This is a genomic window from Streptomyces sp. NPDC006476 (genome assembly GCF_040612015.1).
Taxonomy (GTDB): Bacteria; Actinomycetota; Actinomycetes; order Streptomycetales; family Streptomycetaceae; genus Streptomyces; species Streptomyces griseorubiginosus_B.
The window spans coordinates 1-97,834 of record NZ_JBEXPK010000034.1 but is presented as its reverse complement, the minus strand read 5'-3'; the positions used below and the strand labels follow the sequence as shown (position 1 = coordinate 97,834).

80 protein-coding genes and 3 pseudogenes are annotated in these 97,834 nt (G+C 71.3%); 46 read left to right on the top strand and 37 right to left on the bottom strand.

The features are described 5' to 3' along the window. From ABZZ74_RS32545 to ABZZ74_RS32520, 6 genes are all read left to right on the top strand, one after another. Positions 1–1,512: ATP-binding protein (locus ABZZ74_RS32545; RefSeq protein WP_356771066.1), on the top strand; the 1,512-nt coding region annotated here is incomplete at its 5' end. Positions 1,513–1,877: 365 nt separating this feature from the next. Further along, complete coding sequence (locus tag ABZZ74_RS32540) at positions 1,878–2,855, top strand: NADPH:quinone oxidoreductase family protein (protein WP_356771065.1); 978 nt, start codon at positions 1,878–1,880, stop codon at positions 2,853–2,855. Next, the gene (locus tag ABZZ74_RS32535) at positions 2,852–4,033 is read left to right on the top strand and encodes an acyl-CoA dehydrogenase family protein (RefSeq protein WP_356771063.1); all 1,182 of its coding nucleotides are present in this window, start codon (positions 2,852–2,854) and stop codon (positions 4,031–4,033) included. Before ABZZ74_RS32540 ends, ABZZ74_RS32535 begins: the two co-directional genes overlap by 4 nt. Next, positions 4,030–5,103, top strand: a complete 1,074-nt coding sequence (locus ABZZ74_RS32530; protein WP_356771061.1) for an acyl-CoA dehydrogenase family protein — start codon at positions 4,030–4,032, stop codon at positions 5,101–5,103. The genes ABZZ74_RS32535 and ABZZ74_RS32530 overlap by 4 nt, the downstream gene beginning before the upstream one ends. A gap of 171 nt (positions 5,104–5,274) precedes the next feature. Then, positions 5,275–6,138 carry a phosphatidylinositol-specific phospholipase C/glycerophosphodiester phosphodiesterase family protein gene (locus ABZZ74_RS32525; protein WP_356771059.1) on the top strand — a complete coding sequence of 288 codons (864 nt, stop codon included), beginning with the start codon at positions 5,275–5,277 and terminating at the stop codon, positions 6,136–6,138. Positions 6,139–6,248: 110 nt separating this feature from the next. Next, a complete protein-coding gene (locus tag ABZZ74_RS32520) occupies positions 6,249–6,443 on the top strand; it encodes a hypothetical protein (RefSeq protein WP_133046948.1) in 195 nt (64 codons plus the stop codon). A gap of 12 nt (positions 6,444–6,455) precedes the next feature. On the opposite strand, the gene ABZZ74_RS32515 is transcribed toward ABZZ74_RS32520, so the two are convergent. The 3 genes from ABZZ74_RS32515 to ABZZ74_RS32505 form a co-directional block, all read right to left on the bottom strand. Then, complete coding sequence (locus tag ABZZ74_RS32515) at positions 6,456–7,607, bottom strand: phosphodiester glycosidase family protein (RefSeq protein ID WP_356771057.1); 1,152 nt, start codon at positions 7,605–7,607, stop codon at positions 6,456–6,458. 171 nt (positions 7,608–7,778) lie between these two features. Then, entirely contained in the window at positions 7,779–8,138 is a 360-nt protein-coding gene (locus ABZZ74_RS32510; RefSeq protein WP_356771055.1) for a DUF779 domain-containing protein, read from the bottom strand. Positions 8,139–8,287: 149 nt separating this feature from the next. Further along, positions 8,288–9,550, bottom strand: a complete 1,263-nt coding sequence (locus ABZZ74_RS32505) for a DUF3533 domain-containing protein (RefSeq protein ID WP_356771053.1) — start codon at positions 9,548–9,550, stop codon at positions 8,288–8,290. A 261-nt stretch (positions 9,551–9,811) separates the two neighbouring features. Here ABZZ74_RS32505 and ABZZ74_RS32500 point away from each other — a divergent pair, with 261 nt between their 5' ends. The 5 genes and pseudogenes from ABZZ74_RS32500 to ABZZ74_RS32480 form a co-directional block, all read left to right on the top strand. Continuing rightward, on the top strand, positions 9,812–11,872 hold the full coding sequence (locus ABZZ74_RS32500; RefSeq protein WP_356771074.1) for a molybdopterin cofactor-binding domain-containing protein: 2,061 nt from the start codon (positions 9,812–9,814) through the stop codon (positions 11,870–11,872). A gap of 10 nt (positions 11,873–11,882) precedes the next feature. Further along, positions 11,883–12,365 (top strand): (2Fe-2S)-binding protein, encoded by a 483-nt coding sequence (locus ABZZ74_RS32495; RefSeq protein ID WP_356771051.1) that lies wholly within the window; start codon positions 11,883–11,885, stop codon positions 12,363–12,365. A 78-nt stretch (positions 12,366–12,443) separates the two neighbouring features. Further along, the gene (locus ABZZ74_RS32490; protein ID WP_356771072.1) at positions 12,444–15,818 is read left to right on the top strand and encodes a pyruvate carboxylase; all 3,375 of its coding nucleotides are present in this window, start codon (positions 12,444–12,446) and stop codon (positions 15,816–15,818) included. A 76-nt stretch (positions 15,819–15,894) separates the two neighbouring features. Then, positions 15,895–16,386 (top strand): DUF1360 domain-containing protein, encoded by a 492-nt coding sequence (locus tag ABZZ74_RS32485; protein WP_356771049.1) that lies wholly within the window; start codon positions 15,895–15,897, stop codon positions 16,384–16,386. 107 nt (positions 16,387–16,493) lie between these two features. Further along, a pseudogene (locus tag ABZZ74_RS32480) lies at positions 16,494–16,640 on the top strand (hemerythrin domain-containing protein); the annotation flags it as partial. A gap of 10 nt (positions 16,641–16,650) precedes the next feature. Here ABZZ74_RS32480 and ABZZ74_RS32475 read toward each other — a convergent pair. Further along, positions 16,651–17,520, bottom strand: coding sequence for a metallophosphoesterase (locus ABZZ74_RS32475; RefSeq protein WP_356771047.1), 870 nt, complete (start codon positions 17,518–17,520; stop codon positions 16,651–16,653). Positions 17,521–17,694: 174 nt separating this feature from the next. Here ABZZ74_RS32475 and ABZZ74_RS32470 point away from each other — a divergent pair, with 174 nt between their 5' ends. From ABZZ74_RS32470 to ABZZ74_RS32445, 6 genes are all read left to right on the top strand, one after another. Beyond that, complete coding sequence (locus ABZZ74_RS32470; RefSeq protein WP_356771045.1) at positions 17,695–18,777, top strand: substrate-binding domain-containing protein; 1,083 nt, start codon at positions 17,695–17,697, stop codon at positions 18,775–18,777. Positions 18,778–18,933: 156 nt separating this feature from the next. Further along, the gene (locus tag ABZZ74_RS32465; RefSeq protein WP_356771043.1) at positions 18,934–20,268 is read left to right on the top strand and encodes a sugar ABC transporter substrate-binding protein; all 1,335 of its coding nucleotides are present in this window, start codon (positions 18,934–18,936) and stop codon (positions 20,266–20,268) included. A 118-nt stretch (positions 20,269–20,386) separates the two neighbouring features. After that, positions 20,387–21,364, top strand: a complete 978-nt coding sequence (locus tag ABZZ74_RS32460; RefSeq protein ID WP_356771041.1) for a sugar ABC transporter permease — start codon at positions 20,387–20,389, stop codon at positions 21,362–21,364. Then, positions 21,361–22,224, top strand: coding sequence for a carbohydrate ABC transporter permease (locus ABZZ74_RS32455; RefSeq protein WP_356771039.1), 864 nt, complete (start codon positions 21,361–21,363; stop codon positions 22,222–22,224). The genes ABZZ74_RS32460 and ABZZ74_RS32455 overlap by 4 nt, the downstream gene beginning before the upstream one ends. Positions 22,225–22,254: 30 nt before the next feature. After that, on the top strand, positions 22,255–23,274 hold the full coding sequence (locus ABZZ74_RS32450; protein WP_356771037.1) for a hydroxyacid dehydrogenase: 1,020 nt from the start codon (positions 22,255–22,257) through the stop codon (positions 23,272–23,274). Continuing rightward, on the top strand, positions 23,271–25,151 hold the full coding sequence (locus ABZZ74_RS32445) for a DUF2264 domain-containing protein (RefSeq protein ID WP_356771035.1): 1,881 nt from the start codon (positions 23,271–23,273) through the stop codon (positions 25,149–25,151). The genes ABZZ74_RS32450 and ABZZ74_RS32445 overlap by 4 nt, the downstream gene beginning before the upstream one ends. Before the next feature lie 218 nt (positions 25,152–25,369). On the opposite strand, the gene ABZZ74_RS32440 is transcribed toward ABZZ74_RS32445, so the two are convergent. Next, positions 25,370–27,265, bottom strand: a complete 1,896-nt coding sequence (locus ABZZ74_RS32440; RefSeq protein ID WP_356771033.1) for an SMI1/KNR4 family protein — start codon at positions 27,263–27,265, stop codon at positions 25,370–25,372. Between the two features lie 99 nt (positions 27,266–27,364). Continuing rightward, positions 27,365–28,585, bottom strand: coding sequence for a metallophosphoesterase (locus ABZZ74_RS32435; RefSeq protein ID WP_356771031.1), 1,221 nt, complete (start codon positions 28,583–28,585; stop codon positions 27,365–27,367). Between the two features lie 207 nt (positions 28,586–28,792). On the opposite strand from ABZZ74_RS32435, the gene ABZZ74_RS32430 reads away from it, so the two are divergent. Further along, positions 28,793–29,689 (top strand): RNA polymerase sigma-70 factor, encoded by an 897-nt coding sequence (locus ABZZ74_RS32430; RefSeq protein ID WP_356771029.1) that lies wholly within the window; start codon positions 28,793–28,795, stop codon positions 29,687–29,689. A 102-nt stretch (positions 29,690–29,791) separates the two neighbouring features. After that, complete coding sequence (locus tag ABZZ74_RS32425) at positions 29,792–30,538, top strand: SDR family oxidoreductase (protein ID WP_356771027.1); 747 nt, start codon at positions 29,792–29,794, stop codon at positions 30,536–30,538. 106 nt (positions 30,539–30,644) lie between these two features. Here ABZZ74_RS32425 and ABZZ74_RS32420 read toward each other — a convergent pair whose 3' ends face one another. Next, positions 30,645–31,103, bottom strand: a complete 459-nt coding sequence (locus ABZZ74_RS32420; protein WP_356771025.1) for a MarR family transcriptional regulator — start codon at positions 31,101–31,103, stop codon at positions 30,645–30,647. A 110-nt stretch (positions 31,104–31,213) separates the two neighbouring features. Between ABZZ74_RS32420 and ABZZ74_RS32415 the strand changes: the two genes are divergently transcribed. Both ABZZ74_RS32415 and ABZZ74_RS32410 read left to right on the top strand, forming a co-directional pair. Beyond that, positions 31,214–32,305: a substrate-binding domain-containing protein gene (locus ABZZ74_RS32415; RefSeq protein ID WP_356771023.1), complete on the top strand. Its 1,092-nt coding sequence runs from the start codon at positions 31,214–31,216 to the stop codon at positions 32,303–32,305. Positions 32,306–32,717: 412 nt separating this feature from the next. Further along, positions 32,718–34,406 (top strand): hypothetical protein, encoded by a 1,689-nt coding sequence (locus ABZZ74_RS32410; RefSeq protein ID WP_356771070.1) that lies wholly within the window; start codon positions 32,718–32,720, stop codon positions 34,404–34,406. 217 nt (positions 34,407–34,623) lie between these two features. On the opposite strand, the gene ABZZ74_RS32405 is transcribed toward ABZZ74_RS32410, so the two are convergent. Continuing rightward, positions 34,624–34,839: a hypothetical protein gene (locus ABZZ74_RS32405; RefSeq protein ID WP_356771021.1), complete on the bottom strand. Its 216-nt coding sequence runs from the start codon at positions 34,837–34,839 to the stop codon at positions 34,624–34,626. Positions 34,840–35,374: 535 nt separating this feature from the next. Between ABZZ74_RS32405 and ABZZ74_RS32400 the strand changes: the two genes are divergently transcribed. Together ABZZ74_RS32400 and ABZZ74_RS32395 are read left to right on the top strand one after the other, a co-directional pair. Beyond that, on the top strand, positions 35,375–36,799 hold the full coding sequence (locus ABZZ74_RS32400) for a DEAD/DEAH box helicase (protein ID WP_356771019.1): 1,425 nt from the start codon (positions 35,375–35,377) through the stop codon (positions 36,797–36,799). Between the two features lie 343 nt (positions 36,800–37,142). Then, positions 37,143–37,631, top strand: a complete 489-nt coding sequence (locus ABZZ74_RS32395; protein WP_356771017.1) for a GNAT family N-acetyltransferase — start codon at positions 37,143–37,145, stop codon at positions 37,629–37,631. Positions 37,632–37,775: 144 nt separating this feature from the next. On the opposite strand, the gene ABZZ74_RS32390 is transcribed toward ABZZ74_RS32395, so the two are convergent. The 8 genes from ABZZ74_RS32390 to xylB all read right to left on the bottom strand — a co-directional run bounded on the left by ABZZ74_RS32390 (position 37,776) and on the right by xylB (position 48,786). Then, positions 37,776–39,461, bottom strand: a complete 1,686-nt coding sequence (locus tag ABZZ74_RS32390) for a ribonuclease J (RefSeq protein ID WP_356771015.1) — start codon at positions 39,459–39,461, stop codon at positions 37,776–37,778. Positions 39,462–39,611: 150 nt separating this feature from the next. Next, entirely contained in the window at positions 39,612–41,135 is a 1,524-nt protein-coding gene (locus ABZZ74_RS32385; RefSeq protein WP_356771013.1) for an aldehyde dehydrogenase family protein, read from the bottom strand. Between the two features lie 111 nt (positions 41,136–41,246). Continuing rightward, positions 41,247–42,578 carry a GAF domain-containing protein gene (locus tag ABZZ74_RS32380; RefSeq protein WP_356771011.1) on the bottom strand — a complete coding sequence of 444 codons (1,332 nt, stop codon included), beginning with the start codon at positions 42,576–42,578 and terminating at the stop codon, positions 41,247–41,249. 72 nt (positions 42,579–42,650) lie between these two features. Next, complete coding sequence (locus ABZZ74_RS32375) at positions 42,651–43,250, bottom strand: N-acetylmuramoyl-L-alanine amidase (protein ID WP_356771009.1); 600 nt, start codon at positions 43,248–43,250, stop codon at positions 42,651–42,653. Between the two features lie 154 nt (positions 43,251–43,404). Beyond that, on the bottom strand, positions 43,405–44,418 hold the full coding sequence (locus tag ABZZ74_RS32370; protein WP_356771007.1) for an acetamidase/formamidase family protein: 1,014 nt from the start codon (positions 44,416–44,418) through the stop codon (positions 43,405–43,407). After that, positions 44,415–45,914 (bottom strand): APC family permease, encoded by a 1,500-nt coding sequence (locus tag ABZZ74_RS32365; protein WP_356771005.1) that lies wholly within the window; start codon positions 45,912–45,914, stop codon positions 44,415–44,417. Before ABZZ74_RS32365 ends, ABZZ74_RS32370 begins: the two co-directional genes overlap by 4 nt. 207 nt (positions 45,915–46,121) lie before the next feature. Further along, a complete protein-coding gene (locus tag ABZZ74_RS32360) occupies positions 46,122–47,330 on the bottom strand; it encodes an ROK family transcriptional regulator (protein WP_356771003.1) in 1,209 nt (402 codons plus the stop codon). A gap of 10 nt (positions 47,331–47,340) precedes the next feature. Continuing rightward, entirely contained in the window at positions 47,341–48,786 is a 1,446-nt protein-coding gene (xylB, locus tag ABZZ74_RS32355) for a xylulokinase (protein ID WP_356771001.1), read from the bottom strand. A 150-nt stretch (positions 48,787–48,936) separates the two neighbouring features. Between xylB and xylA the strand changes: the two genes are divergently transcribed. Together xylA and ABZZ74_RS32345 are read left to right on the top strand one after the other, a co-directional pair. Then, positions 48,937–50,103 carry a xylose isomerase gene (xylA, locus tag ABZZ74_RS32350; protein WP_356770999.1) on the top strand — a complete coding sequence of 389 codons (1,167 nt, stop codon included), beginning with the start codon at positions 48,937–48,939 and terminating at the stop codon, positions 50,101–50,103. 391 nt (positions 50,104–50,494) lie between these two features. Continuing rightward, positions 50,495–50,737 (top strand): hypothetical protein, encoded by a 243-nt coding sequence (locus tag ABZZ74_RS32345; RefSeq protein ID WP_356770997.1) that lies wholly within the window; start codon positions 50,495–50,497, stop codon positions 50,735–50,737. A 3-nt stretch (positions 50,738–50,740) separates the two neighbouring features. Here ABZZ74_RS32345 and ABZZ74_RS32340 read toward each other — a convergent pair whose 3' ends face one another. The 3 genes from ABZZ74_RS32340 to ABZZ74_RS32330 form a co-directional block, all read right to left on the bottom strand. Continuing rightward, positions 50,741–52,084, bottom strand: coding sequence for an esterase-like activity of phytase family protein (locus ABZZ74_RS32340; RefSeq protein WP_356770995.1), 1,344 nt, complete (start codon positions 52,082–52,084; stop codon positions 50,741–50,743). A gap of 115 nt (positions 52,085–52,199) precedes the next feature. After that, complete coding sequence (locus ABZZ74_RS32335; protein ID WP_356770993.1) at positions 52,200–53,450, bottom strand: SWF or SNF family helicase; 1,251 nt, start codon at positions 53,448–53,450, stop codon at positions 52,200–52,202. Further along, the gene (locus ABZZ74_RS32330) at positions 53,447–56,302 is read right to left on the bottom strand and encodes an SNF2-related protein (protein WP_356770991.1); all 2,856 of its coding nucleotides are present in this window, start codon (positions 56,300–56,302) and stop codon (positions 53,447–53,449) included. The genes ABZZ74_RS32335 and ABZZ74_RS32330 overlap by 4 nt, the downstream gene beginning before the upstream one ends. Before the next feature lie 249 nt (positions 56,303–56,551). Here ABZZ74_RS32330 and ABZZ74_RS32325 point away from each other — a divergent pair, with 249 nt between their 5' ends. Together ABZZ74_RS32325 and ABZZ74_RS32320 are read left to right on the top strand one after the other, a co-directional pair. Continuing rightward, a complete protein-coding gene (locus tag ABZZ74_RS32325; RefSeq protein WP_356770989.1) occupies positions 56,552–57,601 on the top strand; it encodes an acyl-CoA desaturase in 1,050 nt (349 codons plus the stop codon). Between the two features lie 135 nt (positions 57,602–57,736). Continuing rightward, positions 57,737–57,919 carry a hypothetical protein gene (locus ABZZ74_RS32320; protein WP_133046917.1) on the top strand — a complete coding sequence of 61 codons (183 nt, stop codon included), beginning with the start codon at positions 57,737–57,739 and terminating at the stop codon, positions 57,917–57,919. A gap of 4 nt (positions 57,920–57,923) precedes the next feature. On the opposite strand, the gene ABZZ74_RS32315 is transcribed toward ABZZ74_RS32320, so the two are convergent. The 3 genes from ABZZ74_RS32315 to ABZZ74_RS32305 all read right to left on the bottom strand — a co-directional run bounded on the left by ABZZ74_RS32315 (position 57,924) and on the right by ABZZ74_RS32305 (position 60,823). Next, positions 57,924–59,315: a tannase/feruloyl esterase family alpha/beta hydrolase gene (locus ABZZ74_RS32315; RefSeq protein WP_356770987.1), complete on the bottom strand. Its 1,392-nt coding sequence runs from the start codon at positions 59,313–59,315 to the stop codon at positions 57,924–57,926. Between the two features lie 172 nt (positions 59,316–59,487). After that, positions 59,488–60,390, bottom strand: coding sequence for a hypothetical protein (locus ABZZ74_RS32310; protein ID WP_356770985.1), 903 nt, complete (start codon positions 60,388–60,390; stop codon positions 59,488–59,490). A gap of 136 nt (positions 60,391–60,526) precedes the next feature. After that, positions 60,527–60,823, bottom strand: a complete 297-nt coding sequence (locus ABZZ74_RS32305; RefSeq protein WP_356770983.1) for a hypothetical protein — start codon at positions 60,821–60,823, stop codon at positions 60,527–60,529. A gap of 99 nt (positions 60,824–60,922) precedes the next feature. Here ABZZ74_RS32305 and ABZZ74_RS32300 point away from each other — a divergent pair, with 99 nt between their 5' ends. Next, positions 60,923–61,819, top strand: a complete 897-nt coding sequence (locus ABZZ74_RS32300; RefSeq protein ID WP_356770981.1) for an oxygenase MpaB family protein — start codon at positions 60,923–60,925, stop codon at positions 61,817–61,819. Here ABZZ74_RS32300 and ABZZ74_RS32295 read toward each other — a convergent pair. Then, a pseudogene (locus ABZZ74_RS32295) lies at positions 61,808–62,118 on the bottom strand (PadR family transcriptional regulator); the annotation flags it as partial. The gene ABZZ74_RS32300 and the pseudogene ABZZ74_RS32295 overlap by 12 nt on opposite strands. Here ABZZ74_RS32295 and ABZZ74_RS32290 point away from each other — a divergent pair. Next, positions 62,005–62,569: pseudogene (locus ABZZ74_RS32290) on the top strand (alpha/beta fold hydrolase). The pseudogenes ABZZ74_RS32295 and ABZZ74_RS32290 overlap by 114 nt on opposite strands. Positions 62,570–62,572: 3 nt before the next feature. On the opposite strand, the gene ABZZ74_RS32285 reads toward ABZZ74_RS32290, so the two are convergent. Continuing rightward, positions 62,573–63,172 (bottom strand): class I SAM-dependent methyltransferase, encoded by a 600-nt coding sequence (locus ABZZ74_RS32285; protein ID WP_356770979.1) that lies wholly within the window; start codon positions 63,170–63,172, stop codon positions 62,573–62,575. 152 nt (positions 63,173–63,324) lie between these two features. On the opposite strand from ABZZ74_RS32285, the gene ABZZ74_RS32280 reads away from it, so the two are divergent. From ABZZ74_RS32280 to ABZZ74_RS32260, 5 genes are all read left to right on the top strand, one after another. Beyond that, positions 63,325–64,098: an MHYT domain-containing protein gene (locus tag ABZZ74_RS32280; protein WP_356770977.1), complete on the top strand. Its 774-nt coding sequence runs from the start codon at positions 63,325–63,327 to the stop codon at positions 64,096–64,098. A gap of 54 nt (positions 64,099–64,152) precedes the next feature. After that, the gene (locus ABZZ74_RS32275) at positions 64,153–66,675 is read left to right on the top strand and encodes a nitrate- and nitrite sensing domain-containing protein (protein ID WP_356770975.1); all 2,523 of its coding nucleotides are present in this window, start codon (positions 64,153–64,155) and stop codon (positions 66,673–66,675) included. Between the two features lie 26 nt (positions 66,676–66,701). Beyond that, positions 66,702–67,145 carry a roadblock/LC7 domain-containing protein gene (locus tag ABZZ74_RS32270; RefSeq protein ID WP_356771068.1) on the top strand — a complete coding sequence of 148 codons (444 nt, stop codon included), beginning with the start codon at positions 66,702–66,704 and terminating at the stop codon, positions 67,143–67,145. A gap of 22 nt (positions 67,146–67,167) precedes the next feature. Beyond that, complete coding sequence (locus ABZZ74_RS32265; RefSeq protein ID WP_356770973.1) at positions 67,168–67,584, top strand: DUF742 domain-containing protein; 417 nt, start codon at positions 67,168–67,170, stop codon at positions 67,582–67,584. Positions 67,585–67,769: 185 nt separating this feature from the next. Further along, positions 67,770–68,375 carry an ATP/GTP-binding protein gene (locus ABZZ74_RS32260; protein ID WP_133046908.1) on the top strand — a complete coding sequence of 202 codons (606 nt, stop codon included), beginning with the start codon at positions 67,770–67,772 and terminating at the stop codon, positions 68,373–68,375. Between the two features lie 7 nt (positions 68,376–68,382). Here the strand turns inward: ABZZ74_RS32260 and ABZZ74_RS32255 are convergent, their stop codons facing one another. Continuing rightward, positions 68,383–68,811 carry a PPOX class F420-dependent oxidoreductase gene (locus ABZZ74_RS32255; RefSeq protein WP_356770971.1) on the bottom strand — a complete coding sequence of 143 codons (429 nt, stop codon included), beginning with the start codon at positions 68,809–68,811 and terminating at the stop codon, positions 68,383–68,385. A 94-nt stretch (positions 68,812–68,905) separates the two neighbouring features. Between ABZZ74_RS32255 and ABZZ74_RS32250 the strand changes: the two genes are divergently transcribed. Together ABZZ74_RS32250 and ABZZ74_RS32245 are read left to right on the top strand one after the other, a co-directional pair. Next, on the top strand, positions 68,906–69,319 hold the full coding sequence (locus ABZZ74_RS32250) for a roadblock/LC7 domain-containing protein (RefSeq protein WP_356770969.1): 414 nt from the start codon (positions 68,906–68,908) through the stop codon (positions 69,317–69,319). Between the two features lie 123 nt (positions 69,320–69,442). Beyond that, a complete protein-coding gene (locus ABZZ74_RS32245) occupies positions 69,443–70,357 on the top strand; it encodes a DUF6397 family protein (protein ID WP_356770967.1) in 915 nt (304 codons plus the stop codon). A gap of 1 nt (position 70,358) precedes the next feature. On the opposite strand, the gene ABZZ74_RS32240 is transcribed toward ABZZ74_RS32245, so the two are convergent. Further along, a complete protein-coding gene (locus ABZZ74_RS32240) occupies positions 70,359–71,225 on the bottom strand; it encodes an acyl-CoA thioesterase II (RefSeq protein ID WP_356770965.1) in 867 nt (288 codons plus the stop codon). Between the two features lie 19 nt (positions 71,226–71,244). Further along, positions 71,245–73,758 (bottom strand): DUF3516 domain-containing protein, encoded by a 2,514-nt coding sequence (locus tag ABZZ74_RS32235; RefSeq protein WP_356770963.1) that lies wholly within the window; start codon positions 73,756–73,758, stop codon positions 71,245–71,247. A gap of 145 nt (positions 73,759–73,903) precedes the next feature. Between ABZZ74_RS32235 and ABZZ74_RS32230 the strand changes: the two genes are divergently transcribed. Next, entirely contained in the window at positions 73,904–74,698 is a 795-nt protein-coding gene (locus ABZZ74_RS32230; protein ID WP_356770961.1) for a metal-dependent hydrolase, read from the top strand. A 185-nt stretch (positions 74,699–74,883) separates the two neighbouring features. On the opposite strand, the gene ABZZ74_RS32225 is transcribed toward ABZZ74_RS32230, so the two are convergent. The 4 genes from ABZZ74_RS32225 to ABZZ74_RS32210 all read right to left on the bottom strand — a co-directional run bounded on the left by ABZZ74_RS32225 (position 74,884) and on the right by ABZZ74_RS32210 (position 79,768). Continuing rightward, a complete protein-coding gene (locus tag ABZZ74_RS32225; protein WP_133046901.1) occupies positions 74,884–75,144 on the bottom strand; it encodes a type B 50S ribosomal protein L31 in 261 nt (86 codons plus the stop codon). Positions 75,145–75,176: 32 nt separating this feature from the next. Next, a complete protein-coding gene (locus ABZZ74_RS32220; RefSeq protein WP_356770959.1) occupies positions 75,177–75,647 on the bottom strand; it encodes a DUF5709 domain-containing protein in 471 nt (156 codons plus the stop codon). A 555-nt stretch (positions 75,648–76,202) separates the two neighbouring features. Next, positions 76,203–77,984: an ABC transporter ATP-binding protein gene (locus ABZZ74_RS32215; protein WP_356770957.1), complete on the bottom strand. Its 1,782-nt coding sequence runs from the start codon at positions 77,982–77,984 to the stop codon at positions 76,203–76,205. Then, the gene (locus ABZZ74_RS32210) at positions 77,981–79,768 is read right to left on the bottom strand and encodes an ABC transporter ATP-binding protein (protein ID WP_356770955.1); all 1,788 of its coding nucleotides are present in this window, start codon (positions 79,766–79,768) and stop codon (positions 77,981–77,983) included. Before ABZZ74_RS32210 ends, ABZZ74_RS32215 begins: the two co-directional genes overlap by 4 nt. Before the next feature lie 185 nt (positions 79,769–79,953). Here ABZZ74_RS32210 and ABZZ74_RS32205 point away from each other — a divergent pair, with 185 nt between their 5' ends. Together ABZZ74_RS32205 and ABZZ74_RS32200 are read left to right on the top strand one after the other, a co-directional pair. Further along, the gene (locus ABZZ74_RS32205; RefSeq protein ID WP_356770953.1) at positions 79,954–81,552 is read left to right on the top strand and encodes a peptide-N4-asparagine amidase; all 1,599 of its coding nucleotides are present in this window, start codon (positions 79,954–79,956) and stop codon (positions 81,550–81,552) included. A gap of 169 nt (positions 81,553–81,721) precedes the next feature. After that, positions 81,722–83,050 carry a cation:dicarboxylase symporter family transporter gene (locus ABZZ74_RS32200; protein WP_356770951.1) on the top strand — a complete coding sequence of 443 codons (1,329 nt, stop codon included), beginning with the start codon at positions 81,722–81,724 and terminating at the stop codon, positions 83,048–83,050. A gap of 161 nt (positions 83,051–83,211) precedes the next feature. On the opposite strand, the gene ABZZ74_RS32195 is transcribed toward ABZZ74_RS32200, so the two are convergent. Then, positions 83,212–83,670, bottom strand: a complete 459-nt coding sequence (locus ABZZ74_RS32195; protein WP_356770949.1) for a MarR family transcriptional regulator — start codon at positions 83,668–83,670, stop codon at positions 83,212–83,214. A 94-nt stretch (positions 83,671–83,764) separates the two neighbouring features. On the opposite strand from ABZZ74_RS32195, the gene ABZZ74_RS32190 reads away from it, so the two are divergent. Next, the gene (locus ABZZ74_RS32190) at positions 83,765–85,567 is read left to right on the top strand and encodes an ABC transporter ATP-binding protein (RefSeq protein WP_356770947.1); all 1,803 of its coding nucleotides are present in this window, start codon (positions 83,765–83,767) and stop codon (positions 85,565–85,567) included. 43 nt (positions 85,568–85,610) lie between these two features. Continuing rightward, positions 85,611–86,468 (top strand): endolytic transglycosylase MltG, encoded by an 858-nt coding sequence (gene mltG / locus ABZZ74_RS32185; protein ID WP_356770945.1) that lies wholly within the window; start codon positions 85,611–85,613, stop codon positions 86,466–86,468. Between the two features lie 12 nt (positions 86,469–86,480). Here the strand turns inward: mltG and ABZZ74_RS32180 are convergent, their stop codons facing one another. Then, positions 86,481–87,566 (bottom strand): NAD(P)-binding domain-containing protein, encoded by a 1,086-nt coding sequence (locus ABZZ74_RS32180; RefSeq protein WP_356770943.1) that lies wholly within the window; start codon positions 87,564–87,566, stop codon positions 86,481–86,483. A gap of 101 nt (positions 87,567–87,667) precedes the next feature. Here ABZZ74_RS32180 and ABZZ74_RS32175 point away from each other — a divergent pair, with 101 nt between their 5' ends. Beyond that, a complete protein-coding gene (locus ABZZ74_RS32175) occupies positions 87,668–88,090 on the top strand; it encodes a YjbQ family protein (protein WP_356770941.1) in 423 nt (140 codons plus the stop codon). Between the two features lie 78 nt (positions 88,091–88,168). On the opposite strand, the gene ABZZ74_RS32170 is transcribed toward ABZZ74_RS32175, so the two are convergent. The 4 genes from ABZZ74_RS32170 to ABZZ74_RS32155 all read right to left on the bottom strand — a co-directional run bounded on the left by ABZZ74_RS32170 (position 88,169) and on the right by ABZZ74_RS32155 (position 93,532). Further along, complete coding sequence (locus ABZZ74_RS32170; protein WP_356770939.1) at positions 88,169–89,254, bottom strand: hybrid-cluster NAD(P)-dependent oxidoreductase; 1,086 nt, start codon at positions 89,252–89,254, stop codon at positions 88,169–88,171. Further along, positions 89,251–90,504 (bottom strand): aromatic ring-hydroxylating dioxygenase subunit alpha, encoded by a 1,254-nt coding sequence (locus ABZZ74_RS32165; RefSeq protein WP_356770937.1) that lies wholly within the window; start codon positions 90,502–90,504, stop codon positions 89,251–89,253. The genes ABZZ74_RS32170 and ABZZ74_RS32165 overlap by 4 nt, the downstream gene beginning before the upstream one ends. Before the next feature lie 19 nt (positions 90,505–90,523). Beyond that, positions 90,524–92,584, bottom strand: coding sequence for an NADH:flavin oxidoreductase (locus tag ABZZ74_RS32160; protein ID WP_356770935.1), 2,061 nt, complete (start codon positions 92,582–92,584; stop codon positions 90,524–90,526). A gap of 165 nt (positions 92,585–92,749) precedes the next feature. Then, positions 92,750–93,532, bottom strand: coding sequence for an IclR family transcriptional regulator (locus tag ABZZ74_RS32155; RefSeq protein WP_356770933.1), 783 nt, complete (start codon positions 93,530–93,532; stop codon positions 92,750–92,752). 187 nt (positions 93,533–93,719) lie between these two features. Here ABZZ74_RS32155 and ABZZ74_RS32150 point away from each other — a divergent pair, with 187 nt between their 5' ends. The 4 genes from ABZZ74_RS32150 to ABZZ74_RS32135 all read left to right on the top strand — a co-directional run. Next, positions 93,720–95,294 (top strand): ABC transporter substrate-binding protein, encoded by a 1,575-nt coding sequence (locus tag ABZZ74_RS32150; protein ID WP_356770931.1) that lies wholly within the window; start codon positions 93,720–93,722, stop codon positions 95,292–95,294. Between the two features lie 2 nt (positions 95,295–95,296). Further along, on the top strand, positions 95,297–96,250 hold the full coding sequence (locus tag ABZZ74_RS32145) for an ABC transporter permease (RefSeq protein ID WP_356770929.1): 954 nt from the start codon (positions 95,297–95,299) through the stop codon (positions 96,248–96,250). Further along, the gene (locus tag ABZZ74_RS32140; protein WP_356770927.1) at positions 96,250–97,137 is read left to right on the top strand and encodes an ABC transporter permease; all 888 of its coding nucleotides are present in this window, start codon (positions 96,250–96,252) and stop codon (positions 97,135–97,137) included. Before ABZZ74_RS32145 ends, ABZZ74_RS32140 begins: the two co-directional genes overlap by 1 nt. Next, positions 97,137–97,834 (top strand): ABC transporter ATP-binding protein (locus tag ABZZ74_RS32135; RefSeq protein ID WP_356770925.1); only part of this gene is annotated, 698 nt, incomplete at its 3' end. The genes ABZZ74_RS32140 and ABZZ74_RS32135, both read left to right, overlap by 1 nt.

The window sequence follows — 97,834 nt, the reverse complement described above, 5'->3', positions numbered from 1 at the left end:
GTCGCCTTCGCCGGAGGCAGCCCGCTCGCCCTCTCGCTCGCGGCCTCCGTGCCCCCGGCTGCACCCGGCGCACCCTGGGAGCCGACCGGCGACGTCCTGACGACCTTGGTCGAACGGCTCGTGGGCGACCTGCCCAGCGCCGTCCACCGACGCGCCCTCGAGGTCGTCGCACAGGCCTACGTCACCCGCGAACCCCTGCTGCGCGCGGTGCTGGGAGACGAGGACACCGACGCGGTGTTCTCCTGGCTGCGCCAACTGCCCTACATCGAGGCCACTCCCGAGGGGCTGCACCCGCATGACGCGGTGCGGGCGACCCTCGAGGCCGACCTGCGCTGGCGGGACCCCGAGCGCCACGACGACGTACGCGTCCGTATCTCCCTCGCCGGTCTGCGGGCCGTGCGCGCCGCCGCCCCCGACGACGCGCTGCTGCGGGTCGCGGAGTGGATGTTCCTCTTCCGCCACCGGGGCGGACCGGACGACCTGTACAACTACCGGACGCATCCGCACATCGAGGACACTCCGCTCCGGCCCGAGGACGTGCCCGGCGTGCTGCGCATGGCCGAGGAGGCGGAGGGCCCGGCATCGGCGGCGGCGGTCGAGCACTGGGTGCGCCGCCAGCCGGAGGCCTTCCGCGTCCACCGCCATGTGGGCTCGTCCGCACCCGTTTCCTTCATGGCCATTCTGCGGCTGGACGCACCGCTGCCCGAGGACTGTGCCGAGGACCCGGTGATCGCGGCGGTCTGGGAGCTGGTGGAGACGGCCGCTCCGCTGCGGCCCGGCGAACACCTGGGCATCCGCCGCTTCGCGGTGCAGTCCGGCGGGCACCAGCGGCCGTCGCCCCTGATGGAACTCATCAGCCGGCGCGCCATCGGTGAGGAGATGAGGACCCACGGGCGCGCGGTGACCTTCACCGTCTTCGAGGACGCCGACCGGTGGGGGCGCTACCTCGCCGAGGCCGGGATGCCGGAGGTCGCGGCGGTGGACGTCGGAGGGCGGCGACAGCATGTCTTCGGCCGGGACTGGCGACGGCAGACGATGGAGCACTGGGCGCAGCACCGGGCCCGCGCGGTGGTCACCCCTGTCTCGACCTGGCCCTCGACCCTCGCCAGGAGCGGGCCGGGCGACCAGTCGGCGCGTGCCGCATTCGCGGAAGCCGTACTGGAGGCGCTGCGCACCTGGCACACGCCCCGGGCGTTCGCGACCAGTGTTCTGCTGAACTCCCATCTCGTGCCGCCGGGTTCGGCCGACCCGGCCGCCGACCTGCGCCGCGCCATCGTCACCGCCCTCGACGCGCTGCAGACCGACCCCGCGGGCGTCAAGGCCCACGAGGCCCTCACCGCCACCTACGTCACCGCCTGCCGCACCCACAAGGCCGCCGCCCGACGGCTCGGGGTGCCCTACGGCACCTACCGGCGCCACCTCGCCCTGGCCAAGGAACGCCTCATCGAACAACTCCTGCGGCAACCGTCCACGCCACCGGACCACACCGCGGACTCCCGTGGACAGTTCTGAGCACGGTGAGACTGCGCTCGGCCTCGGTGGCGGGAAGGCCGAAGTGCCGCAGCAGGCCGAGCGCCACCCGGTCCGCGGAGGAGCCGTCGTCGCGGTCGGGCCGCGCGTGCAGCAGCACGCCGTCCCCAGGGTGTACTCGGTCCTGGTCGGCTGTCCGGTCGACGCTGACATCGGCTCGATGCGCTGCGCCGTGGTCGGCACCTCCGCTGCGCGTCCGTCGATCCTCTGCGGGCGGTCGGACGTGTTCGTGGCGCGGGCCACTGAGCGGTTTGGCCGGAGGCGGTTCCCAGGTTGGCAAGCGACCGCTTAGTATGCGAGTGACCCGGTCGGACGACGCAGTCGACGCAGTCCCGTGGAGGCACCGCATGCAGGCATGGCAAGTGCACGAGAACGGCGAGCCGAGTGAGGTGATGCGCCTCGCAGAGGTGGCGCCGCCCACGCCCGGCGAGGGCCAGGTGCTGCTGAAGGTGCGTGCCGCCAACATCAACTTCCCGGACGTGCTGATGGCCCGCGGCCAGTACCAGGTCCGCCCGCCTCTGCCCTTCACGCCGGGCGTGGAGATCTGCGGCGAGACCGAGGACGGGCGCCGCGTGATCGCGAACCCCGCGCTGCCGTACGGCGGCTTCGCCGAGTACGCCGTCGCGGACGCCGCCGCCGTACTGACCGCCCCGGACTCGCTGGACGACGCCGAGGCCGCCGCGTTGCACATCGGCTATCAGACGGGCTGGTTCGGCCTGCACCGCCGGGCGCACCTGGAGGCCGGGGAGACGCTGCTGGTCCACGCTGCCGCAGGAGGGGTCGGCAGCGCGGCCGTACAGCTCGGCAAGGCCGCCGGGGCACGGGTCATCGGTGTCGTGGGCGGCGCCGAAAAGGCCGTGGTGGCCCGGGAGCTGGGCTGTGACGTCGTCATCGACCGGCGCGGTGAGGACGTCGTGAGCGCGGTCAAGGAGGCCACCGGGGGCCGGGGCGCCGACGTGATCTACGACCCGGTCGGCGGCGAGGCCTACACGCAGTCGACCAAGGTCATCGCCTTCGAGGGCCGGATCGTCGTCGTCGGCTTCGCCAGCGGCAACATCCCCGCGCCCGGGCTCAACCACGCGCTGGTGAAGAACTACTCGATCCTCGGTCTGCACTGGGGCCTGTACAACACCAAGAATCCCAAGCTGGTCCAGCACTGCCACGAACAGCTCACCGAACTCGCCGCCCGGGGCGCCATCAAGCCACTGGTCAGTGAGCGGGTGCCGCTGCAGGAGGGCGCGGCGGCCGTGCAGCGCGTCGCCGACGGTGTGACCACCGGCCGGGTGGTCGTCGTCCCGTCGCTGGAGAAGGGAACCGCTGCATGACCGACGCAGCCGAACTGCGGCGCCGCACACGGGAGTTGCTGGCCGCGTATCCGCCGGCCGGCACCGACCGCCTGGACTTCCTCCGGGCCCGCTTCGACGCGGGGCTGGCCTGGGTTCACTACCCCGAGGGCCTCGGTGGCCTCGGCGCGCCCCGGTCCCTGCAATCCGTCGTGGACGCCGAGTTGGAGGCCGCCGGGGCCCCCGACAACGATCCCAGGCGCATCGGCATCGGGCTGGGCATGGCCGCGCCGACCATCCTGAAGTACGGGACCGAGGAGCAGAAGCGGCGCTATCTGCGGCCCCTGTGGGTGGGGGAGGAGGTCTGGTGCCAGCTCTTCAGCGAGCCGGGCGCCGGCTCCGACCTGGCCGCGCTCGGCACCAGGGCCGCCCGAGAGGGCGACCAATGGGTGGTCAACGGGCAGAAGGTGTGGACGTCCAGCGCCCATCTCGCCCGCTGGGCCATCCTCATCGCCCGCACCGACCCGGACGTGCCCAAGCACGCGGGCATCACGTACTTCATCTGTGACATGACCGACCCCGGCGTCGAGGTCCGCCCGCTGCGGCAGATCACCGGCGAGGCGGAGTTCAACGAGGTCTTCCTGACCGACGTCCGCATCCCGGACTCCCGGCGCCTCGGCGAGGTCGGCGACGGCTGGCGGGTCGCGCAGACCACGCTGAACAACGAGCGCGTCGCCATCGGCGGTATGCGGCTGCCCCGCGAGGGCGGCATGATCGGCCCCGTCTCGAAGACCTGGCGCGAGCGGCCCGAGCTGCGCACCCACGACCTGCACCAGCGGCTGCTGAAGCTCTGGGTCGAATCCGAGGTCTCGCGCCTCACCGCCGAGCGCCTGCGCCAGCAGCTGGTCGCCGGCCAGCCCGGCCCCGAGGGCGCCGGCATGAAGCTCGCCTTCGCCCGCCTCAACCAGGAGATCAGCGGCCTGGAGGTTGAACTCCTCGGCGAGGAGGGCCTGTTGTACGACGACTGGACCATGCGGCGCCCGGAACTGGTGGACTTCACGGGCCGCGAGGCCGGCTACCGCTATCTGCGCTCCAAGGGCAACAGCATCGAGGGCGGGACCAGCGAGGTCCTGCTGAACATCGTCGCCGAGCGGGTCCTGGGCCTGCCCGCCGAGCCGCGCACCGACAAGGACGTCGCCTGGAAGGACCTCGCCCGATGACCGACCTGCTGTACTCGGAGGAGGAAGAGGCGCTGCGGGCGGCCGTACGGGACCTGCTCGCCGACCACTGCGACGCCCCGGACGTCATCGCCCGCACCGAGTCCGACGCCCCGCACGACCTCGCCGCCTGGAAGGCCCTCGCCGACGGCATGGGCCTCGCGGGCCTGCTGGTGCCCGAGGCGCAGGGCGGACAGGGTGCCACGCACCGCGAAGTCGCCGTCGTCCTGGAGGAGTTGGGCCGCGCGGTCGCCCCCGTGCCGTACCTCGCCAGCGCCGTCGTCGCCACCGAGGCCCTGCTGGAGTGCGGGGACGAGGAACTGCTCGGCCGGCTGGCCTCAGGGCGGGCCATCGGGGTGCTCGCGGTCGGACTGCACCGCGCTCCGGGCACCGCGTTTCCCGCCGTACGGCTGGAAGGCGGCGCCCTGCACGGGGAGTTGACCGGCATCGCGGACGCCGTCGTGGCGGACGTACTGCTGGTGTCGGCCGAGGACGGCGGGCTGTACGCGGTGGAGGCCGCCGACGCCACCGTCACCCCGCAGGTGTCCCTGGATCTCACCCGGCCGCTGGCCACCGTCACGCTCGACGGTGCCCGGGGCCGACGCCTCGGCGACGCCGGACCCGCCGTCCGGCGGGCGCTGCGGGCCGGTGCCGGACTGCTCGCCTCCGAGCAACTCGGGCTCGCGGAATGGACGTTGACGGAGACCGTGCGCTACCTGAAGGAGCGCAAGCAGTTCAACCGGCCGGTCGGCGGCTTCCAGGCGCTCAAGCACCGGCTCGCCCAGCTGTGGCTGGAGGTCGCGAGCCTCCGTGCCGCGGCCCGCAACGCGGCCGACGCGCTCGCCACCGGGGAGGAGATCGACCTCGCGGTGGCCGTCGCCCAGGCCTATGCGTCGCCCGTCGCCGTCCACGCCGCCGAGGAGGCGCTGCAGTTGCACGCCGGCATCGGCATGACCTGGGAACACCCCGTCCACCTCTACCTCAAGCGGGCCAAGGCCGACTCGATCGCCTACGGCACGGCCGGCGCCCACCGCGGCGCGGTGGCCGAACTCGTCGACCTGCAGGCCCCCTGACGGTCACTTGGTGAAGCCCGCCCCACCTGGGGCGGGCTTCTTCGTGTGCCCGTGCCGAAGGAGTGAACGGGTGACGGCAGTCCGGCCAACTCCTGGCATGTACAGGTTCATAGGGTGCCAACGCGCCTCATACTCCCTGTGGTTCCGACCCGCCCCACAGGGAGGCAGAACATGGCCCTCGTCACCCGCCGCAGAGCCCTCACCACCTTCGGCGCCACACTCGCCGCCGTGCTCGCCCCGCCGGCCGGCAGCGCGTTCGCGGACGGACGCAAGCACACCAAGCGCCCGTTGTGGCGCGCCCACGCCCACAACGACTACGAGCACCCGCGCCCCCTCTTCGACGCGCTCGACCACCGGTTCGGCAGCGTCGAGGCCGACATCTTCCTCGTCGGCGACCAGCTGCTGATCGGGCACACGGTCGACGACCTCGACCCGACCCGCACCCTGGAGTCCCTCTACCTCGACCCGCTGGCCCGCATCGTCAAGGCCAACCACGGCTCCGTGTACCGGGGTTGGCACCGGCCACTGCAGCTGCTCATCGACATCAAGACCGAGGGCTCCTCGACCTACCTCGAACTCGACCGCCATCTCCAGCGCTACAAGCACCTGTTCACGACGTACGCCCACGGCCGTGTCCACCCCGGCGCCGTCACCAACGTCATCTCCGGCGACCGGGCCGCCCGCATCCCCATGGAGGCGCAGAGCGTGCGCCGCGCCTTCTACGACGGCCGCCTCACCGACCTCGGCACCTCGGCACCCGCCTCCTTCGTCCCGCTGATCAGCGACAACTGGCAGCTCAACTTCACCTGGCTGGGCGTGGGCGCCTTCCCCGAGGCCGAGCGGCAGAAGCTGCGCGGCATCATCGGCCAGGCGCACAAGGCCGGGCAGAAGGTGCGGTTCTGGAACACCCCCGACGTGGCCGGGCCCGCCCGGGACGCGCTGTGGACCGAACTGCTCGCCGCCGGCATCGACTTCTTCAACACCGACGACCTCGCCGGACTGGAGTCCTTCCTGGACACCCACAAGGCGGGCTGAGAACCACACGTTCGGAGGACAGGTCAGCCGCCCGGACGAACCCCCCGCTACGCCACACTTGCGGCCGAAAGCCGTGAACCGCACGTGCGGCGTGGCGGAGGAGGTTGACGATGGCGATTTCCATCTCTGTGGTGCTGCTGTTCCTGATCCTGGCGGTGATCTTCCTGCGCAGCGGCGGGCTGAAGTTCTCGCACGCCCTGGTCTGCATGCTGCTGGGCTTCTTCCTGGCCGGCACCAGCATGGCGCCCACCATCCACAGCGGCCTCACGGCGACCGCCGACATCGTCAGCAGTCTGCATCCGTGAGGCCGTGCGCGGTCACCGCTTGACGAAGACCCCGATGCCGTTGGGGACCGGGCGCTCCGCGTCCCCGGACGGATGATTGCGTACGGTCACGCCGCTCGCGCCCGGTGCCCGGGCGACCAGGGTGGTCGAGCCGCCGCCGTCCAGGCTGAAGGCGTCCACCGAGCCCAACGCCCGCATCTCGGCCGCCACTTCGGCGATCGTCAGGCCCTTGCGGTACTGGGGCGCGCCGTCGAGTGCGAACAGCAGGACCCGTCTGCCGCCGTCCGCGATGCCGACGGCCGTCCGCACCGCCGCCGTGCCGTTGTCCAGCCCGGCCGGCGGCCGTCCGCCCCTGAGCACCGGGTAGCCGCCGAGGGCGAAGCGGTACGGGATCTTGGAGGTGGCCGCGACCAGACGGTGCGTCACCTTCACCCGCTCGCCCTTCACGAGCCTGCGCAGCCGGTCAGCGCCCGCCTCCCGGCCGAGGAGGACCGTGGTGCCCGTCGCGATCGCGCCGGCACCCGGTGTGGCCGACGTCGACACCACCCGGCCGTGCCGGACCGTCACCTCGTAGGTGTCCTTGCTGCACGCGGCCGCCCGGTCGGTGTCCGTGCCGCAGGTGGCACGCAGCCGGGAGACGCCGCCCCAGTCCGAGGTGAACGCGCCCACCGAGTTCACCGGCAGCGCGAACTGGTTGAACCCGCCGAGCGGCAGGCGCCCCGCCGGTGTGCGGACCGTCCCCTGGAGGGCCAGGTGGTCCAGCCGGGCCCTGCGGTCGATGCCCACCCCGAGCACGTCCTCGGTGCTGGTGCCGGGCGGAAGCGCCGGGCCGAAACGCTGGCCGTCCGGCACGGACGCCTTCAGCGGGTGACCGTTCGCGATCGCCGGTCCGTCCGTGGAGCCGGTGGCGTCGACGCCCGGGTGCTGGGTCTCGGTGATGTTGAAGAAGTCGCCGTTGACGCCCGCGACCGCGCCCCCGGCGTCGGCGAGCAGGGAGACGGGCGCCCGTGCGGCCACCGCGCCCGGGTACAGCAGGTCGAGCCGGACGTGCGGGTCGCGCAGGTCGACGGTCACCAGATGGGCATGGGTGAGCCCCTTCGACCCCTGGACGTCGAACTGCCGGTAGGTGACGCCCTTCGCTATCGCGGAGACGGCGGGTACGCCGCTGGCCGGTGCCGCCCCCACCAGGGCGGCACCGGCCAGCGCGCCGAATGCGGTGAGAAGAGCGAGTACGGATCTGTTGGATCTGCCTGCCGGTAAACGCCTTTGACGATGCGTCACACTGCCCCCTGAGGTCTCGTCAACTGTCCCGGGTACCAAGGGAAGTGCAGCAGAAGACCGAGACCCGCGGGGTGGCTAGGCGTCGACTACACGAGAACGGGTGAGAAAACGCACCCCCTCGGGTGCCTCCAGCGAGAAACCGCTGCCACGGCCCGCCACGACGTCCACGATCAGCCGGGTGTGGCTCCAGGCCTCGTACTGGCTTCGCGCCATCCAGAACGTCACCGGCTCCGGCACGCCCTCGACCTCCAGCTCCGCCAGCAGCACGTCCGAGCCGCCGGGGCGGAACTCGCCGTCGGGGTAGCACATGGGCGCGCTGCCGTCGCAGCAGCCGCCGGACTGGTGGAACATCAGCGGTCCGTGCGTGGCCCGCAGCCGGCGCAGCAACTCGGCGGCCGCGGGGGTGAGCTCGACACGCGGGGTCTCCTCGTCCATGGGGCCAGGGCAGCACACCCGAGGTTGCGAGAGGGTTGCACACCCTCTCTACGGACCGGCAGGGTTGCGCATGATCCGGGCGGACCGCCGCCCGCATCCCGTCGTCGACCGGCTCCTCGGGCTCCCGGGGGCGGAGGGGCGGTGAGGGCTCAGGCCGGCTGGGGCGTCAGGCGGGCGTGGCCCCTGCGGTCGTAGTAGCGGGTCATGGCGAAGCCGAAGAGCAGGGCGAGGGCCGCGCCGATGGCGATCATGATCCAGGAGCGGGTCAGGCCGGCGTCACCGCGGGCGTCGAAGTAGAGGATGGCGCGCACTCCGTCGCTGAGCTGGCGCATGGGCTCGAAGTTGGAGAGGAAGCGGTAGAAGCCGGGGACGGCCTGCAGGGGGACGGTGGCTCCGGAGGACGGCAGGCCCAGCACGATGAAGACGAACATGGAGACCAGCTGGCCGATCCCGCCGAACGCGGCGTTGATGGCCTGCACACCGAGGCCGACGGCGAGCGAGGCGCAGTAGGAGTAGATCCACAGCAGGGGGAGGTGGCTCGCGTCCATGTCCAGGATGGTGATCGTCGCGAGCATGATCAGGGAGACGGTGAGGACCGTGATGCCCGCGGTCATGGCCATCTTCAGCAGCAGGGTCTGCGTGCGGTTGATCGGGACCGTGGGCAGCCGGGTGTGCCAGGGGCCGATCTCGTTGTCGGCGTAGCCGAGCGAGGTGTCGACGGCGTTGCTGATGACGTTGCCGCCGATGAAGCCGGCCAGCACCAGCAACAGGGTGTAGTAGAAGGCGCTCAGGCCCAGGCCGCTGTGGCTGCCGAGGGGATGGCCGACCTGGGTGACGACGTTGACCGGGTCGGCCAGCAGCAGCTTGGTCGTGGCGTTGGCCCGCGCGTCCGCCCGGGTGAGCTGCTTGCCGATGGTCTGTGACGCCTGGTGCGCGGCCTGCGTGGTGATCTGACTGGCGAGGGAGGAACCCAGGCTGCCCTTGCCGGGGTTGGTCAGTACCGTCATCGTGGGCCGCTCGGTGGCGTCGCTGGTGGCGAGCGCGGTGACGGAGTCCGTGAAGTTCGCCGGGATGACCAGGGCGCCGTACACCTTCCCGGAGTCGAGCTGTTCCTGCGCCTGGGCGAGGGTCAGGGTGCGCCACGCCGCCTTGTCGCTGGAGGTGTCGGAGGTGATGGCGGCGGCGATCTGCGTGCCTGCGTTCTGCCGCTGACCGGCCGGCGGTCTGCCCGTGTCGCCGTTGACCAGGGCGATGGGCAGATGGCGCAGATCGCCCTGCGGGTTCACGACGCCGCCCATGTAGAGGAGGGACAGCAACAGGGCGAGCAGCCCGGTCAGCAGGGTGGGCATCAGCCACAGCTTGGGGCGGCCCAGCAGGGTGACGGCACGGGCCGGGGGACTGGCGTCGGCCATGGTTCTCCCTAAGTCGTGGGGGCGGGGCGTCTACCGCACAGCTGCGCACCCCAGAGCCTACGGACGACAATGGGCGGACGACCGCAACCTGTCCGAACGCCATGAACCCGTCCCCGCTCCCGTCCGTACCTCTCAGGCAACCCACAGGACGGCCGCGCCCTCCTACCGGTTGACGTAGTGGGCGACACACCCGAGGAGTGTCCGTTGGACCGCACCGAGTCCTCCCCTCCCGAACCGCGCGCGGTCTCCCGCCGCAGGTTCATGGTCTACTCGCTGTCCGCCGCCACCCTCACCGTCGCCGCCCCGCTCGCCTGCGACACCTCCAGGGCCCAGGGCTCCGAGCCCGCCGGCGCGGTGGCCACCGGTGACGACGACGAGATGCTGGTCCTGGAGGTCACCAAGGCGAACCGGGTGGTCGTACGGCTGCCCCGGGTCGAGGTCGGCCAGGGTGTCACCACCGCCGTCGCCATGATGATCGCCGAGGAGCTGGACGCCCGCCTCGCCGACGTCGACATCCCCCTCGCGGACGCCCGCACCAAGGGCAACCAGTCCACCGGCGGCTCCAGTTCCGTCCGATCGCTGTACGACCCCGCACGCCGGCTCGCCGCCACGGCCCGCGCCAGACTGGTGACCGCGGCCGCGCACCGCTGGCACCTGCCCGCCCGGACCCTGCACACCCGGGACACCATGGTCGTCGCCCCCGACGGCCGTAAGGCGAGCTTCGGCTCGCTCAGCGCGGACGCGGCCCGGATCCGCCGTGCCGAGGTCTCCGCCCGGCCCCGCCCGGCCGCCCGGCACAAGGTGATCGGCCGGCCGACGAACCGGATCGACGCCCGGGACATCGTCACCGGAAAGGCCGAGTTCACCGGAGACCTGTCCGTGGCCGGGGCGAAGCCGACCGTGGTGGCCAGGCCGCCGACGCTCGGCGGCCGGGTCGTCTCGGTCGACGACCGGGCGGCGCGCGCCCTGCCGGGCGTCCACGCCGTCGTGCGGGTGCCCGGCGGGATCGCGGTGGTCGCCGAGTCCTTCCACCACGCCTTCACCGCCCGGGACGCCCTGAAGATCAGGTGGGCGCCGGGCCCGATGGCCTCGCTGTCCGATGCCGGCATCCGCTCCCGGCTGCGGGCCGCGCTCCCCGCGCTGGGCTCACCGCCGCGCGGATCGACCCAGGTGCAGGGGGAGTTCGAGTTCGCGTTCGTCAGCCACGCGCCGATGGAGGTGCTGACCGCGATCGCGGACGTGCGCGCCCACCGGGCGGAGCTGTGGTTCTCCACGCAGACCCCGATGGAGGCGCGCGACACCATCGCGTCCGCCGTCGGACTGCCCGCCTCCGCCGTCACGGTGCATGTGATCCGCGGCGGCGGCTCGTTCGGGCGACGGCTGACCTTCGACGCGGCGATCGAGGCGGCCCTGATCTCGAAGGCCGCCAAGCGGCCCGTCAAGCTGATGTGGAGCCGCAACGACGACACCCGGCACGGCCGGATGCGCCCCGCCAGCCACCACCGCATCCGCGCCAGCCACCAGGGCGGCCGCGTGATCGCCTTCGCCCACGCGATGGCCTCGGTCAACGAGTCGTCCGGGAAGAGCGGGGTCGACCAGGCCTCCTTCGTACGGCGCGCGTCCGGACCCGCGCCCAGTGACTCCGGGCTCTACAACTTCGGCCACCTGTCCGGGGATTCGGCCGGGGTCGACCTCCCGATACCGCTCGGCGCCTGGCGGTCGGTCGACTCCGGAACCGCGCGCACCGCGGAGGAGATCCTCGTCGACGAGATCGCCGCGAGCCTCGGCGAGGACGCGGTCGCCTTCCGCCGTACGACCCTGCGCAGCGGGTCCGTCCGGGCCGTGCTGGACAAGGTCGCCCGGGCCGGGGGCTGGGGGCGGGCCCTGCCCGCCGGGCACGGACAGGGCGTGGCCGTGCACGAGGAGTACGGCTCCTGCGTGGCCTGCCTCGCGGAGATCGACGCGACCGATCCCCGGCAGCCCCGGGTGACCCGCGTGGTGATGGCCGCCGACGTCGGCACGGTGATCAATCCCCGGGGCATCGAGGCCCAGCTCATGGGCACGGCGATCGACGGGATCTCCACGGTGCTGTCGGCCGGCCTGCACATCGACCGGGGTGCCGTGCGCGAGGGCAGCTTCGCCGACTTCCACTGGGCCCGGCAGCGCCACGCCCCGCTGCGCTTCGAGGCGCACCTCATGCCGTCCACGGCGGACCCGGGAGGCGCCGGGGAGCTGGGGGTGCCGGCAGCCTCCGGAGCCGTCGCCAACGCCTACGCCCGCGCGACCGGCACCAAGCCGCGCCGTTTCCCGCTGAGCTTCTGAGAAGGACCCGATGCCCTCCTACTCCTTCACCCTCAACGGCGAGAAGGTCACCGTCGAGGCCCCCGCCGACATGCCCCTGCTGTGGGTCCTGCGCGACCTGCTGCACGTCACCGGCCCCAAGTACGGCTGCGGAGTCGGCGTCTGCCGCGCCTGCACCAGCCACCTCGACGGCGACGAGATCCAGCCCTGCGTCGTCAAGGTCGAGGACTGCGCGGGCCGGAAGGTCACCACCATCGAGGGCCTGGCCGACGGCGACACCCTGCATCCCGTGCAGCAGGCCTGGCTGGAGCGCGACGTCGCCCAGTGCGGCTTCTGCCAGCCGGGCCAGATCATGGCCGCGGTCGCCCTGCTGAAGCGGACACCCCACCCCACGGACGCCGACATCGACGGCATCGAGAACGTCTGCCGGTGCGGCACCTACAGCCGGATCCGGGAGGCCATCGAGAAGGCCGCGGCGGAGATCAACACGGCGACGCCGAAAATCACCCCTTGAGTGGCCCGGCTCACATGGCCAGGGAGGCATGTCACCGACACCATGGGGGACGTCATCGGCAGGCTGAAGGGAGCGGCGATGTTCCGCAAGGTGCTGGTCGCCAACCGTGGTGAGATCGCGATCAGGGCATTCCGTGCCGCCTACGAGCTGGGTGCCAGGACGGTCGCCGTCTTCCCGCACGAGGACCGCAACTCGCTCCACCGGCTGAAAGCCGACGAGGCGTACGAGATCGGCCAGCCCGGCCATCCCGTACGGGCCTATCTGTCGGTGGAGGAGATCGTCCGCGCGGCCCGCAAGGCCGGCGCCGACGCCGTCTACCCCGGCTACGGCTTCCTGTCGGAGAACCCCGAGCTGGCCAAGGCCTGCGAGGAAGCGGGCATCACCTTCGTCGGGCCCAGCGCGCAGACGCTGGAGCTGACCGGCAACAAGGCCCGTGCCGTGGCCGCCGCCCGCGCGGCCGGCGTCCCGGTGCTCGGCTCCTCCCAGCCCTCCAACGACGTCGACGAACTGGTGCGCGCGGCCGAGGAGATCGGCTTCCCGGTGTTCGTGAAGGCCGTCGCCGGCGGTGGCGGCCGTGGCATGCGCCGGGTCGAGGACCCGGCCGCGCTGCGCGAGTCCATCGAGGCCGCCTCCCGTGAGGCCGCGTCCGCGTTCGGCGACCCGACCGTCTTCCTGGAGAAGGCGGTCGTCGACCCCCGCCACATCGAGGTGCAGATCCTCGCCGACGGCGAGGGCAACGTCATCCACCTCTTCGAGCGCGACTGTTCCCTCCAGCGCCGTCACCAGAAGGTCATCGAGCTGGCCCCGGCGCCCAACCTGGACCCGGCCCTGCGCGACCGCATCTGTGCCGACGCCGTCCGCTTCGCCCGCGAGATCGGCTACCGCAACGCCGGCACCGTCGAGTTCCTGCTCGACCGGGACGGCAACCACGTCTTCATCGAGATGAACCCGCGCATCCAGGTCGAGCACACGGTCACCGAGGAGGTCACCGACGTCGACCTGGTCCAGGCCCAGCTGCGCATCGCCTCCGGCCAGACCCTCGCCGACCTCGGTCTGTCCCAGGAGACGGTGAAGCTGCACGGCGCGGCCCTGCAGTGCCGTATCACCACCGAGGACCCCGCCAACGGCTTCCGCCCGGACACCGGCCGCATCAGCGCCTACCGCTCGCCCGGCGGCTCCGGCATCCGTCTGGACGGCGGAACCACCCACGCCGGTACGGAGATCAGCGCGCACTTCGACTCCATGCTGGTGAAACTCACCTGCCGGGGCCGGGACTTCAAGGCCGCCATCGGACGGGCCCGGCGGGCCGTCGCCGAGTTCCGCATCCGGGGTGTGGCCACCAACATCCCCTTCCTGCAAGCGGTGTTGGACGACCCGGACTTCCAGGCGGGACGGGTGACGACCTCGTTCATCGAGGAGCGCCCGCATCTGCTGACGGCGCGTTCCTCGGCGGACCGCGGCACCAAGCTGCTGACCTACCTCGCCGACGTCACGGTCAACAAGCCGCACGGCGAGCGCCCCGAGCTGATCGAGCCGGTCACCAAGCTGCCCCCGCTGCCCGAGGGCGAGCCGCGCGCGGGCTCCCGGCAGAAGCTGGTCGAACTCGGCCCGGAGGGCTTCGCCCGCCGGCTGCGCGAGTCGCCGACCATCGGCATCACCGACACCACCTTCCGCGACGCCCACCAGTCCCTGCTCGCCACCCGGGTGCGCACCAAGGACCTGCTCGCCGTCGCGCCCGTCGTCGCCCGCACCCTGCCCGAGCTGCTCTCCCTGGAGTGCTGGGGCGGTGCCACCTACGACGTCGCCCTGCGCTTCCTCGCCGAGGACCCCTGGGAGCGGCTGGCCGCCCTGCGCGAGGCCGTGCCCAACATCTGTCTGCAGATGCTGCTGCGCGGCCGCAACACCGTCGGCTACACCCCGTACCCCACCGAGGTGACCGACGCCTTCGTGCAGGAGGCCGCCGCCACCGGCATCGACATCTTCCGCATCTTCGACGCCCTCAACGACGTCGGCCAGATGCGCCCCGCCATCGACGCCGTGCGCGAGACCGGCACCGCGATCGCCGAGGTCGCCCTCTGCTACACCTCGGACCTGTCCGACCCGAACGAGCGTCTGTACACGCTCGACTACTACCTGCGCCTCGCCGAGCAGATCGTCGAGGCCGGCGCCCATGTCCTGGCGGTCAAGGACATGGCCGGCCTGCTGCGCGCCCCGGCCGCCGCCAAGCTCGTCTCGGCGCTGCGCCGCGAGTTCGACCTGCCGGTGCACCTGCACACCCATGACACGGCGGGCGGCCAGCTCGGCACCTACCTCGCCGCGATCCAGGCGGGCGCGGACGCCGTGGACGGCGCGGTCGCCTCCATGGCCGGTACGACCTCCCAGCCCTCCCTGTCGGCGATCGTCGCCGCGACCGACCACTCCGACCGGCCCACCGGGCTGGACCTGCAGGCGGTCGGCGACCTGGAGCCGTACTGGGAGAGCGTCCGCAAGGTCTACGCCCCCTTCGAGGCGGGCCTCGCCTCCCCGACCGGGCGCGTCTACCACCACGAGATCCCGGGCGGACAGCTCTCCAACCTGCGCACTCAGGCCGTCGCGCTGGGCCTCGGCGACCGCTTCGAGGACATCGAGGACCTGTACGCGGCCGCCGACCGCATCCTGGGCCGACTGGTCAAGGTCACCCCGTCCTCCAAGGTGGTCGGCGACCTAGCGCTGCACCTCGTCGGCGCGGGCGTCAGCCCCGAGGACTTCGAGGCGGCGCCCAACCGCTACGACATCCCCGACTCGGTCATCGGCTTCCTCCGCGGTGAGCTGGGCACCCCGCCCGGCGGCTGGCCCGAGCCGTTCCGCAGCAAGGCGCTCGAGGGGCGCGGCCCGGCCAAGCCCGTGCAGCAGCTGACGCCGGAGGACCGCGAGGGCCTGGCCAAGGAGCCCCGCGCCACCCTCAACCGCCTCCTGTTCCCCGGCCCGACCCGCGAGTACGAGGCCCACCGCGCCGCCTACGGCGACACCAGCGTCCTGGACAGCAAGGACTTCTTCTACGGCCTGCGCCCGGGCAAGGAGTACTCCGTCGACCTGGAGCCCGGCGTGCGGCTCCTGATCGAGCTGGAGGCGGTCGGCGAGGCCGACGAGCGCGGTATGCGCACGGTGATGTCGACCCTGAACGGCCAGCTCCGCCCGATCCAGGTGCGGGACACGGCCGCCGCCTCCGACATCCCGGTCACCGAGAAGGCCGACCGGGGCAACGCCGGCCATGTCGCCGCGCCGTTCGCCGGTGTGGTCACCCTCGCGGTCGCCGAGGGCGACGAGGTGGACGCCGGCGCGACCGTGGCCACCATCGAGGCGATGAAGATGGAGGCCGCGATCACCGCCACCAGGGCGGGCCGCGTGACCCGCCTCGCCATCAACCGGATCCAGCAGGTGGAGGGCGGCGACCTGCTGGTCGAGATCGGCTGAACCCCTTCTCGCGGCGATTCCGACGGCCGTATCGGGAAACCCGGTACGGCCCATCGGAACCGCCGGAGAGGGCGCCATGACTGCTGCCGACACCGCACGCTACGACGACCAGGACGACACCCCCCTGACGGGGTACGCCGTGCTCGCCGGCACCTTCGCGACGGGCGTCGCGGCCTTCACCGCCGCGGTCCGGGCGCGCGGCGTACGGCCGCCCCGGGACGTGCCGCCGTGGGACGTCGCCCTGATGGGAGCGGCCGCGTACAAGGCCTCCCGGCTGCTGGCCAACGACAAGATCACCAGCTTTGTGCGGGCGCCGTTCACCGAGCGCAAGGGGGACGGTGAGGCCGCGGAGGTCATGGACGAGCCGCGCGGCAAGGGGGTGCGCCGGGCCGTGGGCGACCTGGTGTCCTGCCCCTTCTGCGTCTCGGTCTGGGCGGCCGGCGCCCTGGTCTGCGGGTACACCACCGTCCCCCGGGCCACCCGGCTGGTCTGCGCGGGCCTGGGCGCGGTGACCCTGGCCGACTGGCTGCAGTACGCCTGGACCTGGACCCAGCAGAGCGTCGAGTGATTCCCCTAGAGCCCTACCTCGAGCGGGCCTACGAGTTCGGCGTCCTGGAGGACTTCCTACGAGTCGCTGGTCGACCCGGGCGAGACGTGGTGGGAGCAGCTCAGGCGGCGCGCAGCGCCGTCGAGGCCATGGCTCCAACCCACCCGCACCCCGGCAGTGAGTCCGCGGCGAAGAACCTCACCCTGGGCCCCTTCGCAGCGGTGATCGACCGCACCCGTGACGCCGTCCGCAAGGCGATGGGCGAGGACGGCTGACCTCAGGTGTTCAACGTGCGGCGACCAAGGCGTCCAGGCCGAGGTCGTCGCCGCTGACGTCGGCGAGCCACGGGTCGTGGACGTACTCGAAGCCGCGGGTGTCGGTGTCGAGCAGACCGATGCTCCCGGGTGTGACCTGCTGCCGCGGGTTGATCGGCGCACCGCTTCTTCCGTCGGCCTTCGGACGCACCAGCTGGGCGAGGGCGTACGAGGTCGTCGGGCCGTACCGACGCGGCCCGTTGGGGTGGTGGTAGTGGCCGCTGACGTGCAGGGGCGGCCGCAGATGCTCGATGAGCCGGGTCAGCTTGGGGGAACCCTGGACGGTGCCGCGCCACTCGGACATGCCGTAGGGGCCGTCGTGGGTGATCAGGAGGTCCACGCTGCCCGGTTCGACGTCCATCAGCCGGGCGTACGCGTCGGGGTCGAAGTCCATCGCCTCCGACTCGATCAGCCCGATGAAGGCGGTGCGCAGACCGGCGATCTCGACGACATTGCCGCAGGCGACATGGCGGTAGGCGCCGAGCGGGTCCACCGGAGTCACGGCCGACAGGCAGTTCTGGTGCAGGGTGGCCAGCCACGCGTGGTCCTCGTGGTTGCCGCTGACGAAGTGGAACGCGGGAACCTGCTCCAGCGCCCTGCGTACCGCGTCGGCCAGTTGGGGTGATGGGTCGAGCAGCCGGAAGAAGTCGCTCTGCGCCGGCTGGTCCGCGCCGAACCGCCGACTGGCCTCGTCCCACCGTTCCGGCGCGGGAAACGCGCCCAGGTCGCCGACCTGGATCAGCGCGTCGAGCCGGATCCCGCGCCGCTTCTGCACCAGCACCGCGGCGCCCAGCGCGTGCAGTACGCATCCGTGGACGTCCCCGAAGAACGCGACCTTCACATGCCGCTCCCCTGTCGTGGTTGTGTCTCTGGTCTTTGTTGTCGCATCCGTCGAGCCTCGCGGGCGGGGGGCGGACGGGCAAGCGGATATCCACTCCAGGGATGGTGGCCGACGCTGCCGATCGTATGATGGTGGCCAGATCGCTCAAACGAACATTCCCGGGGCGGAGGCCGTATGCGTGAGCCGGTCGATCTCAGACGGCGGCGGATCCTCGCCGCGGTGCAGGCACGCGGAACGGCACGGGTCGCCGACCTCGCCGCCGAACTGCAGGTGTCGGTGGTGACCGTCCGCCGGGACGTCGAGGAGCTGACCCGCGAGGGCAGGCTCAGGCGCGGCCACGGTGTGGTCCGCTCCACCCTGCCTGCCCAGGAGCTGCCCGAGCGCGCCACCGGTGAGGGCGACACCGTGGCCGTGGTGGTGCCCGAGCGGCACTCCTACCTCTACGAGGCCCTGCACGGCGCGCGGACCGTCCTGGACGCCGCCGGTCTGCGGGTCGCCCTGCACATCGCCCCGCAGGTGCCCGGGGCCGAACGCCCCCAGGTGGAGCGGGCGCTCGCCGACGGGGCCCGCGCGGTGCTGCTCGCGCCCCGCTGGCGCAGCCCGGCGGCGGAGGAGGACGACTACCGCTGGCTCGCCGCGCTGGACGTGCCGACGGTGCTGATGGAGCGCCGCCCCCCGAAGGGCAGCGCCCTGCACGCCATGGACTCGGTCTGCTCCGACCACTGGTACGGCGCCCACCTCGCCGTCGAGCACCTGGTCGGCCTCGGCCACCGGCGCCTCGTTTTCGCGACCCGCGACGACAGCCCCACCGCCCGCACCCTGCGCGCCGCGCTCACCGAGATCGCCGGCGATCACCCCCTGGTCGAGGAGTGGGCCTGGGCGCTGAGCTCCTCCCGGGGCGCCCTCGACCAGCAACCCACCGATGTGACGGACCTGGCCGCGCTGTTGCGCAAGGCGGGCGCGACGGCCGCCGTCCTGCACGGCGACGTGGACGCGCTGATGCTGGTGCAGCAGCTCGCCGAGAACGGTGTGCGCGTCCCCGAGGACTGCTCGGTCGTCGCCTACGACGACGTGGTGGCCGGTCTCGGCAGCCCGCCGCTGACGGCGGTGTCACCGCCCAAGGGCGAGGTCGGCCGGGTGGCGGCGGAGCTGCTGCTGCGGCGCTTGGACGGCACCCACGGCGAGGGGACGCGCTCGGTGCAGCGCGTCGAACTGCTGCCGACCCTCACGGTGCGCGGCTCGACGCGCGCCCTGTGACACGGGGGCCCCAGGAGCCGTATTCCACCCGATGAGCGTTTGACCGCTTTATTTTCTTCTGATCGATCTATTGACCGTTTCTCGTGGGCCACGGAGGATTCCGGTGACTCGAACAGGTCGTGCCCACCCGGGCACGCAGGAGCCTCGGGAGGCCCGATGCCTGGTCGACGCAGCCGTCGATCCGTGCTCGCCGCGATGGCCGCCCTGCCGCTGACCGGTGCCGTGAGCGCCTGCAGCGGACAGGGCGCCACCTCGGCGGGCAGCACCAGCGGGACCACGCGCATCACCTTCTGGTCCGCCCTGCGGGGCAGCCAGCAGGTGGTGGACGCGTTCAACCGCACCCACGACCGTCTCCAGGTCGACTTCCAGCAGATCCCGTCCGGCACCCAGGGCGGCTACGCCAAGCTCTCCAACGCCGCCCGGGCCGGCAACGCGCCGGACGTGGCCACCATCGAGTACCCGCAGATACCCGGCTTCGCCATCGACGGCGTCGCCCGCGACATCAGCGGCATGATCAGCGACACCCTCAAGGCCAAGCTCCTGCCGCAGGCCCTCGGCCTCACCACCTTCCAGGGCCGCATCTTCAGCGTCCCGCTGGACGTCGAGCCGATGGTCATGCACTACCGCACAGACCTGTTCGAGCAGTACGGCCTCCATGTCCCGCGCACCTGGGACGAGTTCGCCGAACTCGCGCACACGGTCAAACGCAAGGCGCCGGAACGCCGGCTGGCGCTGTTCCCCACCGACAGCCTCGCCACCCCGTTCGCGGCGTACTGCTGGCAGGCCGGCGCCCAGTGGTTCGACACCTCCCACGGTGCCTGGAACGTCTCCCTCGCCGACGCGCCCACCCGGCGCGTGGCGTCGTACTGGCAGAAACTCATGGACGAGGACGTCGTGTTCGTCAACGCCATGGACAGCCGCCAGTACGACGCGCAGGTCGCCGGCGGCCTGGTGCTGGCCCGGCTCACCGGCGCCTGGGACGCGGGTGCGCAGATGAAGAAGCAGCCCCAGCAGAAGGGGAAGTGGCGGATCGCGCCGCTGCCGCAGTGGGACGAGAGCCACCCGGCCATCGGCACCCACGGCGGCTCCACCTTCGCCGTCACCAAGGACAGCCGGCACCCCGAGGCCGCCATGGAGTTCATCGAGTGGCAGGTCTCCCACCCGGACGCCCTGCGCGCCCGGCTCTCCAGCGGCGCGAGCAGCCAGTACCCGGCCGTGCCCGGTCTTGTCCCCGTCGACCGCAACGCCTTCGACCGCTCGTACTACGGCGGGCAGGACATCTACACCCTCTTCGACCAGGAGGCCCGCAAGATCCGCGACGGCTGGGTGTGGGGTCCGCGGATGACCGCCACCGGCAAGGTGATGCAGGACGGCTTCGCCCGCGTCGGCGGCGGCCAGGGCAGCCTCATCGACGCGGTGCGCGCGGCCCAGGACGGCACGATGCCCGACCTGAAGGCCCTGGGCCTGTCCACCACCCAGCACAGCACCTGAGCCACCGGCAAGGCATCCGCACCGCATTCGAGCCACCGGCAAGGCACCCCGCCCGCATCCGAGCCACCGGCAAGGCATCCCGCACCCACCTGAGCCGCCCGAAAGGCAGGTGAACCCCGTGGCCGCGACCACCCAGCACGCCCCGCCCGCCGCACTCCCCGGCACCGCGCCGGCCCCCGCCCACCGCACCCGCAAGGCGGCCCGGCGCCGTCAACTCGGCGCCTGTGGCGTCCTGATGGCGCCCTTCTTCGCCCTGCTGGTGACCGTCTTCCTGATCCCCGTGGGCACCGCCGTCTACCTCAGCTTCTACGGCGACGACCATCCGGGCCTCGGCTTCGGCACCGCCCGCACCATCTTCGTCGGCTTCCGCAGCTATGCGGCCGTCCTGACCGACCCGACGTTCCTGTCCGGGCTCGGCACGGTCGCCCTGTACTGCCTGGTCTACATCCCGCTCATGGTCATCGGCTCCCTGGTCCTGGCGCTGCTGCTGGACTCCGGCGTCGTACGGCTGCGGGCCTCGGCCCAGCTGGGCCTGTTCCTGCCGCACGCCGTGCCCGGCATCATCGCCGCCCTGATCTGGCTCTACCTGTACACGCCCGGCATCAGCCCGGTCGTCGAACTGTTCGCCAAGGCCGACATCACGGTCGACTTCCTGGGGCTGCACACCGTGCTCCCGTCGATCGTGAACATCGCCCTGTGGAGCAACCTCGGCTACAACATGGTGGTCTTCTACGCCGCCCTGCAGGCCGTGCCCCGCGAGGTGATCGAGGCGTCCGTCGTCGACGGCGCGGGACCCGTGCGCACGGCACTGCAGGTCAAGACCCCGCTGGTGCGCGCCTCGATCGTCATGGTCGCCATGTTCACCCTGATCTGGGGCCTGCAGCTGTTCACCGAGCCGATGCTGCTCAGCCAGTCCTCCCCGATGATCAGCTCCCGCTTCTCGCCGAGCATGTACATCTACGACGCCGCCTTCACCCGCAACAACTACAGCCTGGCCGCCGCCGCCTCGGTCGTCCTGCTGCTGTGCACCATCGCCCTGTCCTACGCCGTCACCCGCTGGACCAGCCGGCTCGACCGCACGGAGGAGGCCCGATGAGCGCCGCCGACACCACCCTGCTGCGTCCGAGGATGCTGGGCCGGGCCACCGTCAATGTCGTGGTCGCCCTCTCCGTCCTCTACACCCTGCTGCCCGTGCTCTGGCTGGTGCTCGCCGCCGGCAAGAGCCGCGACGCGTTGTTCGGCAGCAACATCCTGTCCCTGAAGGACTTCTCCTTCGGCCAGAACCTGCACGACCTGTTCGCCATGGACGGCGGCCAGTACGGCCGCTGGTACCTCAACAGCCTGCTGTACGCCGTCCTCGGCGCCGCGCTGGGCGCCCTGGTGAGCGTGGCCTGCGGCTACGCCTTCGACAAGTACCGCTTCCGGCACAAGGAGAAGCTGTTCGGGCTGGTCCTGGCGGCCGTCATGGTCCCGCAGACCGTCCTCGCCCTGCCGCTGTACCTGATGGCCTCCGGCACCGGGCTCGTCAACACCTTCTGGGCGGTGTTCATCCCGGTCCTGTTCAATCCCTTCGGCGTCTACCTCGGCCGCATCTTCAGCCAGGGCTACGTCCCCGACGAGGTCCTGGAGGCCGCACGCATCGACGGCGCGGGGGAGCTGACCACATACGCCCGGGTGGCGCTGCGCATGCTCGGTCCCGGCCTGGTGACCGTCTTCCTCTTCCAGCTCACCGCCATCTGGAACAACTTCTTCCTCCCGATGGTGATGCTCTCCAACCAGGACCTGTATCCCGTCAGCCTCGGCCTGTACACGTGGAACAGTCAGGCCACCGTCGAACCCGACTACTACCCGGTGGTGATCATGGGCTCCCTGCTGGCCGTCCTCCCGCTCATCCTCGCCTTCGTCCTGCTGCAGCGCTTCTGGCGCAGCGGACTGACGGCGGGCTCCGTCAAGTAACCCGGCTCGCTGAGGAGTTCACGCACCCCCATGACCGACTCGACGTTCCGTCCACGCGCCGCCCTCGCCATGTCCCGGGACGCGGCCGCGGCCGTCCTCGACCCCGAGTCCCTCGAAGCCCTCGCCGCGATCTGCGACCTCGCCCCACCCCCGTCCCTCGACGACCTCACCACCCCGCGCGCCCGCGAAATCCTCGCCGACGTCGACCTGTTGGTCACCGGCTGGGGCTGTCCGCCGCTGGACGCGGTCGCACTGGCGGCGGCCCCCCGGCTGCGTGCGGTGGTCCACACCGCGGGCAGCGTTCGCGCACACATCACCGCCGCCTGCTGGGAGCGCGGCATCGAGGTCTCCTCGGCTGCCGCCGCCAACGCCCTGCCGGTCGCCGAGTACACCCTCGCCATGATCCTGCTGACCGGCAAACACGTCCTGGAGCGCGCCCGCGAGTACCACGCAACCCGGGTCCGCGCCCCCTGGCTGCGCACCCCGCGCACCGTCGGCAACCACCGCCGAACAGTCGGCATCCTCTCCGCCTCCCTCACCGGCCGCCGCGTGATGGAGCTGCTGCGCTCCCACGACCTCGACGTCCTCCTGCACGACCCCTACGTCACCGACGCCGATGCTGCCGAACTCGGCGCCATGCGCGTCGAGTTGGAGGAGCTGTTCGTGCGCAGCGACACGGTCAGCGTGCACACTCCGCTGCTGCCCGCCACCCGCGGCCTGGTCAGCCGGACTCTGATCGACGCGATGCGCCCCGGCTCCGTCCTGATCAACACCGCACGCGGCGCGGTCATCGACCAGGACGCGCTCACCGATGCCGCGCGGGCCGGCCGCATCCGGGCCGTCCTCGACGTCACCGACCCCGAAGTCCTTCCGCCCGAACACCCGTTGTGGGACTGCGACAACGTACTCATCACCCCGCACCTGGCCGGCTCCCAGGGCAACGAATGGGGCCGCCTGGCCGAACTCGCCGTCGCCGAGACGGCCCGTTGGGCCGCGGGCGCCGGTTTCCTGCATCCCGTACGACGCGAAAGGCTGGCGTACACGGCATGACCCTTCCCTTCCCACTTCCCCCGGAGGACCGGGAGTCGGGCCCGTACACCGGATACACCCGCGCCCACTGGGAGGCGGTCGCCGACGGTCTGCTGGCCGCCGCCTGGCGCTGGAGCACCCCGGGCAGCGCCCTGCTCGACCTGCCCGGACGGCCCTCCCGCTCGGGCGTGCGCTCCGACGGCCTGGAAGGCTACGCCCGTACCTTCCTCGCCGCCGCTTTCCGCGTCGCGGGCGCCGGCGGCGCCGACCCGCACGGCTGGCTGGAGCGCTACGCGAGCGGGCTCACCGCCGGCACTCGCACGCCCGGCCGTGATGACACCGAGTCCTGGCCGCTGATCCTCGACCACCACGTCCAGGGCCAGCCCATGGTCGAGTCGGCGTCCATCGCGCTCGGCCTGCGGATGACCGCGCCCTGGTTGTGGAAGAACCTCGACGCCGACGTCCAGGACCGCGCCGAGGAATGGCTGCGCGGCGCCCTGCGGCACACGCCCGCGCCGAACAACTGGTACCTCTTCCCCTACACCGTCGCCGGGTTCCTGGAGTCGGTGGGCCGAGGCGACGCCGAGACGGCGGCCGTACGGCAGCGTGCACGCGACCTTCTGGAAGGCTGGTACGTCGGCGACGGCTGGTACACCGACGGTGACGCCCGCGCCTTCGACCACTACAACGGCTGGGCCCTGCACCTGTATCCGGTCTTGGACGCGCATCTCGCCGGCGCGGACGACGGCGTGTACGGCGCCCGCCTGCGCGAACATCTCGACGCCTTCTCCCTGTTCTTCGCCGCGAACGGCGCGCCGCTGCACTACGGGCGCTCACTGACCTACCGCTTCGCCGCCTCGGCCGCGGTCGGCCTCGGCGCCGTCACCGGCCACACCCCGCTCACCCCGGGCACCTCCCGCCGCCTGATCAGCGGCAGCCTGCGTCACTTCCTTCACCGGGGCGCCCTCACCGACGACGGACTGCTCAGCCTGGGCTGGTACGGCCCGCACGAGGCGACCCTGCAGACCTACTCCGGCCCCTCCTCGCCGTACTGGGCCTCAAAGGCCTTCGTCGCCCTGCTCGCCCCACCGAACCATCCGCTGTGGACCGCCCGCGAGGAGCCCGCGCCGGTCGAGACGGCCGACCGTGTCCTTGCCCTGCCGGCACCCGGGTTGCTGCTCCAGTCGACCCGCGCCGACGGGATCGTACGACTGCACAACCACGGCACCGACCACGTACGGCCGCACGAGGGCGACTCGGCGGGCGCGGACGATCCGCACTACGGGCGGCTGGCGTACTCGACGCACACGGGACCGACGGCGAAGGGCAATGCCGCCGACAACCACCTGTCCGTCGAGGTGGGCGGCCGGGGGAGCGTCCGGTGCCGCCTCCATCCGCTGGGAGCGGGCGGTGGTGCCGGCTGGGGCTGGGCCGCCTCCTGGCACCGACCGGTCTACACCGCCGGCCCGCCGATGGTGCCCGGGCTGCGGGTGGAGAGCGTGACGGTGGCCCGGGGGCCGTACGAACTCCGGATCCACCGTGTCCTCGGCGCGCCCGCCGACTCCCGTGTCACTCAGACCGGTTGGGCCACCGGCCCGGACGAACCCCTCGTCTCGGCCCTGCACGCCCTGCACGGCTGGGACGAGGAGCCCACCCCGATCCGCGCCCCCCAGGGAACGGCCTACACCCCATGGGCCCAGGTCCCTCGCCTGGCCGGCCGCTCGGGCGGCACGACCGTCCATGTGACCCTGGCCGCCCTCACCACGGAGCCGGTCGCCCTGTCGGAAGCCGTTTCCGGTGTGCAGGCCGGCGACTCCCGGGTGGAGGTCACCTGGGCGCGGGACGGGGCACGGACACGGGTGGAGTGGGAGCCGCTCAGGGTGTCGCTCGTGGAGTAGGGGTTCGGGACGCCGTTCGGCCTTGAGTGAGTGGCCCAACCATTTCCGCTCCGCGTCGGTCTCAGGGCCCTCGACACCAAGGGAGTCGTCGGCGTCGCCGAGACGGGAGACCGGTTCGGCGACGCCGGCGCTCGGCGACTACGACGGCGACGGAACGACCGACCCGCCGTGGGCGCTCACTCGGCGGCTGACCCCGGAAACCGGCCGCGCCGACCGCCCTACCCTCCCACCCGGATCACCATGTACGTCTCGCCGTCCCTCGGCGGACGTGTCCAGGAACGGGAGGCGAACGTGTGCAGCCGCCCGTTCACGATGGCATGCCGTGGCAGAGACGCACCGAACTCCCCGGCCACCGCTTCCAGAAGCGACCGTTCCGCCTCGGCCGCACCCTGCGAAGCACCGAAGAACCGGCTCGGATCCAGCGGCCCCGGTATCTCGCCGCTCTTCCGGATCTCACCGTCCGCGTAGGTGAACGCGTACTGCTCGGCACCGTCTCGTGCCACCGAAAGATGGAAGTACGGCTCCCGGTGCCCTGTCCGCAGGCCGCTCCACACCACCACCGCGCGGGTGCCGGCGCTGGCCGTCGCGGCGGGTGAGACGAACCGTTGCCCGGCGAACGGAGCGGGGTCGCCGTCGAAGGCGAAACTCCACCCGGTGCCGGCCCGGCCGATCGCCATGAGGGCCCGGTCGTCGTACGACGAGAACTCGCGCCGGCCCTGCAGAGAGCCGCTGCGCGCCTCCCAGATGGTCATGGGTGCGTTCAGCGTGGCGCCGTCCACGTCCGCGAGACGTCCGGGCAGTTCCTCCGGCTCCACGCCCTCCACCAGGACGAACCGGTACGACGTGCGGTTGTTGCCCCGATCCGGTTCCGCGAGCCATGCCATGCCGCCCGGGTCGAGCCCGGGGCTCGCATCCGGCGCCTCACCGGCCTGCCCACCCCGTGGCGTGGACAGCAGCTCGCGGCCTCGCTCAGGCGTCAACAGCGGTCCCAGCAGCGGGTCTGCCACCCAGGCCAGCGGCGCCAGATGGTCCGGACCCAGCGGCTCCCACAGCGGCAGTGCCCTCAACAGCGTCCGCCACGCCCCGTCGGTGTCCCCCCAGCGCGCCAACTCCCGCGCCGCGTCGACCGCTTCCCCGAACGGTCCCGCCGCGGTGTACCGGTAGGTGCCGTTCCTCACCTGCTCCAACGTCGCGTAGGCGAGTGCCATGAGGTCGTCGTCCGCTCCGCGCAGATGGAAGGTCAGCGTGGAGACGTCCCGGTACGAGTGCGCCGCGTGCTCGGCGACCAGCGGCGGCAGCAGCTCGGGAGCGTAACGCGGGTCCGTCACCAGTCCGTCGAAGTAGACCATGTAGGTCTGTCCGAGCAGACGGCGCAACTGGTCGCCTAGTCCGGCGGCACGCGGTCTGCCGTACGCCTTGGCCTCGTCCAACCCCTTCGCGGCGCGTTCCCAGTCACCGCGCAGCGCCTCCAGCCGGGCCTCGTCCATCAGGGCGTCCAGCTTTCGCGTGGTGGCGTTGGCGAACACAGGCTCCCCGTCGCTCCGGTCAGCCCGCAGGCTGTGGAACTCCCGGTGCATGTCCCGCATGAACTCAAGGAAGTTCGCGTGCCGTTCGGGTGGCTCGGCCCGCCAGCTCGCCCATGTGTACACCGCCCACTCGCCGTCCTCGCCCACGTCCTCGGGGTCCATCAGGACGTAGGTGGCGTCGGACTCGAGGTCGAGCTGGAGTCCGCGCCGCCAGAGGTCCGCCTCCCGCCGTTGCTCGGGCCCCGCGTCCTCGTCCAGGTACTCCTCGAACATCTCCCCGAGTCCTGACGCGTCGTTGTGCCAGCGTGCGCCCTCGGTCCCCGCCAGCAGCCACACGAACCCACCCGCATGCCGCCACCCGTCGCTGACCTCGAGGAACTCCCGGTACGACGGGGGCATCCGTCGGCCGAGACGCTCCTCCAGCGCCGTGATCCGCTCCTGGGACGCGGCCGGGAACCCCAGCCACCGCGCCTGCCGGGCGGCCTCGTCGTCCTGGCTCCGCGTCTCGCCGTCCGGCAGGGAATCGGCCCACTCCTCGCTCCACCTGAGCAAAAAGGATCGCCAGTCGAATGCCGTGGTGTCCGTCATACGCCCGATGCTGCCACCCACCACTGACAGCGCCCCGTCACGGGCCGCGAGCTCACGAGCCACGCGTCGCCGATCTGCGTGAAGCGTCGCGGTGCGGTGCTATGACGCGGTGGCCTGGTGTGGGGAGCGCAGTACCAGCAGGGTGATCTCGCTGGGGGCGAAGACGCGGAACGGAGGGCCCCAGAAGCCGGTGCCGCGGCTGGTGTAGAGCAGGGTGCGGGGGCCGTGGTGCGTGAGGCCGGCGAGCGCGGGCTGGTCAAGGCGGACCAGGTGGTGGAAGGGCCAGATCTGGCCGCCGTGGGTGTGGCCGGAGAGCTGGAGGTCGATGCCCGCGGCTGCCGCCCGGTCGACGAACTTGGGCTGGTGTGCCAAGAGCAGGACGGGCAGGCCGGGGTCGGCGCCGTCCAGCGCTCCGGCTAGGTGCGCGCGGTGGCCGGCCAGGCCGGAGGACTCGGCGGTGACGTCGTCCACGCCGGCGACCACGAGGGTGTCGCCTCCGCGTTCGAGCAGTAGATGGCGGTTGCGCAGCGGCTCCCAGCCCAGTTCGTCCATCAGATCGACCCAGCCCTGGGCCTCGCTGTAGTACTCGTGGTTTCCGGTGACGTACACACGGGCCCGGGTGGCCTCCACGGTGCCGAGGGGGACGGCCTGGGCGCGGCGGCGTTCGGCCGTGCCGTCCGCGATGTCGCCGGTGTGGCAGACCACGTCGGCCTCCAGGGCGTTCACCGCCTCGCACACCCGAGCCGACCAGCGGGCACGATCGAGTGGGCCGTAGTGCGTGTCGGTGATCAGGACGACCCGGAGCCCGTCCAACCCGGCCCCCAGCCGCGGGAGTCGCACGTCGAGTCGGCGCACGCGCGGCACGCGGCGGGCCTCGACGTACCCCCACGCGAGCAGTACGGCGGCCACGGCGAGGACGGCCCAGGTGACGATCCGGGCCCGGTCCTGGCTCTCGCCGACGCCCGCCACGGTCAGGGCGAGCCGCAGCAGGATGCCGAGCAGCACCGACCAGGTGAACAGGACCCAGCTGCTGCCCAGCAGGCTGTCCCCGACGATCGCCATCCGGTCCTGCTGGCGCCGGCCGTGGCCGCGCACCATCGCGAGCGGCATACCGACCAGGCCGAGGGCGAACAAGACGGTGCCGACCAGTGTGACGGGCAGCGGCCAGTGCTGGCCGCCGTACAGGAGCACCCAGCACGGCACGGTCCACAGCAGGACGGGGGCGATCAGGGGTATGTAGCGCATCAGGCGGTACAGTCGGCTCCGCCGCGGCGCCTCCGCCTCGCCCTCGACGGGCCGGGTCTCGCTGGTGTCGGTCACGCTTCCCCTCCTGACCGGGCTGCCCTTTCACGCACTGTATCCGGTCGACCTCGGCATGAGCCGCGATCGGGGTGCCGCGGCCTCGGCCACGCGCGACCGCCGTCCCATGAGCAGCATGACGACCCTGACATGCTGCGGCCCGCCGTGGCCGCCGCCGTACGATGGGCGAGCGCTTGCGTGAACGGGTCGGAAGTGAAGGCGGCACGCATGACCAGGGGCGACGACACGGACGCCCTCGACGAGGCGGCGAAGGTGTTCATGGCGGTCCGGCCCTGGCTCTTCGGCATCGCCTACCGCGTGCTCGGCAGCACCGGCGAGGCCGAGGACATCCTCCAGGAGGCGTGGCTGCGCTGGCAGCACACCGACCGGGGCGCGGTCCGCGAGCCGAAGGCGTTCCTCGCCACCGTCACCACCCGACTGGCGATCAACCTCGCCCAGTCCGCCAGGGTGCGGCGCGAGGCCTACACCGGTCGCTGGCTGCCAGAGCCCATCGACACGCGCGCCGACCCGCAACTGGGCGCCGAGCGGGCCGAGGCCCTCGATCTGGCGGTCCTCTTCCTGCTGGAGAAGCTCAACCCCGTGGAACGGGCCGCCTACGTGCTGCGGGAAGCCTTCGACTACCCCTACCGGCAGATCGCGGACATGCTCGAGACCAGCGAGAGCAACACGCGCCAGCTGGTGAGCCGCGCGCGCAAGCGCATTTCGTCGGAGCGCCGCAAGCCCGTCGACCCGACGGAGCACCGACGGCTGATGGAGGTGTTCCTCACCGCGGCACAGACCGGCGATCTGGCCGTGCTGGAGAACATCCTCACCGAGGACGTGGTCAGCTACACCGACGGGAACGGGCTGCGCGGGGCGTCCCGGATCCCGGTCGTCGGCCCGGTGCACGTCTCCAGGTACCTGGCCGCCTTCGCCCCGCGCTTCTGGCCGCGCAAGGAGATCACCTGGGTCGAGGCCAACGGCGGTCCTGCCGCCCTCGTCTCGGACGGCGGGACGGCCGTCGTCCTGCTGACCCTCGACATCTCGGACCGCGGCATCGAGCGGGCCATGTGGGTCATGAACCCGGAGAAGCTGGAACGCTACGTGGCATCGCTGAACGACTGAAAGCGTGGTTGTCACTACACGTCGAACGGACGGTGTCACAGACAGAGTCCCTGCCCGGTCCCTCTGATACAGGCATCAGGGAAACCCGAAAGGAATTCCGTCATGAAGGTCGTAGTGATCGGTGGGACCGGGCTCATCGGCTCGAAGGTGGTCGCCGGGCTCGGCGCCCACGGACACGATGCGGTCGCGGCGTCACCCAACACCGGAGTCAACACGCTGACCGGCGAGGGGCTGGCCGAGGTCCTGCGGGGTGCGTCGGTCGTGGTCGACGTGTCGAACTCGCCCTCGTTCGAGGACGAGGCGGTCATGGAGTTCTTCCGCACCTCGACGACCAATCTGCTGAAGGCGGAGACGCAGGCCGGCGTGGGGCATCATGTGGCGCTGTCCGTGGTCGGCACCGACCGCCTGCAGGGCAGCGGGTACTTCCGCGCCAAGCAGGTCCAGGAAGACCTGATCAAGGCATCCGGCAACCCCTGCACCATCGTGCACGCCACCCAGTTCTTCGAGTTCGCGAAGGGGCTCGCCGACGGTGTCACCGAGGGGGACACCGTGCGTCTTCCCGACGCCAGGATCCAGCCCATCGTCTCCGACGACGTGGCCGCGGCCGTCGCCCGTGCCGCCGTCGGCGCTCCGGTGGACGGCGTGGTGGAGGTCGCCGGCCCCGAGGCGTTCCAGCTGGAGGAGTTCATCCGCATGGGTCTGACCGCCCTGAACGATCCCCGCAAGATCGTCACGGATCGGCAGGCGACGTACTGGGGTGCCCCGCTGGAGGAGAACACGCTCCTGCCCGGCCCTGACGCACACATCGCCGAGACCCGGTTCGCCGACTGGCTCGCCCAGCAGAAGTAGTGCATGCATGACGGAGGGCTCTCGACAGGACGTACTCGTGGGAGCCCTCCGTCCGTCCCGGAGTGGAGGGCCGTCGGTGGGTGTCCGATCGGCCTGCGGCGGGGGATCAGCGCGTCGTTGAGATGCGCGCCTTGGCCGCTGGCGGGTGGGCCAGGGCGGAGGCGAGTTGGGCCAAAGCCGGGGCTAGCGTGCCCTGGTCGCCGATGGCGGCGAGCAGGCGGGACTCTTCCGCACTGACGCGATGGGCGGCACGGTCATGGAGGATGCGGCCGCGCGCGGTGAGATGGAGCAGGACGCGGCGGCGATCGGCGGGGTCGGAGCGGCGGTGCACGAGGTTGTCGGCGACCATGGCGTCCACGAGCTTGGTCAGACTGGGAGCCGGCATGAGCACGCGGTCGGCGATCTCGGTCATCGGGTGGCCCTGGCCGTCGGCGGTCACGGACAGCACCCGCCACCGTTCCACCGAGCAGCCCTCCTCCTCCAGCAGCGCCGCCAGACGCCGGGTCAGGCTCCGCTCGGCGTGCGTGAGAAGGCGAGCGAGGTCCGGCGACGGTTGGGACGGCATTGCCGGTGTCCTTCCGGTAGGTCTACTGTGCGCAAACATTACGAGCCTCCGCGAGGGCGCCGAGGCCGGGACGAGGATCTGTGTCCCCATGCCCTCACGGAGGTCGTCTGATGGATCCGGCGCGACCGATGCGCCCGCGTACCGCGGGTGAGACGGTCACCGTGGCCCTGGTCGTCCCGCTGCAGGGTCCGGCGGGGCTCTTCGGTCCGTCGTGCGAACTGTCGGCCCATCTGGCCGCCGAGGAGCTGAACACCACGGGAGGCATCCTGGGCCGCGAGGTCCGTCTGATCGTGATGGACGGCGGAGGGCCGCCGGAACGCGTGGCGGCCGAGGTCGGGGCGCTGGTGTCGCTGGGCGCCGTGGACGCGGTGGTCGGCTGGCACATCTCGGCGGTCCGCCGGACACTGGCACCGGTCATCGCCGGCCGTGTCCCCTACGTCTACACGGCTCAGTACGAGGGCGGCGAACGCACCCCGGGAGTCTTCCTCACAGGGGAGGCCGACACGGAACAGCTGCTGCCGGCGATGCGCTTGCTGTCCGAGGCCACCGGGGTGCGGCGCTGGTGCACCGTCGGCAACGACTACGTCTGGCCCCGCATCACCGCCCGCGCCGCGCGCCGCTACGCCCGCGCCCTGGGCGGCAGGATCCACGACGAGATCTTCGTACCGCTGGGCACCGAGGATTTCGGACCGGTGCTGCGCCGCATCGCGCGCAGCGAGGCGGACGCCGTACTCATGCTGCTGGTGGGCGAGGACGCGGTGCGGTTCAGCCGGGCCTTCGCCGCATACGGGTTGCACCAGCGTTGCCAGCGGCTGAGCACCCACCTGGACGAGAACATGCTGCTGGCCGCGGGCGCCGAAGCCACCGAGGGACTGTGGGCCGCGGCCGGTTTCTTCGAGACGCTGGCGACCAGGGAGAGTCTGGACTTCAACCGTCGCTATGCGCACCGGTTCGGGGCGGAGGCGCCGGTCGTGGGCAGCCTCGGCGAATCCTGCTTCGAGGGCCTGCGGTTGCTCGCCGCTCTCGCGGAGCGGGCCGGCACCCTGGACGTGCGATCGATGCGGCGTGTCACGGACTCCGGGGCGGAGGTGGCGTACGAGGGTCCCCGCGGGCTGCTGCGTCTGCAGGGCAACCAGCTCCGCCAGCCGCTCTATCTGGCGCGGGCGGACGTCTTCGACTTCCACGTCGTCGCCCAACTCTGACCCCCGTCCGCTCCTTGGGTCAGTGGGCTCCAGCGCCCGCACCCTGGACCCGTTGACAGTACCTCTCTCTTGGAATAGTTTCTAGAGAAAGTTTTAGGCAGCCTCACCTGTCTGATCCGCCCGCCGGTACCGGGCCTCCGGCAGCAGGGCCCGCAAGGCCGTCCGCAATGCCCTGCATTTCATTTCCTGACGGCTTTCCGAAAAACAATTCGGCGTCCGCATTTTCACAATTCTACGCGCATAGCCAAAGAGTTTTCCAAGGATTCTCCATTTAAATGAGGTGAAACGGCGGGGAAATAATGCGGCCGGAATCTTCCGTGCACTGCCCCGGGATGTCCGGGGCTCCGCTCAGGAAGAGGGAAGAGCCGTGACGGAGATCGTCGACAACCAGGCGCCCACGCCACCGCCGACGGTGGCGGACTCGTCCGCCGGTGCTCCCGGCGCCGCGGGGCGTACGTACAACGAGTGGGCCAAGAACGACACCCTGGAGGACTACTCGCTGCGCTACGCGCCGAAGTCCTTCCGGCGCTGGACGCCTTACGTCGTGGCCACCACGGCACTGGGCGGCATCGCGTATCTCGCCGACTTCGCCATCGGCGGTTCGATAGCCATCTCCAACGGCTTCTCCAGCGCCATGGTGGCCATTCTCGCCGCTGCGGTGGTCATCTTTCTCACCGGCATTCCGATCTCGTACTACTCGGCGAAGTACTCCATCGACATGGATCTCCTGACCCGGGGAGCGGGCTTCGGCTATCTCGGCTCGACCCTCACGTCGGTCATCTACGCCAGCTTCACCTTCATCTTCTTCGCCCTCGAAGGCTCGATCATGGCGCAGGCCCTCGAACTGGGCCTGCACATTCCTCTGGCCGTCGGCTACCTGATCTGCTCGCTGATCATCCTGCCGCTGGTGACCTACGGCATGACCGCGCTGTCCAAGATGCAGGTGTGGACACAGCCGGTCTGGTTGGTGCTGATGGTCGCGCCCTTCGTCTCCATCGCGATCCAGGAGCCCGGCAAGTTCTCGGAGTTCACCCACTTCGCGGGCAACTCGCCGACCGGGTCCAGCATCAGCATGCTCGGCGTCGGCGCAGGAGCCGGCGTGGCTCTTTCCCTGATCGCGCAGATCGGTGAACAGGTCGACTACCTGCGCTTCATGCCGGACAAGACCCCGGAGAACGCCAAGAAGTGGTGGGGAGCGGTCCTCTCCGCCGGACCCGGCTGGGTGGTCCTCGGCGCGGCGAAGCAGATCGGCGGCGCCTTCCTGGCCTTCTACATCGCCGGCAGCGTGGGTCTGTCCAAGGCCAACGAGCCCATTCAGCAGTACGTGCACGGCTTCAAGACCTTCGCCGCGCCCGTCGCTCTGGGGCTGGCCACGTTCTTCGTGATCCTGTCCCAGATAAAGATCAACTCCACCAACGCCTACTCCGGTTCGCTGTCCTGGTCGAACTTCTTCTCCCGCCTCACGCACCGGCACCCGGGCCGGGTCGTCTACATCTTCCTCAACGTCGGCATCGCGCTGGCCCTGATGGAGGGCGGCGTCTTCGGCTTCCTCAACACCGTCCTCGGCTTCTACTCCAACGTGGCCATCGCCTGGATCGGCGCGGTCGTGGCCGATCTGGTCATCAACAAGCCGCTGAAACTGAGCCCGTCGTACATCGAGTTCAAGCGGGCCCACCTGTACAACTTCAACCCTGTCGGCTTCGGCTCGATGCTGATCGCCTCCGCCGTCTCCATCGCCGCGTACTTCGAGGCGTTCGGGGACTACGGCAAGGCGTACTCCCCCTTCATCGCGCTGTTCCTGGCCATGGTGCTCTCGCCGCTGTTCGCGATGCTGACCAAGGGCAAGTACTACATCGCGCGCGTCGACGACCTCGACGAGCCGCTGCTCGACGCGAACGGCCTGCCGTCCGCGGTCACCCTGACGTGCACCGTGTGCGCGACGGACTTCGAGCGGCCCGACGTCGCGGGCTGCCCGTTCCACTCGGGAGCGATCTGCTCACTGTGCTGCAGCCTGGAGAGTGCCTGCCACGACTCCTGCAAGACAGGGACGGGCGCGGGCCCGATCGACCTGTCCATGCCCACCGTGCGCGCAGCGGACTGACGGTTCCCTCACCTCTCCGGCCCGTGTCCTCATGGCACGGGCCGAGAGGTCGGTCCCCTGCGCGGAGGCGGTCGTCGTGGAGGGGCTCCTGAAGTGCGAACTCCGGGTGGTCCGGCCGTTTCCGAGGTTCGCCGCAGAGCGCGTCCACACCGCGCAACGGACGACCCACCCACCCACCCTTGACGCTGGGATGGTCTTGCCCGGCGCAGGCGTGACATCACCCCAGCCCGACGCCGTCCAGCTTGCCCGCCTTGGCATCGGTGATGATTGAGGAGAACTGGTCGGCGCTCATCTGGATGCGCTGGCCGAAGTCGTCCGTGAGCACGATCCGCTGTTCGGCCGGGGCATCGGGGTCGACGAAGAGCTGGGGACAGCCGCAGTTGCAGTTCCCGCAGAACGTCGCCATTGGTTCGAGTCCGCTGATCTCGCTCATGCTGCTCCACCTCCGAGGGCACAGGGGTGCGGTGCGCCGGCTCCTGGTCGGCGCGGCCGCGAGGGGACTCTCCAAGACCTACCCGGCGTGCCGTGGGCGGACGCGCGTCCTCGCCGGGGGCGGGTGCGCGGCGGAAGACGTGTGTGCGCTCGTGCTCCGCCCGCGCTTCGGTTGCGTCGATCCGGTCACGATGGCTGGGAACTGAACGGGGTCGGTATCCGACTATTGGGAATTCGCCGGCAAGCTCGCCGAGAATCTCCAGCGTCTTGCGGACGTTCCGCTCCTGGGGACTCGGAGAATCCGGTCCAAGTGGATGACCACAGTGTCCCCGGGGCACCACATGGCTCCGCACAGGCAGGTCTGGCTGTCGTTCCTCGGCTGAGCGGCGCGGCACGGGAGCCCCGGACGGTGTGCCCCGTGCTAGCGTTGTGCTTTTGCTGTGTCGCTGTGTCGGTGCTCCGTTGGGTGTCTCCGGTCGGCGGCCGCGTCCCTGCCGCGCCTTCCTCGGTACGGTCCCTTCGGAGGAAGGCTCTCTGTGAGCGAATCAACACGTGCCGATGCCCGACGGCAGGGCAATCTGTCCGAGGCGTCGGGCGTCACTTCTGCAGTGCCCACGGCGGTGTCCTTCGCCCAGCTGGGGTTGCCGGCCGAGGCTCTGCGGGCGCTCGATGAGCAGGGTGTGACTGTGCCCTTCCCCATCCAGGCGGCGGCGCTGCCGAATGCGCTCGCGGGACGGGACGTCCTGGGCCGGGGCCGCACAGGATCCGGCAAGACGCTCGCCTTCGGCCTGGGGATGCTCGCCCGGACGGCCGGGCGGCGCGCGCAGCCGAAAGAGCCGCTGGCGCTCGTTCTGGTGCCCACCAGGGAGCTGGCGCAGCAGGTCGGTGAGGCGCTCACCCCGTACGTCGAGGCGCTGCGGCTGCGGCTCGCGACCGTGGTGGGCGGCGCGTCCATCGGACGGCAGGCCGCCGTGCTGCGGGATGGTGCCGAGATCGTCGTAGCCACGCCCGGTCGGTTGCACGACCTCATCGAGCGCAAGGACTGCCGACTGGGACGGGTGCGCATCGCGGTCCTGGACGAGGCCGACCAGATGTGTGACATGGGGTTCCTGCCGCAGGTCACCAGGATCCTGGACCAGGTGCGTCCCGACGGGCAGCGGATGCTGTTCTCCGCCACCCTCGACGGCGACGTCGACCAGCTGGTGCAGCGCTACCTGCGCGACCCCGCCGTCCACTCGGTGGACCCTTCGTCCAACGCCGTCTCCGCGATCGAGCACCACGTCTTCGTCGTGCACGGCCCTGACCGGTACGCCGTGACCACGGAGATCGCCGCTCGGGACGGCCGCGTCCTGCTGTTCCTGGACACCAAGCACGGCGTCGACCAGCTCACGCGGCATCTGCGGGCCAGCGGCGTGGCCGCCGCCGCCCTGCACAGCGGGAAGACCCAGCCGCAGCGCACCCGGACCGTGGCCCAGTTCAAGAACGGGCAGATCACCGCGCTGGTAGCGACGAACGTCGCCGCACGCGGCCTGCACATCGACGACCTCGACCTCGTGGTCAACGTCGACCCGGCCAGCGACCCGAAGGACTATCTGCACCGCGCAGGCCGCACGGCCCGGGCCGGCCGCTCCGGCACCGTCGTGACACTCGTCCTATCGGGACAGCGCCGCGAGACGAACCAGGTCATGGCGGATGCCGACGTCGCCCCCAAGGTCACCAAAGTGCGGTCCGGCGAGGCGGAGCTGAGCCGGATCACCGGCGCCAAGGCCCCCTCCGGAAAGCCTCTGGACGGCGGGCCAGCCGTACCGCGCCCCAAGAACCACCACGTGCCGTTCGGCGGCCTGGGCAGCACCAAGGACGCGAAGAGCGGTTCCGGTGGCAGGTCGTCGTCCCGCAAGAGCAGCGAGGCCCGCAAGCTCGCGGAGGCCCGCAAGGCGGCTCGAGTGCGGCGCGGCGGCTGAGACCGGCTTCCCGGACGGCCGGGCGATGTCTTCGTCCACGCTGCTGGACGGATACGCGGGACCGGAGCTCGGCCGGGGTGACCGTATAGCGGGCGACATGGGTCTGGATCGTCAGCCGAACGACCCGAGCCCGGGTTTTGCAGCCCAGCCGTCCCACTTCGGGCCGATGTCCCGGGCCCGCATCGGTTCGGGCGGTAGCGGCTGCTTGCGGTCGGCCGAATCGGCGGCAGTGGCGTGGCCGATCGGGGCCTGGGCGAGCGGTTACCGGGAGCGGTGAAGGAACGCCTGCCCGAGCAGCCGACCCGGCGTACGAAGGCATTCCCCGGTGCGAAATACTCTCGCGATGAGTTCACGCCCTTTTCCGATCAGCCAGCCGATCACGATACGGAGGGCCGTCGCGCGGGATGCCAAACGGCTCACGCGGCTCGTGCGTGGCTCAGGCGCCTACGAGGGTAAGTACGCAGCCGCAGTCGCGGGCTACCGGGTCGGTCCCGATTACATCGAGGCGCACCGCACCTTTGTGGCCGTCGGCGCCGACGACCAAGGAGGCCGGGTCCTCGGGTTCTACTCGCTCGTCCTCGCGCCACCGGAGCTCGACCTGCTGTTCGTCGCCGACGAAGCGCAAGGACGGGGTATTGGACGGCTGCTCGTGGCTCACATGAAGTCCGAGGCCCGTGCCGCCGGGCTCGACCGTCTCAAGGTCGTGTCGCATCTTCCCGCCGAGGGGTTCTATCACCGCGTCGGTGCGGTGCGGACCGGGACCGCATTCGCCAACCCGCCCGCCGTGCCGTGGGACCGTCCCGAATTCGAGTTTCGCATTCCTTCGGAATGACGCGGTGTGCCGGTTGGCGAGGCACTGGCTTCGCCTGCATGGTGGCCGACATGCAGGAGCCGCTGGACACCGCGCGCTCCGTGTGTCCGGCGTGGATGCGGCGAGGCCGCGGCCGGAAGCGGGACCGTGCTGCCGGCCGGTGGTTCAGGCGTCGATGATGACGGGGATGATGAGGGGCTTGCGGCGGTGGGTGCGGAACGCCCAGTTCGCCACGGCCCGGGCGACCAGTTGTTCGAGTTGGCGCGCGTCCCCGACGCCTTCCTCGGCCGCGGTGGCCAGGGTCTTCTCGATGACGGGGATGACCGGCTCGAAGGTGGTGTCGTCGTGGACGAAGCCCCGGGCCAGGAAGTCGGGGGCCTCGGCCAGTGCGCCGGTGTCCGCGTCGACGATCGCCACCACCGTGACCACGCCTTCGGCGGCGAGGGTGAGGCGGTCCTTCAGGGACGCTTCGGTGGCGCCGCCGACTTCCATGCCGTCCACGTAGACGTTGCCGGCGGGGACCTTGCCGGTGACGGACGCGCGCCGGTCGACCAGGTCGACGACGACGCCGTCCTCGGCGATGACGACCCGTTCGGGGTCGACACCGGTGCGGATGGCGAGGTCGGCGTTGGCCCGCAGGTGGCGCCATTCGCCGTGTACGGGCATGACGTTGCGGGGCTTGACGATGTTGTAGCAGTAGACGAGTTCGCCGGCGCTGGCGTGCCCGGAGACGTGCACCTTGGCGTTGCCCTTGTGGACCACGTGGGCGCCCCACCGGGTGAGGCCGTTGATCACCCGGTAGATGGCGTTCTCGTTGCCGGGGATGAGGGAGCTGGCCAGCAGGACGGTGTCGTCCTTGCCGATGCGGATCATGTGGTCGCGGTTGGCCATCCGTGACAACGCGGCCATCGGTTCGCCCTGGGAGCCGGTGCACACCAGAGTGATCTTGTGGTCCGGAAGCTTCTCCAGCTCCTTCGTGCTCACCAACAGACCGGAGGGGACCTTCAGATAGCCAAGGTCACGGGCGATGCCCATGTTGCGGACCATCGACCGGCCGACGAAGGCGACCTTGCGGCCGTGCTGGTGGGCGGCGTCCAGGACCTGCTGGATGCGGTGCACGTGGCTGGCGAAGCTGGAGACGATGACCCGGCGCGGCGCGGTGCGCATCACCTGTTCGATCGCCGGATTCAGCTCACGCTCGGAAGTGGTGAAGCCAGGTACTTCGGCGTTGGTGGAGTCGGTGAGGAACAGGTCCACGCCCTCCTCACCGAGGCGGGCGAAGGCGCGCAGATCGGTGATGCGGTCGTCGAGAGGGAACTGGTCCATCTTGAAGTCGCCGGTGTGCAGTACCGTCCCCGCCCGAGTGCGGATCGCGACCGCGAGGCTGTCGGGGATGGAGTGGTTGACCGCCACGAACTCGCAGTCGAAGGGCCCGAAACCACGCCGGTCGCCCTCTCGTACCCGCACCGTGCGCGGCCGGATGCCGTGTTCCTTGAGCTTGGCCTCCAGAAACGCCAGCGTCAGCTTGGAGCCGACGAGGGGAATGTCGGACCGCTCGCGCAGCAGGTACGGCACGCCGCCGATGTGGTCCTCGTGACCGTGGGTGAGTACCACGGCCACGATGTCGTCCAGCCGGTCCCGGATCGAGGTGAAGTCCGGCAGGATCACGTCCACGCCGGGCTGGTTCTCCTCGGGGAACAGCACGCCGCAGTCGACGATGAGCAGCTTGCCCGCGTGCTCGAAGACGGTCATGTTGCGGCCGATCTCGCCTAGGCCGCCCAGGGCGATGACCCGCAGCCCTCCTTCGGGAAGAGGCGGTGCGGCTCTCAGTTCGGGGTGCGGATGACTCATACCCTGACGGTACCCGGAGATCCGGGGTGCCTCGGGACGATCAGATCGCGCCGGCGGCCGGACCAGGCACGGTGATGTCGTTCGGCGCCGTTTGGTCCACGACTGGTTGCCTGGAGGGCAATGATGTCTCCAGGCAACCGGCTTCGGGCTCTAGAAGAACCCAAGCTTCCGCGGGCTGTATGAAACAAGCAGGTTCTTCGTCTGCTGGTAGTGCTCCAGCATCATCTTGTGGGTCTCGCGGCCGATGCCCGAGCCCTTGTAGCCGCCGAACGCCGCGTGTGCCGGGTAGGCGTGGTAGCAGTTCGTCCAGACGCGGCCTGCCTGGATCGCGCGGCCGGCACGGTAGGCGGTGTTGACGTCCCGTGTCCACACGCCCGCCCCGAGCCCGTACAGCGTGTCGTTGGCGATCTTGATGGCGTCGTCGAAGTCGTCGAAGGACGTCACCGAGACGACCGGCCCGAAGATCTCCTCCTGGAAGATCCGCATACGGTTGTGGCCCTCGAAGATGGTCGGCTGGACGTAATAGCCGCCCTTCAACTCGCCGTCGTGCTGGATGCGTTCGCCGCCGGTGAGCACCTTGGCGCCTTCCTGCCGGCCGATGTCGAGGTAGGAGAGGATCTTCTCCAGCTGGTCGTTGGAGGCCTGCGCGCCGATCATCGTGTTCGTGTCGAGCGGGTGGCCGGTCTTGATGAGCTCGGTGCGGGCGACCGCCGCCTCCATGAACTCGGCGTAGTGCCCCCGCTGGACCAGCGCCCGCGACGGGCAGGTGCAGACCTCCCCCTGGTTGAGAGCGAACATCGTGAAGCCCTCGAGCGCCTTGTCCCGGAAGTCGTCGTCGGCGCCCCAGACGTCCTCGAAGAAGATGTTCGGGGACTTGCCGCCGAGTTCCAGCGTGACGGGGGTGATGTTCTCCGAGGCGTACTGCATGATCAGCCGGCCGGTCGTGGTCTCACCGGTGAACGCCACCTTCGCCACCCGCGGGCTGGACGCGAGCGGCTTGCCCGCCTCCACGCCGAAGCCGTTGACGATGTTCACCACACCCGGCGGCAGCAGGTCGGAGACCAGGCTCATCCAGTAGTGGATGGACGCGGGGGTCTGCTCGGCCGGCTTGAGCACGACCGCGTTGCCCGCGGCCAGCGCCGGCGCCAGTTTCCAGGTCGCCATCAGGATCGGGAAGTTCCACGGGATGATCTGCGCGACCACCCCGAGCGGCTCGTGGAAGTGGTAGGCCACCGTGTCGTCGTCGACCTCGCCGAGCGAGCCCTCCTGCGCCCGGATCGCCCCCGCGAAGTAGCGGAAGTGGTCGATGGCCAGTGGGATGTCCGCGGCCAGCGTCTCGCGCACCGGCTTGCCGTTCTCCCAGCTCTCGGCGACCGCGAGCTGTTCGAGGTTGGCCTCCATCCGGTCGGCGATCTTCAGCAGGATGTCGGAGCGCTCGGTCACCGACGTACGTCCCCAGGCCGGCGCCGCTGCGTGCGCCGCGTCGAGCGCCCGCTCCACATCCTCCGCCGTGCCCCGCGCGATCTCGGTGAACGGCTGCCCGTTCACCGGCGACGGGTTCTCGAAGTACTGCCCGCGGGCCGGCGGTACGTACTCGCCCCCGATGAAGTGGTCGTAGCGCGCCTGGTAGGAGACGATCGCGCCCTCGGTGCCGGGCGCAGCGTAACGGGTCATGCGGTGGGCCTCCTTCAGAAGCGCTGCCCGCCGTTGGGCAGCTTTCGCCAGGAGGCTAGGAACGCCTACGTTGCAACCACGTTGCCGTGCGCGCGACGGTGGCCCCGATGGTCATGACGGACGGCCCGGGCGGCGGACGGCGACTCCGGTCCAGTCGGCCGGTGCCCCCAGCTCCGACTCCAGTGCCGCGAGGCGCGAACGGACCGCCGGCGTGGGCCGCACCGCCGCCAGCGCCCGCCACGCCTCCAGGTCGTCCTCGCCCCAGGGCGCGTGCGCCCAGTCCGCCAGCAGGTCGGGATCGCGGCGGGCGATCAGCGCCGAGCGCAGACCGTCGGCGAGGCGGTGCCTGAGCCGCACCACCGCCGGAGCCTGGGAACCCGGCAGCAACGGACCGCCGTACCCCTTGGCGGCCGCCGTGATAGCGCCCGTCCCCAGACGCCGCTCGACGACGGCGACATCGGACTCCACCGGCACGGTCAGCCGGTACGGCCGCGAACCCAGCAGGGCCGGGCCCAGTACCCGGCGCAGCCGCGCCATCTCGGCACGCAGCGTCACCGGTGTCACCGACTCGTCCTCGTACAGCGCGCACAGCAGCTCGTCCCCGGTCAGCCCCTCGGGATGCCGGGACAGCAGTACGAGGATCTCGCTGTGGCGTCGGCTGAGCCTGATCCGCCGCCCCTCGACGAGGAGTTGGGCCTCGTCCCGGCCGAGGGCCGTCAGCTCCGGCGTGCCGTCGGCGGACCGCTCGGGGACGAGCAGCGCCAGCTGGGACTCCGCGGCCCGCGCGACCGCCTGTACGAACCCCAGGCTGTGCGGATGCGCGAGCCCGTCCCCGCCGGTGATGTCCACGGCGCCGAGCACCCGCCCGGTGCGCGGATCGTGCACCGGCGCCGCCGCGCACGTCCACGGCTGCACGCGCCGGCTGAAGTGCTCGGCCGCGAACACCTGCACCGGCCGGTCGACGGCGACCGCGGTGCCCGGCGCGTTGGTGCCCATCGCCGACTCCGCCCAGCGGGCACCCGGCACGAAATTCATCCGTCCCGCCCGCTGCCGAGTCGTCGAATGCCCCTCCACCCAGAGCAGCCTGCCGTGCGCGTCGCACACCGCCAGCAGATGCTCACCGTCGGCGGCGAAGGTCCCCAGCAGCTCCCGGAACAGGGGCATCACCCGGGCCAGCGGATGCTCGGCCCGGTAGGCACCGAGATCGCCGTCGACCAGCTCCACGTTCGCCGTGCCGTCGGGCCCCACCCCGGCCCGCGCGGAACGCCGCCACGACTCGGCCACCACCGAACGCACCGGGCGGGTCACCGTGCCCGCCTCGGTGAACGTCTCGTGCGCACGGCGCAGCATCCGCGCGTGCTCGGCAGGGTCGGCCCCCGGCTCCAGGGCCACCCACGGATCGGTCAACTGGGCCTCCCCGGCTGGTGATGCGGCTGGGGACATCGTCACTCCCCGTGCGCGCTCGGACAACCGTTACGACCGCGCTCACCTCGAACCGTGGGCCGCGTCGCACGGTCAGGCGAAGTTGACCAGTCTGATGTAGCGCGACCAGTCCCAGTTCGGCCCGGGATCCGTGTGGTCCGTCCCCGGCACCTCGTAGTGACCGATGATGTGCGCCCGGTCCTTGGGGATGCCGTACTTGTCGCAGACCCGTGCCGTCAGCCGGGCCGACTGCTCGTAGAGGGCGTCGGTGAAGTACGCCGGTTTGTCCACCCACCCTTCGTGTTCGATGCCGATGCTGCGGGTGTTGTAGTCCCAGTTCCCCGCATGCCAGGCGACGTCGGCCTCGCGCACGCACTGCGCCACATGGCCGTCGGCCGAACGCACCAGGTAGTGCGCGGACACGTTCTTCCGCGAGTTCTCGAAAATGGCGAGCGTGTCGGAGTAGGTCTCCTGCGTGACGTGGATGACCACGTAGTCCAGCGGATAGGACGACGGGCGGTCGGAGACCGTGTAGTTGGCGATGTTCGCCGGCTGCCACTCGGCGGACGGGTAGTCGGGCGCCTGGACCTGAGCGTCGGCCTGCGGGTCGGGAAGCAGCGCGTAGGGGACGGCGGCGAGGGCGGCGCCCTTCAGGAACCGTCGCCGGGTGGTGCTGGGTCTTGCTCGCTCCATGGAGCCGTGCCTTTCGGACATGGGGGGTGACGAGTAGACGTTGGGGTGACGAGTAGAGGCGGGGGGTGACGAGTAGAGGTGGGGGTCAAGAGAAGGGGTGCGACGAGAAGGGGTGCGACTAGAAGCCGTACGAACCGGACAGGGAGCCGGCAGCTCAGCGCCCCAGGGCCGCCGCGGTCTCGCGCAGCCGGTCGTGTATCCCGCGATGGGTCTCGCGCGCGGGCAGCCACTGCTTGCGGATCTTGGCCACGCACGTGTAGTTGGTGTCGCACACGTTGGCCAACGGCGACTCGACGGCCTGGGTTGCGAACTGGTACGCGTCCAGCTCACTGAACCCGTAGTCGCGCACCAGCCACTGCACCAGGTCGAGCTGGGATATCCGGAACGCGTCCTCCAACGGGCGGGCGGAACCCGTCGAGATGATGTGCGTGTCCGACTCGATGCGCGGCCACGGCGTGGCGAGCCCCTTCAGCAGTTCGACGATCACCACGGTGTTCATCGCGCACTCTACGGCGACCCCACAGGTCTCTCCCTCGCCCTGCCGGGCGTGTCCGTCACCCAGACTGAGCAGCGCGCCCTCGACGTTCACCCCGAAGTAGGCCGTCACCCCGGCCCGCATCTCGGGCGTGTCCATGTTCCCGCCGTGCGCGTCCGGCACCAGGGCCGAGCGGACCTCCAGGTTGGCCGGGGCCACGCCCACCGTGCCGTGCATCGGGTCGATGGGCAGCTCCGCCTCGATGTCGCTGTCGTGGGCCCGGAACAGCGCCGTGCGCCGGGTCCGGTCGAGCTGCCAGATCCACACGGTCTCCGGCAGCGGCGGCTGCAGGGTGGCCGTGGTGTGCGTGGAGGTGAGCGCGCCGAACAGGGGGACCGTGGTCGACGCGGCCCAGTCGCGGGCCGGTTCGATCGACACGAAGTGCACGGCGACCGTGTCGCCCGGCTCGGCGCCCTCCACGTGGAAGGGACCGGTCTGCGGGTTGAGGAACGGGAACTCGCACACCTCGGACACCAGGTCCTTCTCGGACCGCACCCGCCCGGCGAAGCAGTCCTCCGTGTACAGGTCCAGGACCGTGCCGGGCGCGATCCGCGCCACGGGCGGTGCGCCGCCGAACGTCCAGGCGTACTCGCCCGGTTCGGGCCGGACGGTCAGGATCCTCGGGTCGTTCATCGCTGTGCTGCTCCGTTCTGCGAGGTGCCGGTGAAGGCGGGTTCATCCAGGTGGACACGGGCGGTCTCGGCTATGCGCTCGGGATGCCGTCGCAACAGCACGGCCAGCACCACGAGCCCCGCGGCCATCCACACCCCGACGATCGGACCTGCGTACGACACCGGGGCCGTCAGCTCGGTGACGAAGTCGAAGACGGGCAGCCCTGCCGCGGTCAGCAGCGCCGGCACGAAGGCGACGATGCCGAGCAGCGGCAGCAGCAGATGCCTTATCGGCTTCAGCGCCTGACGCCTGCGGCGCAGGAAGTATCCGGCACAGGCGACGTTCACGACGATGTACACGCCGATCACGACCGTCACGATCACCGTGGCCAGCAGGAGGAAGGCCGTCACCGGGTCGTAGCCGAGCCCCAGTCCCAGCACCGCGCCGACCGCCACCACGCTCTGCACGGCGATCCCGGCGACGGGGGAGCGGTGGCGGGGATTGAGCACCGTGAACATCCGGGGCAGCACCCGTATACGGGCCAGGGCGAAGGCCGTGCGCGTGGAGACCGTGGAGCACGCGTTGGCGTTGGCGATCGTGGAGTTGACCACGGCGAGGAAGACCAGCACCCAGAACAGGCCGAACGACGCCCTGGCCACTCCCTCCCAGGACGCCTCGCCGGACGCGCCGAACCTGGCGAATCGGTCCGGCCCGAAGTACACCGTCATGGCGTAAGTGGTGACGACGTAGAACAGCCCGATCGCGAGCGCCGCGCCGAGGACCGCGCGATGCATCGTCCGGCGCGGATCCCGGGTCTCCTCGGCGAGCGGCGCCGCGGCCTCGAACCCGGCGAAGGCCAGCACCGTGTACACCGATCCCGCGAAGACCCCGCTCACCCCGCCGTATCCGTCGGCCGTGTGGGACGTGCCGAACACCGACAGGGTGTTGTGCCCTCCCGCCTTGCCGATCAGCCAGAGGGCGAAGACCAGGAAGACGAGGATCTCGAAGACACCGAGGACCGTGCCGAAGCGGGCCGAGGCGCGCACGCCGAGGTATCCGGCCGCGACGATGATCGCGGCTCCCGCGAGCGCCCACGGCCACCACAGGTCCGCCGGATACGAGGACCACTCGTCATGCAGCGTGCCCGCCGTTGTGAACCCGAGCTGCAGGAGCAGCAGCGGTGGCACCAGGGCTTCCACGAACACATAGCCCCAGCCGACGAGGAAGCCCACGGCTGGATGCAGACCCTGCGCCGCGTACGTGGCCACCGAGCCCGCGACCGGCAGTTCCCGCGCCAGTTCGGCCACGCAGGACGCGGTGAACAGACAGGCCACCAGCGCGATCAGCACCGCCAGCGGCAGACTTCCGCCCGCGAAGGCCGCACCGGACGGGATGGACGCGGCGACCGCCGCGGCCGGTGCCATGGCCGTGATGCTCTGGAACAGCACCTCGCGGAGCCCGATCGCGTCCCGCCTGAGTCCCGCCGTCACATGCCCCGCCGTCACATCCCCCGCCATGTGAATCCCCCTCAATTCACGTCGACACGCGTGCCGTCCGCCGATCCGGCGGATGCGCCTCGCGTGAATCACGGTACGGCGCTTGCGGGTTGGGCAGAAGGGCGCGGTGTGCTTCGGTGGACGGGGGTCCGTATGTGGAAAACTCCGTCACCCGGACGGGTGATCAGAGGCGTGGGCGAGGGCCACGGCGGCCCGGTTCGGCAGGTCTCAGTTCCGCTCGGCCACGGCGGCGGGGTCGTCGAGGACCGCTCGCACCACCGAATGCGCCGCCCCCAGCAACGGCCCCTCCGGGCCCAGCCGTGACACCGACACGGGGCAGGCCGGCCCCGCGGTGCGCCGGTCGAGCTCGGCCTCCAGTGACGGCAGCAGCCACGGCGCCAGGCCCGCCAGCGCACCGCCCAGCACCACGCTCTCCGGGTCCAGCAGATTGACCGCGCCGGTCAGCGCGATGCCGAGCGCCTTGCCCGCGTCGCGAAGCGCCCGCCGTACCGCCGCGTCCCCCTCGGCTGCCCGGCCTGCGAGCAGCCCCACCCGGTCCTCGCCGGGCTCCAGTCCCGCGGCCCGCAGCACCGCCTCCTCACCGGCGTACTGCTCCAGACACCCCCGCCCGCCGCACGCACACCTGGGCCCCTCCGGACGCACCGGCACATGCCCCAGCTCGCCGGCGAAACCCCGCGTCCCGCGCAGCAGCCCGCCGGCCACGACCACCGCCGCGCCGATGCCGATCTCCGCCGACACATGCAGGAAGTCCCCTCCAGTACCCTCGCCGAGCCAGAGTTCGGCGAGCGCGCCGAAGTTGGCCTCGTTGTCGATGGTCAGCGGGAAGTCCGCCGGGAGCAGGGCGCCGAGGTCGGTGTCGTGCCAGTCCAGGTTAGGGGCGCGGACGACGGTGCGGGCGTCGCGGGCGACCAGGCCGGGGACGGCCACCGCGAGCCCCGCGGGCCACAGTCCTTCGCCCTTGGCCTCGGCGACGACCTGGCGCAGCAACTCGGTGAGCTCGTCGATCACGGGTTCGGGGGAGCGGCCGCGGTTCGCGCCGTGGCGTATCGCCCGGGCCCGCACCTGTCCGCGCAGGTCGACCGCGCACACCGCGAGATGGTCCACGCCGATCTCGGCGCCGATCCCGCCGGGGCCGTGCCCGCTGACGGCGAGCGCGGAGCCGGGCCGCCCCACCCGGCCGGGCCGCTCCGGGCCCAGCTCCTCCAGCAGGCCCGAGCGTATGAGCTCGTCGACGAGGGTCGACACCGCGGCCCGGGTCAGCCCGATGCGGGAGGCGACGGCGGCCCGGGAAAGCTGTCCCTCGGCGTTGACGGCGTGCATGACCCGGGCGAGATTGCGCCGGCGCATGCCCTGTTGGGTGTCCGGCAGCACCCGGCCGGGTCCCGACGGGTGCGCCTCGTGCAGCGGTGCGGTCATGCCCCCGTCCTCAACGGCTGTCGGTGCTCCGCTCCAGCAGCGGGGCCGCGTCGGAGAGTACCCCGGCGATCCTGGCCAGCGTCTCCTCGTCCCGTTCCACGGGCTCCAGCACCGGGCCCGCGGCGGTGTTCCAGCGCCGCGCGACCGCGGCCGGATCCTCGCCGGTCAGCAGGCCCGCCGCCTGTGCCGCGGCGCCGAGCGCGACCAGTTCCCTGGCCTCGGGCACCTGCACCGCGCGGCCCGACAGCCGCCGTACGGTCTGCTGCCAGGCCGCGCCCCGGGCGCCGCCGCCGATGAGCAGGAGCGGAGCCGAGCGGTCCGCGTCCGCGTCCAGGACCAGGTCGAGTGCGCCGAGCAGTGAGTGCACGGCGCCGTCGTAGGCGGCCTGCAGCAACTGGCCGGCGGTCGTGTCATGGCGCAGGCCGTGCAGCAGGCCCGAGGCGGACGGCAGGTTCGGGGTGCGTTCGCCGTCCAGGTAGGGCAGGAGGGTGACGCCGGTGGCGGGTTCCACGGCCTCACGGTCCAGGCCCAGCAGGGTCGCGACCCGGTCGACGGCGAGGGTGCAGTTGAGGGTGCAGGCCAGCGGCAGCCAGTCGCCGTGCGCGTCGGCGAAGCCCGCCACCGTGCCGGTCGGGTCGGCCGGGCGCCGCCTGGAGACGGCGTACACCGTGCCCGACGTGCCGAGACTGAGCACCGGCGTGCCGGGGCGCAGACCCAGGCCCAGCGCGGCGGCCGCGTTGTCGCCGGTACCGGGGGCTACCAGAGTGCCCTTGGAGAACGGCAGGTCGTGACTGTCGCGCACGGTGCCGGCCACCTCGCCGGGCCGCACCACCCGGGGCAGCAGTGCCGGGTCGAGTCCCACGTGCGCCAGGGTCTCCTCGTCGTACGCCTCTGTGCCCGACGCCCACCAGCCGGTGCCGGAGGCGTCCCCCCGGTCGGTCGTGCCCTGGCCGGTCAGACGCTCGGTGAGGTAGTCGTGGGGCAGGCGCACGGCCTTGGTCGCACGCACCGCCTCCGGCTCGTTCTCCGCCAGCCAGGCCCACTTCGTCACCGTGAACGACGGGCCGGGCACGCTGCCGGTGCGCTCCGCCCACGCCTTCGGGCCGCCCAGCTCCTCGATCAGACGGCGGGCCTGCGGCGCCGAACGGACGTCGTTCCACAGCAGCGCAGGACGCACGGGCTCGCCCCGCTCGTCCAGGGTGACCAGGCCGTGCTGCTGTCCGCCGACCGACACCGCGGCCGCCTCGTGCGCCGCGTCGCCGCACTGGCGCAGCGCCTCGGACAGGGCGTCCCACCACTGGCGCGGGTCGCTCTCCCGGCCCGCTCCGGAGGAGACGGTGTGCGGTGCCTGGCCGCTCGCGACGACCTGCCCCGTGGCTGCGTCGACGATGAGCACCTTGGTGGACTGGGTGGACGTGTCCACGCCGACGACGAGCGGACCCTCGGCTGCTGACATCGGGCTCTCCCTTTTTTCCGCGGCTCAGCGGGGATGTTCCGGCACACACACCCTGCACCTCTTCCCAGGGCTGCCTCCGCATACTAATTTGTAAACGGCCATGACGAAATAGGCGTGAGCAAGCGTCGCAATCAAGCAAGGAGCCGCGGCATGAGCTACCAGCCCACCCCCGAGGACAGGTTCACCTTCGGCCTGTGGACCGTCGGCTGGCAGGGAAGGGACCCGTTCGGCGACGCCACGCGGCGTGCCCTCGACCCGGTCGAGACCGTGCAGCGCCTGAGCGAGCTCGGCGCCCACGGAGTCACTTTCCACGACGACGACCTGATCCCCTTCGGATCCTCCGACACCGAGCGCGAGTCGCACATCAAGCGCTTCCGCCAGGCCCTCGACGCGACCGGCATGACCGTGCCGATGGCCACCACCAACCTCTTCACGCACCCCGTCTTCAAGGACGGCGCGTTCACCGCCAACGACCGTGACGTGCGCCGCTACGCCCTGCGCAAGACCGTCCGCAACATCGACCTCGCGGTCGAGCTCGGCGCGAAGACCTACGTCGCCTGGGGCGGCCGCGAGGGCGCCGAGTCCGGCGCCGCCAAGGACGTCCGCGCCGCCCTGGACCGCATGAAGGAGGCCTTCGACCTTCTCGGCGAGTACGTCACCTCCCAGGGCTACGACCTGCGCTTCGCGATCGAGCCCAAGCCGAACGAGCCGCGCGGCGACATCCTGCTGCCCACCGTCGGCCACGCCCTGGCCTTCATCGAGCGCCTGGAGCGCCCGGAGCTCTACGGCGTCAACCCCGAGGTCGGCCACGAGCAGATGGCAGGCCTGAACTTCCCGCACGGCATCGCGCAGGCCCTGTGGGCGGGCAAGCTCTTCCACATCGACCTCAACGGCCAGTCCGGCATCAAGTACGACCAGGACCTGCGCTTCGGCGCCGGTGACCTGCGGGCCGCGTTCTGGCTGGTCGACCTCCTGGAGAGCGCCGGCTACGACGGCCCGCGCCACTTCGACTTCAAGCCGCCGCGGACCGAGGACCTCGACGGCGTGTGGGCCTCGGCCGCCGGCTGCATGCGCAACTACCTCATCCTCAAGGAGCGCGCGGCCGCCTTCCGCGCCGACCCGGAGGTGCAGGAGGCGCTGCGTGCCTCGCGCCTGGACCAGCTCGCCGAGCCGACCGCTGGCGAGGGACTGCAGGCCCTGCTCGCCGACCGGAGCGCCTTCGAGGAGTTCGATGTCGAGGCGGCCGCCGCGCGCGGGATGGCCTTCGAGCGGCTCGACCAGCTGGCCATGGACCACCTGCTGGGCGCGCGCGGCTGAGCACCGCCACACACGCGTGCGGGTGCTCGGCGATCTCCGTGGCTGAGCGACCTCCGTACGGAATGCTTCGGAATCATGCGGTCCAGGGCATGGATACGTATCAAGTTCCGTACGGGGGTCGCCGCGTGCCCGGTTCCCGGCGACTCTGGACGGTATGGCCATGCCGCCCGTACCGCCTCAGCCACCCGGGCCGCCGGGTGGCGGCTTCGGACCACCCTCGGACCCTCCCGGCTCCGGCCACGGTGCGGGAGGGAGCTATGGGGCCGGAGGGGGCTACGGCCCTCCTCCGGGGAGCAACGAGCCGCCGACCTACACGGATTGGCAGCCTCCGCCCCTGCCGCCCAGAAGGCGCCGGAGCCCGCTGCTGGTCCTCCTGGCCGGTGTCGCGGCGGTGGCGGTCGTGGTCGTCATCGTGCTGATGGCCACCGGCCGCCATGACTCGCCGGACAAGAAGTCACCGGCCGGCAGCGGCAGTTCCGGTCCCTCCCCGTCCCGGTCGCTGGGCATCCCGACCGCATTGCCGAGCGAGCTGCCCAGCCGGCTGCCGTCGAAGCTGCCCAGCGAACTGCCGAGCGGAATCCCGAGCGGTCTTGAGCCGCTGATCCCCTCGCTCGGGGATGTGGACCTGCCCTGACGCTCAGACGCCGTGCGGCAGCCGCACGTACACCACCGTCGTCTCGACACCGCTGTCGACCAGCCGGCCCTGCGCGTCGAACGCGCCCGCGCCGTCCGTCATCCCGAAGTCGTTGTCGTTGATCAGGGCGAGCGTGTCGTGATCCACGCGCGCGACGCCCTCGATCTTCCCCGGCACACCGGTGACCTTGCCCAGGTCGACGACCAGCCGCTTGTCGAGCACCGGTACACCTGCGGCCGCCGGATCGTCGAGCTGCTCCAGGGAGGGCGAGGTCGTGTCGTCGTCGTAGGGGCCGCCGAGAATGTTCGCCTTGCGCCCCAGCTTCACCAGTTGCAACCGCGCGGCCTTGTCCGTGCGCTCCTCGACCAGCAACCGGTCACCGCCCACGGCGACCACCGAGGAGATCTTCAGCTCCGAGGTGTCGTCCTCGCTCGGGTCGACGACGTCGACCGGATCGAAGCGGTAGGCGTACTCGCCGGTGACCGCCTTCTTCTTCGGCGAGAACCGCAGCAGGCGCGTGGTGCGCGACGCCTCGCCCGCGGCCGTGTCGGGCAGCGACAGCGGGCTCTGCAGTGCGATCACCAGATCACCGCCGGGCAGCTGCGCGAGCCCCTCGAAACCTCGGTTGGTCTTCCGGTGCAGCAGGACGGCGGGAAGCCCCTCCACCACCGGGTAGTCGGCCCCCGTGAGGTTGAGGCCCTTGGGGACGTAGCGCGTGAGCACCTTCCCACGCGCGGAGACGTGCACGAGCGAGGGGCTGTACTCGTCGATCAGCCAGAACGTCCCGTCCGCGGCCCGCACGATGCCCTCGGTGTCCAGCCCGTTCGGGTTGTACGACAGCGGGCTCTTCGCGTCGTAGGAGTACGGCGCCTCGTCGCGCCCCTGCTGGTTCGACAGCCCGGTGACGGCCTTCCCGGAGGACGTGGTGATCGGGATGGCGTCCAGAACCTTCACGGTGTCGCCACTCACCCGGATCCTCACGATCGCCGGATCGAAGCCGGGGACGGGAAAGGTCCGGCGCTTGGTGCCGCTGACCTTGATCTGTCCGTTGGGCCCCCGGTCGGTCACCGTCCAGAACTCGCCCTTGTGGCCTGCCGGATAGATGTCACTGCCGATCCCGCCCAGGTCGATGCCGTGGTCGTCGCCCACCGAACCGGGCAGCAGCGCGTTGCTGAACGCCCCCAGCGGAATGTCCCCGAGCGTTGCCGTGCGGACGACACGCGCGTCCTTCTGCGCCGGTGCGCTCACGGCCGGACCGGCCGTCACGAGGGCGGCGATCACGGCGAGCGGAACGCCCACCGTGACGGGGCGTCGAACGCGGAGCCGACCGGTGGCGTGCGGGGACATCGGGCCTCCTCAGGGGCAACTACGGTGACAGCGGCCAGATTTGGCGGCAAGGGCGAACGCGCCGCGAAGTCACGGTGAACGGCATGCGTCCACTGCCCGAGCACACAGGCCTCACTCAGGTGCCGTCGTCCTCGAGAGTCGACTCCACAGAGGCCAGCGCTGTCGCCGGATCCGGGGACGGCCCGCCGGCCGGTGCCCAGCGACCGCGCTCCTTGCGGTACGGCCACCACTGGCCGTCCCGTCCCAGGCGCAGCTGGACCGGTGAGCCCAGCACCGTCCAGCGGTTGCCGCTCGACCGCAACGACGGTTGCTCGCCGTCGTCCCAGGCCGACTCCAGAGCGGCACGTGCGCGTGCGAGCGTTTCCCCCGTCACGGCCCACTCCTCCTCCAACACGGCGAGCGCTGCCGCACCGCCGAGGCTCCACGCGCGCGTGGCGTGCGCCAACCCCGCTCGGTCCCGCCTCGATCCGGCCGCCAGGCGATCCATGACCTGCTGTTCCGGGGTCCCCATGGCAAGGCGTACCGCGTCCTGAGCCAACGTCAACTCCGCTTGGCAGTCGGCGGGTTCAGGGGCGAGCGCCTCGGCCAGCAACCGGTGGGCTTCCACGGCGGTGCGGGCGGCCAGGTACCGGACGGCGCCCGGATCCACGCCGGGTGCGGGCGGGGCCTCGGTGTCCAGGGACGGGGGCATACCGGGCTCGGTGGGAAGGTCCGCCACGGCGGGCAGCGGGGGCAGGAGATCATCAGCGGTGTACGCCTCGGCGGCGTCCACCCCCTCCGGTCCCGCGACCGGTGCCTCGCGGCTCTGGAGGCCCTCCAGCAGGGCCTGTTCGCCCCGTCCGCGCATCAGCAGCAGGACGAAGGGATCCTGGTCCAGCAGTCGCGCCAGCTGGTAGCAGAGGGCCGCCGTGTGCGCGCAGTGGTCCCAGGCTCCGCAGTCGCACTCCGGTTCCAGGTCGCCGAGGCCGGGCAGCAGGTCGACGCCCGCCGTCGCCGCGTCCTCGACCAGGTGGGGCGGCATTTCACGGTCGAGCAGCGCGGCCACGTGCCCGGCCCGCTCGACCGCCATGCCCAGAAAACGGTCCCACTGCTCGCTGTTCAGCTCCTCCAGCAGCACATCCGCCCGGTGTGCCGTACCGTCGCGTCCCCTGACCACGGCCGTGACCCGTCCCGGCCGCACGGACATCGCGCCCACCGCACCGGTGCGGGCGAGCCGGCGCCCCGCTTTCAGCTGCCGGGCGTCCAGGGCCGTGTCCTCCAGCGCCTTCAGCCAGGCATGGCCCCACCACGTCTGCGCGAAACCCCGCCCATGCGCGGGCGGAAGGGCGGCGAACGTACGCGCCCCGTCGTCGTGGTGATCGTTCATCGCGTGCCCCCTCGCAGCTCCACCAGGTCGGCCAGTTCCGCGTCCGTCAGCTCTGTCAAGGCCACCTCGCCCGAGCCCAGCACCGCGTCGGCCAGCTTCTGCTTGCGGGCGAGCATGTCGGCGATGCGGTCCTCGACGGTTCCCTCCGCGATCAGTCGGTGCACCTGTACGGGGCGGCTCTGGCCGAGGCGGTGGGCGCGGTCGGTGGCCTGGGCCTCGACGGCGGGGTTCCACCAACGGTCGTAGTGCACGACGTGCTCGGCTCGGGTGAGGTTCAGCCCGGTGCCCGCCGCCTTCAACGACAGCAGGAAGACCGGAACTTCACCGTCCTGGAAACGCCGCACCATCGCCTCGCGTTCCTCGACCGGCGTCCCCCCGTGCAGGAACTGCGCCGTGATGCCACGGGCCGTCAGATGCCGTTCGAGGAGCCGCGCCATGCGCACGTACTGGGTGAAGACCAGAACGCTCGCCCCCTCGGAGAGGATCGTGTCGAGCAGTTCGTCCAGCAGTTCTAGCTTCCCGGAGCGGCCGGCGATCCTGGGCCGCTCCTCTTTGAGGAACTGCGCCGGGTGGTTGCAGATCTGCTTCAGCCCCGTCAGCAGCTTCACGATCAGTCCGCGCCGAGCCATGGCGCCGGCCCCGGAGATCTCCGCGAGCGTCTCGCGCACCACCGCCTCGTAGAGGGCGGCCTGTTCGGGGGTCAGCGACACCGCGCGGTCGGTCTCCGTCTTCGGCGGGAGTTCCGGCGCGATCCCCGGGTCCGACTTGCGGCGGCGCAGCAGGAACGGCCGTACCAGCCGCGCGAGCCGCTGCGCGGTGGCGGGATCACGCCCGCCCTCGACGGCCCGCGCGTACCGGGTGCGGAAGGTGCCGAGGCGGCCCAGCAGCCCCGGGGTCGTCCAGTCGAGGATCGCCCACAGCTCCGACAGGTTGTTCTCCACCGGGGTGCCGGTGAGCGCCACGCGCGCGCGTGCGCCGATGGAACGCAGCTCCCGCGCGGTCGCCGAGTACGGGTTCTTCACGTGCTGCGCCTCGTCGGCCACCACCAGGTCCCAGGGCACGTCCGCGAGGCGGGTCGCGTCCAGGCGCATCGTGCCGTAGGTGGTGAGCACGAACTCCCCGTCCTCCAGGGCGTCGAGGTCGCGCTGCGGACCGTGGAAGCGGCGCACGCGCGTCCCGGGCGCGAACCTCTCGATCTCCCGCTGCCAGTTGCCCAGCAAGGACGTCGGACACACCACGAGGGTGGGCCCGGCGTTGGCGGTGTCGGACTGACGGTGCAGATGCAGCGCGATCAGCGTGATCGTCTTGCCGAGCCCCATGTCGTCGGCCAGGCAGCAGCCCAGCCCCAGGGAGGTCATCCGTGCCAGCCAGCTCAGGCCTCGCCGTTGGTAGTCCCGCAGTGTCGCGGTCAGCGCGGCGGGCTGGTCGACAGGCTCTTGCGCTTCCGGCGCCATCAGCCGCTCTCGCAGGGCGGCCAGCCACCCCGTGGGCTGTACGTCGACCCGGCGGCCGTCGACCTCGGTGGAACCCGTCAGCGCGGCACCCAGGGCGTCGACGGGTGTGATCTTGGGATCCTCCAGGGCACGGGCCCGGCGTACCTCCTGAGGGTCGACCAGGACCCACCGGTCGCGCAGCCGTACGACGGGCCGGTCGGCCTCGGCGAGCCGGTCCAGTTCCTCACGGGTGAGCCTGTCTCCACCCAGTGCGAACCACCAGTCGAAAGCGAGGAGGGCGTCCATGGACAGGAACGACGGAGTGTCGGAGCCGGTCCTGGGTGCGTCCTCGGGCGGGCCGATCACCGCGCGGGCCGTCAGGTCGCGGGTGAACTCCTTCGGCCAGTGCACCTCCACACCGACCACGGCGAGAGCTCGCGCGCCCACGCCCAGGAGCTCGCTGACGTCCTCGTCGGCGAGGTCGAGGGTGCCCGGCACACTGGTCGCGAGGAGTGGCGTCAGCGGCGGCCAGGCCCTGCAAGCGCGGCGGAGCGCGAGAAGGGCGTCCATCCGCGCGTGAGGGCCGAAACCGGCGGCCGTGTTCGGCGAGTCGTCCCAGATGTCGGCGGCATCCGCGACGAGCCGGGGGTCACTCACGCTGTGCACCTGCAGCACGGCCCGGAACGTGATCGCCCAGTCCTCGTCCGCCGATCCCGCGATCCCGGGCGCCTCGACGCGCAGGGAGAGCCGTACGCCCGCGTCGTGCCCGGCGGCGACCTCGGCGGCCCAGGCGCGCTGCTCGGGCAGCTGCTGCGGTTCCTGGGCCGCGTGCGCGGGGCCACCGGTCACCAGTGGGGCAGCGGGGGAGCGGGGCAGGGCGTCGGTCACCGCGTCCAGGAAGGCTCGCAGCAGTTGTTCCGGCGCGGGCAGCCGCGGTGGAGCGCTGGCGTCCAACGGCACGGCGTGTGCCTCCGGCGGCATGGCGGCGGCGAGTTCCCGGACACGGTCGAGGTCAGCCACGGACAGGGGGCCGATGCGCCAGGCGTCGTGGTCGCCGGGCGACAGCCCGGGCAGCAGCAGCCCCCGTGCCAGGAACTGCAGGGCCAGTACGGCGGCCGTGCCCCAGAACACCGGTGCCCGGTGTCCGTCTGCGTGGGCACGCGCACGCGTGAGGACCGGCAGCGCCGCCCGCACCGGCAGCGAGAGCGCGGGCACCTCGGCCGGTTCGACGCCCTCGCCGCCGGGCCGGATGACCGTCAGGTTTCCGAGGGAGCCAGCAGCCGTGAGCGGTGGGACACCGCCGTCGGGCCTCCAGAAGGCCACCGTGCCGCTTCGGGCCGGATCGCCCGGCACGAACACGGCACAACAGCGGGCCAGTTCGGAAGTCTCTGCCGGTGTTGCCGCGAGGTTCCTCTGCACAGCTGACCGTACTCCTCAAATTTGACTACCGCTTTCGGCGCCGCCGAGGGTACAGCATTCGGCCGGCCTTCGACACGAGCCGACGGGACGGCCCACCGCGCTCCCGGCATGCCGAGGTGTCGTCAACCCCCCTGCGCCACAGGGGCTGCCCCCAGTCCGTACCCGGGGGGCCGCCTCATGGTCTTGGCAGCAGCCCTCTACGTACGTTTCCTCAGGTCAGCCCGTTGCCGAGGGAGCCGGAGACCCGACATGCCCGAGCCCACCACAGCCGTCGCCGAACCACTGCGCAAGGCGCGGGACGCGCCGACCGGAAGCGAGTTCGCACCCCTCCTGCGCACGGTCAGGGAGCAGGGACTTCTGGAACGGCGCCTGGGCTGGTACGCGCTCGGCATCGCCGTCAACGCTCTGGCGCTGGCCGGAGTCGTCACGGGCGTCGTCCTCGCCGGCGACACCTGGTGGTCGCTGCTGCTGGCCCCGCTGCTCGCCCTGTTCTGCGCCCGCACGGCCTTCGTGGGCCACGACGCAGGCCATTACCAGATCACCGGCGACAGAAGGGCCGCCCGTGCGATCGGACTGATCCACGGCAACCTACTGCTGGGCATGAGCTACGCGTGGTGGAACGACAAGCACAACCGCCACCACGCCAACCCCAACCACATCGACAAGGACCCGGACGTCCTCGCCGACGTCCTCGTCTTCACCGGAGAGCAGGCCAGGGACCGATCCGGCTTCCGGCGCTGGCTGACCCGCAACCAGGCCTGGCTCTTCTTCCCGCTCACGCTTCTCGAAGGCGTCGCTCTGAAGGTGCACGGCTTCCGGTATCTGCGCAGGCAGCCCGCCGGCCGGGCCGCCGTGGAAGGCGCCCTCCTCGCACTGCACCTCGCCGGGTACGCGACACTGCTGCTGACCTCGCTGTCCCCGGGCAAGGCACTCGCGTTCGCCGCCCTTCACCAAGCGCTGTTCGGCCTGCACCTCGGGATGGCTTTCGCCCCCAATCACAAGGGCATGGAGATGCCGGACCCGGACGGCGAGCGCTGGGGCCATCTGCGTCGGCAGGTGCTCACCTCACGCAACGTCCGCGGCGGCTTCCTGACCGACTGGTTCCTCGGTGGCCTCAACTACCAGATCGAGCACCATCTCTTCCCCAGCATGCCCCGGCCCCATTTGCGCCTTGCCCGGCCTCTGGTGCGGGCGCGCTGCCGGGAGTTGGGTATTCCCTATGCGGAGACCGGGCTCGTCGACTCCTATCGGCAGGCCCTGCGTCACCTGCACGAGGTCGGGGAACCCCTCAGGACGTGATCGCTGTGGGGGCTCTCAGGGACGACTCGGGGTCGCGGCTCAGGGACGTCTCAGGGTCGTGACTCGGAACCGCGGGAAGCGCGGGCCCGTTTTCAGGACAGAGAGCGGCAGTGGCCGCGAAGGAGGCGACGTAACATGTCGAAGAACGCGAAGATCGCCGTGGGGGGTGTGGCGGTCGGAATCATCCTGCTGTTCTGGCTGCCCTGGTGGGTGTCGCTCCTGATAGTCCTGGGAGTCCCGGCCGCCGCCTACCTCACCCTGGACCCCTCCCAGCGGCGCAGGCTGCGCCGCGTCACCCGCAAGGAGCTCGGTCGCTGAGGCACTACCGCGCGAGAGCGTCCCGGTCGTCCAGTGCGCACGAGTCGACCACATCGCCGCTCGCCGGCCGCGCGACGGTGTGGTCGGCGGGCGGCCGCACGCCCTCCTCCACCCAGGAGACCAGCGCGTCGAACGCCGACCGGTAACACGGCAGGATCGGCCGCAGCCGGTCCGGATAGGTGTCGTACAGCCCGTCGACATGCGTGCCGCCCTCGATCGTGTAGGAGCGGTGCAGTGCGCCCCGCCCCCGCGCGTCGACCATGCGCGCGTACACGTCCGAGTCGGCGGCCTTGGGCAACAGGGCGTCCAGGTCCCCGTGCAGCGTGATCAACGGCCTGCCGATGCGCCCGGTCAGCGCCACCCTGGCCACGGCACGACGGACGGCGGCGGGGCGAGAGGTGTAGGCGTAGCGGGCGTCGCTCGGGCAGGGGGCCAGGATCTGCTCGGCCGTGCCACCGGCGGACGGACCGGGGCAGCCGGGGTCGTAGGCCGGGTCGAACTCGGCGCGATAGATCTTCTGGGTGACCCCCCAGTAGGCGTTCTCGTGGTAGGGCCACAGGAACTCCGAGCCGCGCGCGAAGCCCACCGCGTACATGTCCTCGTCCCGCGCCGAGCCCAGCATCCGCGCCACCGCGGTGGGCAGCGAGGTCAGCAGGTTCGGACCGTCGGCGGTCCACAGGGCGCCCTCCCAGTCCACACCGCCGTCGTACAGCTCCGGATGGTGCTCCAGCTGCCAGCGGGTGAGATAGCCGCCGTTGGAGATGCCGGTGATGTATGTGCGGCGCGGGGCGTGCCCGTAGCGCTGGGCCACCGCACGCCTGGCCGCCCGGGTGAGCTGGGTAGTGCGCGCGTTCCATTCGGCGACGGCGTCGCCGGGCCGGGTGCCGTCGCGATAGAAGTCGACACCACTGTTGCCCTTGTCGGTGGCCGCGTACGCGTATCCCCGGGCGATCACCTGGTCGGAGATCGCCGTGTCCGTCGCGTACTGCCGGCGGGTGCCCGGGGCGCCCGTGACCACGAGGCCGCCGTTCCAGTGGTCCGGCAGCCGGATCACGAACTGCGCGTCGTGATGCCAGCCGTGGGTGGTGTTGAAGTGCGAGGAGTCCGGGAAGTAGCCGTCGATCTGTGTCCCGGGCACCCCGGAGGGGGTGATGGTGCCCTTGGCCGTCAGTCCCGCCTGGTCCGCCATGTCGGTGTATCGCGTGCCGGCGAGCCCGGTCGTCGTGAGGTCCGGCAGACATGCGCCGCGCTGGAAGGCCGCACCGGGCACCTGGACGCGCTCCTGCCGGGCGCAGTGCCCGTCACCGACGGCCGTGGCCGTGGCGGGAGGCGGCCAGGTCAGGGCCGCCGCCACCAGTGTGGCGGCGCCGAGTGGAACGGCACGGGACGGACGCATGACGGCCTCCAGGGCAGCACGGGAGGAAGGGCGTCCCGACAGGGCCGGGCGCCTGTGGCTGCCTCATGCTGCGATCCGTGCCGTGCGGCATCCATGGGGTGGGAGCACACGGAACGGAGCCGCGACATGGGTGCTGGAAACAGACGGGCGTTGAATCGTGGTGCGGTTGGGATCAACTCGGGCGGACAGCCATCTTGTCGAGCGCTTCGAGGAGTCCGGGCAGTTCCGGCCCACGGCCCACCGGCAGCACCTCGCCGGGCTCCGCATCCAGCAGCACGAAAGCGATGTCGTCGGTCCTGGCCACCAGCGACCAGCCGGGACCGTCGGCCCGCAGGGTGCGTGCGTCGCCCGAGGCGAAGGACGACCGGACCCGCCCGAGCGGCGGCGGCGAGTCCACGTACGCGCGTGCCTCGGCGAGCACACGACGGATGCCGCTGTGGCCCTTGCCCTTCTCGTTGTCCTCGCCCCGGGCGGCCGTGCCGCTATCCGCCGCCTTCTCGCCGCCCGTGGAGCCGGCAGCGGTCCCCGTCTCCTCCGCCGTCCCGGCCGCGGCCGAATCCGGGCGGGGGGCGAAGTCGGCGTCGTCGATCTGCTCCCGCCACAGGGCCCATTGCAGCGCGATCTCGTCCGCGCCCAGGCGCCGCTGAGCGGGGCCCCAGGTCGCCGTGTCCGGCGGCGACAGCGGCGGACCGTCCGCGGTCTCGGGATCCGGATCATGCGGTGCGGGCACGCCGGGAGCCGCTACGGCGACCGCCAGGGGCCAGCCCGGCAGAGCGGCGACGACCGAGCGTTCGTCGGGCGACAGGTCGTACTCCATGCCGCAGTCCCAGGACGCGATGGCGACGGCGACCAGGGAGACGTCGTCGACGACGACCGTCCACCGGGCGCCGTCCCCGTCCTGGCCCAACACCAGGCCGTATCCGTCGGCGAGCGGCGCGAGGCCGAGCGCCGCGCAGGCCTCCGGATAGTCGTCGCCCAGCACGCTCGGAAACTTCGCCGGCGTCAGCAGTACCGCCGTGAGCACATAGAGCGCCTCGTCCGCGGCGGCGACGGCGTCCTCGTCCGTCCCGGCCATCCCAGCCTCCCCATCGGTTCGTCCAACGGCGCGCACCCTAATGCGCGTGGAAGCTCCTTGTCACGACTGGCAAGCCCACCCGGAGCTGCTGTTTTCCGGCTGGACGGGGCGAATCGACCATCCGTCGCCGGGCGCGTCAGGCCGCCGGAAGCCCCAGCAGCGTACGCGCCACGGTCCGCGGCGACTCGTCGCGCTCCCGCGCCAGCGCGATGACGGCCCTGCACGCCAGCTCGTTGACCCCGAAGGACAGTGCCTCCGGCGACACCCAGCCGGCCGCCTCGTCGATGCGGTCCTGGTCGTCCTCCGCGCACGCCGAGACGTACGCGGCGGCCGCTTCGAAAAGATTGTGTGTACGTTTGTCCCGGCCGTGGTTCATCTCCGCCCGCACCGCGGTGAGGAATCTGGCACAGGACTTGCGCACCCTGCCCAACATGCTGACCACCTTCCCCCTGCGTGGTTGCCCTCGCTGATCGTCCATCTCCTGCCATTCAACGTAGAGTTGGAGCTCCGGCGGCAGAAGGGGGACGGCCCGGTGAACCGCTTCGAACGGCTCGAACAGATCCGGAGCCTGGATCCGTACCGGGACGCCTCCGAGATCTACCGGCTCAGCGCGGCCTACGAGTTCCCGTGGGACTTCACCCGCTCCCTCGAACTGGCCCTCTACCGCACCTACGCGGTACCCAGCATCGGGCGCCTCCTGGCGGAGACGGCGGAGCTGACGGAGCGCTCGCAGAAGCGGTACGACGACACCACGCTGCTGCTGGACGCGGTCGTCGAGCACGGCTTCGCCGGCGAAAAGGGCCGCACCGCCATCCGCAGGATCAACCAGATGCACCGCGCCTACGACATCGGCGACGACGACATGCGCTACGTCCTGTGCACCTTCGTCGTCATGCCCAAGCGGTGGATCGACGCGTACGGCTGGCGCCGGCTTTCGCGGCACGAGACCGTGGCCGCCGCCGAGCACTACCGCACCCTGGGGCGGCACATGGGCATCAAGGAAATCCCCGGGTCCTACGAGGAGTTCGAGGCCTGTCTCGACGCCTACGAGGAGGCCCACTTCGCCTGGGACGAGAACGCGCGCCGTGTCTCGGACGCCACGCTGGCCCTGATGGCCTCCTGGTACCCGCGTCCCCTGGCACCCGTCCTGCGCACCGTCACGCTATCCCTGCTCGACGACCACCTCGTGCGGGCCTTCCGCTACCCGCCTCCGGGCGCCGTTACGCGCGCGTGCGTACGTCGTGCGGTACGCGCGCGTGGCCGCCTCGTCCGGCTGCTGCCGCCGCGCAGGGCACCCCACTACGCGCGCCAGAACCGGGAGGTCAGGGGCTACCCGAACGGCTACGAGCTGGGCCGGTTGGGCACGCGCCCCGTTCCGGGCCTCGGAGGGTGCCCGGTGCGGCGCCAGGAGGGGGCATCCGCCGAGTGAGGCGATGGTGTCCCGCAGCCGGCTGAGCTCGGCCCGCGAGATGGCCCGCGAGATGGCCCGGGCGATGGTCAGCAGGCCACGCCGGAAGGAATCGGGCAGCTCCTCGGCGCGCAGCGGCCAGTCACCGTCGTAGAAGAAGCTCGCCGGCTCCTCCAGGAGGGCCAGCCGACGGCGCAGTACGCCGACTGTGCGGGGGCGTCGTCGAGGTGGCGCAGGACGGCGAGCATGGTGAACCACGGGTTCTCGTCGGTGAGGTCGCGCTGGTCCGGCTCGGCGAGGCGTCGACGCAGTTCTTGCCGTCGCAGACAGCCGCCGACCTTTCCGGGCACGGCATCAGCGACCGCCCGGCCCATTTCGGATACACGCTGGACAACCACGCCGACGCGCTGGTCGCCGCCCTGGACGCCGCGGGCGTCGGCGAGCCGAACTCGTCGCCCCCAGCATGGGCGGCGCCGTCGCCATCGTGCTGGCGCACCGGCGGCCGGAGCTGGTCTCCCGGCTCGTCCTCAGCGAGGCCAACCTCGACGCCTTCCCGCCGACGGCGCTCACGCACGCGTGCTGGAGAAGCTGAGTCCGCAAGGGGCGGCCACCATGCGCCTGGCCGACCCGCGTGCCCTGCACCGCACGGCCGTCGCCCTGCGGCACGTATCAACTCCCGTGATTCGCGTGGTGACCGTGCCGGGCGCCGGTCACAACCTCATGTTCGTCAACCCCGACGCCTTCGTGGCGGTGGTCGCGGGCCGGTTGTGACGGTCAGTCCACGCGCACGGCCAGCGCGAGGAAGCGGCTGTCCTGGTCGACGTACGAGGTCATCCGCCAGCCCGAACCGGCCAGCAGAGGGCCGAGGTTGGGCTCCGCGCGCAGGTCGTCCGGGGTGATCTGCCGGCCCTGGCGGGCCGCGAGCGCGGCGCGGCCGATGGGATGGAACAGCGCGAGCGTGCCGCCGGGACGCGTCACCCGCCGCAACTCCCGCAGAGTCTCACCCGGTTGAGGAAGGTGCGCGATCAGCCCCGCGGCGAACACCGCGTCCAGCGAGGCCGACCGGAGCGGCAGCGCGGCCACGTCGGCGAGCAGCAGCCGCCCGTCGCGGTCCCTGCCGGCCCGTACGGCGGCCTGGAGCATCTCCGGTGTCAGATCGGCTCCTACGACCACCCCCGAGGCGCCCACGGCGGCACGCAGCGGCGTCAGTGCCCTTCCGGTGCCGCAGCCCGCGTCGAGCACCCGCTCGCCCTCGCGCAGTCCGAGCTCGGCCACCGCCGCCGCGTAGGCGGGACCGTCGTCGGGGAACCTGCTGTCCCAGCCGGCGGCACGGCTACCGAAGAACTCCTGGACGTGTGTGTGGTCCTCGCTCATGTTCCGCATGATCCCGCACCGACAGGGATGACGCCGCTGCGCACACGTTCGAGCGCGACGCGGTCGTTCAGATACCTCTCTGCGTCATATTCCAACACCTTTCGAAATGCGCCCCCTTTGTGCACCCGTGAGGGGGCTACCGTCCCGGGGCCATGGGACACCTGGACCACGCCACCTTCGGCTGGCTGACCCCCGTGCTGTCGTACGTGATGGCCTGCATAGGCGCCGCGCTCGGACTGCGCTGCACCGTCCGCGCCCTCGGCGCCACCGGCCGCTCGCGCCGCAACTGGCTGATCACCGCCGCATCCGCGATCGGCACCGGCATCTGGACCATGCACTTCGTGGCCATGCTCGGTTTCGGCGTGAGCGGCACCGACATCCGCTACGACGTGCCGCTCACCATCGCGAGCCTGCTCGTCGCCGTCCTGGTCGTGTGCGCCGGTGTCTTCGCCGTCGGCTACAGCCGGGACCGCAACCGGGCGCTGTTCCTCGGCGGACTCACCACCGGACTCGGCGTCGCGAGCATGCACTACCTGGGCATGGCGGCGGTACGGCTGCACGGACACGTCAGCTACGACCCGGCCCTCGTCGGCCTCTCCGTGCTGATCGCCGTCGTCGCGGCGACCGCGGCCCTGTGGGCGGCACTCAACATCAAGTCGCCCGTCGCCGTCACCGTCGCCTCCCTGATCATGGGCGCCGCCGTGAGCAGCATGCACTACACCGGGATGTTCGCGGTGAGTGTCCGGGTCACCCCCTCGAGCCAACCCCTGCCCGGGGCCACGGTGATGCAGTTCATCTTCCCCCTCGCCGTCGGCCTCGGGTCCTACCTGTTCCTGACCTCTGCCTTCGTCGCGCTGTCACCGACGACGGGGGAGCGCGAGGCCTCCGCCTCGGCGCAACGGCCGGTCGAGAGCGTCCCCGGCTAGCGCCGGATCCGGCGCCGACGGCACGCCCACGAACCACTCCTGAGCGAGGAGTCCATGCGTACACCCCGTAGGAGCCCCACCACCGGCGCCGAGGCGCCGCCCTCGCCTCCCGTGCGCGGCCGTCGCGCCCACGCGGGACCGCCGGCCGACGAAAGCACGGAGGAACCCCTCGGCGCGGTGCCGCAGGATCCGCCCACGCGCGCGGGGCACTGGCGAATACGCCCCCGCACCGTCCGCGCCAAGATCGTCTGCCTGCTGATGGTGCCGGTCGTCTCGCTGCTCGCCCTGTGGGCCTACGCCACCGTCACCACCGCCCAGGACGTCTCCCGGCTGCGTCAGTTGCAACGCGTCGACACCGAGATCCGCTCACCCGTCGGCACGGCCGTCGCCGCGCTGCAGGCCGAACGAACGGCCGCCGTGGGATACGCCACCGCCCCGTCCGCGGGGCAGAGCGGCGACTACAAGAAACTCACCGAGCGCACCGACGAAGCCGTGGCCAGGCTGCGCCTCGGCGACGACGACACCGTCGCCGACAGCACCGAGCTGCCTCCCGGGGTGGCCCGGCGGCTGCGGGCCTTCGTCACCGGCGCCGAGCAGCTGCGTGCCCTGCGCAGCCAGGTGCTCGACCGCCGCGCCGACTGGGCTGAAACGTACCGCCAGTACACCAGGACCGTCGCCGAGGCCTTCGCGGTGGACGGCGCGCTCACCGGCATCCAGGACGCCGACCTCGGCTCCGACGCGCGCGTACTGCTCGAGTTCTCCCGCGCGGGCGAGTCCCTGGCCCAGGAGGACGCTGTCCTCGCCGGTGCGCGACCTGCCGAGGGCCTGAGCGGGCAACGGCTGCGCCTGTTCACCGGTGCCGCGCAGACCCGACGCACCCTCACCGAGGCCGCCGTCGCCGACCTGAGCGGCTCCGAGCGCGACGCCTGGCACACTCTCGCCTCCGACAGCGCCTACACCGCCCTCGGCGACGCGGAGGACCGGATCGCCGACGGCACTCCGGGCCCGCTGCAGGCGATGGCACCGGAGGACACCTGGGACAAGGCACACACGCGCGTGCAGGACGGCATGCGCACCATCGAGGCCGACGCGGGACACGGAGTCGCCGAGCGCGCCGACCCGTTCACGCGCGGACTGCTCACCCCGGCCGGCGCCGCCGTCCTCTTCGGCCTCGCAGCCGTGGCCGCCTCCCTCGTCATCTCCGTACGCATCGGCCGCGGTCTCGTCGTCGAACTGGTCAGCCTCCGCAACAGCGCCCTCGAGATCGCCCGCCGCAACCTGCCCGAGGCGATGCGCAAGCTGCGGGCCGGCGAAGAGATCGACGTCGAGGCCGAGGCACCGCCGGGACCACCCGCCGAGGACGAGACCGGACAGGTCGCCGAAGCGCTCGGCACCGTGCACCGCGCCGCCCTGCGGGCCGCCATCGAACGCGCGGAGCTCGCCAGTGGCATCTCCGGGGTGTTCGTCAACCTCGCCCGCCGCAGCCAGATCCTCGTCCACCGCCAGCTCAGCCTCCTGGACAGCATGGAGCGCCGCTCCGACGACCCCAATGAACTCAGCGACCTGTTCCGCCTCGACCACCTCACCACCCGGATGCGGCGCCACGCCGAGAGCCTGATCATCCTCTCCGGCGCCGCACCCGGCCGGGCCTGGCGCATGCCGGTCTCCCTGACCAACGTGGTGCGCGCGGCCGTGTCCGAGGTCGAGGACTACGCGCGCGTGGAGGTACGCCAGCTCCCCGAGGCGGCCGTCATCGGCGCGGCCGTCGCCGACCTCACCCACCTGCTCGCCGAACTCGTCGAGAACGCAGCCCAGTTCTCGCCGCCCCACACGCGCGTGCGCGTCACCGGCGAACCCGTCGGCAACGGCTACGTCGTCGAGGTCGAGGACCGGGGGCTGGGCATGGGCGGCGAGACCCTCGCCGAGGCCAACCGCCGCATCGAACAGTCCGAGGCACTCGACCTCTTCGACAGCGACCGGCTCGGCCTGTTCGTGGTCAGCCGGCTCGCCGCCCGCCACGGCATCAAGGTGCACCTGCGCACCTCCCCCTACGGTGGTACCACCGCGGTCGTCCTGCTGCCCACCGCCCTTCTGCACGGCGGCGCGGCGGAACGTTCCCCCCGCAGGGCCGCCGCCGAGGCGGAACGCCCCCAGGAACGCGAGTACGCGCGCGTACCCGGCGCCGAACGGCAGGAGTCCGTACCGGCCCTGGCCGAGCGGCCCGCGCTCGCGGCCCCCGCAGCGGCCGCGGCGGACAGGGCGGCCGAACCCCCACCTCCCGGAGTCACCACCTTGCGCCTGCACCGACCCCAGGACGACGCCGAGGACACCGACGACCTGCCCCGCCGGGTACGCCAGGCCAGCCTCGCCCCCCAACTGCGCGAGCGAAGCACCGAGAAACCGGCCACCCAGAACTCCGGCTCCCGCCACGAGGACCAGCGCACCCCCGACGTCGTGCGCGACCGCATGGCGGCCTACCGCGACGGCTGGGCGCGCGGCGGCGGCAGGCAGCCCGGCCGCGGTGCCACACCCGACCACACAGCGCGCAGCGACAGCAGCGAAGGAGATCGCGCATGATCCAGGACCCGAACACGAGGGCAGACATGGGGGTCCCCCCGCTCGAGCGAAGTCGTGAGTGGGGAAAGTCCGGCGAACTCGACTGGCTGCTGGACGACCTGGTGCTACGCGTGACCGAGGTGCGGCACGCGGTGGTCCTGTCCAACGACGGACTCGCCGTGGGCGCGTCCACCGATCTGCGCCGCGAGGACGCCGAACACCTCGCCGCGGTCGCCTCAGGCTTCCACAGCCTGGCCAAGGGGGCAGGACGCCACTTCGGCGCGGGCGGGGTGCGCCAGACCATGGTGGAGATGGACGACGGCTTCCTGTTCGTGGCCGCGGCAGGCGACGGCTCCTGCCTCGCCGTGCTCACCGCCGTGACCGCCGACATCGGACTGGTCGCCTACGAGATGGCCCGGTTGGTCAAACGGGTCGGCGAGCACCTGTACACGGCGCCGCGCATCGCCGCGCGGCCTCCCGCCGCCGGTTGACGCGAGAGGCGGTCCGCGCGACATGAGCGACGACAGGACCGGCGCCGGGCAGCAGCAGCCGGGCAGCCAGTGGTACGACGGCGAGGCCGGGCCTCTCGTACGGCCGTACGCCATGACCGGCGGACGCACCAGGCCGGGCCCCACGGGGGTCCGCTTCGACCTGATCGCCCTGGTCACCCTGGACGCCGGCGCGCCCGGCCCAGACGAGGCGGGCGGGCTCGGTCCGGAGCACCGGGCCCTGCTCGACCTGTGCCGCACCGAGACCCAGTCGGTCGCCGAACTCGCCGCGGGAGCCGATCTGCCCGTCGGCGTGGTCCGGGTGCTTCTGGGCGACCTGCTCGAACTCGGCTGCGTCACCGTCAGCCGCCCGGTACCGCCCGCCCAGCTTCCCGACGAACGGATTCTGCGCGAGGTGATCGCGGGGCTGCGCGCGCTGTAGACGACAGTTCACAACCACCCGGGCACGGACGGTCCCGACTTGTGCACCCACCCGGACACCGAACAGGTATCGGTCGGTCGCATCGGGCAAAAAGCGGTCCAATCCCACGGAGAAGGGACGCAGTTGTCATGATGCTGATTTCGACCGATGCCGACCGTTGCCGGCACTCCCGAGAGAAGTGATCCATGGTCTCCGAGCACTCCGACGCCGACGGCGGCGAGACGGCCGCGCTGGCGCTGAAGATACTGGTCGCCGGCGGATTCGGCGTGGGCAAGACCACCCTGGTGGGTGCGGTCAGCGAGATCCGGCCGCTGCGCACGGAGGAGCTGCTCAGCGAGGCCGGGCAGTGGGTGGACGACACCGACGGCGTGGACCAGAAGGTCACGACCACCGTCGCCATGGACTTCGGCCGCATCACCATCCGTTCCGGCCTGTCGCTCTACCTCTTCGGCACCCCGGGCCAGGACCGCTTCTGGTTCCTGTGGGACGAGCTGTCACAGGGTGCCCTCGGTGCCGTGGTCCTCGCCGACACCCGGCGCCTCGAGGACTGCTTCCCTGCCGTGGACTACTTCGAGCACCGGCACATCCCGTTCGTGGTGGCCGTCAACTGCTTCTCCGGGGCCCGCCGTTACAACGCACAGGACGTCTCACGCGCCCTCGACCTCGACCAGGGGACACCGGTGGTGCTCTGCGACGCCCGGGACCGCGACTCCGGGAAGGAGGTGCTGATCCGGCTCGTCGAGTACGCCGGGCGGATGCACACCGCCCGGCTGCTGGACTCGGTCGGCTGACCGGACGTCAGCTCGCGACGGCCTTCTCCGCCAGGACCTTGTCGATCGTGACGCGCACGAGGAGTTCGCCCGGCACGCCGTTGCGCGTCCCGAACTCCTCGGCCCGGTCCTCGCCCATGTACCGGGCGCCGATGCGGGTGGCCCAGTACCGCACCTGCTCGAGGTCCTCCGAGATGTGGGCGCGCCCTTGCAGCACGACGAAGTCGTACGGCGGCCGGTCGGCGTCCACACACAGCGCCGCCCGCCCGTCACGGGCCAGGTTCCGCCCCTTCACGCTGGTCTTGGCGGTGTTGAACACCAGGTCGTCGCCGTCCAGGACGAACCAGATGGGCGTCACGTGCGGACTCCCGTCGGCCCGGACGGTCGACAGTTTCGCGGTGCGGGTGCCGTCCGAGACGAACGCCCGCCATTCCTCATCGGTCATCTTCTGTGCCATGCCCCTATCCTCCTTGCCCGCGGGCGCAATGGTGGGGAAGGCTGACGGGAGATCCTCCGGCCAGGGGGAGTCGTCACACGGGGAGATCCGGAACATGGCGCAGAACCAGACACTTGGCTGGCTGCTGGACGACCTGACCGAGCGCGTCGAACATGTGCGGCATGCGCTGGTCCTGTCCAACGACGGGCTGGTGACGGGAGCGAGCACGGGACTGCGGCGGGAGGACGCCGAGCATCTCGCCGCCGTCTCGTCCGGGCTGCACAGCCTGGCCAAGGGCTCGGGACGCCACTTCGGCGCGGGCAGAGTACGCCAGACGATGGTCGAGTTCGACGACGCGGTGCTGTTCGTCACCGCCGCCGGCACCGGCAGCTGTCTGTGCGTCCTCAGCGCCGCGGAGGCCGACATCGGACAGATCGCCTACGAGATGACCCTGCTTGTCAACCGCGTCGGCGAACACCTCGACGTGGAGGCCCGACAGCCCGACCGATCTCCATTCCCAGAGGCCTGACCTGCTGGTTCTCCCTCCTCCGTGGAGTTATCCACAGGTCGGCCACGAGATCCGCCCCAGCGGCTACGGTTTTTCCGAGGCCGCACGAACGGCGGCGGCCACCTACTCCACGGGGGAGAGATCATGTCGGGCAACATCGTCACACCATCGACCGCCGGGGCGTACACGCCCAGCCGCGCCGCGCGGGAACTGGGGCTGAAACGAGGTGAGTTCGACCTCGCGGCCGATCTCGGACTCGTCCGTACCGTCCCCGACGAGGGCGGGGGCGGACGGCGCGTCACCCGCGCCGAGATCGACCGGCTGCGCGGCGAGGACGGTTTTCCCGAGACACTGCTGAAACGCGTCGAGGTCGTCGGCACCACGGCGGGCGCCGCTCTGCTGGAGGTCTCCTCCGGCAGGTTCACCCGGCTCGCCCGGCTGGGCATGATCGTGCCGGTGCGGTTCTATCTCAACCGCTATCGGGCCGTGGTCTGGCTCTATCTGACCGACGAGCTACGGCAGTTCGCGGCCGACGAGGACAACACGCCCCTCCTGAGCGGCCGTACGCCTGCCGATCTGCGCCAGAAGCTGGAGCAGGGCATGGACGCGCGACCGCGCAACTGGCGCGGTCGCCGGCTCGGGTTCCTGACCCGGCAGGCCGCGGGCCATCCCTGGGCCAAGGCGGCGGCCGTCGCCTCGATGCTCGACCCCGTCCAGGTCGCGGACATCGTCAAGGACCCGTACGAGCACGCCCACTTGAGCCGGTTCCTGCCCAAGCCCGTGTCCTACGGCGCCCCCAACTCACCCTCCGCACAGCTCGCCGAGCGGATCCTGAAGGCCGACGAACCGGACGAGATCGGCTGGTTCCGCGCCGACCTCGCGCACGCACTGGACATCGCCCGCACACAGCACCCGGCGCCGCGGCCGCGGCCGGCTCCCCAGACGCGGGAGGAACGGATGCACCCAGTACCAGCGGCGGCGGAGCAGGCCCCGCCCGCCGTCGACGCCGGCGAGCACTCCCGGGGGCTGCTCGGCTGGCTGCGCCGCAGAAACTCCTGACCTACAGCGGCCGGAACAGGCCCTCCTGGACCACGGACACCAGCAGGCGTCCCTCCAGGTCGTAGATCCGCCCACGGGCCAGGCCCCGGCCGCCCGTCATGATCGGCGACTCCTGGTCGTACAGGAACCACTCGTCCGCGCGGAACGGCCGGTGGAACCACATGGCGTGGTCCAGCGACGCGATGTCGAAGCTCCGCGGACCCCACAGGGGCTGGACCGGGATGCGCACGGCGTCCAGCAGGGTCATGTCGCTGGCGTAGGTCAGCGCGCAGGTGTGCACGACCGGGTCGTCGCCCAGCGGTCCGACCGCGCGCATCCAGACGGCACTGCGCGGCTCGGCGTCCTTGATCTCCTCCGGGGTCCAGCGCAGACGGTCCACGTAGCGAATGTCGAAGGGCTGGCGGCGCGCCATGCGCTCCAGCTGCTCCGGCAGCGCGCCGTGATGCTCCTGGATCTCCTGCACGACCGTCGGCAGGGACTCCGGGTCCGGGACCTTGCGGGCCGGCGGCAACTGGTGCTCGAAGGGACCTTCCTCAGGCTTGTGAAAGGAGGCGGTGAGATTGAAGATCGTGCGGCCCTGCTGCACGGCGGTGACCCGGCGCGTGGTGAACGACCTGCCATCCCGGACCCGCTCGACCTGGTACACGATCGGCACGCCCGGCCGGCCCGGGCGCAGGAAGTACGCGTGCAGCGAGTGCACGGGGCGGTCGCCGTCCGTGGTGCGGGCGGCGGCGACCAGCGCCTGGCCCGCCACCTGGCCGCCGAAGACCCGTTGCAGGGACTCGTGGGGGCTCAGGCCACGGAAGATGTTGACCTCGATCTGCTCCAGGTCGAGCAGGTCGACCAGTCTCTCGGCCGGGTTCGTCATGGGTGCGTCGCTCCTTGGCTCACAGCTGTCCGACGTCGGTGACACGGACGACCGCACGGCCCTCCGCGTCGGAGGCCGCGAGGTCGATCTCCGCGCTGATGCCCCAGTCGTGGTCGTCGTTCGGGTCGTCGAAGATCTGCCGGACCCGCCAGAGACCGTTCTGCGGCTCCTCCTGGATCACCAGCAGCTTGGGGCCGCGGGCGTCGGGGCCGGTGCCGAGGTCGTCGTACTCGTCCCAGTACTTGTCCATCGCCTCGCCCCATGCATCCGCGTCCCAGCCGGAGTCGGTGTCCAACTCGCCCAGCTCCTCCACCTGGTCCAGGGCGGCGAGCTCGACGCGGCGGAACAGGGCGTTGCGGACCAGGACGCGGAAGGCACGCGCGTTGGCGGTGACGGGCTTGACCTCGTCCGCCTTCTCCTGGGCCTCCTCGGCGGTCATCTCCTCCGGGTTCGCCAGCTGCTCCCACTCGTCCAGCAGGCTGGAGTCGACCTGGCGGACCATCTCGCCGAGCCACTCGATGAGGTCCTGCAGGTCCTCGGACTTCAGGTCGTCGGGGATGTTGTGGTCGAGGGCCTTGTAGGCGCTGGCGAGGTAGCGCAGCACGATGCCCTCGGTGCGGGCCAGTTCGTAGAAGGACACCAACTCCGTGAAGGACATCGCCCGTTCGTACATGTCGCGGATGACGGACTTGGGCGAGAGCGGATGGTCGCCGACCCACGGATGGCTCTTGCGGTACGTGTCGTACGCGTGGAAGAGCAGTTCCTCCAGGGGCTTGGGGTAGCTGATGTCCTGGAGACGTTCCATGCGCTCCTCGTACTCGACGCCGTCCGCCTTCATCGCGGCCACGGCCTCGCCCTTCGCCTTGTTCAGCTGGGCGACGAGGATCTGCCGGGGATCGTCCAGCGTCGACTCGACGACGGAGACCATGTCCAGGGCGTAGGACGGCGACTCGGGGTCGAGGAGTTCGAAAGCGGCGAGCGCGAAGGTGGACAGCGGCTGGTTGAGCGCGAAGTCCTGCTGAAGGTCCACGGTGAGACGGACGATGCGGCCGCTGGCGTCCGGCGTGTCGAGCTTCTCGACGATGCCGCCGTCCAGCAGCGAGCGGTAGATCGCGATGGCCCGGCGGATGTGCCGCAGCTGCTGCTTGCGCGGCTCGTGGTTGTCCTCCAGCAGATGCCGCATCGCCTCGAAGGCGTTGCCCGGGCGGGCGATCACCGACAGCAGCATCGTGTGCGTCACCCGGAACCGAGAGGTCAGCGGCTCCGGCTCGGAGGCGATGAGCTTCTCGAAGGTGTTCTCCGTCCACCCGACGAAGCCCTCCGGCGCCTTCTTGCGCACGACCTTGCGACGCTTCTTCGGGTCGTCGCCCGCCTTCGCGAGGGCCTTCTCGTTCTCGATGACGTGCTCGGGCGCCTGCGCGACGACGAAGCCCGCCGTGTCGAAGCCGGCCCGCCCGGCCCGGCCCGCGATCTGGTGGAACTCGCGCGCCCGCAGCGTGCGCACTCGGTTGCCGTCGTACTTGGTCAGCGCCGTGAACAGCACGGTGCGGATGGGGACGTTGACGCCCACGCCGAGGGTGTCGGTACCGCAGATGACCTTCAGCAGGCCGGCCTGGGCGAGCTTCTCCACCAGTCGCCGGTACTTGGGCAGCATGCCGGCGTGGTGGACGCCGATGCCGTGCCGGACGTAGCGGGAGAGGTTGCGGCCGAACTTGGTGGTGAAGCGGAAGTTGCCGATCAGCTCGGCGATCTGCTCCTTCTCCTCCTTCGAGCACATGTTGATGCTCATCAGCGCCTGCGCCCGCTCCACGGCCTGGGCCTGCGTGAAGTGCACGATGTAGACCGGTGCCTGCCTGGTCTCCAGCAGGTCGGTGAGCGTCTCGGTGAGCGGGGTGAGCCGGTACTCGTAGGAGAGGGGCACCGGGCGGGTGGCCGAGCGGACCACCGACGTGGGGCGGCCGGTGCGGCGCGTGAGGTCCTTTTCGAAGAAGGACACGTCGCCGAGCGTCGCCGACATCAGGATGAACTGCGCCTGCGGGAGTTCCAGGATCGGGATCTGCCAGGCCCAGCCGCGGTCGCCCTCCGCGTAGAAGTGGAACTCGTCCATGACGACCTGGCCGACGTCCGCGTCCTTGCCGTCGCGCAGCGCGATCGACGCCAGCACCTCGGCGGTGCAGCAGATGACGGGTGCGTCGGCGTTGACGGACGCGTCGCCGGTCAGCATGCCCACGTTCTCGGTGCCGAACATCTTGCACAGCTCGAAGAACTTCTCCGAGACCAGCGCCTTGATCGGCGCCGTGTAGAAAGTGACCTCGTCGCGGGCCAGCGCGGCGAAGTGGGCGCCCGCCGCGATCATGCTCTTGCCGGAGCCGGTGGGTGTCGACACGATCACGTTCGCGCCGGAGACCACCTCGATCAGCGCCTCCTCCTGGTGGGGGTAGAGCGTCAGACCGCGCTCCTGGGCCCACGAGTCGAAGGCTTCGTAGAGGGCGTCGGGGTCGGCGGTCGAAGGAAGCTGATCGATGAGTGTCACGGACCCATCTTGCCTGGCGTCCTCCTCCATAGGGGAATCGGATGCGAGGTCGAAGATCACGACCAGTACGCTGTGTCGCCGACGGAGCGTCAGCGCACCCGGTCAACTGGACAGCGGCACACGAGGAATGGGGCGGGGAACGGCCATGATGGGACCAGCACACTCACTGTCGGGGGCCGCGGCCTGGCTCGGCGTCGGTGCCGCGGCCGCCGCTGCGGGACACTCGATGCCCTGGCCGGTCCTCCTGGTCGGTGCCTTGATCTGCGCCGGAGCGGCCCTCGCCCCGGACCTCGACCACAAGGCAGCCACCATCTCCAGGGCGTTCGGTCCGCTCTCGCGCGGGCTGTGCGAGATCGTCGACAAGCTCTCCTACGCCGTCTACAAGGCGACGAGGAAGCAGGGCGACCCGCGCCGGTCCGGCGGCCACCGCACGCTCACCCACACCTGGCTGTGGGCGGTCCTGATCGGTGCGGGTACGGCGGCCGCGGCCGTGACGGGTGGCCGTTGGGCGGTCCTCGCCATCCTCTTCGTCCACATGGTGCTGGCCATCGAGGGCCTGCTCTGGCGGGCGGCCCGCGGCTCCAGCAGCGATGTCCTGGTGTGGCTCCTGGCGGCGACCAGCGCCTGGATCCTCGCCGGGATACTCGACAAGCCGGGCAACGGCTCGGACTGGCTGTTCACGCAGCCGGGCCAGCAGTACCTGTGGCTGGGGCTGCCGATCGTGCTGGGGGCGATAGTGCACGACATCGGCGACGCGCTGACCGTCTCCGGCTGCCCGATCCTGTGGCCGATCCCGGTGGGCCGCAAGCGCTGGTACCCCGTGGGCCCGCCCAGGTTCATGCGGTTCCGGGCGGGCAGCTGGGTCGAGCTGAAGGTGCTGATGCCGGTGTTCATGCTGCTGGGCGGGGTGGGCTGCGCGGCGGCGCTGAACTTCATCTGAGCGGGCCCCGAAAGCCGGCCCCACCCCGGCCGGCCCGGTCAGCCCCTGCACTGCTGGGCCGGGGACACCCCGGGCAGCGGGCGGCCGATCACGGCGAGCGGGATGGAGGAGAAGCCCTCCTCCCAGGCGGCCTCCTGCCAGGTGCCCTTCGCCCAGGCGGCCGTTCCCCAGCAGCTCGCGCCCGCTCAGGTCCCCTGGCCCGCGCCCGAGCCGTAGCGGCGTTCGAACTGGGCGATGCGGCCCTCCGAGTCCACGGTGCGGGCCTTGCCGGTGTAGAAGGGGTGGCTCTCCGAGGAGATCTCCACGTCCACCACCGGGTAGGTCTCGCCGTCGTCCCACTCGATGGTCTGGTCGCTGCTCGCGGTGGACCGGGTGAGGAAGGCGTAGCCGGCGGCGCGGTCGCGGAAGACGACGGGGTGGTAGTCGGGGTGCTTGTCCTGCTGCATGCCTGCTCCTTGCCGTCTGCGGTAAAGGTGGATCAGCCGGACCGCGCGTCCTCGTCGACGATGTGCATGGCGGCTTCCTCGGCGGAGGCCGCCGCGCCGTCGATGCCCACGTCGGTGGCGACCAGCGCGCTCTCCTCGTCCTCGTGCGCGCCCTCGTCGGGGGCCACGAGCCGGCCGGAGCGAACCGCGCCGACCTCGTTGTCCAGGAGTTCCCCGTCGGTGCCGTCGCAGTCGCCCAGACCGTCGCCCTCGCTGTTGGTGAGGTCGGGCAGTTCCTCGGCGAGCCGCTGGTCCAGCGACTCCCCGACCCGCCGTTCGGCGGCCGTCACACCGAGGTGCTCCACGGCCCAGGGCCGCTCCGGAGGGGACCAGCCACGGTCGAGGGGGTCGCCCACACCGTCGTACTCCAGGGTGTCCTCGGAGTCGAGCAGCCCCGTGTCCTCACGCTGGTCGTCTCCGTCGGGCTGGTAGACGTCGTCTCCCCATCCGTCGGCGCTGTTCACGGGTACCTCCAGGTGGTGGGGACCGGCCCTCACCACGCCGGGTGTCGCCACCGGGCGCGGAGCACAGGCTGTGCCGGGGACGCGTCCATGGTCCCCGGGCACTCCCCGAGCCGGTGCCGATATCCAGACTTCCACCCCCGTTCGGCACCGCGCAACGGCACGGGGCGAGGAGGCACCGGGACCGGGAGGAAGGCCCGTGGGCCGACGCGCCGGTGGCCGTCGGGTCCGTGCCGACGGGCGCGGGCTCACCGGTGCGCCCCATGGGCCCACTCGGTCCCCGCGCCTCCCAGCTCACCTGTGCGCCGGTCCCGGTCGGCCCCCGCGCCGCACAGGCTCACCCAGTGCTGCGGCTCCCGGCCACCCGGTCCCGCGGCTCCCGGCTTCACCCCTGCGCCGCACAGGCCCACCCAGTCCCGCGCCTCCCGGCTTCACCCCTGCGCCGCACAGGCCCACCCAGTCCCGTGGCTCCGGGCTCGCCGGTTCCGCGGCTCCGGGCCCGCCCGGTCCTGCCTCCCGGCCGCACCCGGTGGCCCGCCCGACCCCGCGGCTCCCGGATCAGCCGTGCCAGGAGTGCCACAGTGCTGCGTACGCGCCCTCGGCCGCGACCAGCTCGTCGTGGCTGCCCAGTTCGCTGATGCGGCCGTTCTCCACGACGGCGATGACATCGGCGTCGTGGGCGGTGTGCAGGCGGTGAGCGATGGCGACGACGGTGCGGCCGTCGAGGACCCGGGCGAGGGAACGTTCGAGGTGACGTGCCGCTCGCGGGTCCAGCAGCGAGGTCGCCTCGTCCAGGACCAGCGTGTGCGGGTCGGCCAGCACCAGCCGGGCCAGCGCGATCTGCTGGGCCTGGGCCGGGGTGAGCGCGGTCCCGCCCGAACCGACCTCGGTGTCCAGGCCGTCGTCCAGAGCCCGCGCCCAGCCGTCGGCGTCGACCGCCCCGAGGGCCGCCCACAGCTCGGCGTCCACCGCGTCGGTCCGCGCGAGCAGCAGGTTGTCGCGCAGGGAGCCCACGAAGACGTGGTGCTCCTGGTTGACCAGGGCCACATGGGAGCGGACGCGTTCGGCGGGCATCCGGGACAGTTCCGCGCCGCCGAGGGTGATGCGGCCGTCCCGGGGCGCGTAGATCCCGGCGAGCAGCCGGCCCAGGGTGGACTTGCCCGCGCCCGAGGGGCCGACCAGCGCCAGCCGGGTGCCCGGGGCGACCTCCAGGGAGACCTGGCGCAGCACGTCGACGCCCTCGCGGTAGCCAAAGTGCACCCGCTCGGCACGCACGTCCCGTCCGTCGGGTGCCAGGGACTCCTCCCCGGCGCCCGGTTCGATGTCCCGCACGCCCACCAGCCGGGCCAGCGACACCTGGGCCACCTGGAGCTCGTCGTACCAGCGCAGGATGAGATTGACCGGGTCCACGAGCATCTGGGCGATCAGGGCGCCCGTCGTCAGCTGGCCGACCCCGATCCAGCCATGGAGCACGAACGCGCCGCCGATCATCAGCACCGAGGCGAGCACGGTGGCATGGGTGAGGTTGATGACCGGGAAGAGGACCGAGCGCAGCCACAGCGTGTAGCGCTCCCAGGCCGTCCACTCCCTGACCCGGCGCTCGGACAGCTCGATCCGGCGGTCGCCCAGGCGGTGGGCCTCGACGGTGCGTCCGGCGTCCACGGTCTCGGCGAGGGCGGCGGCCACGGCGGCGTATCCCGCCGCCTCGGAGCGGTAGGCGGACGGTGCCCGCTTGTAGTACCAGCGACAGCCGACCACCAGCAGCGGCACGGCCACCAGCACGGCCGGAGCCAGCGGCGGCACCGTGACCACGAGACCGCCGAGCAGCAGCACCACCCACACCACGCCGATCGCCAGCTGCGGTACGGCCTCGCGCATCGCGTTGGCCAGCCGGTCGATGTCGGTCGTGATCCGGGACAGCAGATCGCCGGTGCCGGCCCGTTCCAGGACGCCCGGGGGCAGTCCGACCGACCGGACGAGGAAGTCCTCGCGCAGGTCGGCCAGCATCTGTTCGCCGAGCATCGCCCCGCGCAGCCGCACCTCGCGCACGAACACCGCCTGGACCGCCAGCGCCAGCGCGAACAGCGACAGGACGAGCGGCAGATGAAGCTCTCGCGCGCCGTCCGACACCCGCTGGACGAGGTCGCCGAGCAGCCACGGGCCCACCAACGAGGCCATCACGGACGCCGTGTTGACGCCGATCAGGACCAGGAAGGCACGCCGGTGCCGGCGGAACAGCTCGGCCACATACGCGCGTACGGTCGCGGGGGCGCCGACCGGCAGGGTGTTCGCCGTCGTCGGGGCCGCCGGGTCGTAGGCCGGTGGCGCCACGCCGATCATGCTGTCTCCTCGATCTCTTCGAGTTCCTTCAGTACGCCGCTCAGCACGGCCTCTTCTTCGGTCTCCCGGGTCACCACGGCCCGGTAGCGGGGCTCGTCGTGCAAGAGCTCGCGGTGCACGCCGACGGCCAAAACGCGGCCCTCGTGCACCAGCACGACCCGGTCGGCGTGGTCCAGGAGCAGCGGCGAGGAGGTGAACACCACTGTCGTGCGCCCCTCCCGCAGCCCGCGTACGCCCTGCGCGATCCGTGCCTCGGTGTGCGAGTCGACGGCCGAGGTCGGCTCGTCAAGCACCAGCACCTCCGGGTCGGTGATCAGCGACCGGGCCAGCGCGAGTCGCTGCCGCTGCCCGCCGGACAGCGAGCGTCCGCGCTCGGTGATCCGCGTGTCCATGGGGTCCTCGGCGTCCAGCGACGCCTGGGCCAGCGCCTCCAGCACGTCCTCGCACTGCGCGGCCGCCAGCGCGTCCTGTGCGCTGACGTTCCCCGAGGCGGGCACGTCGAGCAGCTCGCACAGCGAACCGGACAGCAGGACCGGGTCCTTGTCCTGGACGAGGACGGCCGTGCGGGCCGTGTCCAGCGGCAACTCGTCGAGGGGCACCCCGCCCAGCAGGACCGACGTGTCCTGGTCCGCCGGGTGGCCGCCCAGCCGCTCGGCGAGCAGGCCCGCCGCGTCCGGGTCGCCGCACACCACCGCGGTGAGCCGGCCGGCGGGGGCCAGCAGCCCGGTCGCGGGGTCGTACAGATCGCCGCGCGGCACGTCGGCGGCGCGCACGCCCTCGGCGTCCGTGGCCCGCTCCAGCGAGAGCACCCGCGCGGCCCGCTTGGCCGAGGGGCGGGAGAACGAGTAGGCCATGGCGATCTCGTGGAAGTGCTGGAGCGGATAGCTCAGCACCATCACCGAGCTGTAGACGGTGACCAGTTCGCCGATGGTGATGCGCCCCTGCTGGGCCAGATGGACGCCGTACCAGACCACGACGATCATCAGTACGCCCGGCAGCAGGACCTGGACGGCCGCGATCAGGGACCACATGCGGGCGCTGCGCACGGCGGCGTGGCGGACCTCCTGGGAGGCGCGGCGGTAGCGGTCGAGGAACAGGTCCTCGCCGCCGATGCCGCGCAGCACGCGCAGGCCGGCGACCGTGTCCGAGGCCAGCTCGGTGGCGCGACCCGCCTTCTCGCGCTGGAAGTCCGCCCGTCGGGTGGCCCGGGGCAGCAGCGGGAGGACGGCCAGCGCCACCACCGGCACGCCCACGGCGACGACCACGCCGAGCGCCGGCTGGTAGAGGACGAGGGCGACGCAGACCACGACCACGGTGAGGGCCGCCGCGGTGAACCGGGAGACGGCCTCCACGAACCAGCCGATCTTCTCCACGTCACCGGTGGAGACGGCCACGACCTCACCGGCCGCCACGCGCCGGGTCAGCGCGGAGCCCAGTACGGCCGCCTTGCGGGCGAGCAGCTGCTGCACCCGGGCGGCGGCGGTGATCCAGTTGGTGACGGCCGTGCGGTGCAGGAAGGTGTCGCCCAGCGCGATGCAGAAGCCGCACAGCGCCAGCAGCCCGCCCGTCAGGGCCAGCCGGGTGCCGGAACGGTCCACCACGGCCTGCACACTGAGGCCCACACAGAACGGCAGCGCGGAGACCGCCACGAAGTGCAACAGCCCCCAGGCGAGCGACTTGACCTGTCCGCCCAGCTGATTGCGGCCCAGCCACCACAGGAATCGGGGACCCGAACGCGCGTCCGGAACGCCGGGATCGGGATAGGGAAGGTCTTGAATCTGCATGACGACTGACGTCCCGGTGGCTCGTGTCAGGGGGGTGGAGGGAACCGCTCACTGCGGCAGCAAACCGTGACAGGTTCGCCTCGCAGCGTGGTCGCTGGCAAACGGTTTTCTGCCCGGGGGAGCTCCGGTCCTTCTGACGGAGGCCTCATTGCCATGAGGGGGTGACTCGCCGTAGAACACCGGCCATGAAGAGACGGATCGTCATGTTCATGCTCGCCTGGGTGACCCTCCTGGCGAGTGTCCTCCTAGGGGCGGGGCCGGCCCAGTCCGCCGACGTACCCGCCGAGTTCGGCACCGACTGGCACGACCCGGTCACCGCGGCCCCGCCCGTGGCGGAGCCGCACGGCAAGTCCTGCCAGGTCACCCTCGCCGAGGCGCAGTTCCGGGACTTCACCCCCTACAGGGGCGCCTACACCCCGCCGTCGGGCTGCGGCGACCGCTGGAGCAAGGTCGTGCTGCGCCTCGACGGCAAGGTCAAGGGGCGGCAGTACGACCGGCTCGGCTATCTGCACGTCGGCGGTGTCGAGATCCTCCGTACCTCCACGCCCGAGCCCTCGCCCGACGGCATCGCCTGGTCCGTGGAGAAGGACGTCACGCGGTACAGCGACACCTTCCGCAGCAGCCAGGACGTCGAGATGCTCATCGGGAACGTCGTCGACGACACCTACACCGGCGTGATCGACGTCAAGGTCACGCTCACCTTCTACGCCGGGAGGCCGACCACCGCCGCGACCCCCGACAAGGTCCTCACCCTCGGCGACGGCAACACCCTCACCACCCCGCGCAACAGCGAACGCGTCCTCGCCGAGGTCTACGCCACCGGATCGGGCGGCGGCTGCGAGGAGTTCTGGTACCTGGCGGTGCCCGACAAGGCGCCGTACTCCTGCCAGGCCGACGGCGGCCCCTACCGGGAGGTCCAGATCAAGGTCGACGGCCAACTGGCGGGAATCGCCGCGCCGTTCCCGCACGTGTGGACCGGGGGCTGGTCCAACCCCTTCCTCTGGTACGTGATTCCGGGCCCCCGCGCCTTCGACGTCAAGCCGATCGAGTACGACCTCACCCCCTTCGCCGGCCTTCTCGACGACGGCCGTCCGCACAAGCTCGAGGTCTCGGTCGTCGGCGTGCCCGAGGGGCAGAGCGGCTGGAGCGCACCGGTGAACGTACTGGTGTGGCAGGACGCCAAGAGGGCGCAGGTGACGGGCAAGCTGATCGAGAGCCGGTCGGGGACGCTCGCGAACTCCTCCACCTACACCGCCGGTTCGCCGGAACGGGTGGACACCGTGGCCGGCCACGCGTTGACCGTCTCCGGATATGTCGACACCTCGCACGGCCGGGTGACGACCACCGTCCGCCGCACACTGGCCAACACCTCCGTGCACCGCTGGACCGACGGCGAGAACGTCGACGGCCTCGACGCCACCTGGACCGACGACGAGTCCGTCACCGTCGACGGGCGCGGACCGGCCCGGACGACGGCCACGCACCGGACGTACACGATGGACGGCTCGACCACGATCGGCGACGACGCCCGGCTGCGCACCGTGCTGACCCTCGGCGACCGGGCCGCGGTGAGCGAGACGCGGGGCGGCCGGCGCACCGGCTGGTCGCGGCTGGACGACGCGGTCACCGGTGACGCCACGTACACGACCGGGGTTCCACGCGACCAGCGGCACGCGGTCGGTACGACGAGCGAGCGCTACCGGCTGTACGGGTCCGGAGGGTGCTACGACCGCTCCCTGACGACCGTTCAGGGGGTGCTCACGGAGGACCGCTCGCGCTGCTGAGCCGAGTGTGTGCGATGGGTCACATGGGACGGGATTTACATGTGCGCAACACGGAGGTTTCCGACGGGATCAACGGCGCCCCGAAAGTGATCGTCACGGAAACCGCTTTCCGTATCGCAGAAGTCTCCCCGGCAGCTGCGAGGTTGACGTCCCCCCACAAGGAGTGCCCGTGCCGTCGTCCGTCCCGTCCGCCCCGCGACGCGTCGCACACATACTGCGTACCTCTCTGTTCGCGCAGGTCCTCTGCGCGCTCGTGCTCGGAATCGTCGTCGGGAGGCTGTGGCCCGGCTTCGCCGCCGATCTGCAGCCCCTCGGCGACGGTTTCACCCGGCTCATCAAGACGATCATCTCCCCGCTCGTGTTCTGTGTGGTCGTCGTCGGCATCGCCAAGGCCGGTGACCTCAAGGCGTTCGGCCGGATCGGTCTGAAGGCGCTGGTCTGGTTCGAGGTGGCGAGCACGTTCGCCCTGCTCATCGGGCTGCTCGCGGCCAATGTCGTGCAGCCCGGTGCCGGGATGCACGTGGACCCGGCCACGCTCAGTGCGAAGGCGGTCGACGCGAAGACGGACGGCGGTTCGCTGCCTTCGACCACGGAGTTCGTCCTGAACGCGCTGCCAACCAGTTTCATCGGCGCCTTCGCCGAGAACTCCCTGCTCCAAGTCCTCGTCCTGGCCTGTCTGGTGGGCGCCGCGCTGCTGCACCTCGGGCACACGAAGGTGCCGCAGGTACTGCCCGCCGTCGAACAGGCGCAGGAGATCATCTTCGCGGTCGTCGGCTTCGTGATGCGGCTGGCCCCGATCGCGGTGTTCGGCGCGATGGCCGTCCTGATCGGCCAGTACGGGCTCGGCGTGATCGAGACGTACGCCAAGCTGATCGTCCTGTGCTACGTCGCCGCCGCGCTGTTCATCGTGCTGCTGGCCGTCGCCCTGCGGATCGTCACCGGGCTGAGCCTGTGGAAGTTCCTGCGCTACATCCGCGAGGAGATGCTGCTCGCGCTCGGTACCGCGTCCACGGAGTCCGTGATGCCGCGCGTGATGCAGAAGCTGCGCGGAGCCGGGGCGCGGGACGACGCGGTGGGGCTGGTGCTGCCCACCGGGTACTCCTTCAACCTCGACGGCGCCTCGCTCTACCTCTCCATCGGCACGCTGTTCATCGCGCAGGCGGTGGGCGTCGACCTCGGTGTGGGGCAGCAGATCACCGTGGTCCTGGTGCTGATGCTGACCAGCAAGGGCATGGCGGGCATCCCCGGCTCCGCATTCCTCGCGCTGTCCGCGACGGCTTCCTCGTTGGGGGCGATCCCCGCGGGGGCGGTGGCGCTGCTGCTGGGCGTGGACCGGATCATGGACTCGATGCGGGTCGTGACGAACCTGCTCGGCAACTGCGTCGCGGTGTTCGCGGTGTCCCGCTGGGAGGGGGCGCTGGATCTGGAGCGGGCGAGGCGAGTACTGGGCGGGGAGACGGCCGCGGAGGCGGAGATCCCGGTGTCTGTCGCCCAGTAGCCCGGGGGGTCTGCTTCGTGGGCGGCTGCGGGTGCGTGGGGGTTGTTCGCGCAGTTCCCCGCGCCCCTGAAGGTGGGAGCACTGGTCCGACCCAAAGGGGCGCGGGGAACTGCGCGGACAAGCCACCAACCACCCGCAGCCGCCCACGAACCGCACCGCCCCTAACCGCAGCGCGCCCCTGGTTCCGTCCCTCCATCCACCAACGTGTCCAACAGCCCGCCCAGAACCTCCCGCTGCTCATCACTCAACGGCGCCAGAATCTCCGCCGCGGCCGAGCGCCGAGCGCCCCGTACCTCGCTCAGCGCCTTGCGGCCCTCGTCCGTGAGCTCGATCCGGATCACCCGGCGATTCGTCGGATCCGGCACCCGGCGCACCTTGCCGTTCGCCTCCAGTCCGTCGACCAGGGAGGTCACGGCCCGCGGAACCACTTCCAGGCGCTCGGCGAGATCGGCCATGCGCGGTGGTGAGCCGTAGTGCGCCAGGGTGCGCAACAGCCGGGACTGGGCCGGGGTGACCCCCAGGCCGCACTGCTCGATGTGCCGCTTCTGGATGCGGTGCACACGGCGGGTGAACCGCAGCAACTGCTCGGCGAGCAGGCCGTCTGGATCGGGCGTGGTCATACGGGAACAATATCAGGACGACATTCATTGTGAGCTTAGGTAACAATGAGCTAAGCTCCGCCAGTCTTCGCCGTCCCACTCCCGTAGGAGTCCATTGCATCCCGATCGCCAACCCAGCTGGACACCGCCGGCCGACGCCAAGCAGCAGCCCCGGCAGGTGCGCCGGATCCTGAAGCTCTTCCGTCCCTACCGCGGCCGCCTCGCGGTCGTCGGACTGCTGGTCGGTGCCGCGTCCCTGGTGTCCGTGGCCACGCCCTTCCTCCTCAAGGAGATCCTGGACGTCGCCATCCCCCAGGGCCGCACCGGCCTGCTCAGCCTGCTCGCGCTCGGCATGATCGTCAGCGCGGTCCTGACCAGCGTCTTCGGTGTGCTGCAGACCCTGATCTCCACCACCGTCGGCCAGCGCGTCATGCACGACCTGCGCACCGCGGTCTACGGCCGTCTGCAGCGCATGTCGCTGGCGTTCTTCACGCGCACCCGCACCGGTGAGGTCCAGTCCCGCATAGCCAACGACATCGGTGGCATGCAGGCCACCGTCACCTCCACCGCCACCTCCCTGGTCTCCAACCTGACCAGCGTGGTCGCCACCATCGTCGCGATGATCGCCCTCGACTGGCGGCTGACCGTCGTCTCCCTCCTGCTGCTCCCGGTGTTCGTGTGGATCAGCCGCCGCGTCGGCAACGAACGCAAGAAAATCACCACCCAGCGCCAGAAGCAGATGGCCGCCATGGCCGCGACCGTCACTGAGTCGCTCTCCGTCAGCGGGATCCTGCTCGGCCGCACCATGGGCCGTTCCGACTCGCTGACCAAGTCCTTCGCAGATGAGTCCGAGGGTCTGGTCGACCTCGAGGTGCGCTCCAACATGGCCGGACGCTGGCGGATGGCCGTCATTACCATCGTCATGGCCGCCATGCCGGCGATCATCTACTGGACTGCGGGCATGGCCCTGCAATTCGGCGGCCCCAAGGTCTCCATCGGCACGATCGTCGCCTTCGTCTCGCTCCAGCAGGGCCTGTTCCGCCCGGCCGTGAGCCTGCTGGCGACCGGTGTCCAGATCCAGACCTCGCTCGCGCTCTTCCAGCGCATCTTCGAGTACCTCGACCTGCCCATCGACATCACCGAGCGCGAGAACCCGGTGCACCTCGACCAGATCAAGGGCGAGGTCCGCTTCGAGGACGTCGAGTTCCGCTACGACGACAAGGGCGGGCCCATCCTCGACGGCATCGACGTCACCGTCCCGGCCGGCAGCAGCCTCGCCGTCGTCGGTCCGACCGGCGCCGGAAAGTCGACGCTCGGCTATCTCGTCCCGCGCCTCTACGACGTCACCGGCGGCCGTGTCACCCTCGACGGCGTCGACGTCCGCGACCTCGACTTCGACACCCTCGCCCGCGCGGTCGGCGTCGTCTCCCAGGAGACGTACCTCTTCCACGCCTCGGTCGCCGAGAACCTGCGCTTCGCCAAGCCGGACGCCACCGACGCGGAACTCGAGGCGGCGGCCAGGGCGGCCCAGATCCACGAGCACATCGCGTCCCTGCCCGACGGCTACGACACGGTCGTCGGCGAGCGCGGCCACCGCTTCTCCGGCGGTGAGAAGCAGCGCCTGGCCATCGCCCGCACCATCCTGCGCGACCCGCCGGTGCTCATCCTCGACGAGGCGACCAGTGCCCTGGACACCCGTACGGAGGCGGCCGTCCAGGACGCCATCGACGCCCTGTCGGCCAACCGCACCACGCTCACCATCGCCCACCGCCTGTCCACCGTCCGGGGTGCCGACCAGATCGTGGTCCTCGACTCCGGGCGGGTGGCCGAGCGGGGCACCCACGAGGAACTCCTGGAGCACGACGGGCGGTACGCGGCCCTCGTACGCCGGGATGCCCAACTGGAACCGACAAGCTGAAAATATGCCGGGTTTGTGATGATATGCGGGTTACCGTGCCCGCATGGACCAGAACACTCCGCCACGGAGTACTCGGAGCGCGATTCGACTGACGCGCAGGGGCCGGTTCGCCCTCATCGCGACCGGAGCCGTCGTGGCCGGCACCGCCGTGGCGGTGCCGCTGCTGACCCTGGAGAGGGAGCAGCACGCCAGGCCGACGTCCCTGGTCATCCCGGAGGGCTGGCGCGCGGGGCAGGTCTACGAGGCGGTCGACAAGGCCCTGGCGCTGCCCGCGGGCAGTACTCGGAGGTCGATCGCCAAGGCCGGCCTGAAGCTGCCGAACGACGCCGACGGCAACCCGGAGGGCTATCTCTTCCCGGCGACGTATCCGCTGGAGAGCAACGGCAGGAAGGCGACCCCCGAGTCCCTGCTGGCGTACATGGTCGACACCGCGAACAAGAAGTTCAACGGCGCCCCGGTCGCGGCCGGCGCCCAGCGCAACGCCATGAACGTGTACCAGGCGGTCACCATCGCGAGCATCGTGCAGGCCGAGGCCGCCTCGAAGGCGGACATGGGCAAGGTGGCACGCGTCATCTTCAACCGGCTGGAACACGGGATGCCGCTGCAGATGGACTCCACCGTCAACTACGCCCTCAACCGGGCCTCGCTCAGGACCAGCGCCGGCGACACGCGCATCGACAGCCCCTACAACTCGTACCAGCGCATGGGGCTGCCGCCCACGCCGATCGACAACCCGGGCGAGGACGCGATGCGCGCCGCGATCAACCCGCCGCCGGGGGACTGGCTGTACTTCGTCACCGTGAAACCGGGCGACACCCGGTTCACCGCCGACTTCGCCCAACACCAGCGCGACGTCGCGGAGTTCAACGCAAACCAGAAGAGCGCGAGCCCGGCCAAGTGACCCGACGGTGCCTCACGCGGCGACCGGCTCGGCCGGCCGCTTGGCCAGCAGGCGCCTGATGTCCCGTACGGCCGCCCGGCCGGCCCGGTTGGCGCCGATGGTGCTGGCCGACGGGCCGTAGCCGACCAGATGGATGCGCGGATCGGCGACCGCGCGGGTGCCGTCGACACGGATCCCGCCGCCCGGCTCGCGCAGCCGCAGCGGCGCGAGATGGTCGATGGCCGCCCGGAAGCCGGTGGCCCACAGGATGACGTCGGCGTCGACGCGCCGCCCGTCGTCCCACTCCACGCCGTCGGCGGTGATCCGGTCGAACATGGGCCGCCGGTCGAGGATCCCGTCCTCGATGCCCCGCCGGATCGCGTCGTTGAGCGGCAGTCCGGTCACGGTCACGACGCTCTGCGGCGGCAGCCCCTGCCGCACCCGCTCCTCCACCAGCGCGACGGCCGCCCGGCCGTACTCCTCGGTGAAGGGGCCCTCGTGGTAGACGGGCGGGCGCCGGGTGACCCAGGTGGTGGCGGCCGCGTACCGGGCGATCTCCAGCAGATGCTGCGTACCGGAGGCGCCCCCGCCCACCACGACCACCCGCTGCCCCGCGAACGCCTCGGGCCCGGGGTACTGCGCGGTGTGCACCTGCCGCCCCCGGAAGGTCTCCTGACCGGGATAGCGCGGCCAGAACGGCCGGTCCCAGGTGCCGGTGGCGTTGATCAGCGCCCGGGTCGACCAGGTGCCGTCCGAGGTCTCGACGAGCAGCCGCCCGCCGTCCCCCTCCCGCACGGCACGGACGTCGACGGGCCGCCGTACGCGCAGGTCGAAGGTGTGCTCGTAGGTGGCGAAGTACTCGGCGATCACCTCGGACGAGGGCCGCTCGGGGTCGGCGTCGGTCAGCTCCATGCCGGGCAGGGAGTGCATGCCGTGGACCTTGCCGTACGTCAGCGAGGGCCAGCGGAACTGCCAGGCGCCGCCCGGGCCGGGGGAGTGGTCGAGGACCACGAAGTCGCGCTCCGGCTCGAAACCGGTGCGGCGCAGATGATAGGCGCTGGACAGACCCGCCTGACCGGCGCCTATGACGACTACCTCGACCTCGCGCGTGTTGTTCACGTTTCTACTAACGGCGGGCAGGCCGTGGATCTTCCCGTCCGCGTGCGGCGGACGGGTCGTGACGCACGTGTGAAACCCGGCGCAGGGGTCAGGATGGGGTCATGTCAGATGCCTTCACCACCCGAGTCCTGAACATCGCCACCGGCTCCACGGAGAGGGTGGTCGACCTGACCCGCGACTGCGAGGCCTTCCTGCGGGAGGCGGCCGCCGGCCGTGACGGCCTGCTCAACATCTTCGTCCCGCACGCGACCGCCGGAATCGCCGTCATCGAAACGGGCGCGGGCAGCGACGACGACCTCCTCGCCGCCCTCCACACCCTCCTCCCGGCCGACGACCGCTGGCAGCACCGCCACGGCAGCCCCGGGCACGGCCGGGACCACGTGCTGCCGGCTTTCGTGCCGCCGCATGCGACGCTGCCCGTGGTCGGCGGGGGGCTGGAGCTGGGGACATGGCAGTCGGTGTGCCTGGTGGACACCAATAAAGACAATGTCAACCGTCAGGTGCGCCTGTCGTTCCTCGGGTAGCGGTTGTCGCTTCCGGCGTCGAAAGTGCTCACTCGTCGGCGGCTACGGCATCGAGATGCACCGATCCGGCATCTCCCCTCAGGCGTCGACGACGAGGTTCTCCTGAGGTGTGGCGCAGCAGAGCAGGATCTTGTTCTGGGCGATCTCGCGCGGCCGGATGCCTCCGTTGTGCCGCATGTCGACGGACCCGGCCAGCAGTGTGGTCTTGCAGGTGCCGCACATTCCCTGGGCGCAGGAGGCGGGCAGGCTCAGGCCGGCCCGGGAGGCGGCTTGCAGGAGGGAGGTGTCCGCATCGCAGGTGAGTGTGCGTCGGCTGCGGGTGAACTCGACGGTGAAGACGCGCCCTTCGGTGGCTTCCTCGGTGCCGGTCATGGAAGCGGGAGACGGTGGCGCTTCGAAGGCGAAGCTCTCCTCGTGGTAGCGGTCCTTCGCCACCCCGGCCGTCGAGAGCAGGGCGCGTACCGCGGCCATGTAGCCGGCGGGGCCGCAGGTGAAGATCTCCCTCTGACGGAAGTCGGGAGCGATCTGCCGCAGCATCTCGAAGGTCAGTCGGCCGCGGTGGCCGCCCCAGGGCTCGGTCGGACCGTCCGCCTCGCAGACGTGCACCACCCGGATGCCTGGCGCGGTGGCGGCGATGAGGTCGAGTTCGCGGCGGAAGAGGATGTCGGCGGGGGTCCGGGCACTGTGGACGAACACCACGTCGGCCGGTTGCGCGAGGTCGTAGAGCGTCCTCGTCATGGCCATCGCCGGGGTCGCGCCGCTGCCGCCGGACAGGAAGAGGTACTTCGGCGCGGGGTGCCGGATGAAGGAGAAGTCCCCGAGGGGGCCCCGCGCCCGCACCGTGTGGCCGGGGCGCAGACGGTCGTGCAGCCAGTTGGAGACCAGCCCGCCCGGGACCCTCTTCACGGTGATCGCGACCGAGTGGGGACGGGTCGGTGGCGAGGAGATCGTGTAGCACCGCTCGACGGGCCGGCCGTCGATGTCGACGCCGAGGGTGAGGAACTGGCCGGGGTCGTGCTGGAAGAGGCGGGGCTCGGGAGCTTGGAAGACGAAGGTCTTGACGTCCGGGGTCAGGGAGTGGATCTGCTTGCAGACGAGGAGTCCGTCGGTGTCCTCGTCGTCCCAGGGTCGGGTTCCGGCCCAGGCCGGGAGCGTGTCGGTCATGGTGCCAGGTGCGCCTTCAGCCGGGTCACGTACCAGTTGACGAATGCCTCGACCTGGTACTCGGTCGGGCCGTAGGGGCCGGGCAGATAGGCGGGACTGGCGATGCCCTGCTGGGCGCGCGCGACCAGGAGCGCGTCCTGGTCGTTGGTGGCCGTCCACACCCGGGTCAGGCTGTCGAGGTCGTAGTCGACCCCCTCGACCGCGTCCGGGTGCACCAGCCAGGTGGTGCGGACCAGGGTGCGGTCCGGCGCGAGCGGGATCACGGAGAAGGTGATCGCGTGGTCGGAGAGGAAGTGGAACCAGGCGTTGGGCTGCATGTGGAGGGAGAGGCGGCCCAGGCGGGGCGTGGGGAAGTCGTTCAGGAGCCGCTTGCAGGCGGCCGTGCCGTCCTCGGTGAAGGACTCGCCCGCGCCGTCCAGCGGTTCGCGCTGGATGCGGAAGCCGGTGGTGCGGGTGTCCAGTTCCTCGATCGCCTCGTACGGCAGGCCCAGCGACTCGTACGTCTTGCGGGACTCGGCGTCGGCCTGCAGATAGCGGTCGTACGCAGGACGCAGCACCGGTGGCACGTCCTGTTCGGCGTAGCCGTAGACGGGGAAGAGGGAGCACTGGAGCTCCGGGTGGCCGCCGCAGTGGTAGCACTCCCGGTTGTTCTCCATGGTGAGCTTCCAGTTGCCGTTCTCCACCAGGTCGATCTGCGTGGCCACCTTCGCCCGGCGCAGGTCGTGCGGCGCGATGTACGGCTCGATGCGGGCCGCCACCTCGTCGAAGTCGGCGGGTGGTTGCTCGGCGAGGCACATGAACACCAGGCCGGCGACCGTGCGGGCGTGGACGGTCCGCAGTCCGAAGCAGGACGGGTCGAAGTCGGCCGGCTGCGACTCCGCGTGCAGCAGGCGGCCGTCCACACCGTAGGTCCAACGGTGGTAGCCGCAGACGACGTTGCCCACCGAGCCGCGCTCGTCATTGAGTATCCGGGCGCCGCGGTGGCGGCAGACGTTGTGGAAGGCGCGTACCTCTTCGTCGTCGTCGCGAAGCAGGATCACCGAGTACGGACCGAGGGTGACGGTCACGTAGTCGCCGGGTTCGGGGAGTTCGGCCTCGGTGGCGACGTACAGCCAACTCCGGGCGAAGACCGCTTCGATGTCGAGGTCGAAGGCTTCCCGGCCGGTGTAGAAGGGGGCTTCGAGACTTTGGCCGGCGGCGCGGCGGGCCACGAGATCCGACACGTCCGGGGCGGGGGCGAGTGTGCTCATGGGTGTCTCCAACAAGGGTTCAGGCCGGCAGGCACAGCCGCAGGGCGTCGTACACGGCGGCATGGATGTTGCGGCCGGCGACCGCGTCGCCGAGGCGGAACAGCTGGTAGCGGCCGGTGTCGTTGCGGATCACTGTCTGCTCCTGGTGGGCGAGCAGAGCGTGGTAGTCCACCTCGCCGAAGTTGCTGGAGCCGGGCAGCAGTTCGCGGTACAGCTCGTCGGTGGGCAGGGTTCCGTGCTCCACGATCACCTGGTCGACGGAAAGTTCGGTGTCGGCGTCGGTGTAGTCACTGTGGAGGGTCGCGATCAGGCGGCGGCCGTCGGGGGCGCGGCGCACGGCCCGCAGCCGCCGGGCGAGGGTGGTGGTCACGTCGTGTTCCGCGAAGACCCTGAGGTAGGCGGGGGAGTTCATGCTGCCGACGTCGGGGGCAAGGGTGCGTTCCGGGGTCACGTAGTGCAGACGGGCGCCGGACGGGGCGAGCACTTCCACGGCGTCCAACGCGGGGTAGCCGCCATGGTCGTCGTAGACCAGGACCTCGCCCCGTGGGCGCAGTGAGCCGGTCAGCACGTCCCAGGTGTCGGCGACGAGGTCCTCGCCCGCGTCCAGGAAGGTGCGGTTGGGCGTGCCGCCGGTGGCGACGATCACCAGGTCGGGGTGTTCGGCGAGTACGTCGTCTGCCTCGGCGTAGCGGCCGAAGCGGAGGTCGACGCCGTGGTGCTTGCACTCGGCCACCCGCCAGTCGACGATGCCGAGCAGATCGCGGCGGCGCGGGTTGGAGGCGGCGAGCCGGATCTGGCCACCGGGGAGGTCAGCGGCCTCGAACAGCACCACGTCATGGCCGCGTTCGCCCAGAACCCGGGCGGCTTCCAGACCGGCCGGACCGGCGCCGACGACAACTGCCCTCCTGCGGCGGCCGGTTGTCACCGGGACCGTGTGGGGAAGCGTCAACTCCCGGCCGGTCGCCGGGTTGTGGACGCACTTGGTGTCGCCCGAGTCGTAGATCGCGTCCAGGCAGTAACTCGCCCCGACGCAGGGCCGGATGCGGTCCTCGCGGCCGGCGGCGACCTTGGCGACCAGATGGGGGTCGGCGATCTGGGCGCGGGTCATACCGACCAGGTCGAGCAGTCCCTCGCGCAGGGCGTGCCGCGCGGTGGCCACATCGGCGATCCGGGCCGCGTGCATCACCGGCACCCGCAGCCGGCGCCGGACCTCGCCGGTGAACTCCAGGAAGGGGCCCAGCGGAGTGCCGATCGGCGGGATCGCGCGCACCAGGGAGGCGTCGCTCTCGATGGAGCCGCGGATGGTGCTGACGAAGTCGATGCCGTCGTCGGTGAAACGCTCCGCCGCCACCAGGGCGTCGTCGAAGGTCAGCCCACCGGGGCGGGCCTCGTCGAGCATCAGCCGGATCCCGACCACGAAGTCCGGGCCGACGGCCTCCCGCACCGCCCGGATCACCCGGCGCGGGAACGCCATACGGTGCTCCAGGTTGCCGCCGAGGTCGTCGTCACGGCGGTTGGTCGTGGGGGAGAGGAAGCTGTCCAGGAAATGCCCGTAGGCCTCGAGTTCGATGCCGTCGAGGCCGGCCTCCCGGCAGCGCAGCGCGGCGGACACGTAGTCGGCCGTCACGCGGTCGAGGTCCCACGGCTCGGCGGCTTTGGGGAAGGCCCGGTGCGCGGGTTCGCGCAGGGGCGAGGCGGACAGCACCGGCAGCCAGTCTCCGGCGTAGTTGCTGGTACGGCGGCCGAGATGGGTGACCTGACACATCACCGCCGCCCCGGCCTCGTGCACCTCGTCGGCGAGGCGGCGCAGCCACGGCACGATGTCGTCCCGGTACAGCAGCAGGTTGCCGAAGGCGGGCGGGCTGTCCGGCGAGACCACGGCGGAACCGCCGATCATGGTCAGGCCGACACCGCCGCGCGCCTTCTCGACGTGGTAGGCGCGGTAGCGGTCCTTGGGCAGGCCGTCCTCGCCGAAGGCCGGTTCGTGGGAGGTGCTGACCACCCTGTTGCGCAGGGTGAGGTGTTTGAGCCGGAAGGGCTGGAGCAGAGGGTCGAGGCTCTGGGAACTCTGGGAAGGCACAACCACTCCTCGGGAAGTGGGAGGCCGGTCGCTGCGTCGGGGCGTCGATGGCCGTACAGCGAGCGCGGATGTCTCGCATTGCGAAACTTAATCGCGATGCGAGACAAATGGTGGAGGCGCCTGCCCGTGGCAGTCAAGGGGCGGCCGGGATGCGGTCCGCCGGGGTCAGGGCTGCGGGCGGTGGCCCTGGCGCAGGGAGATCCGCTCGCCCGCCTGTCTGACCTGCTCCGCGAGGGCGGGCACGGTGTCGTCGCCGAGGCGGAACGTGGGGCCGGAGACGGTGACGGCGGCGACGACCCGGCCGTCCAGGGAGCGGATCGGTGCCGCGATGGCGGCCAGCCCGATCTCGTGCTCCTGTGAGGTGGTGGCGTATCCGCTGTCGCGCACCGTGCGCAGCTGGGCCTTCAGGTGCGCCGGGTCGGTGATCGTGTGCGGGGTGTACTGGGCGAGCCCGCGCTCCAGCACCTCGTCGGCCTGCTGCTCGGGCATGTGTGCGAGGAAGACCTTTCCGGCCGCGGTGGCGTGCATCGGGCTGCGCTTGCCGACCCAGTCCACGCTGGAGATGGTCGCGCCGCCCATCTCCTGGTCGATGGTGATCACTTCGAGCCCGTCGTGGATCGCGAGGTTCACCGTCTCGCCCACCTTGGCCGCCAGCTCGCGGCATACGGGGCGGCTGAGCAGGGAGAGGTCGCTCTGCCGTCCGGCGCCTGCGGCCAGTTCGACCATGCCGAAACCAAGGCGGTAGCGCCCCCGCTCGGCGTCCTGCTCGACCAGTCCGCGCGACTCCAGCGTGGCGAGCAGCCGGAAGACCGTCGCCTTGTGCAGGCCCAGCGCCTCGGCGATCTCGGTGACGCCGGACGGGCCGCCCCGGGACAGCGACTGCAGGATCGACACCGCACGGTCCACGGACTGCACTGAGGTGTCGCGAGGCCTTCCGGTGCTGGTCATGGCGCAAAGGATAGTCAGCGCGCATGCCCCGTCCCGACCGCCGTCGTCGCCCCTGCCGTGGTTACGGGTCCGTTTCCGCGGTTAATTCTCCGCGCCCGAGGGTTGGCGCGAAAGCGTCGGCTGGCTATCGTTCACGCACTCCACTCAATCGTTCCAGTGAACGAATAGCGAGAAGGACGGTCGGCCCATGCCCGACACCCACCACGCGGGACGGCGGTCGTTCCTGGCCGCCGGCGCCGCCTGTCTCGGTGCGTCCTGGCTGCTGTCCGGGTGCTCCGGCGCGGCCCCCGGCACGGTGCTGCCCGCCGCGGCGCCGAAGGGCACCCCGGACCGCGGCGGCACCCTCCGGATCGCCCGGCCGCCCGCGTCCGACGCCGAGACCCTCGACCCGGCGAGCTCCCTGTCGGCGTACGAATACCTCGGCGCCCTCTACAACCGCCTCGTCCGCGTCGGTGCGGACGGCCAACTGGCCCCCGACCTGGCCGAGTCCTGGGAGAGCGACGCCAAGGCCCGCACCTGGACCTTCCGGCTCCGCAAGGGCGTCACCTTCCACGACGGCCGTGCGTTCACTTCGGCCGACGCCGCTTACACCCTGCGCCACATCATCGACAAGGCGACCGCCTCCCCGCAGGCCGCCGTGCTCGCTCCGCTCATCGACCCCAAGACGCTGCGCACCCCCGACGCCCACACCCTTGTCGTCCCGCTGAAGTCCCCGAACGCCGAGTTCCCCAGCCTCCTCACGCACTACAACTGCTACGTCGTCCCCGACGGCAGCGCGAAGTCCATCGGCCGCACCGGCATCGGCACCGGCCCCTTCAAACTGGAGTCGTTCGCGCCCGCGGGCCCCGGCCGCGTCATCGCCCACTCCGGCCACTGGGCCGGACGGCCCGTCCTCGACGCGATCTCCTTCTACTCCGTGGCCGACATGTCCGCCCGAGCCAACGCCCTGCTCGCGGGCCAGGTCGACCTGCTGTCGCAGACCAACCTCGACTTCGCGACGGCCCGCGTGGTCGCCGCCTCCGACCGCGCGACCGTCGCCCGGGTGAAGAACGCCCAGTGGTACGTGCTGCCGATGCTCACCACCGACAAGCCCTTCACCGACGTACGCGTACGGCAGGCGATGAAGCTCGCCTACGACCCCGAGCACGTGGTGAAGGTAGCCCTTCAGGGCGCCGGCAGCGCGGGCTGGGACAACCCGGTCCCCCCGGACGACCCACTGCACATCTCCGCGCACCCGACGCACGACCCGGAGAAGGCGAAGCACCTGCTGAAGCAGGCGGGTCAGGAGGGGCTGGCCGTCGACCTCTACACCTCCGCCTACGACCCGTTGCTCACCCCCATGGCCCTCGCCTACCAGGAGTCCGCCAAGCGGGCCGGCATCCGCATCCGCGTCAAGACGGCCGCCGCGGACTCGTACTACACACAGATCTGGATGAAGAAGCCGCTGATGGCGACCTACTGGTACACGGGCAGGCCCGTCGACCAGCTCTTCACCCAGATCTTCCGCAGCGGCTCCTCCTACAACGAGACCGCCTGGTCCGACAAGGAATTCGACGCGGTCCTCGACCGCGCCCGCGCCGAGACCGACGACACGAAGCGCCGCGAACTCTACGGCGAGGCACAGACGTTGGTGATCGAGAAGGGCGGGGCCATGACCCCCATGTTCGCCGACCGGCTCGTCGGGATCTCACGCAAGGTGCGCGGATACGCCGAGCACGGCTTCGAGTTCGACTACCTGGGCATCGGCCTGAAGGGGGCCTGAGCATGCTCGTGTTCGTCGCCCGCCGACTGGCAGCCGCCCTCGGCACGCTGCTGCTCTCCTCCGTACTCGTCTTCCTCGCCCTGCAGGCCCTGCCCGGCGACGTCGCCACTCAGATCCTCGGCAAGGACGCCACGCCGGACGCGGTGGCCGCCCTCCGTAAGCAGTTGGGGCTCGACCAGCCCGCCTGGGAACGCTACTTCGACTGGATCAAGGGGGCCGTGCACGGCGACTTCGGCACCTCGCTGGTCTCCGGGAAGCCCGTGGGCAGCGAAGTCGCCCAGTACCTCGGCAACTCCGCGCTCATCGCCGTCGTCACCATCCTGTTCGCGGTGACCGGCTCCCTCGTCCTCGGCGTCCTGGCCGGCCTGTACCGCGACCGCTGGGCCGACCACCTCATCTCGACCGCCGGCCTGGTCGGGATGAGCGTCCCCGAGTTCGTGGTCGCCACCGTGCTGGTGCTGTGCTTCTCGGTCGCGCTGCCGTGGTTCCCCGCCGTCGTCCTGTACGGCCCCGACGCGAGCGTCGGCCAACTCCTGCCCGCCGTCTGGCTTCCCGCGCTCGCCCTCGCCATCGTCATGGCGGCCTACATCGTCCGCATGGCCCGCACTTCGGTGATCGACGTGATGGCCAGCGAGTACGTCACCACGGCCCGGCTCAAGGGACTGTCCACCTGGCGGGTCGTCACCCGGCACGCTCTCCCGAGCGCCCTGCTGCCCACCCTGCACGTGATCGCCCTGAACGTGGCCTGGCTGGTGGGCGGTGTCGCCGTCGTCGAGAACGTCTTCAACTACCCGGGCATCGGCAAGCTGATGCTCACCTCCGTGCAGAACCGCGACCTGCCCGTCGTCCAGGCCGTCGCGCTGATCAGTGCCGTCGTCTACGTCGTCTGCAACCTCGCCGCCGACCTCGGCGCCATGGCCCTCAACCCCAAGCTCCGTACGCGCGGGAGGACTTGATGACCACCCTCGACACTGCACCGGTGACCCTGGCGGCGCCGGGACACGCATCCCGCACATGGCGCACCCTGCGCTCCTCCCGCACGGCCCTCGCCGGTCTCGCCGTCGTCGGCGTCCATACCCTGATCGCCCTGATCGCTCCGCTGCTCACCTCGTACGACCCCATCGCCAACGACCCCTCCCACGCGCTCCTCGGACCGAGCTGGTCGCACTGGGCCGGCACCGACCAGTACGGCCGGGACGTCCTCACCCGGGTGCTGTACGGCGGCCGGTACGCGCTCGGCGTGTCCGTCGTCGCCACCCTCATCGCCCTCGCCCTGGGCACCGTGATCGGCTGTGCGGCGGCGCTGCGCGGCGGCTGGTTCGACGACGTAATGGGCCGCGTCCTCGACGCGGTGCTCTCGGTGCCGGCCGTCCTCGCGCTGCTCGTCGTCGTGACCGCGCTCGGCACCGGTCCCGCGGTCATCGTGATCGCCGTCGCCGTGGTGTTCGTGCCCCAGGTCGTACGGGTGGTGCGCGGCGCGGCGCTCGCCGTCGTACCCAACGACTACGTGACCGCGGCCCGCGCCCGCGGCGAGCGCACCTGGTCGATCCTGTGGCGGGAGGTCCTGCCCAACATCGTCGACGTGGTGTGCGTGGAGTTCGCCATGCGGGCCTCCTGGGTCGTGCTGCTGATCTCCTCGCTGTCCTTCCTCGGCTTCGGCGCCGACCCGCCGACCCCCGACTGGGGGCTCATGGTCGCGGAGAACCGCACCGCCATCACCGTCGTCCCGATGGCGAGCCTCGCACCGATCATCGCCCTGGCCACGCTCGTGGTCGGGCTCAACCTCGCGGCCGACGGCCTGTCCAAGGCCTGGGGCGTCGACCGGATCAGGGAGGGTTCCTGATGACCTCTGCCGCTGTGGTTTCCGTCAACTCCCTTTGCGTGTCCTACCGTTCGGGCGGGCGTGACGTGCCCGTCGTGCAGGACGTGTCCTTCGAGGTCGCCGAGGGTCGCACGCTCGCCCTCGTCGGCGAGTCCGGCAGCGGCAAGTCGACCGTCGCGGCCACCCTGCTCGGCCACCTGCGGCACGGCTCGCGCCTGGACGGCGGGACCGTGCGGGTCGACGGTCTCGACGTATTCGCCCTGCCTCCAAGGGAGTTGAGGCGCCTGCGTGGCGGAACCGTGGCGATGGTCGCGCAGAACGCCGGGCACGCGCTCACCCCGTCCATGCGCGTCGGACGGCAGATCGCGGAGGCGGGCGGTGCCGTGTCCGTCCTCGATCTGCTGGAGCAGGTACGGCTGCCCCGCCCCGCCGACCTTGCCCGCCGCTACCCGCACGAACTCTCCGGCGGGCAGCAGCAGCGCGTCGCCATCGCCATGGCCCTCGCGGCCCGCCCCAAGGTCCTCGTCCTCGACGAGCCCACGACCGGTCTGGACGTCGTCACCCAGCGCGGCATCCTCGACCTCGTCACCGCCCTGCGCGACGAACTTGGTCTAGCCGCTGTGCTAGTAGCGTGTCGCTGCTTAGTTCCGGTGTGTGGGGCTGAAGGGTCGGCGTCTGGCAGATTTCCCTGCCTCTGCCTGATAGGACGGCGTTCATG

Bases quoted from the DNA above. Each gene is read 5' to 3' on its own strand.
- ABZZ74_RS32540 (WP_356771065.1), top strand. From the start codon at position 1,878: ATGCAGGCATGGCAAGTGCACGAGAACGGCGAGCCGAGTGAGGTGATG.
- ABZZ74_RS32535 (WP_356771063.1), top strand. From the start codon at position 2,852: ATGACCGACGCAGCCGAACTGCGGCGCCGCACACGGGAGTTGCTGGCC.
- ABZZ74_RS32530 (WP_356771061.1), top strand. From the start codon at position 4,030: ATGACCGACCTGCTGTACTCGGAGGAGGAAGAGGCGCTGCGGGCGGCC.
- ABZZ74_RS32525 (WP_356771059.1), top strand. From the start codon at position 5,275: ATGGCCCTCGTCACCCGCCGCAGAGCCCTCACCACCTTCGGCGCCACA.
- ABZZ74_RS32520 (WP_133046948.1), top strand. From the start codon at position 6,249: ATGGCGATTTCCATCTCTGTGGTGCTGCTGTTCCTGATCCTGGCGGTG.
- ABZZ74_RS32510 (WP_356771055.1), bottom strand. From the start codon at position 8,138: ATGGACGAGGAGACCCCGCGTGTCGAGCTCACCCCCGCGGCCGCCGAG.
- ABZZ74_RS32505 (WP_356771053.1), bottom strand. From the start codon at position 9,550: ATGGCCGACGCCAGTCCCCCGGCCCGTGCCGTCACCCTGCTGGGCCGC.
- ABZZ74_RS32500 (WP_356771074.1), top strand. From the start codon at position 9,812: ATGGTCTACTCGCTGTCCGCCGCCACCCTCACCGTCGCCGCCCCGCTC.
- ABZZ74_RS32495 (WP_356771051.1), top strand. From the start codon at position 11,883: ATGCCCTCCTACTCCTTCACCCTCAACGGCGAGAAGGTCACCGTCGAG.
- ABZZ74_RS32490 (WP_356771072.1), top strand. From the start codon at position 12,444: ATGTTCCGCAAGGTGCTGGTCGCCAACCGTGGTGAGATCGCGATCAGG.
- ABZZ74_RS32485 (WP_356771049.1), top strand. From the start codon at position 15,895: ATGACTGCTGCCGACACCGCACGCTACGACGACCAGGACGACACCCCC.
- ABZZ74_RS32470 (WP_356771045.1), top strand. From the start codon at position 17,695: ATGCGTGAGCCGGTCGATCTCAGACGGCGGCGGATCCTCGCCGCGGTG.
- ABZZ74_RS32465 (WP_356771043.1), top strand. From the start codon at position 18,934: ATGCCTGGTCGACGCAGCCGTCGATCCGTGCTCGCCGCGATGGCCGCC.
- ABZZ74_RS32455 (WP_356771039.1), top strand. From the start codon at position 21,361: ATGAGCGCCGCCGACACCACCCTGCTGCGTCCGAGGATGCTGGGCCGG.
- ABZZ74_RS32450 (WP_356771037.1), top strand. From the start codon at position 22,255: ATGACCGACTCGACGTTCCGTCCACGCGCCGCCCTCGCCATGTCCCGG.
- ABZZ74_RS32445 (WP_356771035.1), top strand. From the start codon at position 23,271: ATGACCCTTCCCTTCCCACTTCCCCCGGAGGACCGGGAGTCGGGCCCG.
- ABZZ74_RS32440 (WP_356771033.1), bottom strand. From the start codon at position 27,265: ATGACGGACACCACGGCATTCGACTGGCGATCCTTTTTGCTCAGGTGG.
- ABZZ74_RS32430 (WP_356771029.1), top strand. From the start codon at position 28,793: ATGACCAGGGGCGACGACACGGACGCCCTCGACGAGGCGGCGAAGGTG.
- ABZZ74_RS32425 (WP_356771027.1), top strand. From the start codon at position 29,792: ATGAAGGTCGTAGTGATCGGTGGGACCGGGCTCATCGGCTCGAAGGTG.
- ABZZ74_RS32420 (WP_356771025.1), bottom strand. From the start codon at position 31,103: ATGCCGTCCCAACCGTCGCCGGACCTCGCTCGCCTTCTCACGCACGCC.
- ABZZ74_RS32415 (WP_356771023.1), top strand. From the start codon at position 31,214: ATGGATCCGGCGCGACCGATGCGCCCGCGTACCGCGGGTGAGACGGTC.
- ABZZ74_RS32405 (WP_356771021.1), bottom strand. From the start codon at position 34,839: ATGAGCGAGATCAGCGGACTCGAACCAATGGCGACGTTCTGCGGGAAC.
- ABZZ74_RS32395 (WP_356771017.1), top strand. From the start codon at position 37,143: ATGAGTTCACGCCCTTTTCCGATCAGCCAGCCGATCACGATACGGAGG.
- ABZZ74_RS32390 (WP_356771015.1), bottom strand. From the start codon at position 39,461: ATGAGTCATCCGCACCCCGAACTGAGAGCCGCACCGCCTCTTCCCGAA.
- ABZZ74_RS32385 (WP_356771013.1), bottom strand. From the start codon at position 41,135: ATGACCCGTTACGCTGCGCCCGGCACCGAGGGCGCGATCGTCTCCTAC.
- ABZZ74_RS32380 (WP_356771011.1), bottom strand. From the start codon at position 42,578: ATGTCCCCAGCCGCATCACCAGCCGGGGAGGCCCAGTTGACCGATCCG.
- ABZZ74_RS32375 (WP_356771009.1), bottom strand. From the start codon at position 43,250: ATGGAGCGAGCAAGACCCAGCACCACCCGGCGACGGTTCCTGAAGGGC.
- ABZZ74_RS32370 (WP_356771007.1), bottom strand. From the start codon at position 44,418: ATGAACGACCCGAGGATCCTGACCGTCCGGCCCGAACCGGGCGAGTAC.
- ABZZ74_RS32365 (WP_356771005.1), bottom strand. From the start codon at position 45,914: ATGGCGGGGGATGTGACGGCGGGGCATGTGACGGCGGGACTCAGGCGG.
- ABZZ74_RS32360 (WP_356771003.1), bottom strand. From the start codon at position 47,330: ATGACCGCACCGCTGCACGAGGCGCACCCGTCGGGACCCGGCCGGGTG.
- xylB (WP_356771001.1), bottom strand. From the start codon at position 48,786: ATGTCAGCAGCCGAGGGTCCGCTCGTCGTCGGCGTGGACACGTCCACC.
- xylA (WP_356770999.1), top strand. From the start codon at position 48,937: ATGAGCTACCAGCCCACCCCCGAGGACAGGTTCACCTTCGGCCTGTGG.
- ABZZ74_RS32340 (WP_356770995.1), bottom strand. From the start codon at position 52,084: ATGTCCCCGCACGCCACCGGTCGGCTCCGCGTTCGACGCCCCGTCACG.
- ABZZ74_RS32335 (WP_356770993.1), bottom strand. From the start codon at position 53,450: ATGAACGATCACCACGACGACGGGGCGCGTACGTTCGCCGCCCTTCCG.
- ABZZ74_RS32325 (WP_356770989.1), top strand. From the start codon at position 56,552: ATGCCCGAGCCCACCACAGCCGTCGCCGAACCACTGCGCAAGGCGCGG.
- ABZZ74_RS32320 (WP_133046917.1), top strand. From the start codon at position 57,737: ATGTCGAAGAACGCGAAGATCGCCGTGGGGGGTGTGGCGGTCGGAATC.
- ABZZ74_RS32315 (WP_356770987.1), bottom strand. From the start codon at position 59,315: ATGCGTCCGTCCCGTGCCGTTCCACTCGGCGCCGCCACACTGGTGGCG.
- ABZZ74_RS32310 (WP_356770985.1), bottom strand. From the start codon at position 60,390: ATGGCCGGGACGGACGAGGACGCCGTCGCCGCCGCGGACGAGGCGCTC.
- ABZZ74_RS32305 (WP_356770983.1), bottom strand. From the start codon at position 60,823: ATGTTGGGCAGGGTGCGCAAGTCCTGTGCCAGATTCCTCACCGCGGTG.
- ABZZ74_RS32285 (WP_356770979.1), bottom strand. From the start codon at position 63,172: ATGAGCGAGGACCACACACACGTCCAGGAGTTCTTCGGTAGCCGTGCC.
- ABZZ74_RS32280 (WP_356770977.1), top strand. From the start codon at position 63,325: ATGGGACACCTGGACCACGCCACCTTCGGCTGGCTGACCCCCGTGCTG.
- ABZZ74_RS32275 (WP_356770975.1), top strand. From the start codon at position 64,153: ATGCGTACACCCCGTAGGAGCCCCACCACCGGCGCCGAGGCGCCGCCC.
- ABZZ74_RS32270 (WP_356771068.1), top strand. From the start codon at position 66,702: ATGGGGGTCCCCCCGCTCGAGCGAAGTCGTGAGTGGGGAAAGTCCGGC.
- ABZZ74_RS32265 (WP_356770973.1), top strand. From the start codon at position 67,168: ATGAGCGACGACAGGACCGGCGCCGGGCAGCAGCAGCCGGGCAGCCAG.
- ABZZ74_RS32260 (WP_133046908.1), top strand. From the start codon at position 67,770: ATGGTCTCCGAGCACTCCGACGCCGACGGCGGCGAGACGGCCGCGCTG.
- ABZZ74_RS32255 (WP_356770971.1), bottom strand. From the start codon at position 68,811: ATGGCACAGAAGATGACCGATGAGGAATGGCGGGCGTTCGTCTCGGAC.
- ABZZ74_RS32250 (WP_356770969.1), top strand. From the start codon at position 68,906: ATGGCGCAGAACCAGACACTTGGCTGGCTGCTGGACGACCTGACCGAG.
- ABZZ74_RS32245 (WP_356770967.1), top strand. From the start codon at position 69,443: ATGTCGGGCAACATCGTCACACCATCGACCGCCGGGGCGTACACGCCC.
- ABZZ74_RS32240 (WP_356770965.1), bottom strand. From the start codon at position 71,225: ATGACGAACCCGGCCGAGAGACTGGTCGACCTGCTCGACCTGGAGCAG.
- ABZZ74_RS32230 (WP_356770961.1), top strand. From the start codon at position 73,904: ATGATGGGACCAGCACACTCACTGTCGGGGGCCGCGGCCTGGCTCGGC.
- ABZZ74_RS32225 (WP_133046901.1), bottom strand. From the start codon at position 75,144: ATGCAGCAGGACAAGCACCCCGACTACCACCCCGTCGTCTTCCGCGAC.
- ABZZ74_RS32215 (WP_356770957.1), bottom strand. From the start codon at position 77,984: ATGATCGGCGTGGCGCCACCGGCCTACGACCCGGCGGCCCCGACGACG.
- ABZZ74_RS32210 (WP_356770955.1), bottom strand. From the start codon at position 79,768: ATGCAGATTCAAGACCTTCCCTATCCCGATCCCGGCGTTCCGGACGCG.
- ABZZ74_RS32205 (WP_356770953.1), top strand. From the start codon at position 79,954: ATGAAGAGACGGATCGTCATGTTCATGCTCGCCTGGGTGACCCTCCTG.
- ABZZ74_RS32195 (WP_356770949.1), bottom strand. From the start codon at position 83,670: ATGACCACGCCCGATCCAGACGGCCTGCTCGCCGAGCAGTTGCTGCGG.
- mltG (WP_356770945.1), top strand. From the start codon at position 85,611: ATGGACCAGAACACTCCGCCACGGAGTACTCGGAGCGCGATTCGACTG.
- ABZZ74_RS32175 (WP_356770941.1), top strand. From the start codon at position 87,668: ATGTCAGATGCCTTCACCACCCGAGTCCTGAACATCGCCACCGGCTCC.
- ABZZ74_RS32170 (WP_356770939.1), bottom strand. From the start codon at position 89,254: ATGACCGACACGCTCCCGGCCTGGGCCGGAACCCGACCCTGGGACGAC.
- ABZZ74_RS32165 (WP_356770937.1), bottom strand. From the start codon at position 90,504: ATGAGCACACTCGCCCCCGCCCCGGACGTGTCGGATCTCGTGGCCCGC.
- ABZZ74_RS32155 (WP_356770933.1), bottom strand. From the start codon at position 93,532: ATGACCAGCACCGGAAGGCCTCGCGACACCTCAGTGCAGTCCGTGGAC.
- ABZZ74_RS32150 (WP_356770931.1), top strand. From the start codon at position 93,720: ATGCCCGACACCCACCACGCGGGACGGCGGTCGTTCCTGGCCGCCGGC.
- ABZZ74_RS32145 (WP_356770929.1), top strand. From the start codon at position 95,297: ATGCTCGTGTTCGTCGCCCGCCGACTGGCAGCCGCCCTCGGCACGCTG.
- ABZZ74_RS32140 (WP_356770927.1), top strand. From the start codon at position 96,250: ATGACCACCCTCGACACTGCACCGGTGACCCTGGCGGCGCCGGGACAC.